This is a genomic window from Bradyrhizobium manausense, from assembly GCF_018131105.1.
GTDB lineage: Bacteria > Pseudomonadota > Alphaproteobacteria > Rhizobiales > Xanthobacteraceae > Bradyrhizobium > Bradyrhizobium manausense_B.
On record NZ_JAFCJI010000001.1, the window covers coordinates 2,937,270 to 3,046,261 of the forward strand.

Annotated in this window: 120 protein-coding genes, 1 pseudogene and 1 riboswitch (2 of these 122 cut by a window edge); of the genes and pseudogenes, 66 read left to right on the plus strand and 55 right to left on the minus strand. The window is 64.8% G+C overall.

Translation table 11 applies throughout. The annotated features are described in order from the left end of the window. The 3 genes from JQ631_RS13995 to JQ631_RS14005 all read left to right on the plus strand — a co-directional run. Positions 1 to 20: the 3' end of a PAS-domain containing protein gene (locus JQ631_RS13995; RefSeq protein ID WP_212326954.1), read on the plus strand. It extends 793 nt beyond the left edge of the window; 20 of the gene's 813 nt are visible here — the last part of the coding sequence; the start codon falls outside the window, past its left edge; it ends in the stop codon at positions 18 to 20. Positions 21 to 94: 74 nt separating this feature from the next. Further along, positions 95 to 550, plus strand: a complete 456-nt coding sequence (locus JQ631_RS14000; protein ID WP_212326955.1) for a GNAT family N-acetyltransferase — start codon at positions 95 to 97, stop codon at positions 548 to 550. Positions 551 to 813: 263 nt separating this feature from the next. Continuing rightward, a complete protein-coding gene (locus tag JQ631_RS14005; protein ID WP_212326956.1) occupies positions 814 to 1,755 on the plus strand; it encodes an aldo/keto reductase in 942 nt (313 codons plus the stop codon). Between the two features lie 18 nt (positions 1,756 to 1,773). Here JQ631_RS14005 and hmuQ read toward each other — a convergent pair whose 3' ends face one another. The 3 genes from hmuQ to JQ631_RS14020 all read right to left on the minus strand — a co-directional run bounded on the left by hmuQ (position 1,774) and on the right by JQ631_RS14020 (position 4,966). Beyond that, positions 1,774 to 2,097: a heme-degrading protein HmuQ gene (gene hmuQ, locus JQ631_RS14010; RefSeq protein ID WP_212326958.1), complete on the minus strand. Its 324-nt coding sequence runs from the start codon at positions 2,095 to 2,097 to the stop codon at positions 1,774 to 1,776. An 83-nt stretch (positions 2,098 to 2,180) separates the two neighbouring features. Further along, positions 2,181 to 3,398 (minus strand): DUF1501 domain-containing protein, encoded by a 1,218-nt coding sequence (locus JQ631_RS14015; protein ID WP_212326960.1) that lies wholly within the window; start codon positions 3,396 to 3,398, stop codon positions 2,181 to 2,183. A gap of 2 nt (positions 3,399 to 3,400) precedes the next feature. Further along, positions 3,401 to 4,966 carry a DUF1800 domain-containing protein gene (locus JQ631_RS14020; RefSeq protein ID WP_212326962.1) on the minus strand — a complete coding sequence of 522 codons (1,566 nt, stop codon included), beginning with the start codon at positions 4,964 to 4,966 and terminating at the stop codon, positions 3,401 to 3,403. Positions 4,967 to 5,080: 114 nt separating this feature from the next. Between JQ631_RS14020 and JQ631_RS14025 the strand changes: the two genes are divergently transcribed. Continuing rightward, complete coding sequence (locus JQ631_RS14025; RefSeq protein WP_212326964.1) at positions 5,081 to 5,281, plus strand: cysteine-rich CWC family protein; 201 nt, start codon at positions 5,081 to 5,083, stop codon at positions 5,279 to 5,281. 172 nt (positions 5,282 to 5,453) lie between these two features. Here JQ631_RS14025 and JQ631_RS14030 read toward each other — a convergent pair whose 3' ends face one another. The 3 genes from JQ631_RS14030 to JQ631_RS14040 all read right to left on the minus strand — a co-directional run bounded on the left by JQ631_RS14030 (position 5,454) and on the right by JQ631_RS14040 (position 7,260). Next, complete coding sequence (locus JQ631_RS14030) at positions 5,454 to 6,152, minus strand: glutathione S-transferase family protein (protein ID WP_212326966.1); 699 nt, start codon at positions 6,150 to 6,152, stop codon at positions 5,454 to 5,456. 101 nt (positions 6,153 to 6,253) lie between these two features. Next, on the minus strand, positions 6,254 to 6,484 hold the full coding sequence (locus JQ631_RS14035; RefSeq protein WP_212326967.1) for a hypothetical protein: 231 nt from the start codon (positions 6,482 to 6,484) through the stop codon (positions 6,254 to 6,256). After that, positions 6,481 to 7,260 (minus strand): TSUP family transporter, encoded by a 780-nt coding sequence (locus JQ631_RS14040; RefSeq protein WP_212326968.1) that lies wholly within the window; start codon positions 7,258 to 7,260, stop codon positions 6,481 to 6,483. Before JQ631_RS14040 ends, JQ631_RS14035 begins: the two co-directional genes overlap by 4 nt. A 196-nt stretch (positions 7,261 to 7,456) precedes the next feature. Between JQ631_RS14040 and JQ631_RS14045 the strand changes: the two genes are divergently transcribed. The 4 genes from JQ631_RS14045 (at position 7,457) to uvrB (ending at position 12,036) form a co-directional block, all read left to right on the plus strand. Next, complete coding sequence (locus JQ631_RS14045) at positions 7,457 to 8,371, plus strand: LysR substrate-binding domain-containing protein (protein ID WP_212326969.1); 915 nt, start codon at positions 7,457 to 7,459, stop codon at positions 8,369 to 8,371. Between the two features lie 111 nt (positions 8,372 to 8,482). Beyond that, positions 8,483 to 8,710, plus strand: coding sequence for a hypothetical protein (locus JQ631_RS14050; protein ID WP_212326970.1), 228 nt, complete (start codon positions 8,483 to 8,485; stop codon positions 8,708 to 8,710). A 45-nt stretch (positions 8,711 to 8,755) separates the two neighbouring features. Next, entirely contained in the window at positions 8,756 to 8,986 is a 231-nt protein-coding gene (locus JQ631_RS14055) for a hypothetical protein (protein ID WP_212326971.1), read from the plus strand. 92 nt (positions 8,987 to 9,078) lie between these two features. After that, positions 9,079 to 12,036: an excinuclease ABC subunit UvrB gene (uvrB, locus tag JQ631_RS14060; protein WP_212326972.1), complete on the plus strand. Its 2,958-nt coding sequence runs from the start codon at positions 9,079 to 9,081 to the stop codon at positions 12,034 to 12,036. Positions 12,037 to 12,076: 40 nt separating this feature from the next. Here uvrB and JQ631_RS14065 read toward each other — a convergent pair whose 3' ends face one another. Together JQ631_RS14065 and JQ631_RS14070 are read right to left on the minus strand one after the other, a co-directional pair. Further along, positions 12,077 to 12,463, minus strand: coding sequence for a hypothetical protein (locus tag JQ631_RS14065; protein ID WP_212326973.1), 387 nt, complete (start codon positions 12,461 to 12,463; stop codon positions 12,077 to 12,079). A 130-nt stretch (positions 12,464 to 12,593) separates the two neighbouring features. Beyond that, on the minus strand, positions 12,594 to 12,836 hold the full coding sequence (locus tag JQ631_RS14070; RefSeq protein WP_212326975.1) for a hypothetical protein: 243 nt from the start codon (positions 12,834 to 12,836) through the stop codon (positions 12,594 to 12,596). Between the two features lie 187 nt (positions 12,837 to 13,023). On the opposite strand from JQ631_RS14070, the gene JQ631_RS14075 reads away from it, so the two are divergent. The 5 genes from JQ631_RS14075 to JQ631_RS14095 all read left to right on the plus strand — a co-directional run bounded on the left by JQ631_RS14075 (position 13,024) and on the right by JQ631_RS14095 (position 16,363). Further along, a complete protein-coding gene (locus JQ631_RS14075) occupies positions 13,024 to 13,473 on the plus strand; it encodes a nuclear transport factor 2 family protein (RefSeq protein WP_212326977.1) in 450 nt (149 codons plus the stop codon). Between the two features lie 273 nt (positions 13,474 to 13,746). Continuing rightward, the gene (locus JQ631_RS14080) at positions 13,747 to 14,187 is read left to right on the plus strand and encodes a nuclear transport factor 2 family protein (RefSeq protein ID WP_212326979.1); all 441 of its coding nucleotides are present in this window, start codon (positions 13,747 to 13,749) and stop codon (positions 14,185 to 14,187) included. A 222-nt stretch (positions 14,188 to 14,409) separates the two neighbouring features. After that, on the plus strand, positions 14,410 to 15,333 hold the full coding sequence (locus JQ631_RS14085; RefSeq protein WP_212326981.1) for a hypothetical protein: 924 nt from the start codon (positions 14,410 to 14,412) through the stop codon (positions 15,331 to 15,333). 172 nt (positions 15,334 to 15,505) lie between these two features. Beyond that, positions 15,506 to 15,934, plus strand: a complete 429-nt coding sequence (locus JQ631_RS14090) for a hypothetical protein (protein WP_212326983.1) — start codon at positions 15,506 to 15,508, stop codon at positions 15,932 to 15,934. A 291-nt stretch (positions 15,935 to 16,225) separates the two neighbouring features. Beyond that, a complete protein-coding gene (locus JQ631_RS14095; protein WP_212326985.1) occupies positions 16,226 to 16,363 on the plus strand; it encodes a hypothetical protein in 138 nt (45 codons plus the stop codon). A gap of 64 nt (positions 16,364 to 16,427) precedes the next feature. On the opposite strand, the gene JQ631_RS14100 is transcribed toward JQ631_RS14095, so the two are convergent. From JQ631_RS14100 to JQ631_RS14110, 3 genes are all read right to left on the minus strand, one after another. Beyond that, positions 16,428 to 16,574, minus strand: coding sequence for a hypothetical protein (locus JQ631_RS14100; protein WP_212326987.1), 147 nt, complete (start codon positions 16,572 to 16,574; stop codon positions 16,428 to 16,430). A 202-nt stretch (positions 16,575 to 16,776) separates the two neighbouring features. Next, complete coding sequence (locus tag JQ631_RS14105; protein WP_212326989.1) at positions 16,777 to 17,256, minus strand: MaoC family dehydratase; 480 nt, start codon at positions 17,254 to 17,256, stop codon at positions 16,777 to 16,779. After that, positions 17,256 to 17,708 carry a MaoC family dehydratase gene (locus tag JQ631_RS14110; protein ID WP_212326991.1) on the minus strand — a complete coding sequence of 151 codons (453 nt, stop codon included), beginning with the start codon at positions 17,706 to 17,708 and terminating at the stop codon, positions 17,256 to 17,258. The genes JQ631_RS14105 and JQ631_RS14110 overlap by 1 nt, the downstream gene beginning before the upstream one ends. Before the next feature lie 159 nt (positions 17,709 to 17,867). On the opposite strand from JQ631_RS14110, the gene JQ631_RS14115 reads away from it, so the two are divergent. Beyond that, complete coding sequence (locus JQ631_RS14115; RefSeq protein WP_027534247.1) at positions 17,868 to 18,164, plus strand: DUF4282 domain-containing protein; 297 nt, start codon at positions 17,868 to 17,870, stop codon at positions 18,162 to 18,164. A 257-nt stretch (positions 18,165 to 18,421) separates the two neighbouring features. Beyond that, the gene (locus JQ631_RS32495) at positions 18,422 to 18,985 is read left to right on the plus strand and encodes an acyltransferase (protein WP_212326993.1); all 564 of its coding nucleotides are present in this window, start codon (positions 18,422 to 18,424) and stop codon (positions 18,983 to 18,985) included. A 45-nt stretch (positions 18,986 to 19,030) separates the two neighbouring features. Here the strand turns inward: JQ631_RS32495 and ychF are convergent, their stop codons facing one another. The 4 genes from ychF to JQ631_RS14140 form a co-directional block, all read right to left on the minus strand. Continuing rightward, positions 19,031 to 20,128, minus strand: coding sequence for a redox-regulated ATPase YchF (gene ychF / locus JQ631_RS14125; RefSeq protein WP_212326995.1), 1,098 nt, complete (start codon positions 20,126 to 20,128; stop codon positions 19,031 to 19,033). Positions 20,129 to 20,133: 5 nt separating this feature from the next. After that, the gene (gene pth, locus JQ631_RS14130; RefSeq protein ID WP_148777677.1) at positions 20,134 to 20,739 is read right to left on the minus strand and encodes an aminoacyl-tRNA hydrolase; all 606 of its coding nucleotides are present in this window, start codon (positions 20,737 to 20,739) and stop codon (positions 20,134 to 20,136) included. Between the two features lie 60 nt (positions 20,740 to 20,799). Further along, a complete protein-coding gene (locus tag JQ631_RS14135) occupies positions 20,800 to 21,525 on the minus strand; it encodes a 50S ribosomal protein L25/general stress protein Ctc (protein WP_212326997.1) in 726 nt (241 codons plus the stop codon). A 173-nt stretch (positions 21,526 to 21,698) separates the two neighbouring features. Then, positions 21,699 to 21,950 (minus strand): accessory factor UbiK family protein, encoded by a 252-nt coding sequence (locus JQ631_RS14140; RefSeq protein WP_200296086.1) that lies wholly within the window; start codon positions 21,948 to 21,950, stop codon positions 21,699 to 21,701. Between the two features lie 183 nt (positions 21,951 to 22,133). Here JQ631_RS14140 and JQ631_RS14145 point away from each other — a divergent pair, with 183 nt between their 5' ends. From JQ631_RS14145 to JQ631_RS14180, 8 genes are all read left to right on the plus strand, one after another. Then, positions 22,134 to 22,871 carry a dienelactone hydrolase family protein gene (locus JQ631_RS14145; protein WP_212327000.1) on the plus strand — a complete coding sequence of 246 codons (738 nt, stop codon included), beginning with the start codon at positions 22,134 to 22,136 and terminating at the stop codon, positions 22,869 to 22,871. A gap of 8 nt (positions 22,872 to 22,879) precedes the next feature. Next, positions 22,880 to 23,722, plus strand: coding sequence for a prolipoprotein diacylglyceryl transferase (gene lgt / locus JQ631_RS14150; protein ID WP_212327002.1), 843 nt, complete (start codon positions 22,880 to 22,882; stop codon positions 23,720 to 23,722). Between the two features lie 18 nt (positions 23,723 to 23,740). Next, entirely contained in the window at positions 23,741 to 24,859 is a 1,119-nt protein-coding gene (locus JQ631_RS14155) for a class I SAM-dependent methyltransferase (RefSeq protein WP_212327004.1), read from the plus strand. Further along, positions 24,859 to 25,626, plus strand: a complete 768-nt coding sequence (pgeF, locus tag JQ631_RS14160; protein WP_212327006.1) for a peptidoglycan editing factor PgeF — start codon at positions 24,859 to 24,861, stop codon at positions 25,624 to 25,626. The genes JQ631_RS14155 and pgeF overlap by 1 nt, the downstream gene beginning before the upstream one ends. A 184-nt stretch (positions 25,627 to 25,810) precedes the next feature. Continuing rightward, positions 25,811 to 26,440 (plus strand): hypothetical protein, encoded by a 630-nt coding sequence (locus tag JQ631_RS14165; protein ID WP_212327007.1) that lies wholly within the window; start codon positions 25,811 to 25,813, stop codon positions 26,438 to 26,440. A 194-nt stretch (positions 26,441 to 26,634) separates the two neighbouring features. Continuing rightward, positions 26,635 to 27,588: a ribose-phosphate pyrophosphokinase gene (locus JQ631_RS14170; protein ID WP_212327008.1), complete on the plus strand. Its 954-nt coding sequence runs from the start codon at positions 26,635 to 26,637 to the stop codon at positions 27,586 to 27,588. A gap of 187 nt (positions 27,589 to 27,775) precedes the next feature. Then, complete coding sequence (locus JQ631_RS14175; RefSeq protein WP_212327009.1) at positions 27,776 to 28,804, plus strand: putative zinc-binding metallopeptidase; 1,029 nt, start codon at positions 27,776 to 27,778, stop codon at positions 28,802 to 28,804. Then, positions 28,801 to 29,835, plus strand: coding sequence for a D-alanine--D-alanine ligase family protein (locus JQ631_RS14180; RefSeq protein ID WP_212327010.1), 1,035 nt, complete (start codon positions 28,801 to 28,803; stop codon positions 29,833 to 29,835). The genes JQ631_RS14175 and JQ631_RS14180 overlap by 4 nt, the downstream gene beginning before the upstream one ends. Before the next feature lies 1 nt (position 29,836). Here JQ631_RS14180 and JQ631_RS14185 read toward each other — a convergent pair whose 3' ends face one another. From JQ631_RS14185 to JQ631_RS14225, 9 genes are all read right to left on the minus strand, one after another. After that, entirely contained in the window at positions 29,837 to 30,295 is a 459-nt protein-coding gene (locus JQ631_RS14185; protein ID WP_212327011.1) for an SRPBCC family protein, read from the minus strand. A gap of 10 nt (positions 30,296 to 30,305) precedes the next feature. Continuing rightward, positions 30,306 to 31,145 (minus strand): XdhC family protein, encoded by an 840-nt coding sequence (locus JQ631_RS14190; RefSeq protein ID WP_212327012.1) that lies wholly within the window; start codon positions 31,143 to 31,145, stop codon positions 30,306 to 30,308. Between the two features lie 11 nt (positions 31,146 to 31,156). Then, positions 31,157 to 32,365: a vWA domain-containing protein gene (locus tag JQ631_RS14195; protein WP_212327013.1), complete on the minus strand. Its 1,209-nt coding sequence runs from the start codon at positions 32,363 to 32,365 to the stop codon at positions 31,157 to 31,159. Next, entirely contained in the window at positions 32,362 to 33,228 is an 867-nt protein-coding gene (locus JQ631_RS14200; protein ID WP_212327015.1) for an AAA family ATPase, read from the minus strand. The genes JQ631_RS14195 and JQ631_RS14200 overlap by 4 nt, the downstream gene beginning before the upstream one ends. 108 nt (positions 33,229 to 33,336) lie before the next feature. Next, entirely contained in the window at positions 33,337 to 35,757 is a 2,421-nt protein-coding gene (locus JQ631_RS14205; protein WP_212327017.1) for an aerobic carbon-monoxide dehydrogenase large subunit, read from the minus strand. Continuing rightward, on the minus strand, positions 35,754 to 36,254 hold the full coding sequence (locus JQ631_RS14210; protein WP_212327019.1) for a (2Fe-2S)-binding protein: 501 nt from the start codon (positions 36,252 to 36,254) through the stop codon (positions 35,754 to 35,756). The genes JQ631_RS14205 and JQ631_RS14210 overlap by 4 nt, the downstream gene beginning before the upstream one ends. Positions 36,255 to 36,266: 12 nt before the next feature. Continuing rightward, on the minus strand, positions 36,267 to 37,130 hold the full coding sequence (locus JQ631_RS14215) for an FAD binding domain-containing protein (protein ID WP_212327020.1): 864 nt from the start codon (positions 37,128 to 37,130) through the stop codon (positions 36,267 to 36,269). Positions 37,131 to 37,296: 166 nt separating this feature from the next. Beyond that, positions 37,297 to 38,502 (minus strand): MHYT domain-containing protein, encoded by a 1,206-nt coding sequence (locus JQ631_RS14220; RefSeq protein ID WP_212327021.1) that lies wholly within the window; start codon positions 38,500 to 38,502, stop codon positions 37,297 to 37,299. Between the two features lie 101 nt (positions 38,503 to 38,603). Then, the gene (locus JQ631_RS14225; protein WP_212327022.1) at positions 38,604 to 39,155 is read right to left on the minus strand and encodes a 6,7-dimethyl-8-ribityllumazine synthase; all 552 of its coding nucleotides are present in this window, start codon (positions 39,153 to 39,155) and stop codon (positions 38,604 to 38,606) included. A gap of 74 nt (positions 39,156 to 39,229) precedes the next feature. After that, a riboswitch (FMN riboswitch) is annotated at positions 39,230 to 39,388 on the minus strand. A 387-nt stretch (positions 39,389 to 39,775) separates the two neighbouring features. Between JQ631_RS14225 and JQ631_RS14230 the strand changes: the two genes are divergently transcribed. Both JQ631_RS14230 and proC read left to right on the plus strand, forming a co-directional pair. After that, positions 39,776 to 40,276: a type III secretion system chaperone family protein gene (locus JQ631_RS14230; RefSeq protein WP_212327023.1), complete on the plus strand. Its 501-nt coding sequence runs from the start codon at positions 39,776 to 39,778 to the stop codon at positions 40,274 to 40,276. A 191-nt stretch (positions 40,277 to 40,467) separates the two neighbouring features. Beyond that, positions 40,468 to 41,292 (plus strand): pyrroline-5-carboxylate reductase, encoded by an 825-nt coding sequence (proC, locus tag JQ631_RS14235; RefSeq protein ID WP_212327024.1) that lies wholly within the window; start codon positions 40,468 to 40,470, stop codon positions 41,290 to 41,292. 3 nt (positions 41,293 to 41,295) lie between these two features. Here proC and JQ631_RS14240 read toward each other — a convergent pair whose 3' ends face one another. The 4 genes from JQ631_RS14240 to JQ631_RS14255 form a co-directional block, all read right to left on the minus strand. Further along, the gene (locus JQ631_RS14240) at positions 41,296 to 41,688 is read right to left on the minus strand and encodes a thioesterase family protein (RefSeq protein WP_212327026.1); all 393 of its coding nucleotides are present in this window, start codon (positions 41,686 to 41,688) and stop codon (positions 41,296 to 41,298) included. 182 nt (positions 41,689 to 41,870) lie between these two features. Continuing rightward, entirely contained in the window at positions 41,871 to 42,074 is a 204-nt protein-coding gene (locus JQ631_RS14245) for a tautomerase family protein (RefSeq protein WP_008144861.1), read from the minus strand. 122 nt (positions 42,075 to 42,196) lie between these two features. Next, a complete protein-coding gene (hisS, locus tag JQ631_RS14250) occupies positions 42,197 to 43,717 on the minus strand; it encodes a histidine--tRNA ligase (protein ID WP_212327028.1) in 1,521 nt (506 codons plus the stop codon). A gap of 77 nt (positions 43,718 to 43,794) precedes the next feature. Further along, positions 43,795 to 44,877: a branched-chain amino acid aminotransferase gene (locus tag JQ631_RS14255; protein WP_212327030.1), complete on the minus strand. Its 1,083-nt coding sequence runs from the start codon at positions 44,875 to 44,877 to the stop codon at positions 43,795 to 43,797. A 336-nt stretch (positions 44,878 to 45,213) separates the two neighbouring features. Between JQ631_RS14255 and JQ631_RS14260 the strand changes: the two genes are divergently transcribed. From JQ631_RS14260 to JQ631_RS14270, 3 genes are read left to right on the plus strand one after another with little or no spacing between them, the layout of a single operon-like run. Further along, on the plus strand, positions 45,214 to 45,753 hold the full coding sequence (locus JQ631_RS14260) for a MarR family winged helix-turn-helix transcriptional regulator (RefSeq protein ID WP_212327031.1): 540 nt from the start codon (positions 45,214 to 45,216) through the stop codon (positions 45,751 to 45,753). After that, positions 45,750 to 46,481, plus strand: a complete 732-nt coding sequence (locus JQ631_RS14265) for a response regulator (RefSeq protein ID WP_212327032.1) — start codon at positions 45,750 to 45,752, stop codon at positions 46,479 to 46,481. Before JQ631_RS14260 ends, JQ631_RS14265 begins: the two co-directional genes overlap by 4 nt. Positions 46,482 to 46,500: 19 nt before the next feature. Beyond that, positions 46,501 to 47,889, plus strand: coding sequence for an ATP-binding protein (locus JQ631_RS14270; protein WP_212327033.1), 1,389 nt, complete (start codon positions 46,501 to 46,503; stop codon positions 47,887 to 47,889). A 1-nt stretch (position 47,890) separates the two neighbouring features. Here the strand turns inward: JQ631_RS14270 and JQ631_RS14275 are convergent, their stop codons facing one another. Beyond that, complete coding sequence (locus JQ631_RS14275; RefSeq protein ID WP_212327034.1) at positions 47,891 to 48,424, minus strand: DUF3617 domain-containing protein; 534 nt, start codon at positions 48,422 to 48,424, stop codon at positions 47,891 to 47,893. Positions 48,425 to 48,472: 48 nt separating this feature from the next. Beyond that, the gene (locus JQ631_RS14280; protein WP_212327036.1) at positions 48,473 to 48,766 is read right to left on the minus strand and encodes a hypothetical protein; all 294 of its coding nucleotides are present in this window, start codon (positions 48,764 to 48,766) and stop codon (positions 48,473 to 48,475) included. Positions 48,767 to 48,947: 181 nt separating this feature from the next. On the opposite strand from JQ631_RS14280, the gene JQ631_RS14285 reads away from it, so the two are divergent. The 4 genes from JQ631_RS14285 (at position 48,948) to JQ631_RS14300 (ending at position 51,680) form a co-directional block, all read left to right on the plus strand. Beyond that, the gene (locus JQ631_RS14285) at positions 48,948 to 49,412 is read left to right on the plus strand and encodes a hypothetical protein (RefSeq protein ID WP_212327038.1); all 465 of its coding nucleotides are present in this window, start codon (positions 48,948 to 48,950) and stop codon (positions 49,410 to 49,412) included. A 115-nt stretch (positions 49,413 to 49,527) separates the two neighbouring features. Continuing rightward, positions 49,528 to 50,229 carry a ribonuclease T2 family protein gene (locus JQ631_RS14290; RefSeq protein ID WP_212327040.1) on the plus strand — a complete coding sequence of 234 codons (702 nt, stop codon included), beginning with the start codon at positions 49,528 to 49,530 and terminating at the stop codon, positions 50,227 to 50,229. Between the two features lie 122 nt (positions 50,230 to 50,351). After that, entirely contained in the window at positions 50,352 to 51,212 is an 861-nt protein-coding gene (locus JQ631_RS14295) for a 23S rRNA (adenine(2030)-N(6))-methyltransferase RlmJ (RefSeq protein ID WP_212327042.1), read from the plus strand. Between the two features lie 252 nt (positions 51,213 to 51,464). Then, entirely contained in the window at positions 51,465 to 51,680 is a 216-nt protein-coding gene (locus JQ631_RS14300; protein ID WP_008544396.1) for a cold-shock protein, read from the plus strand. 86 nt (positions 51,681 to 51,766) lie between these two features. On the opposite strand, the gene JQ631_RS14305 is transcribed toward JQ631_RS14300, so the two are convergent. Beyond that, complete coding sequence (locus JQ631_RS14305) at positions 51,767 to 52,390, minus strand: outer membrane protein (RefSeq protein WP_212327044.1); 624 nt, start codon at positions 52,388 to 52,390, stop codon at positions 51,767 to 51,769. A gap of 252 nt (positions 52,391 to 52,642) precedes the next feature. On the opposite strand from JQ631_RS14305, the gene uvrC reads away from it, so the two are divergent. The 9 genes from uvrC to JQ631_RS14350 all read left to right on the plus strand — a co-directional run bounded on the left by uvrC (position 52,643) and on the right by JQ631_RS14350 (position 61,434). Beyond that, entirely contained in the window at positions 52,643 to 54,703 is a 2,061-nt protein-coding gene (uvrC, locus tag JQ631_RS14310) for an excinuclease ABC subunit UvrC (RefSeq protein WP_212327046.1), read from the plus strand. A 95-nt stretch (positions 54,704 to 54,798) separates the two neighbouring features. Beyond that, a complete protein-coding gene (gene pgsA, locus JQ631_RS14315; RefSeq protein WP_212327048.1) occupies positions 54,799 to 55,416 on the plus strand; it encodes a CDP-diacylglycerol--glycerol-3-phosphate 3-phosphatidyltransferase in 618 nt (205 codons plus the stop codon). Further along, the gene (gene moaD / locus JQ631_RS14320) at positions 55,413 to 55,664 is read left to right on the plus strand and encodes a molybdopterin converting factor subunit 1 (RefSeq protein ID WP_212327050.1); all 252 of its coding nucleotides are present in this window, start codon (positions 55,413 to 55,415) and stop codon (positions 55,662 to 55,664) included. Before pgsA ends, moaD begins: the two co-directional genes overlap by 4 nt. Before the next feature lie 3 nt (positions 55,665 to 55,667). Further along, positions 55,668 to 56,150, plus strand: a complete 483-nt coding sequence (locus JQ631_RS14325; RefSeq protein ID WP_212327052.1) for a molybdenum cofactor biosynthesis protein MoaE — start codon at positions 55,668 to 55,670, stop codon at positions 56,148 to 56,150. A gap of 13 nt (positions 56,151 to 56,163) precedes the next feature. Continuing rightward, positions 56,164 to 57,123 carry a 50S ribosomal protein L3 N(5)-glutamine methyltransferase gene (gene prmB, locus JQ631_RS14330; RefSeq protein WP_212327054.1) on the plus strand — a complete coding sequence of 320 codons (960 nt, stop codon included), beginning with the start codon at positions 56,164 to 56,166 and terminating at the stop codon, positions 57,121 to 57,123. A 79-nt stretch (positions 57,124 to 57,202) separates the two neighbouring features. Continuing rightward, a complete protein-coding gene (locus JQ631_RS14335) occupies positions 57,203 to 57,790 on the plus strand; it encodes a phage holin family protein (RefSeq protein ID WP_212327056.1) in 588 nt (195 codons plus the stop codon). Position 57,791: 1 nt separating this feature from the next. Then, complete coding sequence (locus JQ631_RS14340) at positions 57,792 to 58,922, plus strand: YihY/virulence factor BrkB family protein (protein ID WP_212327058.1); 1,131 nt, start codon at positions 57,792 to 57,794, stop codon at positions 58,920 to 58,922. Between the two features lie 151 nt (positions 58,923 to 59,073). Then, positions 59,074 to 60,564, plus strand: a complete 1,491-nt coding sequence (locus JQ631_RS14345) for an EAL domain-containing protein (protein ID WP_212327060.1) — start codon at positions 59,074 to 59,076, stop codon at positions 60,562 to 60,564. A gap of 15 nt (positions 60,565 to 60,579) precedes the next feature. Continuing rightward, complete coding sequence (locus JQ631_RS14350) at positions 60,580 to 61,434, plus strand: TIGR01459 family HAD-type hydrolase (RefSeq protein WP_212327062.1); 855 nt, start codon at positions 60,580 to 60,582, stop codon at positions 61,432 to 61,434. Positions 61,435 to 61,505: 71 nt separating this feature from the next. Here JQ631_RS14350 and JQ631_RS14355 read toward each other — a convergent pair whose 3' ends face one another. Continuing rightward, positions 61,506 to 61,901 carry a response regulator gene (locus JQ631_RS14355; protein WP_007596883.1) on the minus strand — a complete coding sequence of 132 codons (396 nt, stop codon included), beginning with the start codon at positions 61,899 to 61,901 and terminating at the stop codon, positions 61,506 to 61,508. Between the two features lie 229 nt (positions 61,902 to 62,130). On the opposite strand from JQ631_RS14355, the gene JQ631_RS14360 reads away from it, so the two are divergent. The 11 genes from JQ631_RS14360 (at position 62,131) to JQ631_RS14410 (ending at position 74,336) form a co-directional block, all read left to right on the plus strand. Then, positions 62,131 to 63,102: a bifunctional riboflavin kinase/FAD synthetase gene (locus JQ631_RS14360; protein WP_212327064.1), complete on the plus strand. Its 972-nt coding sequence runs from the start codon at positions 62,131 to 62,133 to the stop codon at positions 63,100 to 63,102. A 231-nt stretch (positions 63,103 to 63,333) separates the two neighbouring features. Further along, entirely contained in the window at positions 63,334 to 66,342 is a 3,009-nt protein-coding gene (ileS, locus tag JQ631_RS14365) for an isoleucine--tRNA ligase (protein ID WP_212327065.1), read from the plus strand. A gap of 10 nt (positions 66,343 to 66,352) precedes the next feature. After that, positions 66,353 to 66,847, plus strand: a complete 495-nt coding sequence (lspA, locus tag JQ631_RS14370; protein ID WP_212327066.1) for a signal peptidase II — start codon at positions 66,353 to 66,355, stop codon at positions 66,845 to 66,847. 123 nt (positions 66,848 to 66,970) lie between these two features. After that, positions 66,971 to 67,711 (plus strand): hypothetical protein, encoded by a 741-nt coding sequence (locus JQ631_RS14375; protein ID WP_212327067.1) that lies wholly within the window; start codon positions 66,971 to 66,973, stop codon positions 67,709 to 67,711. Positions 67,712 to 67,904: 193 nt separating this feature from the next. Then, complete coding sequence (locus JQ631_RS14380) at positions 67,905 to 69,299, plus strand: M16 family metallopeptidase (RefSeq protein ID WP_212327068.1); 1,395 nt, start codon at positions 67,905 to 67,907, stop codon at positions 69,297 to 69,299. After that, the gene (locus tag JQ631_RS14385; RefSeq protein ID WP_212327069.1) at positions 69,296 to 70,669 is read left to right on the plus strand and encodes a M16 family metallopeptidase; all 1,374 of its coding nucleotides are present in this window, start codon (positions 69,296 to 69,298) and stop codon (positions 70,667 to 70,669) included. Before JQ631_RS14380 ends, JQ631_RS14385 begins: the two co-directional genes overlap by 4 nt. Before the next feature lie 117 nt (positions 70,670 to 70,786). After that, positions 70,787 to 71,203: an alternative ribosome rescue aminoacyl-tRNA hydrolase ArfB gene (gene arfB / locus JQ631_RS14390; protein ID WP_212327070.1), complete on the plus strand. Its 417-nt coding sequence runs from the start codon at positions 70,787 to 70,789 to the stop codon at positions 71,201 to 71,203. Positions 71,204 to 71,360: 157 nt separating this feature from the next. Further along, on the plus strand, positions 71,361 to 71,747 hold the full coding sequence (locus JQ631_RS14395; RefSeq protein WP_212327072.1) for a c-type cytochrome: 387 nt from the start codon (positions 71,361 to 71,363) through the stop codon (positions 71,745 to 71,747). Further along, positions 71,748 to 72,143 carry a VOC family protein gene (locus JQ631_RS14400; protein WP_212327074.1) on the plus strand — a complete coding sequence of 132 codons (396 nt, stop codon included), beginning with the start codon at positions 71,748 to 71,750 and terminating at the stop codon, positions 72,141 to 72,143. A 46-nt stretch (positions 72,144 to 72,189) separates the two neighbouring features. Further along, on the plus strand, positions 72,190 to 72,738 hold the full coding sequence (locus tag JQ631_RS14405) for a gluconate 2-dehydrogenase subunit 3 family protein (protein WP_212327076.1): 549 nt from the start codon (positions 72,190 to 72,192) through the stop codon (positions 72,736 to 72,738). A 29-nt stretch (positions 72,739 to 72,767) separates the two neighbouring features. Beyond that, complete coding sequence (locus JQ631_RS14410) at positions 72,768 to 74,336, plus strand: GMC family oxidoreductase (protein WP_212327078.1); 1,569 nt, start codon at positions 72,768 to 72,770, stop codon at positions 74,334 to 74,336. A gap of 136 nt (positions 74,337 to 74,472) precedes the next feature. Here the strand turns inward: JQ631_RS14410 and JQ631_RS14415 are convergent, their stop codons facing one another. Beyond that, the gene (locus JQ631_RS14415) at positions 74,473 to 74,790 is read right to left on the minus strand and encodes a ribbon-helix-helix domain-containing protein (protein ID WP_212327080.1); all 318 of its coding nucleotides are present in this window, start codon (positions 74,788 to 74,790) and stop codon (positions 74,473 to 74,475) included. Between the two features lie 237 nt (positions 74,791 to 75,027). On the opposite strand from JQ631_RS14415, the gene mutL reads away from it, so the two are divergent. Further along, a complete protein-coding gene (mutL, locus tag JQ631_RS14420; protein WP_212327081.1) occupies positions 75,028 to 76,842 on the plus strand; it encodes a DNA mismatch repair endonuclease MutL in 1,815 nt (604 codons plus the stop codon). 1 nt (position 76,843) lies between these two features. Here mutL and rsmD read toward each other — a convergent pair whose 3' ends face one another. Together rsmD and JQ631_RS14430 are read right to left on the minus strand one after the other, a co-directional pair. Next, entirely contained in the window at positions 76,844 to 77,401 is a 558-nt protein-coding gene (gene rsmD / locus JQ631_RS14425) for a 16S rRNA (guanine(966)-N(2))-methyltransferase RsmD (protein ID WP_212327082.1), read from the minus strand. A gap of 1 nt (position 77,402) precedes the next feature. Further along, positions 77,403 to 79,451 carry a pseudouridine synthase gene (locus JQ631_RS14430; RefSeq protein ID WP_212327083.1) on the minus strand — a complete coding sequence of 683 codons (2,049 nt, stop codon included), beginning with the start codon at positions 79,449 to 79,451 and terminating at the stop codon, positions 77,403 to 77,405. 119 nt (positions 79,452 to 79,570) lie between these two features. On the opposite strand from JQ631_RS14430, the gene JQ631_RS14435 reads away from it, so the two are divergent. After that, positions 79,571 to 80,029, plus strand: coding sequence for a nucleoside deaminase (locus JQ631_RS14435; protein WP_212328603.1), 459 nt, complete (start codon positions 79,571 to 79,573; stop codon positions 80,027 to 80,029). Here JQ631_RS14435 and JQ631_RS14440 read toward each other — a convergent pair. Together JQ631_RS14440 and purD are read right to left on the minus strand one after the other, a co-directional pair. Beyond that, on the minus strand, positions 80,026 to 80,931 hold the full coding sequence (locus JQ631_RS14440; RefSeq protein WP_212327084.1) for an alpha/beta fold hydrolase: 906 nt from the start codon (positions 80,929 to 80,931) through the stop codon (positions 80,026 to 80,028). The genes JQ631_RS14435 and JQ631_RS14440 overlap by 4 nt on opposite strands. 204 nt (positions 80,932 to 81,135) lie before the next feature. Continuing rightward, positions 81,136 to 82,419, minus strand: coding sequence for a phosphoribosylamine--glycine ligase (gene purD / locus JQ631_RS14445; RefSeq protein ID WP_212327085.1), 1,284 nt, complete (start codon positions 82,417 to 82,419; stop codon positions 81,136 to 81,138). Positions 82,420 to 82,644: 225 nt separating this feature from the next. Between purD and JQ631_RS14450 the strand changes: the two genes are divergently transcribed. Beyond that, the gene (locus JQ631_RS14450) at positions 82,645 to 84,417 is read left to right on the plus strand and encodes an adenylate/guanylate cyclase domain-containing protein (protein ID WP_212327086.1); all 1,773 of its coding nucleotides are present in this window, start codon (positions 82,645 to 82,647) and stop codon (positions 84,415 to 84,417) included. Between the two features lie 149 nt (positions 84,418 to 84,566). Here JQ631_RS14450 and JQ631_RS14455 read toward each other — a convergent pair whose 3' ends face one another. From JQ631_RS14455 to JQ631_RS14470, 4 genes are all read right to left on the minus strand, one after another. Next, positions 84,567 to 84,866 carry a winged helix-turn-helix domain-containing protein gene (locus JQ631_RS14455; protein ID WP_212327088.1) on the minus strand — a complete coding sequence of 100 codons (300 nt, stop codon included), beginning with the start codon at positions 84,864 to 84,866 and terminating at the stop codon, positions 84,567 to 84,569. Then, a complete protein-coding gene (locus tag JQ631_RS14460) occupies positions 84,866 to 85,417 on the minus strand; it encodes a hypothetical protein (protein WP_212327090.1) in 552 nt (183 codons plus the stop codon). The genes JQ631_RS14455 and JQ631_RS14460 overlap by 1 nt, the downstream gene beginning before the upstream one ends. An 11-nt stretch (positions 85,418 to 85,428) precedes the next feature. Then, on the minus strand, positions 85,429 to 86,019 hold the full coding sequence (locus JQ631_RS14465; protein WP_212327091.1) for an inner membrane-spanning protein YciB: 591 nt from the start codon (positions 86,017 to 86,019) through the stop codon (positions 85,429 to 85,431). Between the two features lie 235 nt (positions 86,020 to 86,254). Next, positions 86,255 to 87,265: an alpha/beta hydrolase gene (locus JQ631_RS14470; RefSeq protein WP_212327093.1), complete on the minus strand. Its 1,011-nt coding sequence runs from the start codon at positions 87,263 to 87,265 to the stop codon at positions 86,255 to 86,257. A 119-nt stretch (positions 87,266 to 87,384) separates the two neighbouring features. Here JQ631_RS14470 and xseA point away from each other — a divergent pair, with 119 nt between their 5' ends. After that, positions 87,385 to 89,025: an exodeoxyribonuclease VII large subunit gene (xseA, locus tag JQ631_RS14475; protein ID WP_212327095.1), complete on the plus strand. Its 1,641-nt coding sequence runs from the start codon at positions 87,385 to 87,387 to the stop codon at positions 89,023 to 89,025. A 159-nt stretch (positions 89,026 to 89,184) separates the two neighbouring features. Here the strand turns inward: xseA and JQ631_RS14480 are convergent, their stop codons facing one another. Beyond that, positions 89,185 to 89,358, minus strand: coding sequence for a hypothetical protein (locus tag JQ631_RS14480; protein ID WP_212328666.1), 174 nt, complete (start codon positions 89,356 to 89,358; stop codon positions 89,185 to 89,187). A 184-nt stretch (positions 89,359 to 89,542) separates the two neighbouring features. Then, complete coding sequence (locus JQ631_RS14485; RefSeq protein WP_212327097.1) at positions 89,543 to 90,373, minus strand: dienelactone hydrolase family protein; 831 nt, start codon at positions 90,371 to 90,373, stop codon at positions 89,543 to 89,545. Between the two features lie 182 nt (positions 90,374 to 90,555). Between JQ631_RS14485 and JQ631_RS14490 the strand changes: the two genes are divergently transcribed. Then, a complete protein-coding gene (locus JQ631_RS14490; RefSeq protein ID WP_212327099.1) occupies positions 90,556 to 90,783 on the plus strand; it encodes a DUF2093 domain-containing protein in 228 nt (75 codons plus the stop codon). Between the two features lie 16 nt (positions 90,784 to 90,799). Here JQ631_RS14490 and JQ631_RS14495 read toward each other — a convergent pair whose 3' ends face one another. After that, entirely contained in the window at positions 90,800 to 91,099 is a 300-nt protein-coding gene (locus tag JQ631_RS14495) for a hypothetical protein (protein WP_212327101.1), read from the minus strand. 146 nt (positions 91,100 to 91,245) lie between these two features. Further along, positions 91,246 to 91,485 (minus strand): DUF1127 domain-containing protein, encoded by a 240-nt coding sequence (locus JQ631_RS14500; RefSeq protein ID WP_212327103.1) that lies wholly within the window; start codon positions 91,483 to 91,485, stop codon positions 91,246 to 91,248. A gap of 159 nt (positions 91,486 to 91,644) precedes the next feature. On the opposite strand from JQ631_RS14500, the pseudogene JQ631_RS32320 reads away from it, so the two are divergent. Further along, positions 91,645 to 91,977, plus strand: a pseudogene (locus JQ631_RS32320) (winged helix-turn-helix domain-containing protein); the annotation flags it as partial. 688 nt (positions 91,978 to 92,665) lie between these two features. Here the strand turns inward: JQ631_RS32320 and lpxK are convergent. From lpxK to JQ631_RS14535, 6 genes are all read right to left on the minus strand, one after another. Continuing rightward, the gene (lpxK, locus tag JQ631_RS14510; RefSeq protein ID WP_212327107.1) at positions 92,666 to 93,682 is read right to left on the minus strand and encodes a tetraacyldisaccharide 4'-kinase; all 1,017 of its coding nucleotides are present in this window, start codon (positions 93,680 to 93,682) and stop codon (positions 92,666 to 92,668) included. Further along, a complete protein-coding gene (locus JQ631_RS14515; protein ID WP_212327109.1) occupies positions 93,675 to 95,045 on the minus strand; it encodes a 3-deoxy-D-manno-octulosonic acid transferase in 1,371 nt (456 codons plus the stop codon). Before JQ631_RS14515 ends, lpxK begins: the two co-directional genes overlap by 8 nt. Beyond that, on the minus strand, positions 95,008 to 95,721 hold the full coding sequence (locus tag JQ631_RS14520) for a lysophospholipid acyltransferase family protein (RefSeq protein ID WP_212327111.1): 714 nt from the start codon (positions 95,719 to 95,721) through the stop codon (positions 95,008 to 95,010). The genes JQ631_RS14515 and JQ631_RS14520 overlap by 38 nt, the downstream gene beginning before the upstream one ends. Next, on the minus strand, positions 95,718 to 95,960 hold the full coding sequence (locus tag JQ631_RS14525; protein ID WP_212327112.1) for a DUF4170 domain-containing protein: 243 nt from the start codon (positions 95,958 to 95,960) through the stop codon (positions 95,718 to 95,720). The genes JQ631_RS14520 and JQ631_RS14525 overlap by 4 nt, the downstream gene beginning before the upstream one ends. Positions 95,961 to 96,022: 62 nt before the next feature. Beyond that, the gene (locus tag JQ631_RS14530; RefSeq protein ID WP_212327113.1) at positions 96,023 to 96,835 is read right to left on the minus strand and encodes an inositol monophosphatase family protein; all 813 of its coding nucleotides are present in this window, start codon (positions 96,833 to 96,835) and stop codon (positions 96,023 to 96,025) included. Beyond that, positions 96,822 to 98,219 (minus strand): TldD/PmbA family protein, encoded by a 1,398-nt coding sequence (locus JQ631_RS14535; RefSeq protein WP_212327114.1) that lies wholly within the window; start codon positions 98,217 to 98,219, stop codon positions 96,822 to 96,824. Before JQ631_RS14535 ends, JQ631_RS14530 begins: the two co-directional genes overlap by 14 nt. 282 nt (positions 98,220 to 98,501) lie before the next feature. Here JQ631_RS14535 and JQ631_RS14540 point away from each other — a divergent pair, with 282 nt between their 5' ends. Then, the gene (locus tag JQ631_RS14540) at positions 98,502 to 99,020 is read left to right on the plus strand and encodes a DUF6101 family protein (RefSeq protein ID WP_212327115.1); all 519 of its coding nucleotides are present in this window, start codon (positions 98,502 to 98,504) and stop codon (positions 99,018 to 99,020) included. Positions 99,021 to 99,122: 102 nt separating this feature from the next. On the opposite strand, the gene ubiA is transcribed toward JQ631_RS14540, so the two are convergent. Together ubiA and JQ631_RS14550 are read right to left on the minus strand one after the other, a co-directional pair. Next, positions 99,123 to 100,055 (minus strand): 4-hydroxybenzoate octaprenyltransferase, encoded by a 933-nt coding sequence (gene ubiA / locus JQ631_RS14545; RefSeq protein ID WP_212327116.1) that lies wholly within the window; start codon positions 100,053 to 100,055, stop codon positions 99,123 to 99,125. Then, positions 100,052 to 100,711, minus strand: coding sequence for a hypothetical protein (locus JQ631_RS14550; RefSeq protein WP_212327117.1), 660 nt, complete (start codon positions 100,709 to 100,711; stop codon positions 100,052 to 100,054). Before JQ631_RS14550 ends, ubiA begins: the two co-directional genes overlap by 4 nt. A 212-nt stretch (positions 100,712 to 100,923) precedes the next feature. Here JQ631_RS14550 and JQ631_RS14555 point away from each other — a divergent pair, with 212 nt between their 5' ends. After that, complete coding sequence (locus tag JQ631_RS14555) at positions 100,924 to 101,679, plus strand: 16S rRNA (uracil(1498)-N(3))-methyltransferase (RefSeq protein ID WP_212327119.1); 756 nt, start codon at positions 100,924 to 100,926, stop codon at positions 101,677 to 101,679. Positions 101,680 to 101,689: 10 nt separating this feature from the next. Here JQ631_RS14555 and JQ631_RS14560 read toward each other — a convergent pair whose 3' ends face one another. Together JQ631_RS14560 and JQ631_RS14565 are read right to left on the minus strand one after the other, a co-directional pair. Then, the gene (locus tag JQ631_RS14560; RefSeq protein ID WP_249160286.1) at positions 101,690 to 102,508 is read right to left on the minus strand and encodes a helix-turn-helix domain-containing protein; all 819 of its coding nucleotides are present in this window, start codon (positions 102,506 to 102,508) and stop codon (positions 101,690 to 101,692) included. A gap of 196 nt (positions 102,509 to 102,704) precedes the next feature. Beyond that, complete coding sequence (locus JQ631_RS14565; protein ID WP_249160288.1) at positions 102,705 to 103,157, minus strand: hypothetical protein; 453 nt, start codon at positions 103,155 to 103,157, stop codon at positions 102,705 to 102,707. Between the two features lie 309 nt (positions 103,158 to 103,466). On the opposite strand from JQ631_RS14565, the gene JQ631_RS14570 reads away from it, so the two are divergent. The 6 genes from JQ631_RS14570 to JQ631_RS14595 all read left to right on the plus strand — a co-directional run. Then, positions 103,467 to 103,685, plus strand: a complete 219-nt coding sequence (locus tag JQ631_RS14570) for a hypothetical protein (protein ID WP_212327125.1) — start codon at positions 103,467 to 103,469, stop codon at positions 103,683 to 103,685. 254 nt (positions 103,686 to 103,939) lie between these two features. Continuing rightward, positions 103,940 to 105,097 (plus strand): ATP phosphoribosyltransferase regulatory subunit, encoded by a 1,158-nt coding sequence (locus JQ631_RS14575; protein WP_212327127.1) that lies wholly within the window; start codon positions 103,940 to 103,942, stop codon positions 105,095 to 105,097. After that, a complete protein-coding gene (gene hisG, locus JQ631_RS14580) occupies positions 105,094 to 106,071 on the plus strand; it encodes an ATP phosphoribosyltransferase (RefSeq protein ID WP_212327128.1) in 978 nt (325 codons plus the stop codon). The genes JQ631_RS14575 and hisG overlap by 4 nt, the downstream gene beginning before the upstream one ends. Positions 106,072 to 106,159: 88 nt before the next feature. Continuing rightward, entirely contained in the window at positions 106,160 to 107,206 is a 1,047-nt protein-coding gene (locus tag JQ631_RS14585; RefSeq protein ID WP_212327129.1) for a glycosyltransferase family 2 protein, read from the plus strand. After that, positions 107,203 to 108,048: a ChbG/HpnK family deacetylase gene (locus tag JQ631_RS14590; protein ID WP_212327130.1), complete on the plus strand. Its 846-nt coding sequence runs from the start codon at positions 107,203 to 107,205 to the stop codon at positions 108,046 to 108,048. The genes JQ631_RS14585 and JQ631_RS14590 overlap by 4 nt, the downstream gene beginning before the upstream one ends. Before the next feature lie 139 nt (positions 108,049 to 108,187). Next, positions 108,188 to 108,992 carry the 5' portion of a DUF2076 domain-containing protein gene (locus JQ631_RS14595; RefSeq protein ID WP_212327131.1) on the plus strand. It continues 17 nt past the right edge of the window, so the window shows 805 of its 822 coding nt (coding positions 1–805); it begins with the start codon at positions 108,188 to 108,190; the stop codon falls past the right edge of the window.

Here is a 108,992-nt window from a genome sequence, read left to right on the forward strand (position 1 = left end):
ATCTTCGCGTTGCGGAGTGATGCGCGACGCCGCGATTGATCGATATGCCCGTCATGACGTATGAAGGGCGCCTCATCGATCGCGGATTTCCCAGATGTCGCTCACCATTCGCTCCGTCACACGGCAGGATTACGATCAATGGCTGCCGCTGTGGGACGGCTACAACGCCTTCTATGGCCGCTCCGGTCCAACCGCGCTCGCGCCCGAGATCACGCGCGTGACGTGGCAGCGTTTCTTCGATGCCTATGAGCCGGTGCATGCGCTGGTCGCCGAGAGTGACGGCAAGCTGCTCGGGCTCACGCACTATCTGTACCATCGCAGCACGACGGCGATCGAGCCGTCCTGCTATCTGCAGGACCTGTTCACGCTGGAAGCTTCGCGCGGCAAGGGTGTCGCCTCGGCGCTGATCTACGGCGTCTATGAGCGCGCCAAGCTCGCGGGCGCGCCGCGGGTCTACTGGCAGACGCATGAGACCAACACCACAGCCCAGAGCCTGTACGACAGGGTCGCGGAGCGTTCCGGCTTCATCGTCTACCGCAAGATCTTCTGATCTTCCCTGCGGGGGCTCCCTGTGGATAACTCTTGATGTCACCGGCGCGTTACACACCGGGATTAGGTTGCAGCTGCGTCTGATCAGGCCCCCCGTCACCGATCAAGCGCCCCAAGCGGTCCCCGTCAGTCGCCGCGTCTGACAGGGGCCGCATTTTTTTGCCCGTCTCTCCGTGCCGGCATGGCAGCAACGCAAGCGACCGCTTGCCGGTGCGGCGCGCCGCGGTCACAATGGGCGCCTGCTTTGTTCTGACAGGATCTCCCATGGAAATTCGTAATCTCGGCGGCTCCGGCCTGCGCGTGTCCGCAGTCGGCCTCGGCTGCAACAATTTCGGCCAGCGTATCGACCTCGAAGCCTCGCGCAAGGTGATCCACCGCGCGCTCGATCTCGGCATCACGCTGTTCGACACCGCCGACATTTATTCGAACAGGGGCGGCTCGGAAAACGTGCTCGGCGCCGTCCTGGGCGACCGCCGCAAGGACATCGTGCTGGCGACGAAATACTCGAAGCCCATGACCGAGGACGGAACCAAACAGGGCGCCTCGCGCCGCTACATCATGGACGCGGTGGAAGCGAGCCTGAAGCGGTTGAAGACCGACTACATCGATCTCTACCAGCAGCACGACTATGACCCGTTGACGCCGATCGAGGAGAGCCTGCGCGCGCTGGATGATCTCGTCCGGCAGGGCAAGGTGCGCTACATCGGCAATTCGAATTTTCCGGCTTGGCGGATCGCCGAGGCGGAATACGTCGCACGCGCGATGAACGTCAGCCGCTTCGTCTCGTGCCAGGACGAGTATTCCCTCGTCGTGCGCGACATCGAGAAGGACCTGGTGCCGGTTGCGCAGGAATACAAGCTCGGATTGCTGCCGTTCTTCCCGCTCGCAAGCGGACTGCTGACCGGCAAGTACATCAGGGGCGAGGCCGCGCCCGACAACACCCGCTTCGGCCAAACGCCGCGGCTGCGCGACCGCTACGTCACGCCGCGCAACGAGGACATCGTCGAGAAGTTGCAGACCTTTGCGCAAGCGCGCGGCCACTCGATGCTCGAACTCGCCTTCTCCTGGCTCGCCGCGCGTCCGCAGGTGTCGAGCGTGATCGCCGGCGCCACCCGCGTCGAGCAGATCGACCAGAACGTCAAGGCGATCGCCTGGCAGCTCAGCGCCGGGGAGATGGCGGAGATCGACAAGATCACGCTGGGATAGTCTTGGCGGCGCGGCGCGTTACTTCGCGCCGCGTCCCACCGTCTGCATCACCTCAAAGCCTTCGAACTGGGGATGGCCGAGATACAGCGGCTTGTTGTCGCCGGCACGGGCATGCGCCGCGCGGAACGCCTCCGACTTGGTCCAGGCTTCGAACGCCGCGTGGTTCGCCCACACGGTGTGCGAGGCGTAGAGCGTGTGGTCCTCGAGCTCGGGCCCACGCAGCAGATGGAATTCGACGAAGCCCGGCACCTTGTCCAGATGCGTGTCGCGCGACGCCCAGACCTGCTCGAAGGCAGCCTCCGATCCCTTGGTGACGCGGAAGCGGTTCATGGCGATGTACATGGCTTGTCTCTCCTGATGCTCGGGCAATCATGTCGTCATTCTGCGACGCGCCGCAAGGCGCGGAGGTAGAATGACGGTGGCGGCTAAGCCACCAGCCCCTTCATCGGTCGCGCGGCGGCGCTATCGGGGAACACTGCCTGGGCCAGCACCTGGTCCGACAGGCCGAATTGGCCTTGCAGCACTCCCTTGATCACCGAACGAAGATCGGTGGTGGGCTTGAGGTCGCGGCCTTCGTAGAGGTTGGCGGGCTTCAGGCCGGGCCAGTCGGAGATGACGCGGCCGCCCTTCACCGCGCCGCCGGCGAGCAGTGCGATGGTGCCGGTGCCGTGGTCGGTGCCATCAGTGCCGTTGATGCGCGCGGTGCGGCCGAACTCGGTGGCGACGACGACGACGGTGTCGCGCCAGCGATCCCCCAAGCCGCTTTCGAATTCGAGAAGCGCGCCGTCGAGACCGCCGAGCAGAAAGGCGAGACGCCCCACGGGGCCACCTTCATTGGCATGCGTATCCCAGCCATCGAAGGCAAGCGCGGCGATGCGCGGGCCGTCATCGGCGGCCATCAGTTTGGCCGCGCCACGCGCGACCTGCCGCATCTGCGCGACCGCATTGCCCGGCTTCGGCTTCATGTCGTCGCCGCTCGCGGCCTTCTCCAGCTGAAGGCCCTGCGACAGCGCCGAGGCCAGCGCGGGATCGCGGTGACGGTAGAGATCGACCAACCGCATCGCGGTGTCATCATCAGCTTGTGGCAGAGCGACCGGCGCCCAGCCGACGGTCGGTGCAGTGCCGCGCAGCACCAGCGGCGTGGTCGGACCGACCGCAAGCCCACTCGACACCCGCTCGCCGCGCGGCAGCGCTTCGAGCGCGCGGTTGAGCCAGCCGGACTGCACGCGGCCCGGACCGGCATAGCCGCTCTCGAGCACGTCCTGCCCGTCGAAATGCGAGCGATCACGATACGGCGTCGCGACGGCATGAATCACAGCAGCATGCTGCGCGCGATACATCCGCGTAAATTCCGGCATCGACGGATGCAGCGCGAAGAAACCGTCGAGCATCAGCGCGGGATGCGCGCCATCCGCCGCGAGCGCGATCGAGCCGTGCAAGCCCGCATAATCGGGATCGCCGATCGGCGCGACGGTCGCGAGCCCGTCGAGCGCACCGCGCAGGATCACCACGACCAGGCGCGGGTCGCGCCCGTCCGCGGCGCGCGCGAATTTCGGCAAGTAGGCCCAGGCCGCGAAGGAGGCGCCACCGAGCAGGAGGCCGCGGCGCGAGGTGAGGAGCCGGTTTTCGACACAGTCGATCATCTTCATCTCCGCTGCAATTCCGGCGACATCAAGAGCAGCGCCAGCGCCTGCTGGCGCGATTCCGCGCGCTCGATGGTTTTGCGCGTTTCGACCGACGCCGCATCGGCCGCGGCGAATTCAAGAAGATCGAGCGGATCGATGTTGGGCCCGAGCCGCGCGCCCATCTGCGAGGCGATGTCGAGCCGCAGCTTCATGCCCTCGGGCGCGGCCCAGGCCGCGGCCGTATCGGGGAAACCGTTCGGTCCGGCCGGCGTCCACAGCGGCTGGCCGAGCAGGTTCAGGTTGCTGAGATAGCTACCGGGATCTTCAGGCACACGCGCGAGCAGCCGGCCGGTCGCGACCAGGAAATCGTAAGGCGAACGCATCTTGGTCAGCGGCGCCTTCCACGCTTCATCGGAATCGACCAAAGCCGTGGCAAGCGCCTTGAGATCGCCGTCGGTCTTGACGAAGACATTGCGCAGCCGCGCCACCAGCGCCGGCGGCGGATCATCGGCAACGAAGTGGCGAACAAATTTGGTGGCGATGAAATTCGCGGTCGACGGATGCCGCGCGATATCGGCGAGTGCGGCTTCACCCTGCGCGAGCCCGGTCGCCTCGTAGGTCTTGCCGAGCAGCAGCTGCGGCCCGGGCTGATGCGCATTGGCGTTGAACGCGAACGAGCCCGGCGCTCCGATCTGCCCCTTCCGGCCGGCGAACGTCCAGCCGGTGATGATGCGCGCGAGCGAGGTGACGTCGTCCTGCGTATAGCCGCCGCCGACGCCAAGCGTATGCAGCTCCATGATCTCGCGCGCGAGATTTTCGTTCAGCCCGCGCTTGCGGTTCTGGCCTGCGCGCGAGTCCGGTCCGAGCGATTGCTGATTGTCGAGGAAGAACAGCATCGCCGGATGCTGCTCGACGGCTTTCAACATGTCGGCGAAGTGGCCGAGCACATGCGGACGGATCGCCTCGCGCTCGAACGCGCCGGCCCACATCCGCGCCAGCTCGCCCTTGCTCGCGGAGATGCAGAAATGATTGGACCAGAACACGACCAGACGCTCGGTGAAGCCGCAATCGACCATCATCGCGCGCTGCAGCCGCGCCAGCGCCTCGGCGCGAAAGGTCTTTTGAATCACGTTGAGCGGCTGCGGCGATGGCTTTGCGGCAGGCGGCGCAGCGGCGTTGGGCTGCATGCTGTCGGGCTTCATCGCATTGTCGGCAGGTTTGGCTCCGGCCAGCCGACCGGCGATCTCGGTCATCATGGTGTTGAGCGAGAGATTGCGCCGCAACGGCTTGTCGGGCTTTGGCTCTGCGGACGGCTGCGGCGCCGGCGCTTCGCTCTGCGTCGCGGCCTTCGCGGCTTCGCGCGCCTGCTTGACCTGATCCTGGTAGGCGAACGCCGCCTGTCCGAGTTGCGGCGTCGATTGCAGCCCCGGCGCCTCCAGCAGCACGCCGTAGGAACGCGCCAGTTCTGCCTTCACAAAACCTCGGGGATCGGAGGCCGCATTGATGAGATCGCCGGATGCGCCGCCCCGGGCACCGAAGCCGAAGCGGTTCAGCGCGACGAGGGCGGCTTGCGAATCGCGGGCCATCGATTTGTTCTCCGCGCGTTGCCAACCGCTTCCCTGGTCCGTGCGCGGCGCCTAATATAGCCGAGGTCGAGATGAACCCGACATGAAAATGGCGTTGAAGCTTTTGCGTAAATCATGACAAATCCGAAAGAAATCACGCCCTCGCAGCCGGCCCCACGCCGGCTCGCCTGTTCCCGCTGCGGCGCCGAGTTCGGCTGCGATCTCTCTGGCAGTTGCTGGTGCGCGGAAGAGACCGCGCGCTTGCCGATGCCGGTCAAGGGCGAGGATTGCCTGTGCCGGGAGTGTCTGCGCAAGGCGGCGGCGGAAGCGCGTTAGACGCGAGAAGATCGCAACACTCCCAGTGTCGTCCTGGCGAAAGCCAGGACCCATTACCCCAACGGCATGCTTGGCGAAGACTCGTCGTTCGGTACTCCTATCGCTCATCACCGATAGATTCCGCGGTATGGGTCCTGGCTTTCGCCAGGACGACGACGGGAGAGAGCCGGGCTTACACCGCGTGCCCCGGCGACTTGCGCGCCATGCCGTCGAACGCATCGAGCAGCTTTTCGCGCCAGGCATAGACGGGATCGTCCGCCTCGAGCAGCTTGAACGGGCTCACCACGCGCGCCCATTGGAAACCACCGAACACGATGTAGTCGGCATAGTTCGGCGCGCTGCCGCCGATGAAGGGCTGCTTCTTGAGCGCCTGTCGCATCACCTCCAGCGAGGTGCGGAATGCGACGACGCCGGTGTCACGGCTTCCCATCACCTCTTCCAGAGTCTTGCCGCCAAAGCGCGCTTCGCGCGATTGGCGAAAATAGGTGGCATCGGTCTCGGCCAGATTTTTCGGGATGTCGGCGATGATCAGCGGGAAGATGCCGCCGACGATGGCGATATCGCCCCACGCGTTGAGCATGCGTGCCATGGCGCGGCCGCCCTCGCCGCCGAACAGCGACGGGCTCTCAGGAAAATTGTCTTCGAGATAATTCGCGATCGCCCAGGAATCGACCACGGGCCTGTCGTGATGCAGCAGCACCGGGACTTTCTCCGAGCCGTGCGGCGCGATCGTGCTCTTTTCGGTGAAGCGCCAGGGCAGCGATTCCACCGTCAGCCCCTTATGCGCCAGCGCCATCCGCGTGCGCCAGCAGAACGGGCTGAACGGGCGAGAGGCATCAGTGCCGACGAGTTCGAAGAGCTTGAGCGACATATTTGGGGTTCCGTCATTGCGAGCGCAGCGAAGCAATCCAGTGTGCCGCCGCGAAGGACATTCTGGATGGCTTCGCTTGCGCTCGCAATGACGATGTGGCGCTACCGCCCGTTCGTCCGCAACAGCCTCTCGCCATCTTCCGTCACTGCGATGATCAGGCCGATGCCGGGCAGCGTCTCGCGCGCGACGAAGCCGCGGTCGGCGGCATCCTCCCAGATGGTGAGGCGCGGGCACGAGGTCTTCCAGGTCGAGATCACCTCGGCATAGGCGCGCGGCTCGCGTGCGATCCATTCGACGAAATCCAGCACCAGCGGGTCGGCTTTACAGCTCATTGCAAAACTCCCTTGTCGAAGGCAGCCAGCACCGGCACGCGGAGCAGGAGCCATCCGCCATAGGCGATGTAATAGCAGCCGATGGTAGTGATCAGCTTGTTGGACCAGGCCACGAATTGCTGGTCGGTCATGGCTTCAAGAATGCGTCGCGCCAGCGAGGTGCCGAGCATCGAGGCTGCAATAGCGATACCGGCGAGCACGGGATCAAGCGAGGCGGCCTGGTCGATGATGCCGCCGAAATAGATCAGCTTGGTGAAGTGGCTGATCAGTTGGCACATCGCTTTGGTCGCCACCTTCTCGCGCCGGCCGAAATTGCCGCCGAGGAAGAAGGTATCGAGCAGCGGGCCGGAGACGCCGGTCATCAGCATCAGGCCCATGCAAATCGTGCCATAGACGCTGCCCTGCCAGAGGCGGTCAGGGTCGGGCTTGATATTGGTAGGCAGCAAGCGCGCCATGAACGGCGTGATGCCGAGCAGCAGCAGCGCCATCGGCTTGTCCGGCACGTAGCGGGTGAGCGACCAGGCCGCGAGCGCGACGGCGGCGCCGACCATGTAGTTCGCGACCGGCCGCCAGCGGATATGCGCCCGCCACAACAGAGCGCGCCAGCCGTTAGAGGCCATCTGCGTGATCGCATGCAGCACCATCGCGGTCGGCAGCGGCATCAAGGCCAGCAGCACGCCGATCAGGATCAACCCGCCCGCCATGCCGAACAGCCCCGACAGGAACGCGGTGGCGACCATCAGCAATCCAAGGGCAGCGATCATGATGGGCGTCACGACAGGGGCTCCGATCGACAGGTTAGGGACGCAGACTGCTAATTCCCCCTCGCCCCGCTTTGCGGGGGAGGCGAAAGACGACCGCCACCGGCTCGACAAATCAGCATGAATTACGCTGATGTTTGTGCCTCGCTTGCCGCGTCGGCGCAAACTGAGTTATCTTGGCCTGGCATCAGCTTTCCTGAGGGTCCTCCATTTGCGCCGGCTGCTCTTTCTCAACGGCATCAAGGCATTCGAGGCGGCGGCGCGGACCGGCAGTTTTGCTGCGGCCGGCGTCGAACTGAGCGTGTCGGCGGCCGCCGTCAGCCGCATGGTGCATCTCCTGGAAGAGCGGCTCGGCGTCGCGCTGTTCGAGCGCAAAGCCAACAGGCTGGTGCTGACCCAGGCGGGGCGCGCCTATCAGAGCGGGCTGACGCCGATCTTCGACGCGCTCGCCAGCCTCACCGCGCAGGTGACGGCGCCGTCCAGCGTGCGCGTGCTCACCATTGGCGTGGGACATACCTTTGCGATGCGCTGGCTGATCCCGCGGCTATCGGAGTTTCGCAATGAGGAGCCCGACATCGAGGTGCGCTTCACCACCGGCGGCGCGTCAGTCCCGTTCGGCGAGGATTGGAGCTGCGGTATCAAGCTCGGCACTGGCGACTGGCCGGGGCTGGTGGCCGAGCCTTTGTTCGCCGGCGACCTCACGCCGGTCTGCGTGCCCCGCCTCGCCACCAGCCTGAGGCGGCCGGCCGACCTGAAAGGCCCCAGCCTGATCCGCGTCGAGCATTCCCCCGAGGACTGGCCGATCTGGCTGAAGGCCGCGAGCCTTGGCCGCATCAATCCGCGCGGGCCGGAGTTCCAGTTCTACGGCCAGGCGCTGCAAGCCGCCGCCGACGGGCTCGGCATCGCCATGGGCATCCGGCCCTATATCGACGACGACCTCGCCGCCGGGCGACTGGTAGCGCCGTTCGACCTCTCGGTGCCCAAGGGCATGCGCTGGTACCTGGTCTATCGCAGTTTCCAGACCGAACAGCGCGACTTTGCCGCGTTCCGTCGCTGGATCATGCGGGCGGCAGCGGAACCCGCGGCCCGTCCGCGCCGTTCCGGACGCGCCGCCGGGCGGGGCTGACCTCTCGTGCATTCGGCTGAAAAAGCCCGCCTCTTGTGAACGGCTTCACATATCGAAATTCGCAAACGTGGTCCTCTAACCCTCCGAGAAGAGAGCTTTTGGGGACTACCAATGACGACCCTCTACGACGGCTTTGACATCGAATCCTTCGAGGCTGGCAAGGGACTGTGGCACGCCCGTATCCGGCGCGCCGATTTCAGCCCGGTTGCCATCGATGGCGTGCTGTTTCCGACCATGGAAGTCGGCTTCGCCTGGCCCGATCCCGACGCTGCGATCGCGGACGCCAAGCATCACATCGATCGCTTCCGCCGGCACGTCGACGACCGCGACGACGAATAGGCCGACGGCAACAAGACTGAAGGACAGCAGGGGGGACACCGGTTCATGTCAGTCACCGACTACGACGACGATCCGCGGCCGAGAATCTATTCGCGCAAGGTGCTGGCAATCTGCCCGGAATGCGACGGCGATCTCACGGTGCTCCGTGTGATCGGCGGCCGTGCCGGGTGCGAGTACTGGACCATGCGCTGCACCGATTGCGGCGGGATCCATCTCGATATCCTCGAGCCGCGCTTGACGGTCGTCGACGGCGACGGACCGCAGCCGGCGGCGTAGTCCAGAGCCTGCTGCCAACCTGCTGTCAGCAGCCTGCACGGGGACGTGCCTTCACCCTTTTCTGAGGGGCGGACTCGTCCCATATTCGCCTCATGGCGAAGAAACCTGCTCCCCCGAAATCCTCCAAATCCAAAGCTCCGAATTCGAAGGCACATCGGCCCGATGTACAGCCGATCGGGCCGGCGCTGGCCGAATTGCTCAATCCCGCGATCAACCGCGGTGATGCCGGGCTCGGATCGGGCACCGGCTTGCAGCCGCCACCGGACAATTCGCGCGACCGCCGCGCCGGTGGCGAGGCTGCCGCGCACCGGGCGCGCGCCTCGACGCCCAAAGAATTTCCACAGGACACGACCAAGCCGATGCCGCTGCGCCCCAATCCGCAGCCGGCGGGGGCACGTGCCTCGACCGAGGGTTTCGATGAGGCTCCGCAGGCCAATTACGGCACCGCGGCCACGATCCCGACGCTCGATCCGGAACTGGCCCGACAGCTCGGCCTCCCCACCGAGGAGGATGATGCCGAGGCGCTGGCGCGTCCGCCGCGCACCAAGATGGAGGCGCTCGGCGTCAAGGCGACCGCCGACGCGCTGGAATCGCTGATCCGCGAGGGCCGGCCGGAGTTCCGCAAGGACGACGGCTCCACGAAGGTGTGGACGCCGCACCGGCCGCCGCGCCCGGAAAAGTCCGAAGGCGGCGTACGCTTCGAGCTCAAGTCCCATTATGAGCCGCGCGGCGACCAGCCGACCGCGATCGCCGAACTGGTCGAAGGCATCCAGCGCAACGACCGCTCGCAGGTGCTGCTCGGCGTCACCGGCTCGGGCAAGACCTATACCATGGCGCAGGTGATCGAGAAGACGCAGCGCCCCGCCATCATCCTGGCGCCGAACAAGACGCTGGCGGCCCAGCTTTATGGCGAGTTCAAGAGCTTCTTCCCCGACAACGCGGTGGAATATTTCGTCTCGTATTACGACTACTACCAGCCGGAAGCCTATGTCCCGCGCACCGACACCTATATCGAGAAGGACTCCTCCATCAACGAGCAGATCGACCGCATGCGCCACTCGGCGACGCGTGCGCTGCTCGAACGCGACGACGTCATCATCGTCGCCTCGGTGTCCTGCATCTACGGTATCGGCTCCGTCGAGACCTACACCGCGATGACGTTTGCGTTGAAGAAGGGCGAGCGCATCGACCAGCGTCAGCTCATCGCCGATCTCGTCGCGCTCCAGTACAAGCGGACGCAAGCCGACTTCACCCGCGGCACGTTCCGTGTGCGCGGCGACGTCATCGACATCTTCCCGGCACACTATGAGGACCGCGCCTGGCGCGTGAATCTGTTCGGCGACACCATCGAGAACATCGAAGAGTTCGATCCGCTCACCGGCCACAAGCAGGACGAGCTCGAATTCATCAAGATGTACGCCAACTCGCATTACGTGACGCCGCGCCCGACGCTGGTGCAGGCGATCAAGTCGATCAAGTCGGAGCTTAAGCAACGGCTCGACCAGCTCAACAACCAGGGACGCCTGCTGGAGGCGCAGCGACTGGAGCAGCGCACCACCTTCGATCTCGAGATGATGGAAGCGACGGGAAGCTGCGCCGGCATCGAGAATTATTCGCGCTATCTCACCGGGCGCCTGCCCGGCGAACCGCCGCCGACGCTGTTCGAATACGTGCCGGACAACGCGCTGGTGTTCGCCGACGAAAGCCACGTCACCGTGCCGCAGATCGGCGGCATGTTCCGCGGCGACTTCCGCCGCAAGGCGACGCTGGCCGAATACGGCTTCCGTTTGCCGTCCTGCATGGACAACCGCCCGCTCCGCTTCGAGGAATGGGACATGATGCGGCCGCAGACGGTTGCGGTGTCGGCGACGCCAGGCGGCTGGGAGCTCAATGAAAGCGGCGGCGTGTTCGTCGAGCAGGTCATTCGTCCGACCGGACTTATTGATCCCCCGGTCAACATTCGCCCGGCCCGCACCCAGGTCGACGATCTTGTCGGCGAGGTCCGCGCCACCGCGCAGGCCGGCTATCGCTCGCTGATCACGGTGCTGACCAAGCGCATGGCGGAGGACCTCACCGAATATCTGCATGAGCAGGGCATTCGCGTCCGCTACATGCACTCCGATATCGACACCATCGAGCGCATCGAGATCATCAGGGATCTCCGTCTCGGCGCCTTCGACGCGCTGGTCGGCATCAACCTGTTGCGCGAGGGTCTCGACATTCCCGAATGCGCGCTGGTCGCCATTCTCGACGCCGACAAGGAAGGCTTCTTGCGCAGCGAGACTTCGCTGATCCAGACCATCGGCCGTGCCGCGCGCAACGTCGACGGCCAGGTGATCCTCTATGCCGACCAGATGACGGGCTCGATGGAGCGCGCCATCGCGGAGACCAACCGCCGCCGCGAAAAGCAGGTCGAGTACAACACCGCCAACGGCATCACGCCGGAGAGCGTAAAGAAGCAGATCGGCGACATCCTCAACTCCGTCTACGAGCGCGACCACGTGCTGGTCGAGGTCGGCGGTCACGACATGACCGACGACATCATTTCGATCGGCCACAATTTCGAGGCCGTTCTCGCCGATCTGGAAACGCGGATGCGCGAAGCTGCAGCCGATCTGAACTTCGAGGAAGCCGCGCGCCTCCGCGACGAAGTCAAGCGCCTGCGCGCCACCGAGCTCGCCGTCGTCGACGATCCCACGGCCAAGCAACGCGTTGTGCAAGGCAAGGCCGGCGCCTATGCCGGCAGCAAGAAGTATGGCGACGCCGCCAATCTGCCCGTCAGCGCCATGAAGAAGAAAACCGTGGGCTCCGCGCTGAAAGCGAGCGGCAGTGGCGGCGGCTCGAAGGTGCACAAGCCGCATCTCGACGAGATGCACGGGCCGGAATCCCTGCCCTACCGCGAGAAGCAGACGCTGCCGTCAAAACCGTTCGGAAGCACGAGCCGAATCATCCAGCCGACGGACTCGCGCCAGTCGGGCCCGGAGTTCGGACCGGCGCCGAAGTCGACGGGCGGGCAGCCGGGGCGACGGGGTGGGTGGAAGAAGAGGTAGGACGACCGGTGTGAGGAAGTCGAACAAAGAGCGCTTCGCCTCACCCCACACTCGCCGTCACCACCGCCATCACCGACAGCAACAGCACGATGGTCATGAGCTGGAGCGAGGCCACCGGTTGGGTGCGCCAAGCGGTGATCTTGTTGGCCAGCGACAGATGGGCTTCGAAGAACTTTGGTTCGTAGACGGTCTTGAAGACGGCGGGGGAGCTCGGGCCGAAGGTCACGGCCAGCAGCGCGTGGGCGATAGAGGCGAAGGCGACGAAGATGGCGACGCCGGGGTCGCCGACCAGGTCGTGGTTGCCGCACAATTTGAGCAGCAGCGCGGCTGCGGCGAAGGTCGGGAAGCTCTGCAGGATCGCGGTCAGCGCGAGACCTTCGATCGCATTGTACAGGCGGGACTTTCTCGCGGCGGCGATGGTGGCCATGGCACGTCTCCCTGATGACATGCACATGACGTTAGCGGGGGCGGCAGGGGCGCGATGTGAGCCGGGTCACGCCCATTCCGCATGATGGATTCCGGGATCGCGCTGTCGCGAGCCCCGGAATGACCAGGGGCTACAGCTTGCCCTGCCCGTTCACCTGGCCCTGTTGCTGCTGCTTCTGCTGCTCTTGCTGTTCCTTGGCGTGATGGCGGCCGTAGAGGCAGCCGGCGGCGGCGCCGAGCATGCCGTGATGACCGGCATAGTGGCCGGCGACGCCGCCGACGATGGCGCCCTTGATGCAGCCCTTGGCATTGGCGGCGGAGGTCGCGCCCAGCATGAGCAGCGCGGCGGCGACGGCGAGAAGCGGGGATTTCATGGATCGATGTCTCCTGCGGTGTCGACGCCTCAACGAACAAGCAGCGGGCCGGGTTCCCCGCTCGCGTGAACCGCCGTACGTTGCACCACGACCAATCGCTGAATATCCCTGTGTTTTTGCGGATTGATGGACCCGCGCCCCGCGCGATAGCGTTTGCAATCCACGGCCGACGCGGGCGGGAAGCAGCATGACTATTGCATCGCTGAACAGGCAACGCGTGCTGCATCTGCTCGACGCGTTCGCGCGCGGCGATCTCGAGGCGGCGCTGTCGTGCTGCACCGACGACGTCGACTTTCTCACCCACGCCCCGATCGACGTGCTGCCGCATATGGGCCCGCGCCACGGCAAGGCCGAGCTGCGCGAGCTCTGGCAGACGGTCTGGTCGCGCTATTCCGAGATCCGCTACAAGGCGGCGCACGTCGTCGCCGACGGCGACGATGTCGCGACCTACCTGCACACCTATTTCACCAAGCGCGACAACGGCCGCATCGTGCAGTTCGACATGGCGGTGTTCTACACCTTCCGAAACGGGCAGGTCGCGCAGATCCGCGAGATCATCGATTCCTACGATCTGGTGCAGCAGGTGCTGGAGCGGGAAATCGGGCCGCTGATCGTGGGGAAGCCCGAGGGGGAGTAAGCGTCGTCCCGGGGAAATCGGGGCTTGAACCTCCTTCATGCCGGTGGGTGGGGCCATCGGCGGAAACGGCCCCCTGGCCGGGACCGGTAAATTACGGGGTTCTATTGCAAATCTCACATTTTGCGCTCACTTGTGCATTGCAAAAACGTGAATTGCGTTTTGGCCGAAATCCCGTATTTGTTCGTATACAAATGAGTTGAGCGGCCCCGGGGCACATTGCGGTGCATGGGGTTGTTTTCCGTTTTCTGCAAACCAGCGTCAGGACTGCCCAAGATGACAGAGCATAGCCTCTGGCGTTTCTCGCGCGCGTTGCACCGCGCGATCAACGACCGGCATTTCGAGGATATCGAGACCCTGATCGACGAGGACGTCGAATGGGCGATCTACGGTCCGATCGACATGTTTCCGTTCCTGGGCGCGCGCCAGGGCAAGGCGGCCGTGCTGCAGGTCATCCGCCAACTCGCCGACAATTTCCACGTTCGCCGCTTCGACCGCGAGAGCATCATGCTGGGCGTCGATTCCGCCTCCTCGATGCTGCGCTATTCGCTGACGGCGCTGGATTCCGACAAGCCGATCTCGTTGCGCGTCGCGCAGTTCGCCCAGTTCAGGGCTGACAGGCTCATCAACATGCGTGTGCTGATCGACACCTTCGATCTGGTCGAGCAGGCACTCGGCCGCGCCATTCATCTGCCAAAGATGACCAGCGTCGGCTGAGGGGGACACCAACGGGCTCCGCAATGCGGGACCGGTCGATTGATGCTCCCGCGACGCGTTCTGGCCTCCAGCCCCGCCGGATACTGTTGTGGAGATGCTCGTCATCGGGCGCGCGTGATTTGCGCGCGGCCCGTTGGTTCGTCATTCCGGGCGAGGCGAACGCCACAATTTTGCAACGATAGCGCCGCATCCTGCGCGCGATCTGGGCTCGCGGGCAAGGCAATGGAATTCTCGACAGGTTTGGGCTGGACCAGGCTGCCGCTGGCGGCCGCGTTCATTTTCGGCGCGGTGCTTTCAGCCCAGGCGCAGATCATTCCGCCCTTCTCCCCGCCCCCCGGCGCAATCGTGCCTGATGACGACGAGGCCGAGGTCGCCGAGACGCCCCCTGACGTCAACGACACCGACGTGCTCAAAGGGATCGACGTCGACAAGCTCGACTGGAGTCAGCTCGCCATCGACGCCGGCACGCTCAACGACATCATCACCGCCAAGAAGCGCGCCAAGGCCGCCGCCAATAGCGGCATGAACTGGTCGTCCAATGCCAACGCCGACGGCTCCTCGGCCGTCACCGTGAAACAGTCGGTATCCTCGTTCTGGGACACCCGCATCGGCGCCGACATGACTGTCACGAAAGAGCCGACCACGATGTCGGAGTTGCTGGCGCAAAAGGCCGAAAACGGCGGCAACCTGCCGCAATCCTCCGGCAGCGCCTGGGCCGCCGCGACAGCGCCGGGCGCGGGCGCGATCTGGGACAAGACCGCGGTCGAAGCCCGCGTCGATCCCGGCTCCGAGCAAAGCAAGCTCGGGGCGTCGCTGACCAAATCGGTGCCGCTGTCGAGCGACTATTCGCTGACGCTCCAGAACGGCTACAGCGTCAACCAGCAGGGCACCACGGCGCTGCCCGGCGTCGGCGGCCACATCACCCGCAATTACGAGACCGACCAGTCCGCCAGGGTCACGATCACCGACACCGGCACCAGCATCACCGCCGGGCAGACCATGTCGACCAGCGACGACAAATGGCTGCGCAAGGTCGGCGCCGAACAGAAGCTGTTCGACAACGTCACCGTCTCCGGCTCGGTCGGCGAAACCTCGCAAGGCGCGATCAACAAGAGCCTGACCGCGGGTTTCAAGAAGAGCTGGTGAGCCTTCTTTAGACTTCCCTAACCATACGCCACGGCAAGGCCCCCGAATGGTCCGCCCTTGCCGCATCTCGGCCCTGTTGCGGTCAAAATCCGGCGCCCAGATGCACCGGCCTGACACACATCGTCGTGCGGGGGACACTCGCGCTGCGCTCAACGCGAACAGGGGAATAACGATGAACGCCATGCGTCCGGAAAAGACCGAAACCGCCACCGAGACCGAGACGGTCGACAACAACCTCGCCGCCGTGACGGAAGTCGAAGCCGGCATCCGCGATTTCGTCCGCAACGACATCGCCTATCTGCGCCGGCCGGCTGCGGCCACGACCACGGATTCGCCGCCGCTCGATCCGAGCGCGGAAGCCACCGTCACCAATGTCAACTCGCTGATCCAGCGCGTCGCCGGCACCTCGCTCGCCGAGATCGAGAACCTGATCTCGGAACTCGAGAGTCTGCGCGACCTGCTCCATGCCGAAGGCCAGCGGGTCCAGCGCGAGATCTCGGGCTACGCCCAGCTCAGCCAGGCCGCGATGAAGTCGACCCGCATGATCGCCGACAACGTCTCGCAGTGGAAGCGCGCTGCCGACGGCCTGCGCAACAGCTGATCGCGAATACGAGGCATCACCGGCCGCCGCGTTCCGGAAGGAACGCGGCGGTTTTGATTCAGGGTGGGTCTCGTGGCCCCGGACGCGGTGCGGCACGCAGTGACGCGCCGCAGGGCCGGGGCCCGTCGTTAGGGTGAACGCGGGAGACGACAGGTCCCGGCTCTGCGCAGCAGCGTTGCACGCTGCAGCGCGTCCGGGACACGAGAGTGTGCCTTGAACCCTCCGCCCATCGCCGGCGACCAATGCCTAGCGCCCGTGCCGCTGACGGCCGGGCCTCGGGGACAATTTAAGATGGAAAGCATTCGGCCCGATAACACGGACCCGATACCGCTGCGGCCTGCGCCGAACCAGTTCCGGACCATCATGTTGCGCTTTGTCGGGTTGCTGGCGGTTGCGATCGCGATTTTGGCGTTCGTCTATAGCCGCTGAAGGAGGGGCCGCGTCGCGGCGCCGCGCGGAGGCCAATTCGTGGCCCCGCGGAGTTAACGAGCTCTTAACGGCTCGCGTCGACCGTCGAGGCTTCCAGGGTGTAGCCGCCGTCGGCGTAGCCCTTCACCACCATGCCGGCAACCAGCATCACGGCCAGCGTCGCGGTCGCAAAGATAAATCCGACAAATTTGAGTGCGCCGCGGTCTGCCATCGTGCTCGTCCCCTGTGCTCTGCCTAGTTGGTTCAAATAGACAGCGACAGGTTCATAATTGGTTAGCAACTCGATGGTTCCGGCAACTGCTTTGCGAGGCGCCAGCCATCTCGGGGAGGCTTATGGCAGCCGCCCTGAATCGCGTCCATAGCGCGCGGGCAACACTCGCGCGCTCTTTTCAGCCGTTCATGTTGGAACTGATCTAATCGCCCTTCCGCATCGGCACGAAGGCTGTGGCGGTGATGGAATAGACCTCCTCGCCGCGCTGGTTGGTGCCCGTGGTGCGGGCGGTCAGAATGCCCCAGCCCGGGCGCGAGCCCGATATGCGCTTGTCGATGACGACATTGGCGTAACTCACGGTGTCGCCTGATAGCACCGGCTTGATCCAGCGCAGATCACGAAAGCCCGGTGACGGCCCCCACACCGCGACCTCCTCGCCGCGGGCAGCGGCTTCGCGCGCCAGGCGCTGGCCATCCGCGACAAGCAGGCTCATGCAGGCCGAGCCGACATGCCAGCCGGACGCAGCCAGCCCGCCGAACAGCGAGTTCTTGCCCTCCTCCTCGTCGAGGTGAAAACGCTGCGGATCGAACTTCGCGGCAAAGGTCTTGATGGACTCCGCGGTGAAGATATAGCTGCCGATGTCGCGGCGATGACCGATCTCGATCTCTTCGAAGAACCGCATCAAACCGCTCCCCCGCGCCGCTCGATCAGGATCGGCGAGGTCATCTCGCACAGCGCTTCACCCCTGGCATTCCGCACGGTGCATTTGAACTTGACGATGCCGAGGTTGGGCCTGCTCTTCGAGGTGCGCGCCTCGATCACGTCGACGTCGAGCATGAGGTCGTCGCCCGGCCTGAGCGGCGAGAGCCAGCGCACCTCGTCGACCCCAGGCGATCCGAGCGAGGCGGCGCGGGTGATGAAGCCGTCGGCCATCATCCGCATCATCAGCGAACAGAGGTGCCAGCCGGAGCCGGACAAGCCGCGCAGCATGCTCCTGCCGGCGGCCTCCTCGTCAAGATGCATCGGCTGCGGGTCGAACTCGGCGGCGAAAGCCAGGATCTCGTCGCGGGTGACGTGGCGCGGGCCGAACGTTCCGTAGCGGCCGGTCGGGAAATCTTCGAAGGTCAGGGTCATCTTGGAAAAGCTTTGCGGGAAGGACAGATTGTGGCCGCACTTTGCGGCAATCTCAACCCGCCGGCCCGCATGGCTCGTGCTACATTCGGCGAGTCGGGCCGGACCTGCCTCATTGTTCTGATGGCGCGGCCGGGGGCGTGATCTGCCCGGGGGAGAAAGATGTTTTCATTCAGCGATCTGTTTCAGTGGGACCGCTTCATCACGCCGACGATCATCAAGACCTTTTACTGGCTGGTGATCGGCGTGATCTGCCTGTTCGGACTTTCCGGAATATTCGCGGGGCTCACCGCGATGGCGATCAGCCCGTTCGCAGGCTTCCTGGTCGTGCTGGAATCGATCGCGGGCGTCGTCGTTGGCGTGGTGTTCTCGCGCATCGCCGCGGAATTGATCCTGATCGTGTTCCGCATCAACGAGCATCTCGGCGCCATCAGGGATCAGGGCGGCGGGGTGCGGTAATCCTCCATTGCGAGGAGCGGAGCGACGAAGCAATCCAGACTGTCGCCACGGAAGCAGTCTGGACTGCTTCGCTTCGCTCGCAATGACGAGGAATCGGCGAGGATCAGCCACCTTGCTCTCTCGTCCGAAACTCACGGATGCCGCCACCGAGACGGGCGCGCCAGGTGCGACGTCGTTCTTCACCGCGTATTTACGCGCGGATGCGACGCTCGGCACGACATGACTGGCGCGGGGCGCCGCAAGGGTCAGGAGCGAATGTGGCGCGCAAGATCGAGAACCCGGTGCTGCGGGCCGGTGCGCTCCTGTTCTTCGCCTGTCGGCGCGCCTGGCTGACGGTGCGGTACGGGCGCCGACTCCAGCTCGGACCCGGGATCGTGTTCAAGGGTCGGCTGGTGCTCGGTCGCGGGGTCCGGGTGTCGATCGGTGCGAACTGCCGGATCGGCAAGCGCGTGCTCATCACCGGGCATGGCCAGGTGACGGTCGGCAATGACACCTTGCTCAACGGCTGCTGGATCGGCTGCGAGCAGAAGGTCGACATCGGGTCGTTCTGCCTGATCAGCGACTGCGACATCGCCGACACGGCCTTTCACAACCTTCCCCCGCGGCTTCGGCACGAGCCGCCGACCGCCCGGGCCGTCGCGCCGGTGCGCATCGGGGACAATGTGTGGGTGGGCGCGCGCTCGATCGTGCTCAAGGGCGTGACGATCGGCGACCACTCGGTCGTGGGCGCCGGGACGGTGGTGCGTGAGGACGTCGCTCCGCGCGTGGTCGTCGCCGGGAATCCGGCTGTTGTCGTCAAGCAGTTCCGCGACGACGAATAGCCCGTCATTGCTTCGCGTCGCTCGCAATGACGAGGAGGAAAGACCCTACGTATTGAACCGGAAATGCATCACGTCGCCGTCGGCGACGACATATTCCTTGCCTTCGAGACGCAGCTTGCCGGCATCGCGGGCGCCGGCTTCGCCGTTGAGCGCGACGTAATCTTCATACGCAATCGTCTCGGCGCGGATGAAGCCCTTCTCGAAGTCGGTGTGGATCACACCGGCCGCGCCCGGCGCCTTGGTGCCGCGATAGATGGTCCAGGCGCGCGCTTCCTTCGGGCCCACCGTGAAATAGGTGATGAGGTCGAGCAACGTGTAACCGGCGCGGATCAGGCGATCGAGGCCGGCCTCTTCGAGGCCAAGCGTCTCCAGAAAGTCGGTACGCTCTTCGCGCGAGATGGTCGCGATCTCGGATTCGATCTTGGCGGAGATGACGACGGCGACCGCGCCTTCCTTGGCAGCCTGTTCCTCGACCGCCTTGGAGAAGTTGTTGCCGGTCGCGGCGGAGCCTTCCTCCACGTTGCAGACGTAAAGCACGGGCTTCGACGACAACAGGCCGAGCATGCCGAAGGCACGCTCTTCCTCGGCCTTGCGCTCGACGAGGCGCGCGGGCTTGCCTTCGCGCAGCAGCACCAGCGTGCGGTTGACGAGGTCGAGCTGCTCCTTGGCGTCCTTGTCGTTGCCCTTGGCCTTCTTGGTGAGGTTGTCGACGCGCTTCTCGAGGCTGTCGAGATCGGCGAGCATCAGCTCGGTCTCGATGGTCTCGATGTCGGCGAGCGGGGCGATCTTGCCCTCGACATGGGTGATGTCGGAATCTTCGAAGCAGCGCACGACATGCGCGATGGCGTCGACCTCGCGGATGTTGGCGAGAAACTGGTTGCCGAGGCCTTCCCCCTTGGAGGCGCCGCGCACCAGGCCGGCGATGTCGACGAAGGTCAGCCGGGTCGGAATGATCTGAGCTGATTTCGCGATCGCCGACAGCTTGTCGAGCCTGGGATCAGGCACCGCAACCTCGCCGACGTTCGGCTCGATGGTGCAGAACGGATAGTTCGCCGCTTGCGCCGCGGCCGTCTCGGTCAGCGCATTGAACAAGGTCGACTTGCCGACATTGGGCAATCCGACGATTCCGCATTTGAATCCCACGAGCGTTATTCCTTGCCGTTCTCGTCCTTGGTCAAAAATCCCTTCGCCTGCATCGCAAGATGCACCCTGTTGGCGAAGGTCGCGTCCGTGCCCTTGACGATCAGTGCGGCATGCTCGGCCACAGCATCGCAGAGCGTCGTCACCCAGTCGTTGTCGGCCTTGGCGAAGTCCGACAGGACATGGCCGTGCACCATCTCCTTGACGCCGGGATGACCGATGCCGAGCCTGACACGGCGATACTCGTTGCCGATATGCGCCGAGATCGAGCGCAGGCCATTGTGGCCGGCGATGCCGCCGCCGATCTTCACCCGCACCTTGCCCGGCGGCAGCTCGAGCTCGTCGTGAAACACCGTGGTGTCGCCCGGCGCGATCTTGAAGAAGCCTGCGGCTTCCTGAACGCTGCGGCCGGAGTCGTTCATGTAGGTCGTGGGCTTGAGCAGGATGACGCGCTCAGTGCCGAGCGTGCCTTCCGAGGTTTCGCCCTGAAAACGACGGCGCCACGGTGCGAAACCATGACGCCGCGCGATCTCGTCCACGGCCATGAAGCCGATATTGTGCCGGTTACGTGCGTATTTCGCGCCGGGATTGCCGAGCCCAACAAAGAGTCGCATGACGCGGCGCGCCCCTCGGCCAGCACGCGATCAGAGACCGCGCGCCAGCTCTTTGAGAGATTACTTCTTCTTGTCGCCGCCGGCGGGAGCCTTGGCAGCCGCAGCCGGAGCAGCAGCACCCGCAGCCGGAGCCGCAGCGCCAGCCGCCGGAGCAGCCGCAGCGCCCGGAGCCGCGCCACCAGCAGCAGCCGCAGCCGCAGCCTTCTGCTCTTCGGCGTAGCCGGACGGCGGCACGATGGTGACGAGCGTCGCGTCCTCGCGGGTCAGCGCCTTCACGCCGGCCGGAAGCTTGACATCCGACAGATGCAGCGAGTGACCGATTTCCAGAGCGCCGACATCGGCCTCGATGTACTGCGGAATGCTCTCGACGCCGCATTCGAGCTCGATCGCGTGGGCGACGATGTTGACGGTGCCGCCGCGCTTCACGCCGGGCGAACCTTCCGCCTTCACCACATGCAGCGGGACGCTGATGCGGATGGTGGCGCCTTCGCCGAGACGCATGAAGTCGACGTGGATCGGGAAGTCCTTGACCGGATCAAGATGGTAGTCGCGCGGAATCACGCGGTGCTTCTTGCCGTCGAGTTCGACGTCGACCAGCGTGGTCAGGAACCGGCCGGCGAGGATGCGCTGGCGCAGTTCGCGGTCGTCGACCGAGATCGGGAGCGGGGGCTGGTTGTTACCATAGATCACTCCGGGCACTCTGCCGGCGCGACGCTCAGCCCGGGCGGCCCCCTTGCCGCTCTTCGGACGTGCGGTCGCCTTCAATTCCTTGACGGTCGTCGCCATAGTCTAAGTCCTTGTTTTTGCAAAAGTTAATGGGCCGCAAGGCGGCCCATGGTGTACGCCGCAGCAAGCCTCCAGGGGTGCGGGGGCCGCGGACGTGGCGGGCTTTTACCCGGAAGATGCGGAAATGACAAGGAGAATGGGCTGCCGGGCGGACCCGGATCTGCCCAGTAAATCTACCCGCCGAGCTTGGCCTCCAGCGCAGCGATGCGCGCCTTCAGGGCCTCGTTTTCCTCGCGTGCCAGGCGGGCCATGTCCTTGACCGCCTCGAACTCCTCGCGCTTGACCAGGTCCATGTCGCGCAGGAACTTCTCGGCCTGCGTCCGCAGCACCGTGTCGAACTCGCGCTTGACGCCCTGGGCCGCGCCGGCGGCGTCGTTCATCATGCGGCCGATCTCGTCGAAAAACCGGTTGGTGGTCTGGGTCATGTCGGTCTCCTGATCGGTTTCTTGGCGGCCCCGATGAACTTTGCGCGAACAGCGGACCAGACAATGGCAATCCGCGAAGGCCGGTTCAAGGGCCGCGGAGCGGTATCCTTGTCATGCCCCGGTTTCCTTGCAATCGTATTCAACGTCCCTGCATAACGGGAATCACAAGGCGGAACGCAAGACATGATCGAGCAGCAGATCGCAATTCCCACCAGGGACGGCCACACCGCGACCTTCATCGTTCATCCCGAGCGCGGCGGACCGTTCCCGGTCATCCTGTTCTACATGGACGCGCCTGCGATCCGCGAAGAGCTGCGCGACATGGCGCGCCGGCTCGCGACCTCGGGCTATTACGTGATGCTGCCGAACCTCTATTACCGCTCCGGTGTGATGGAGCTCGGCGCACTGCCGGCCGATCCGAATGCTCCGGAGCGCAAGCGCATGTTCGCGCTGATGGGCTCGCTCACCATCCCCATGATCATGGACGACACGCGCGCGCTGCTCACCTATGCCGAGGGCCAGACCGCCGCGAACACCAGAATCGTCGGCACCGTCGGCTACTGCATGAGCGGCCGCTACGCCGTCAACGCCGCCACCCATTTCCCTGATCGCGTCAAGGCCGCGGCCTCTGTCTACGGCACGCAGCTTGCGACAGACCAGGACGACAGTCCGCATCTCGCGGCAGGCAAGACCAGGGCCGAGCTCTATTTTGCCTGCGCCGAGACCGATATCTACGCGCCGGCCGAAATCATCGAGAAGGTGACGCAGGGCATGAGCGGTGCGAAAGCCGAGGTCGAGATCTATCCCGGCACCCATCACGGCTTCGCCTTTCCCAAGCGTCCGGTCTATGACCGCGACGCCGCCGAACGGCATTGGGAGCGGCTGCTGGCGCTCTATCGCCGCAATCTCGTCCAGCAATAGAAGGCGCGATGCCCTTCCTGCTCATCCACTTCCCCTCCTTCAACCCGATCGCACTCGAGATCGGACCGTTTGCGATCCGCTGGTACGCGCTCGGCTATATCTGCGGGATCACGATCGGCTGGCTCTACGCGCGCTCGCTGTTGAAGAACGAGCGCCTGTGGGGCGGGCCGGCGCCGATCTCGCTGGTGCAGATCGACGACTTCATCCTGTGGGTGACGCTCGGCATCATCGTCGGTGGCCGCACCGGCTACGTACTGTTCTACAATTTGCCCTTCTTCATCGAACATCCGGCTGCCATCCTCAAATTGTGGGAAGGCGGCATGTCGTTCCACGGCGGCTTCCTCGGCTGCGTCGTGGCGGTGATGTGGTTCGCCCGAAAGAATGGCATCTCGATCCTGTCACTCGGCGATATCACCTGCGGCGTGGCGCCGATCGGGATTTTCCTGGTGCGGCTGACCAACTTCATCAACGGCGAATTATGGGGCCGCGCCGCCGACCCGAACCTGCCCTGGGCCATGATCTTCCCGACCGGCGGCAACGTGCCGCGCCATCCGAGCCAGCTCTATGAGGCGGGCATGGAAGGCCTCCTGCTGTTCATCGTGCTCGCAGTGATGATCCGAATGGGTGCCTTGAAGCGGCCGGGACTCATCCTCGGCAGCTTCATCCTGATCTACGGCCTCACCCGGATCATCGGCGAGCATTTCCGCGAGCCGGACGTCCAGCTCGGCTACCTCTGGGGCGGATTAACCATGGGCATGCTGCTGTCGATCCCGATGCTTATCGTTGGCGGCATACTTATTGTATTGGCTGTGAGGCGCGGCGCGCCCAAGCCCGCCGAGTCCATCAGTTAATTCATTTCGAGAAGACACGTGACAGACTCGCCACTGCTCAACGAGATCAAGGCGCTGATCAAATCCTCAGGCCCGATGCCGGTCTGGCGATATATGGAATCGTGCCTGATGCATCCGCGCTACGGATATTACGTCTCGCGCGATCCGCTGGGGCGCGAGGGCGACTTCACCACTGCGCCCGAAGTCAGCCAGATGTTCGGTGAATTGCTCGGCCTGTGGACCGCCTCCGTGTGGAAGCAGATGGGCTCGCCGCAGTTCCTGCGGCTGATCGAGATCGGTCCCGGCCGCGGCACCATGATGGCGGATGCGCTACGCGCGCTGCGCGTGCTACCGCCGCTCTTCCAGGGGCTCAGCATTCATCTGGTCGAGGTCAACCCGGTCCTGCGCGAGCGGCAACAGGCGACATTGTCGGGCGTGCGCAACGACATCGCCTGGCACGACAGCATCGACGACGTGCCCGAGGGCCCCAGCATCATCCTCGCCAACGAATTTTTCGACGTGCTGCCGATCCACCAGATGGTGAAGCGCGAGAGCGGCTGGCACGAGCGCGTGATCGAGATCGATCCCAACGGCAGGCTCCAGTTCGGCGCGGCGGCCGAGCCGACGCCGCGCTTCGACGTGCTGCTGCCGTCCCTGGTGCGCGCGGCGCCTGTTGGTGCGGTGTTCGAATGGCGGCCCGATACGGAGATCATGAAGCTCGCGACGCGCGTGCGCGATCAGGACGGCGCCGCGCTGATCATCGATTACGGGCATCTGCGCAGCGATGCCGGCGACACTTTCCAGGCGATCGCGCGGCACAGCTTCACCGACCCGCTGAAGGCGCCGGGCCAGGCCGACGTCACCGCCCATGTCGACTTCCAGGCGCTGGCGCGCGCGGCCGAAGATGTCGGTGCGCGCGTGCACGGTCCGGTGACACAGGGCGATTTCCTCAAGCGCGTCGGCATCGACACCCGTGCGGCCGCGCTGATCCAGAAGGCAACACCTGAAGTAGCCACCGACATTTCCGTGGCGCTGAAGCGGTTGACCGACACCGGGCGCAGCGGCATGGGCGCGATGTTCAAGGTGCTCGGCATCTCAGAGCCGCGGCTGACGGGCATTGCCGGCCTCAGCGATCTCGAACAGGCCGGAGGCAATTGATGACCCTCACCTCGTCGCTGCTGTCGGCAGTGCCAGGCCTGCGCCATTCCTTCTTCACGCGAGAAGGCGGCGTCTCCGGCGGCATCTATTCCGCGCTGAACGGCGGCCTCGGCTCCAACGACGATCAGACCCTTGTTGCAGAGAACCGCCGCCGCATGGCCGAACATGTCGGCGTTGCAGCCGACCGCTTCCTCAGCCTGCATCAGATCCACTCGCCCGACGTTCTCGTCGCCGATGCGCCCTGGCCGAGCGGCCCGCGGCCGAAGGGCGACGCGCTGGTGACCAGAGCGCCGGGCATCGCGCTCGGCGTCTCCACCGCGGATTGTGGACCCGTGCTGTTCGTCGATCCCAACGCCCGCGTCATCGGCGGCGCGCATGCCGGCTGGAAAGGCGCGCTCACGGGCGTGCTGGAATCCACGATTGCGGCGATGGAAAAACTCGGCGCTTCGCGCGGCGGCATCATCGCCGCGATCGGCCCGCTGATCCGGCAGGACAGTTACGAGGTCGGCAACGAGTTCGTGGCACGGTTCATCGAGGTCGATGCGGAGAACGCGATGTTCTTCATCCCGTCGGTGCGCGAGGGACACGCGATGTTCGATCTCGCCGGCTTCATCCGCAAGCGGCTGGAAGCCGCCGGCATTTTGATGATCGACGATCTCGGCCTCGACACTTATGCCGACGAACGCTTCTTCAGCTATCGCCGCTCGGTGCATCGCAAGGAGCCGGACTACGGCCGGCACGTTCACGCGATCGCGCTGGAAGCGTGAACACAACAGAAACCCCGTGTCATTCCGGGGCGATGCGAGGCATCGAACCCGGAATCCGTCGTGCAGCAATTGATGCGGAGAAATGGCTTCCGGGCTCGCGCCGAGTGGCGCGCCCCGGAATGACAGCGGCCTGTGTCCCCTCTGCCCTAGACCTTACTCGATTTTAACGATATCGCTGCCCTCAATGAGGGAAGCGTCATCTTTTCTGCGCCGTGCGGGCTCGCCCGTGCTGGCGGTCGCGCTGCTGGCAGCTGCGACCGTGCTGGCCGGCTGCGCCGGTGGCAACGCGCCCGCCAATTCCTATGCGATGGCGGCGCCGAGCGCCGGCTCCGGGGCGACGGTCGCCTTCGAGTCCATCGACGGACCGCCGCCGCAGGTGTTCGACCGCATGGTCGGCGTGCTCGACAGCGAGTCCAAGCTGCGCAGCCTTTCGATCGTCTCCCGCGAGGGCACGGCGGCCTACCGCGTGCGCAGCTACCTCTCCGCCCAGGTCGTGCGCGGCAAGACCGTGATCGCCTGGGTCTGGGACGTCTACGACGCCAACCAGCAGCGGGCGCTGCGCCTGTCCGGTGAGGAACCCACTGCCGCCAAGGGCGGCCGGGACGCGACCCGCGACCCCTGGCAAGCCGCCGACGATCTGGTGCTGCGGAAGATCGCCCAGGCCGGATTCAGCGGACTTTCCAATATGATCAACGGAACGCCGGACACCCCCGGCTCGGTTCCGGGCCTGCGCGGGCCCGCAGTGGCGAGCGTGACGCCGGAGGCCCCAGTGGCTGAGATGCCGGCCACGGCACTCGGCTATGCCGAGCGATAACCGCCGCTAAACCACGGTCCCAGTTAGCTGCCAAGCCGTTGGCCCGACTCAGGATTTTCAGAGGGAAAACGTAGCATCCCGGGTTGCCATTGCAGCCTTCGGCCTGATATTTCCTCGCCCGTCGTAACCGTGCTGTCAGTGGGTATTTTCTGATGTTGAACGTCGTATCCAGCAAAGCGCGGGAGGAAGCGTCCATGTCGGCCAAGAACGGCTCCATCAAGCTCGTCGCCGGCAACTCCAATCCGGCTCTCGCCCAGGCCATCGCGCAGGGCCTCGACCTGCCGCTGACCAAGGCGGTGGTGCGGCGCTTCGCCGACATGGAGATCTTCGTCGAGATCCAGGAGAACGTCCGCGGCTCGGATGCCTTCGTCATCCAGTCGACCTCGTTCCCGGCAAACGACCATCTGATGGAGTTGCTGATCATCACCGACGCGCTGCGCCGCTCCTCGGCGCGCCGCATCACCGCGGTGCTGCCCTATTTCGGCTACGCCCGGCAGGACCGCAAATCGGGCTCGCGCACGCCGATCTCGGCCAAGCTCGTCGCCAATCTGATCACGCAGGCCGGCGTCGACCGCGTCATGACGCTCGACCTGCATGCCGGTCAGATCCAGGGCTTCTTCGATATCCCGACCGACAACCTCTACGCAGCGCCGCTGATGGTGCGCGACATCAAGGAAAAGTTCGATCTCTCCAAGACGATGGTGATCTCGCCAGACGTCGGCGGCGTGGCCCGTGCACGTGGCCTTGCCAAGCGCATCAACACCCCGCTCGCGATCGTCGACAAGCGCCGCGAACGGGCGGGCGAGTCCGAAGTCATGAACGTGATCGGCGACGTCGCCGGCTACACCTGCATCCTGATCGACGACATCGTGGACTCCGGCGGCACGCTGGTGAACGCGGCCGACGCGCTGATCGCCAAGGGCGCCAAGGACGTCTACGCCTACATCACCCACGGCGTGCTCTCCGGCGGCGCGGCAGCCCGTATCGCCGGCTCGAAGCTGAAAGAGCTCGTCATCACCGACTCGATTCTGCCGACCGAAGCGGTGACCAAGGCACCGAACATCCGCACGCTGCCGATCGCCAGCCTGATCTCGGACGCAATCGCACGAACCGCGGCGGAAGAGTCGGTCTCGAGCCTGTTCGACTAAACGCCAGACTTCGTAGTGCCGTAGGGTGGGCAAGGCGTGACGCGCCGTGCCCACCTTTTCTTTTTGGTGGGGACGCTTGGCTTTGCCCACCCTACGGCCTCGGCGCCCTGGGCTACTGCCCCCACGGGTTGTTGCCTGCCGCTGCCCATGACATCATCCGGGTTCCGAGTCACCGCCTGGATACCCGATGCCGCGCCGGAAATTTGCCTGGGAAAAGCTGTCGGACGACGAGTTGCTCGAGCAGCGCCTCTCCAGCCTGAAGGTTACGGTCGAAGGCACCTGGCTCGAGGACTGCGTCGCCACGCTCCACGAGGAGTTGGAAGAGCGCGGCATCCGGCTGCGGCCGCACACATGGATCTCGAGCGAGTGGTTCAGTCCGGGAGATGTGCCCGGCATCGCCATCCCCTTCTATCTCGCCCATCCCCGCCTGATGAAGCTCGAGAAGAAGATGATGTTCGACGTCGAGGGCGGCACCTGGCGCGAGTGCATGGCCATCCTCCGTCATGAAGCCGGCCATGCCATCCAGCACGGCTACCAGCTGCAGCGCCGCCGGCGCTGGCAGCAGCTGTTCGGTCCGTCGTCGAAACACTATCCGCGCTACTACCGGCCCAACCCGGCCAGCCGGCGTTATGTCCAGCATCTCCGGCTCTGGTACGCGCAGAGCCACCCGGACGAGGATTTTGCCGAGACCTTTGCGGTGTGGCTGCGGCCGCGCTCCAATTGGCGCACGCGATATGCCGGCTGGCCGGCGCTGAAGAAGCTCGAATATGTCGACGAGCTGATGGGCGAGATCGCGGGAAAGCGACCCGTGATCACGACGCGCGAGCGCGTCGATCCATTGAGCAAGCTCAGCCAGACACTCGAAGACCACTACAAGAAGAAGCAGGCATTCTACGCCTTCACGCCGCCGAAGACCTACGACCGTGACCTCTCGCGGCTGTTTTCCGCCGATCCACGGCATTATCGCTCCAAACCCGCTTCGAGCCTGATCAGGCGGCATCGTGCCCAGATCAGGCAACTGGTCGCGCGGTGGACGGGCGAGAACCAGCTCACGCTCGATGCCGTGCTCGACGACATGATTTCCCGCTGCCGCGAGCTCGACCTGCGCGCAGTGGGTCCCGAACAGAAGCTCGTTCTCGATTTCACCGTCCTCGTGACCGCCAAGACGATGCACGCGCTGTTTGGCCCGTCTCGGCGCAAATGGATCGCGCTATGAGACGACTCCGTATTCTCGTGCTGATGCATCCGGACTTCCTGCCGCCGGACTCGTCCGACGGATACACGGCGCAGGAGATCAACAACTGGAAAACGGAATACGACGTCGTCAGCACCTTGCGCGCGGCCGGCCATGAGGTCCGCCCGCTCGGCGCGCAGGAGGAAATCAGACCGGTCCGCGAAGCAATCGAGGAATTCAAGCCGCACGTGGTGTTCACGCTGCTGGAGGAATTCCACAACAACGTCGCCTACGACCAGCACATCGCGAGCTATCTCGAGCTGATGAAGGTGCCCTATACCGGGTGCAATCCGCGCGGCCTGATCCTGGCGCGCGGCAAGGATCTGTCCAAGACGCTGGTGCATCATCGCAGGATCGCGGCGCCGGCCTTCGCCGTCTTCCCGATGCGCCGCAAGGTGAAACGGCCGACGCGCCTTGCGCTGCCGCTGATCGTCAAAGCCCTCAACATGGACGGCTCGTTCGGCATCTCGCAGGCCTCGATCGTCGACACCGACGAGAAGCTCGCGGAACGCGTCGCCTTCATCCACGAACGGGTCGAGACCGCCGCCATCGCCGAGCAGTTCATCGAGGGCCGCGAGCTCTATGTCGGCGTGCTCGGCAACAACCGGCTGCGCGTGTTGCCGGTCTGGGAATTGAAATTCGGCAGCATGGGCGGACGCACGTCACGCCACATCGCCACGGAAAAAGCCAAGCACGACACCGACTATCAGGAAAAGGTCGGCATCGTCGACGGGCCGGCGAAGGACCTCGCGCCCGAAGTGACCGCGCGGATCCAGCGGGCCGCAAAGCGCATCTACCGGGCGCTTGGCCTCGACGGCTACGCGCGCATCGACTTCCGCCTCGCCGCCGACGGCACGCCGTATTTCATCGAGGCCAACCCCAATCCGGAAATCGCCAAGAGCCAGGAGTTCGCCACGGCGGCCCAGCACGACGGCCTGAAATACGGGGATCTGCTCCATCGCATCCTGACGCTCGGTATCAGCCGGGCGAAAGCGGGTGTGTCGCTGGGGTGAGCTAGCCTGCCTCGGCCTTTGCGCTCACCACCTCCGCAAACGACTTGAAGAACTCACCCGCAAGCTTGGTCGCAGTCGAGTTGATCAGGCGCGCGCCGAGCTGGGCGAGCTTGCCGCCGATCTGGGCATCGACCTCGTAGTGCAGCACCGTGACGTCGGTGCTTTCGGATTCCAGCCGCACGACCGCTCCGCCCTTGGCGAAGCCGGCGACGCCGCCAGAACCTTCGCCCGAGATGCGATAGGAGTTGGGCGGATCGAGATCCGACAAGGTTACCCTGCCACTGAATGTCGCCTTCACCGGACCGACCTTGAAGACGACCGTGGCCGTCATCTCGTTCGGCGCGGTCACGTCGAGCGATTGACAGCCGGGGATGCACTGCTTCAGCACAGCGGGATCGTTCAGCGCCGCCCACACCTGCTCGCGTGACGCGGGAATGCGCTGGCTGTCGTTCATCTGCATGATCGATGTCTCACTCTCTGCTTGCTGACTGATTGGCAGCGCGCTGGCCGCGCCGTCGTTCCCTGGTGATCTCGGCGAGGATCGACATCGCGATCTCCTCCGGCGTGATGGCGCCGAGATCGAGCCCGGCCGGGGCCTTGAAATCATCGATCGCGGCGGCGTTGGCGCCTTCTCCGATCAGCTTGGCGCGGAGCGTGGCCATCTTGCGGCGGCTGCCGACGAAGGCGTGATAACAGGCTTTGGTTGCGACCGCCGTTCGCAAGGCGGCTTCGTCGCCCTTGCCCTGCGTCGACACCACGACGAAACGTTTGGCCTCGTTGAGCTCGCCGAGCTCATAGCCGTCGATGATCGCATCGGCATCCGGCTGCGCCGTGAGATCGGTGGAAGGCGCGGCGAGCGTGACGTGGTAGCCGAGCACGCGCGCCTGCGCCGCGAGCGACAGCGCGACCGGGCTTGCACCGAGGATGACCAGCGAGGGATGCGGCAGCACCGGCTCGACGAAAATATCCATGGTGCCCTTGCTCGGGCACATGTTGCTGGCGAAGCGGATGCCGTCGCGGCTCTCGCCCGCACTGACGCCGAGCTCGGCGAGCAGGTTCTCCGGCTGCACGGAGACCATGCGCGGCTCGCCGTCGGCAAGCGCCTCGCGTGCCGCTTTGAGCACCGCGCCCTTGGCGCAGCCGCCGCCGATCCAACCCGCGACGATGGTGCCGTCGGCCGCGATGATCGCCTTGGCGCCAGCCTTCGCCGCGGTCACCGACACCGTACGCACCACCGTCGCGAGGACGAAGGCGCGCTCGGCGGCCTTCATCTGCGCCATGAGATCCAGCACCTCGACATGAGCGGTCATCGCAACATCCCTCAGAGCTTCGCCAGATAAGGTTCGAGCGCGCGCAGGCTTTGCAGCGAATTGGCGGGCGCATAGAGATCGACATGCGGCAGCGCCGCTTTGATGCCACGTGCTTCGGGCTTGTAGCCCTCCCACGCCATCATCGGATTGAGCCATACGATACGTCGGCACCGCCGGTGCAGGGCGGCCATCTCGCGGTCCAGCAACGCTGCATCGCCGGTCTCGTAGCCGTCGGAGACGATCATCACGCAGCTGCGCGAATGGATGACGCGCGCCGCGTGCCAGCGGTTGAAGGTCTGCAGGCTCTCGCCGATCTTCGTACCGCCGCCGGCGCCCTGCGCCATGATCGAGAGCCGATCGAGTGCGCGACCGGCATCCCTCTCCTTCATCGCGTCGGAGACGTGGGCGAGACGGGTGTGAAACAGGAATGCCTCGGCCTCGCGAAACTGGTCGAGCACGCCGTGGATGAAGCGCAGGAACACGGATGTGTACATGCTCATCGAGCCCGAGGCATCGAGCAGCACGACCAGTCGCAACGGCTTGTCCTTGCGCTGGCGCTTAACGAGGCTGATCGGCACCCCGCCATGGCTGATATTGCGGTGGATAGTTCGCCTTAGATCAAGCCGATAGCCACGTCGGCGCGCAAGATCCCGTCGCGTCAGCCGCGTGCGCATCGCCCTTGCGAGTTGGGCTGCGGCTTCATGCGCCTGCGCGATCTGGTCGGGATCGCTCAGCTTTCGGAAATCGACCTCCGCAAAATTGTCCGCCCGCGAGGCGCCTTCCATGCGGCCCTCACCGGAGTGGCCTTCCGGCGCGTCGTCAGAGGACGGAAGCTGGTCGGTCACGGATTGGTTGCCACCCTGCTCTGCGGTCTTGTCCTGCAGGCTCTTCAGCGACGGATTGCTGGCGCCGGGCGCCGAGCCAATCGTGCGGGAGCGCGAGCGCACGCGCTTGCCCAGCCAGAACGCATCGAACAGCCCGTCGAACTTATCCCAGTCCGATTTGCGCGCCGAGAACAGATGCTTGAACGCCCCACGCAACAAGCCGGGCCGTGCCGCATAGCCCGATGCCATCAGCGTCGCCGCGTCCTGCCCTTCGGCGAGCCCAACGCGAAAGCCGGCATCGCGCAGCGTGCGCAGGAAGGCGGCAAGCCGCACGGAGACGAGGCGAGAGACCTCGTTGAGGTCGTCATAACCCGGGCTGGAGCCGCAGCAGCTCATGCGACCTTCCCCAGCAGGCGCTGCGTCACTTCAGGCGTGACGCGAGCGCGGTCCTCGTGGGTCTTCAGCAGACAGATGAGCGTCTCATGCACGGTCTCGGGCGCATCGTGGAGATTGCTGACGTCAAGGCCGACCAGAGCCGCGGCCCAATCCAGCGTTTCCGCCACGCCCGGCACCTTGCGCAACTCCTCCTTGCGCACGCCTTCAACCATGCGCGCGATCTGGAGCGACAGCGACGGGCTCGCGCCGGTGACGCGCGCCATGATGATACGCGTTTCGCGGTCAACGTCGGGATAGTCGACGTAATGATAGAGGCAGCGCCGGCGCAACGCGTCGGAAAGCTCGCGGGTGCCGTTCGACGTCAGCACCACATGCGGGATGGTGACGGCCGGAATGGTGCCGAGCTCGGGGATCGAGACCTGGAAGTCGGACAGCAGTTCCAGCAGGAACGCTTCGAACTCGTCGTCGGCGCGGTCGATCTCGTCGATCAGCAGCACCGGCGCCTGCGACCGGCGGATCGCCGCGAGCAACGGGCGCTCCAGCAAGTATTTTTCAGAGAAGACCTGGTCCTCGATGCTGTCGCTACCACGGTGAGCCTGAATGGCCAGCAACTGGCGCTGATAGTTCCACTCGTAGAGCGCGGAGGACTGATCGAGCCCTTCATAACATTGCAGCCGGATCAGCTCGGTCGCATGCGCTGTCGCCAGCGCCTTTGCCACCTCCGTCTTGCCGACGCCCGCCTCGCCCTCGAGCAGCAGCGGACGCCGCAACATCTGCATCAGCGCGATCGCGGTCGCGAGATCCGCATCGGCGATGTAGCCTGATGCAGCCAAGGCTTGCGCGATCTCGTCACGATTTTTCATACGTCCATTCTCTCCTCGTCATTGCGAGAAGCGAAGCGACGAAACAATCCAGACCGCGTGCGTGGTGGGATTCTGGATTGCTTCGCTTCGCTCGCAATGACGGCCAGTTTACGCCACCGCCCCCAGATCCTTGGCCGCCTTCCAGTTGCGCCAGAAATCATGCGGCATCTGGATGTGCGTAGACCCCAGGAACGAGAAGGCGTCGTTGACGGCGTTGGAGAAGGCCGGCACGCCGCCGACATTCGGGCTCTCGCCGACGCCCTTGGCGCCGATCGGGTGATGCGGCGACGGAGTGACGGTGAAGTCGGTCTCCCAATGCGGCGTCTCGACCGCAGTCGGCATGAAGAAATCCATGAACGAGCCGGTGACGACGTTGCCGACCTCGTCGTAGCGGATCTCCTGCCCCATCGCGATGGCGAAGGCTTCGGTGAGGCCACCATGCACCTGGCCCTCGATGATCATCGGGTTGATGCGTGTGCCGCAATCGTCGAGCGCATAGAAGCGCCGGACCTTGTACACGCCGGTATCGACGTCAATGTCCATCACGCAGAGGTAGGCGCCGAACGGATAGGTCATGTTGGGCGGATCGTAATAGCTGACCGCCTCCAGCCCCGGTTCCATGCCCGGCGGCACGGAATTATAGGCCGCCCAGCAGATATCCTTCATCGACATGAATTTTTCCGGCAGACCCTTCACCCGGAAGCCGTCGATGTCGAACTCAAGGTCGTCCTCGTGGACCTCGAGCCTGTAGGCCGCGATCATCTGCGCCTTGGCCTTGATCTTTCGCGCAGCCATCGCGATTGCGGCGCCCGCCACCGGCGTCGAGCGCGATCCGTAGGTGCCGAGCCCGTAAGGCGCGGTATCGGTGTTGCCCTCCTCCACCATGATGTTGTCGGCGGGAATGCCGATCTCGGTCGCGATGATCTGGGCCCAGGTGGTCTCGTGACCCTGGCCCTGGCTCTTGGTGCCCATGCGCGCGATGCCCGCACCGGTCGGATGCATCCGGATCTCGCAGGAATCGAACATTGCTATCCCCAGGATGTCGCAATTCTTCGAAGGCCCGGCGCCGACGATCTCGGTGAAGAAGGAGATGCCGAGCCCCATGACCTCGCGGGTCTCGCCGCGCTTGAACGCCTCGCGCTTCTCCGCCTGCTCCTTGCGGAGCGCGGCGTAACCCGTCGTCTCCATCATCTTGCGCATGGCAGTGTGGTAATCGCCGGAATCGTATTCCCAGCCCAGCGCCGAGTGATACGGGAACTGCTCCGGCTTGATGAAGTTCTTCAGCCGGAGCTCAGCGGGATCCATCTTGAGCTTCTGCGCCAGGATATCCATGGCGCGCTCGATGCAGTAGGCGGCCTCGGTGACGCGGAACGAGCAACGGTAGGCGACGCCGCCGGGCGCCTTGTTGGTGTAGACGCCATCCACCGCCAGATGCGCGGTCGGGAAGTCGTAGGATCCCGTGACGATGTTGAAGAAGCCGGCCGGCCATTTCGACGGGTCGGCGCAGGCGTCGAACGCGCCGTGATCGGCGAGCACGTGGACACGAAGCCCCGTGACCTTGCCATCCCTGGTCGCCGCGATCTCGGTGGTCATGTGATAATCGCGCGCGAACGAAGTCGCGGTCAGGTTCTCGATGCGATCCTCGACCCATTTCACCGGTTTGCCAGTGACGATGGAGGCGACGGCCGCGCAGATATAGCCGGGATAGGCGCCGACCTTGTTGCCGAAGCCGCCACCGATATCGGGCGCGATGACGTGGATCTTCTGCTCCGGCAGCTTTGCGATCAGCGCCACCACGGTGCGGATCACATGCGGGGCCTGGAAGGTGCCGTAGATCGTCAGCTCGCCCTTGATCTTGTCGAAGGAGCAGACGCACTGGCAGGTCTCCAGCGGCGACGGATGGGTGCGATGGTAGGAGATCATTTCCTTGATCTTGACCTCGGCCTTGTTGAAGGCCGCGTCGGTCAGTTCCTTGTCGCCGACGGTCCACTCGAAGATGTGGTTGTCGTGCTTGCGCGGCCCATGCGCGCCTGATGTCTTGCCGACGAGGTCCTCGCGCAGCACCGGGGCATCCTTGTCCATCGACTTGAAGGGATCGACCAGCGGCGGCAGCGGTTCGTATTCGACAATTACCTTGTTGATACCGTCATCGGCCGCATAGCGGTCGGTGGCGACGACGAAGGCGACTTCCTGGTTCTGGAACAGCACCTTGCCGTCGGCCAACACCATCTGCACGTCGCCGGCGAGCGTCGGCATCCAGGCGAGGTTGACGGTCTTGAGCGTCTCCGCGGTAATGACCGCAAGCACGCCGGGCACCTTCAGCGCCTCGCTGTCGTCGATCTTCTTGACGCGCGCGTGGGGATGCGGCGAGCGGACGAAGTCGCCATGCAACATGCCCGGCAGCTTGACGTCGTCGACGTAATTGCCCTTTCCTTGCGTGAAGCGGATGTCCTCGACGCGCTTGCGCTTGCAGCCCATGCCTTCGAGCGCGGCTTCGCGTTGTTCCCGCGTGGGAGTGAGGTCATTCATTCTGCGGCCTCCTGGAATTCCACGCCGTTGATCTTGGCGGCGGCATATTGAATCGCTCGAACGATGTTCTGGTAGCCGGTGCAGCGGCAGATGTTGCCGGAGATGCCCATCCGGATTTCCGGCTCGCTTGGCGAAGGATTTTCCTTCAGCAGCCGATGCGCACGGACAATCATGCCGGGCGTGCAGAAGCCGCATTGCAGGCCGTGCATCATGCGGAAGCCTTCCTGCAGCGCAGACAGCGTACCGTCGGCATTGGCCATGCCTTCGACCGTGGTGATGTCGCTGCCTTGCGCCTGGACCGCGAACATGGTGCAGGATTTCACCGACATGCCGTCGATATCGACGGTGCAGGCGCCGCAATGCGTGGTCTCGCAGCCGATATGGGTGCCGGTCATCTGCAGATTCTCGCGGATGAAATGCACCAGCAGCGTGCGCGGCTCGACGAGGCCTTCGACCTCGGCGCCGTTCACCTTCATGGTGACGTGTGTTTTGGCCATCGGTCCCCTCCCTTATTTCGCTCGGCTTGCTGCGCGCTGCAGCGCCCGCGTCACCATGATGCCGCCGACATGCTTGCGGTATTCGACCGGGCCGCGCGCATCAGCGGCCGGCGCCATGATTGCTTCCGCAGCGATGGCCGCCTTCTTCAGCGTGGCGGCATCGAGGCTGGTCCCGATCACCGCCTTGGCTGCGTCGGCTGCAAGCAGCGGGGTCTCGTGGACGTTGGTGAGACCGATCGCGCAGGTCGCGACCTTGCCACTGGACATGGTGAGGACGACGGCCGCGGCCGCGGTGGCGTAGTCGCCGACCTTGCGCTTGAGTTTTTCGTAGGCGTAACCGTGGCCGGCTGCGGGCACGGGAACCGAAATGGAGGTCATGATCTCGCCGGGTTCGAGCGCGGTGAAATAGGCGCCCTGATAGAAGTCGGCGGCCGCGACATCGCGGGCCCCACCAGAACCTTCGAGGCGATAGGTCGCACCCAGCGTCATCATCAGCGCCGGCATGTCGTTGCCGGGATCGCCATTGGCGACATTGCCGCCGATAGTGCCGCGGTAGCGCACCTGCGGGTCGGCGATCAGCAGCGCCGCCTCGTGCAGGATCGGCATCGCCTTGGCGACCTCGTCGGAGGCCAGCAACTCGTGTTGCGTCGTCATCGCCCCGATGACGAGATTGTTGCCGTCTCGGCTGATACCCTTGAGGGCGGCGATGCCGTGCAGATCGATGAGATGGGCGGGGGTGGCGAGCCGAAGCTTCATCATCGGCACCAGGCTGTGCCCGCCGGCCAGTGGCCGTGCATCCTCGCCGAGGTCGGATAAAAGTTTGACGGCATCGGCGACACTCGCCGGCCGGTGATAGCTGAATGATCCCGGGATCATCGTCTCCTCCCACAATCGTCCTTGGCGCGTGACGGCGCGGACGTTGGAGGCGACGGTCACTCCCGGCGGGGCGGCCCGCAATCATTCGGGCACAAAGGCGGGCTTTTTGCACGAATTGCGGGTGGAGACGCACGAATTGCGTCAGGGGCGGCGACGTATGGCGGCGCTACGCCTGCTGCCGACGGTTCGCCAGCCCCAGCCGCGCCTTCACCTCGGCGATCTTGGCCCGGCTCACCGGCACCCGGTGCGGTGATGGACCGTCGAGTTCGAGCACGGCGCCGTCGCCCTCTTTGCGGACGAGGGCGACATGAGGGATCGCGACGATATGGCTGCGATGCACCCGCAGGAATAACGAGGGGTCGAGCTGAGCCTCAGCCTCCGAAATCGACCATGGGCACATGCGCTCGCGGGTACCGTCATGGACCCTCGTGTAGTGCGCATCGGCACGGACGCTGCGGACATTCGCCGTCTCGATGAAGTGCGTGCCATCGGCACCTTCGACCGGCAACCGGGGAACGGGCGCGCGCGGCGGCTGGCCGAGGCCGCCGAGCGGTGACATAGGCCGCAGAGGCGCGGCGGATGCGGCAACCGGCTCAACAGCAGCCGGAGAAATTGCCGGAGCAACGGGATCAGCGATCATGGCGACCGAGGCCTGGCGGCGTTGATCGGGGACCAGCGACAGGAGAAAGCCGGCTGCAATCACGAAGCACAGCACCGCCACGATGATGGACAGGATTTGTTGCGACGCGGCGAGACCGCCGCTGGGGTGATGATGCGCCGCGCCCGCCAGCGGCTCGAAATGCATGCCGAGCATCGCGGTGTAGTGCATGCCGGACACCGCGACGCCGAACACAATCGAGCTGACAATCAACCGAACGCCTTCCTGCTGCGCCAGGAACGCGCGCAGGCCGCCATAGGCCGTGACGATTGCAACCACGACCGACAGCAGCACCATCGACGGGTCATGCACGATCCCGAACGGGCCGGCCAGCCCGTGAATGCCGACATAATGCATGCTGACGATGCCGACGCCGAGCAAAACCGCTGACGATGCCACACGCCGCAACGTGGGCTCACCGATCGAGACAAAGAACAGCGAGATGCCGACCACCAGCGCGCAAATCAGAAACGAGATGATGGTAGGGAGAACGAGATAGACCGTATCAGGCGGCAGCGGCGCAGCCAGCATGCCGACGAAATGCATGGTCCAGATGCCGACGGCCAGAAACGCAGCCGCGCCCGCGAGCAGAACGCGGTTGCTGACGCCGGGCGTATTGCGGATGCGAGCAGCAAGCGCAAAGCCGGTATAGCCACCCAGGCTCGCGATCGCCATGGAGAGCGCGACGAGATAGGGATCGTGTCCTTCGAACATGATCTTGTCGGCCGCCCGTCTCCACGGTCCGGCCTCCTCCCGCCGCCGACTTTATAGGGACGGCGGCGGGATTGACAATCAGCGGCGTGTGAAGGGGCGGCTCACACGATACCAGCCGCGACCTGACCGCGCAGGCGCTCCAGACCGTGCAACGTCTCTGCACAGGCTGCCGCAACCTCGATGCCCTTGATCGTGAAGTGCCTGCGGAAGAAATCGTAGTGCACCTCGGTCTCGTGGAATTGCTGCGGCGTCAGCACGGCGGAGAACACCGGCACCTCGGTGCGCAGCTGCACGTCCATCAGCGCCTTGATCACGGTGTCGGCAACGAACTCGTGGCGATAGATGCCACCGTCAACGACAAGGCCGGCCGCGACGATCGCGGTGTAGCGCCGCGTCTTGGCGAGGACCTGCGCGTGCAGCGGGATCTCGAACGAGCCCGGCACCTCGAACACGTCGACATGGGTGAGATGGCGCGCCTCGGCCTCCTTGATGAAAGCGATGCGGGCTTCCTCGACCACGTCGCGATGCCAGCAGGCCTGCACGAACGCCACCCGCTGCGGCTTGGCGAAGCGCGGATGCTCGGTCGCCGGTGGAACCGGCGGATTGGCGACTTGGGAAGTTTGGGCTTGGGGATCTTGCAGCATCTGATTCATGGCTTTCCTTCAAAGGACCAGAATCAGGGCACACGGAACGACAAACAGCCGCATCTTGCGATGCGTCTGCCACCGACCGTTCTCTTTCATCCGGACTTTAACCGTCGGCTTCGGAGTTGCACCGAATCTGCTGACCCTTCCCCTTGGTAAAAGCCTCGAGGAAGGCGCTCGCGGGCTTAGGTCTTTCGACCCTTACCGCCGGTGGGGACTTTCACCCCGCCCTGAGAACATCGGCCGCTCGGGATTGAACGACCTGGCTGAAATATGACGCCGGTCGGGGGCCGCAGCAAGCGTGTTCCGCAGCAAAAAGCCGCATGGTCCCATGCTGCTGGAGCGGTGCGGCCCTCGCGCCGCGGAATTAACGATTGGCCGATATTGGGAATCCGACTCTGGTTTGTTCTCATTCGTTAACAATTGTGGCCGAGATGAGCTGTGGACGAACGAGTCATGGCTTGTGGACGGACTCGGGACCCAGTTGCGCAGATTCCGCAAATCACATCAGTTGATCCGCGACAGGCCCGCGCTGATCCGAGGGGATCGCACCAGCGACATTTAAGGCAGCGTGCCGGGCCGACCGCGTGCGTATCAACGACAACAAGAAGGCAAGAGGTCGAGACGGAATGTCCCTGCTCGAAGGCGCTATCGATTCCAAAAGCCATCCGCTCGCGGTGGTCGAGGATATCGCTGCCAGCAACAACTGGCCGTTCGAACGCTCCGGCGAAGACGAACTGACCATTGTCTCGAAGGGACAGTGGACCGACTACCAGATCTCGTTCACCTGGATGGGTGAGATCGAGGCGCTGCATCTGGCTTGCGCGTTCGACATGAAGATTCCGGTCGCACGTCGCGGCGAAGTGCAGCGATTGGTTGCGGCAGTCAACGAGCAATTGTGGGTCGGGCACTTCGACCTCTGGACCAACACCGGCATGATCATGCATCGCCAGGCCCTGGTGCTGCCGGGTGGGCTGACCGCCTCGACCGCGCAATGCGAAGCCATGCTCGCCGGCGCAATCCATGCCTGCGAGCGCTACTTCCCGGCGTTCCAGTTCGTGGTGTGGGCGGGCAAGACCACCGCGCAGGCGATGGACGCTGCGATGTTTGATACGGTGGGCGAGGCGTAAGGCTCGCCTCCTCGAGACGATGAGGTGTCCGCAACTTTCACCCATCGTCGTCCCGGCGCAGGCCGGGACCCATACCGCGTGATTTCGCTTGTGGCACGCGGCTTGTTGCTCTGCTCTCGATCCACTAGAACGGCCTGTGGTTATGGGTCCCGGCCTTCGCCGGGACGACGGCTGAATTTGTGGTGACCATAGTGGCTAACAACACTCTCCAAAACATCACCGGTACCATCCTGCTCGCTGGCGCCGGCAAGATGGGCGGCGCGATGCTGACCGGGTGGCTGGCCGGCGGACTCGATCCGCGCCGTGTGGCGGTGGTCGATCCGCAGATCTCGCCTGAGATCACCGCGCTGGCTGCCAAAGGCGTCGCGCTCAATCCCGATGTGAAGGCAGCGGGCACCGTCGAGACGATGGTCGTCGCGGTCAAGCCCCAGATGTTCCGCGAAGCCGGCGCCAAGCTGAAGTCGTTCGTCTCGGAGAAAACCTCCGTCGTCTCGATCATGGCGGGAACGACGATCGCATCGCTCGAGGAGGTCTGCGGCGGCGCGGTGGTGCGCGCGATGCCGAATACGCCGGCTGCGATCGGGCGCGGCATCACGGTAGCGGTCGCTGCGACGAACGTCAGCGTCGCACAGCGCGCGGTGGCCGATGCGCTGCTGCGCGCCACCGGATCGGTCGAATGGGTCGAAGATGAAAGCCTGATGGATGCGGTTACTGCCGTGTCGGGCTCGGGACCTGCCTATGTGTTCCTGCTCGCCGAAGAGCTCGCCCGCGCTGGTGTTGAAGCAGGCTTGCCCGAAGCACTCGCAACGAAGCTCGCACGCGAGACGGTCGCAGGCTCTGGTGAGCTGCTGCACCAGTCGGATCTTGCCTCCGGCACCTTGCGCCAGAACGTCACCTCGCCCGGCGGCACCACCGCCGCAGCACTCGGCGTGCTGATGGGCGAGCCCGGCCTGCGCGATCTCATGATCCGCGCGATTGCGGCGGCGACGAAGCGGTCGAAGGAATTGGCGAAGTAACGGCTACGCGCCCAACCGCTTGTTGAACGTCTCGACATTCACGAGTCCGCGCGCGTGGCGGCCTTCGCCGAGCTTGCGCGCGCCCTCGAATGCCTCGACCTCGAAGCGGATGACGCGGCGCTCGACGGCAATCACTTTCGCAGTGGTCCGCACCGTCGCGCCGACAAGCGCGGCCGCAAGATGGCGGATGTCGACCTCGGTGCCGACGGTGACCCAGCCTGGCTGAAGTGCCGCGCGGATCGCGTCGCCCGACGTCATCTCCATTTCCAGGATCATCATCGGGGTCGCATAGACCATCGGCATGCCCGGCACGAAATGCCCGACCGTGCGCTCGGCCGGCACCACCAGCATGCGCTCGGCGCTCATGCCGACCTTGATGAAGTCGCGTGCATCCATGGTGCTGTACCTCGTCGTCCTGGACAAGAGCAGCGAAGCGGAGCGCCGATCCAGGACCCATGACCCCGACTGCCTATCGTTGGCGTGGCGTCAAACCACGACCGGCCACAACAACTGTTTCCTGGGGTAATGGGTCCTGGCTTTCGCCAGGACGACAGTTGTGTTCGCAGCTACAGCGCCGCCTACTTCTTCGCGGCCGCCGCGCGCTCAACAAACGTCTTGCCGCCCTTCATCTTGTGGCGGAGCGGGGCTTCGTTGATCTGGATGACGACGGCATCGGCGTCGACGCCGAGATTCTTCACCAGCGCCTGGGTGATGTCGCGCATCATGCCGGCCTTCTGCTCGTCGGTGCGGCCTTCGGCCATGCTGACGGTGATCTCAGGCATTTCGTTCGCTCCCTCTTCTCTCTCCGTCATGGCCGGGCTTGTCCCGGCCATCCACGGTCCTCGCTATCAAACAAGACGTGGATGCCCGGGACAAGCCCGGGCATGACGACACCTGCGAATGCCTATCCCCACTTTACGTCATGGCGCGCCAGGACCTCGCGCACCTTCGTGACGAGATCGGCCTCGCTGCACGAGAACTGCGCCGGACGCGTCTCGCGCCATTCCTGGTTGGAGGCGATCGCGGCGGCGGCCTTGGCGCCCTCGACGAGATCCTTGATCTGGAGTTCGCCACGCGCCTTTTCATCCGAGCCCTGGATGATCACGCAAGGGCTGTTGCGCCGGTCGGCATATTTGAGCTGATTGCCCATGTTCTTGGGATTGCCGAGATAGAGCTCGGCGCGGATGCCGGCGCTGCGCAAGGACGCCACCATCTTCTGGTAGTCGGCGACGCGGTCGCGATCGAACACGGTGACGACGACAGGGCCGATCTCGGGCCGCGTGTCGAGCTTGCCGAGCAACGTCAGCGCGGCCTGAAGCCGCGACACGCCGATCGAGAAACCGGTCGCCGGCACCGGCTCACCGCGGAAGCGCGAGACCAGACCGTCATAGCGACCACCGCCGCCGACCGAGCCGAAGCGCACGGGACGGCCCTTCTCGTCCTTGGTGTCGAGCAACAGTTCAACCTCGTAGACGGGGCCAGTGTAATACTCGAGGCCACGCACGACGGACGGATCGATCTTGATGCGGTCGGCTCCGTAACCCGACGCCGCCACCAGCTTGGCGATCTCTTCCAGCTCGCTCACGCCGGCCTGACCGACTTCGCTCCTGGCGAGGTAGGTTTCCGCCGCGGCAATGGCTTCTTTCCAATCCTCGCGCGGCTTGGTGATGGCGAGAACGACGTCAGCCTCGGCCGCGCTGAGGTTGGCACCCTTCGTGAAGTCGCCCTTGCCTTCTTCGCCGCCGTCCCATCGTCCGGGACCGAGCAATTTGCGCACTTCGTCGGCGGAAAACTTGTCGAGCTTGTCGATCGCGCGCAGCACGGTCAGCCTGCGTGCCGCATTCTCCTCGCCTGCGAGCCCGATCGCTTCCAGAACGCCATCGAGCACCTTGCGGTTGTTCACCTTCACCACGTACTGGCCGCGCGCAACGCCGAGTGCTTCCATCGTGTCGGCTGCCATCATGCAGATCTCGGCATCGGCCGCCGGCGTCGCCGAACCCACCGTATCGGCATCGAACTGCATGAACTGGCGGAAGCGGCCGGGGCCGGGCTTCTCGTTGCGGAAGACGTAGCCGACACGGTAGCTGCGGTAGGGCAGGACCAGACCGTCGGTGCCGTAGCGCTCGCCCACATAGCGCGCCAGCGGCGCGGTCAGATCGTAGCGCAAGCTGATCCATTGCTCGTCGTCGTCCTGGAACGAGAACACGCCTTCGTTCGGACGATCCTGGTCGGGCAGGAATTTGCCGAGCGCGTCGGTGTATTCCATCGCCGGCGTCTCCACCGGCTCGAACCCGTAGAGCTCGTAGACGGCGCGGATCTTCTCGACCATCTCGCGCGTCGCCCGGATCGCGGCGGGATCGCGATCCTCTAGCCCGCGCGGCAGCCGCGCCTTCAGTTTCTGCGGTTTTTTGGGTTTTTCGGCCATGCGCGCGTTTACCAGCCGACGCACGACGCGGCAACTGGTCTTGCCCTCTCCCCGCAGGCGGGGAGAGGGAGAAGACCTCAAATCACCTTGCGGATCCAGTTGTGCGGATCGTTGGTGCGGCCGTACTGGATATCGACGAGCTGCTTGCGCAGGCCCATGGCCACGGGACCGGCAGCGCCGCCGCTGATCTCGAAATCGCCGCTGACCGAGCGCACCTTGCCGATCGGCGAGATCACGGCCGCGGTGCCGCAGGCGAACGCTTCTTTCAGCCGGCCCGAGGCTGCATCCTTGCGCCACTGGTCGAGCGAATAGGGTTCCTCGCGCACGGTCTTTCCGGCGTCCTTGGCCAGCGCGATGATGGAATCGCGGGTGATGCCGGGCAGGATGGTGCCGAGCGGCGGCGTCGAGAGCGAGCCGTCATCGAACACGAAGAACACGTTCATGCCGCCGAGCTCCTCGACGTAGCGGCGTTCGACCGCGTCGAGGAAGACGACCTGATCGCAACCGTGCTGGATCGCCTCGGCCTGCGCACGCAGGCTCGCTGCATAATTGCCGCCGCACTTGACGGCGCCGGTGCCGCCGACCGCGGCGCGCGTGTAATTCTCGGAGACCCAGATCGAGACCGGCGCGGGGCCGCCCTTGAAATAGGAGCCGACAGGCGAAGCGATCACCGAGAAGATGTATTCGGACGACGGCTTGACGCCAAGGAAGGTCTCGCTCGCGATCATGAAGGGGCGCAGATAGAGGCTGCCCTCCCCGCCGGGCATCCAGGCGCGGTCGATGCGCACGACCTGCTCGACCGCCTCGATGAAGACGTCTTCGGGGATCTGTGCCATCGCCATGCGATCGGCGGAGTCCTTGAAGCGGCGGGCATTGGCGTCGGGCCGGAACAGGTTCACGCCGCCGTCGTCGCGCTTGTAGGCCTTCAGACCTTCGAAAATTTCCTGGGCGTAGTGCAGGACCGCGCCGGCCGGATCGATCTGGAAATTGGCGCGCGCCTCGACCTTCGCCTCGTACCAGCCACCCTTGGCCTGGTTGTAGCGGACCACAGCCATGTGATCAGTGAAGACGCGCCCGAAACCGGGGTCCACCAGCTTGGCGACCCGGTCCTTCTCGGACGTCGGATTGGATGCGGGCTGGATGTCGAATTTCATGCTCATGTCCTTGCCTCCCGCTGCCGGTAGCGGCGCTGTTCTGGCGCCCGCCTGCCCCGTTCGGGCCCGGCTGGCTTGATGTGGTTTCTGGCCGGACCGCCGCCAGCCTTGTTACGGCCGGTTTCCGTGACCAGCATGTCTTCGAGGACATGCTTTTGCGGAAGGCGGAAGTCCAGTATGTTTTGCCGAAATGCCGCTCGACAATCGCACGGTAGATCTGATCCGGCCGTCGCTGCCTGTCCGGCTAACTCCGGCCGCTCTTCGAATGCCACCCGACGCGAAGCGATCTAAAATTTCGTGCGGGCTGATCGTTTTGTAACATTGAACCCAAGATACGTCAATATGCCTGACATAAATTTCGCGACTCCCTCTCAAGACGCTGCCGAGCCGCGGCCGGCGGCAGGCGATGGAGGCAATTTGCGCTGGGATATCATTGAGCTGCTGTTCTTCGCCTATCGCGATTTCGTCGGCGACCCCGACCAGGAGCTGGAGGCTTTCGGCTTCGGCCGGGCCCATCACCGGGTCATGCACTTCGTCTATCGCTATCCCGGGCTGAAGGTCGCCGACCTGCTCGACGTCCTGCGCATCACAAAACAGTCGCTCGGCCGGGTGCTCAAGCAGCTCCTGGACGAGGGCTATATCGTGCAGAGGACCGGCGACAATGACCGCCGCCAGCGCCTGCTCTATGCAACACCGAAGGGCGAGGCACTGGTGCAGAAGCTCGCCGGCCTCCAGACCACGCGCATCACCAAGGCGCTCGCCGAGATGGCGCCGCAGGATGCCGAGACCGTCAAGCGCTTCCTGCGTGCGATGATCGACCGCGACGACCCGGACAAGGTGCTGGAGACGATCTTCGCCAGCAATCAAGACTCAAAGGAGTGACCGTGCCGCTCGCTGCCACGCTCGCCCGCCCGCCGGCGCAACCGGCCGATGACGCCCCGCATCTGCTGCTGGTCGACGATGATCGCCGCATCCGCGATCTCTTGTCGCGCTTTCTCGCGGCCGAAGGCTATCGCGTCACCACCGCCTCCAGTGCCGGCGATGCCCGCGCGAAACTGCTCGGGCTGCATTTCGACCTGCTCATCCTCGACGTCATGATGCCCGGCGAGACCGGCTTCGATCTCGCTCGCTTCATCCGCACATCCTCCTCGGTGCCGATCGTGATGCTGACGGCGCGGCATGAAGCCGAAGCCCGCATCGAGGGCCTTCAGATCGGCGCCGACGACTATGTCGCAAAGCCGTTCGAGCCGCGCGAGCTGGCGCTGCGCATCAACAACATCCTCAAGCGCGCGGCGCCGCCGATCCAGGCCGCGGCGGTGGAAAAGATCGCATTCGGTCCCTACGTCTATCATCTGGATCGCGGCGAATTGCGCCAGGGCGAAGAGGTCATCCATCTCACCGACCGCGAGCGTGAGATGCTGCGCATTCTCTCGGAGACGCCGGGCGAGACCGTGCCGCGCAGCGCACTGACCGGCAACGGCAGCGTCAACGAGCGCGCCGTCGACGTGCAGATCAACCGCCTCAGGCGCAAGATCGAGACCGATCCCGCCAATCCGCTGTTCCTGCAGGCCGTGCGGGGCATCGGTTACCGGCTGGTGGCCTCGCCGTAGAAGCTGTGAAGCGCAACCGATGAGCACGATCGATACCGGCCTGACGCTGCTCAAGAGCGCCGCCGGCCGCGTCTCCGCCGTCAATGGCTGGATGGGCAACGCGTTCAAGGGCTGGATGCCGACCGGCCTCTATGCGCGCGCACTGCTCATCATGATCGTGCCGATGGTGATCCTGCAATCGGTCGTCGCCTTCGTGTTCATGGAGCGGCACTGGAACACGGTGACGCGCCGGCTGTCGGCGGCGGTGGTGCAGGACATCGCCGCGCTGATCGACGTCTACAAGGGCTACCCGCAGGACAAGGACCGCGACCAGATTCGCCGCATCGCGCAGCAGCGCCTCGGCCTGGTGGTCGACTTCCTGCCCGCCGGTGACATGCCGCCGCCGGGACCAAAGCCGTTCTTCTCGCTGCTCGACCAGACGCTGTCGGTGCAGCTCGGCCGCCAGATCGGGCGCTCGTTCTGGATCGACACCGTCGGCCGCTCCAACCTTGTCGAGATCCGCATCCAGCTCGACGATGCCGTGATGCGCGTGTTCGCGCAGCGCAGCGCCGCCTATGCCTCGAACTCGGAGATATTCCTGTTCTGGATGGTCGGCACGTCCTCGATCCTGCTGATCGTCTCGGTGCTGTTCCTGCGCAACCAGATCAAGCCGATCCTGCGGCTTGCGGACGCCGCCGAAAGTTTCGGCAAGGGCCGCGAAGCACCGAACTTCAGACCGCGCGGCGCGCGCGAAGTAAGGCGGGCCGCGGGCGCCTTCCTCGAGATGAAGTCGCGCATCGAACGCGCGATGGAGCAGCGCACCGCGATGCTCGCCGGCGTCAGCCACGACCTGCGCACCATTCTCACCCGCTTCAAGCTCGAGCTGGCGCTGATCGGCGACAATCCGGAGCTCGAGGGCATGCGCAAGGATGTCGACGAGATGTCGATGATGCTGGAGGATTACCTTGCGTTCGCCCGCGGCGATTCCGGCGAACAATCGCAGCCGACCGACATGGCGCAGGCGCTCGAGGAGTTACGCGGCGACGCCGAACGCCACGGCCACACCGCAACCGTGACATTCAGCGGCCTGCCGGTGGTGACGGTGAAGCCGGCCTCCTTCAAGCGTTGCCTCGCCAACCTCGTCACTAATGCCGCGCGCTACGGCAAGGCCATCGCCATCTCCGGCCAGCGCGATCATCGCTATCTGACTGTCACGGTGGACGACGACGGCCCCGGCATTCCCACGCATCTGCGCGAGGAAGTGTTCAAGCCGTTCCTGCGGCTCGACAATGCCCGCAACCAGGACGAAGGTGGCACGGGCCTGGGACTCGCGATCGCCCGCGACATCGCCCGCTCTCATGGCGGCGACATCACGCTCGGCGACAGCCCGATGGGCGGATTACGCGCGAGCGTGCGGATACCGGTGTAGCCTATTTCTTCGGCAGCAGCGCCTTCAACTTGTCGACGTCGCGCACGTTCATCTTGAAACCACCGGGCATCACGATGTCGCCGGGCTTCTGGTCGGGCTTGCAAGCCCCCATCCATTTCGCCTCCAACGTCATGGTGGTGTCGCGCCCCGCGGTGCCGGCGGCGCCGCCTTGCGCATGCGACGAGGTCTTCACCGTGTAGGCCGAATTGAAATCGCCGGTGATCTCGGCATGCGAAGTCGTGGACATGCCGGCGACGTTGCACTCGGAATCGCTGATGTAGCCGGTCGCCGTCTTCTTGATGTCCTGCTTGGAGCAGACCTGCTTGGCCATCGGCGAGATGTTGTTGTTCATCTCCTTGTCGACGGCCTCGTCGGTGCAATGCTGCATGGTCATCTCCGGCATTGCCGAGCCGGACCTGACCATCTTCAATTCCCAGAGCCCGGCCTTGCGCACCGGCAGATCGTCCGCGAAAGCGCTGCCCGTCGACAACAGGAGACAAACGGCCGAACCGAGCAAAGCAAGCCTGCGCGTCATAGGAGAGGCTCCCGGCTGAGAGGTCGTAGCGAGGCTTTCCGAAACGGCTCAGTAGAGCGTGCGGATCGGCCGGTCGGCGGCGCCGTAGGGCACCCAGCGGCAGGAGAACGAGATGTAGCCGCCCTCATAGGCCTGCACCGCGAGGAATTTCACGACCTTGCCGTAGCGCGCGCAGTGATCGACCGCGACCTGGCGTGCATCGACCTGCGTTGCCATCGAATAGGCGATGATGCCGCCGGTGTCGTTGCCCTTGAACGGCGGCACCGGGAGGAGGTCGGCGCGCGCCGATTGGCTCGCCATCAAACCCAGGGCAAGAAGGCCAGCAGCCGCAATGATTCGCATTCCCGTCACTCCGATTGGTTGGCATCAGTTTACGGTGCCGGAGCGGCGGTGAAAAGAACGGAAGGCCTGTCGGCTGCGACGTTGTGATAACTCCTGGCCAAGTGTTGCCGCGCTGCACTTGACCTCCCCCGCCCTTCGCGGCACCGTCCGACCTTCGCAGATCATGCTGTCTGGATTACCCATGCGCGCCTCGACCTCCCTGAAATCGCTTCGCTTTGCCGCAGTTCTCGGCCTCATGTTCGGAGCGCTGTCGCTCACTGAGGCCAAGGCGGCCAATCCCCTGGAGCTGAATTTCTGGCTGAACGGGCCGCGCTATGACGGCAATGTCGCCGAATGCGACAAGGCGCTGCCGACGATCTCGACCCAGTTCTGGGAAAAGGAAAGCTCGTTCTGGAATTCGTCGCTGAGGATCACGGGCTTCTCGAACGTTCACGAGACCGCCTTCCGCCCCTGGGCGTCGGACAACATTCCGCGCCGCTTCTGCACCGGCGAGGCCATGCTCACCGACGGCAAGGTGCGCCGGGTGCACTTCTCGATCGTCGAGGATGGCGGCTTTGCGGGATACGGCCAGGGCGTCGAATGGTGCGTGGTCGGGCTCGATCGCAACTGGGCCTACAATCCGTCCTGCCGCGCCGCCAAGCCCTGAGCTGACGAGCCCTGATTCGGGCCGAGCGATCGGGCGGCAGTCGGCTCAATTTTGTTCTTGAAATGTTCTTTGTGACTGCTAGGCTGATTGCACAGTCTAGTTGAGGGGCATCGCCATGTTTCATTTTAGATTGCAGTCATTCTCCCGTCTGATGATTTCGCTGACCCTGGCCGCCGGGCTGATCTCACTGGCGGGCGGTGCGAGGGCCCAGGACAAGCGGCAGAACGCACCCGGCGAATTCGACTTCTATGTGCTGTCGCTGTCCTGGTCGCCGTCGTTCTGCGAGGAAGCCGCCGAGCGCGGTCGCAGCGGCGGGCGCTCCAACATCCAGTGCGAAGGACGGCCCTTTTCCTTCGTGGTGCACGGGCTGTGGCCGCAATATGAGAACGGCTTTCCGGAATATTGCCAGCGGCCGTCGCCGCGGCTGAACCGCAACATCGTTTCCTCGATGCTCGATTTGATGCCGGCGACCGGCCTGATCTTCAACGAGTGGGACAAGCACGGCACCTGCTCCGGGCTCGACGGTCGCAATTACTTCGAGACGATCCGCAAAGCGCGCGCCGCGATCAAGATCCCGGCCGAATATCTCGAGCTGTCGCAGGCCAAGACCGTGGCGCCGGCCGAGGTGGAAGAAGCCTTCATCAAGGCCAATCCAGGCCTGAGCAACGCAGCCGTCTCGGTCACCTGCAACCGGACCCGGCTCTCCGAGGTCCGCATCTGCCTGAGCAAGGACCTGCAATTCCGCGCCTGCGACGAACTCGAACGCCGCGCCTGCCGCCGCGACCAGGTGACGATGCCGCCGATCAGGGGCGGCTAGCTCCCGTCATTGCGAGCGCAACGAAGCAATCCAGACTGCCGCCGCGGTTAGATTCCGGATTGCTTCGCTGCGCTCGCAATGACAAGGGGTTAGGATCACGCAAGACAACGCGGTCCGAGCTCATGAACTATCGTCACGCCTTTCACGCCGGCAACTTCGCCGATGTCATCAAGCACATCGTGCTGGCGCGTATCCTCACTTATTTGCAGGACAAGCCGGCCGCCTTCCGCGTCATCGACACCCATGCGGGCGCCGGCCTCTACGATCTCGACAGCGACGAGGCGCGCCGCGGCGGCGAGTGGCTGACGGGGATCGCGCGGCTGATGCAGGCGCGCCTCTCGAACGAGAGCATCGCGCTGACCAAGCCGTATATCGACATCGTCCGCGCCTTCAATCCGAAGGGTGAGCTCAAGGCGTATCCGGGCTCGCCCCTGATCGCGCGCGGCCTGATGCGGCCGCAGGACCGGCTTGTGGCCTGCGAGCTCGAGCCGAAGGCGCGCAAGGCACTGATCGATGCGTTGCGGCGCGACGAACAGGCGCGCGTGGTCGATCTCGACGGCTGGATGGCACTGCCGGCTTTCGTGCCGCCGAAGGAGCGGCGCGGACTCGTGCTGATCGACCCGCCGTTCGAGGCGAAGGACGAGTTTGAAAGATTGGGCGAGGCCTTCTCCAGCGCCTTCGCGAAATGGCCGACCGGTATCTATGTAATCTGGCACCCCGCCAAAAGCCGACGCGCGACCGACACCTTGGCACAGTTGGTGGCCCGGCTCGCAGCCGCAGCAAAGCCGCAGGGAAAATGTCTGCGTCTCGAATTCAGCGTTGCGCCGCAAGCCGACGGCGGAGCACTCACCTCGACCGGGCTCATGATCGTCAATCCGCCGTACACGCTGCAAAGCGAGCTCAAGACCATCCTGCCTGAACTCGAAATGCCACTCGGCCAAGGCGGAGCTGCCAGATTCCGATTGGAGGTGCCGAAGCCCTAAGCCACCGCCATTCTTGGGAAAAATATGCAGGAGCGGTAGTCAATCTGCAAAGAACCGTATTATGCTGTTTTCCGTGACTGGCTTTACGTTCCGCTTCCGCGAATGGTTGCGGCGGAGTGAAGGCCTAAAAAGATCCGGTCGGACCGTTGGGTCCGCCCAAGGATGGCCAGCTCTCCCGGGCTTCGTAGCGCCCGGTCATGTCGTGACGCGCGTCTGCGTTGCGACGGAGGAGCAATGAGGGGGAGTTTCCCGATGGCCATGACGGGAACGGTTAAGTTCTTCAACGGCGAGCGCGGCTACGGCTTTATCAAACCGGATGACGGCGGTCGCGATGTCTTCGTTCACATCACCGCTGTTGAGCGGGCGGGACTGAAGGACCTCGCCGAAGGACAGCGCATCACATTCGAAGTCGAACCGGACAAGAAGGGCAAGGGACCAAAGGCGGTCAATCTCGTGATCCTGTCCTAGCGGACCTCGCTCAAAGACATCGGCGCAAAAAAATCCCGGCCGCGAGCGGCCGGGAGGCTGTGGTCCGGTATTTTCTTTTTTGGCTATCAGAAGTGATAGTTCACGCCTGCGCGAACAACGCTGGCGCTATAGCCGTTTGACACGCCCGTAATGGCGAACTGGCTCGACGACAGATCGATGTAGAGATATTCGAGCTTCGCACTCCAGTTCGGCGCGAAGCCGACTTCCGCGCCGACGCCGGCGGTCCATCCCGCGGTGGTGTGCGACTCCGTCCAGCCGAAGGTCTGCGCGCGCAACTCGCCGAAGGCGAGGCCGGCGGTGCCGTAGACCAGGACGTTGCTGAAGGCATAGCCGGCGCGGCCGCGCAGCGTGCCGAACCAGGGATTGGAGAACTTCCACGGCGCGAACGTATCGTCGGCACCAGCGGCCTGAATGTCGCCCTCGACACCGAACACCCAGGGACCGTTCTGGAAATTGTAGCCGGCCTGCACGCCACCGACGAAGCCGGAGGGCTTCACGGGCGTATTGCTCACCGAGCCCCACTCATAGCCGAGATTGCCGCCGAGATACGGGCCGGCCCAGCTATAGGCATTGAGCGGCTGGTTGACCGTATAGGGCGCACGCTGCCCGTAATTGAAATCGGCGGCCTCTGCCGAAGCCGTCCAGCCGGCTGCAACCAACGCGGCTGCGCCCACAACGAGCCCCTTCATCACACACTCCAACGCAACTTGCCGTCACCGGGTGCGACGCCCGCGCCGCCGCGCCAGGCCAAATCGCATGGTTACGGAACCACCACTTTTTCGCGTAAGACTTATCGAGAGTTTTAAGTTAAAGGCCTGTTAAGCCGGGTTACCGCGCTGTTAACAGGCTTAAGCAAGCGTTACCGGGAACTGCGCCGCCTTCCTGTGCGTGCGGCCCGGCCGGAACTTCAAATCGATCCCCCCAGCGCCTAAATTCGCACCATGGTTCACGATTCCTCCGACAATCCGGACGACGCGCGCGCGCGCAAATCGCCGCAAGCCGCGAAGGCCGACGCCCCGCCCGAGGGGCTGACACCGCCCGACCTCGATCCCGCCGCCGGCGGCGATGACGAGGACGATGCGCGGCTGCCTGACATCCTGGAAGAGAGCGGCGCGATCGGCGAAGAGCCGCTGGCGACCGGTCACGAGGCGATCGAGCGCGCGGTCCGGCTGGCGCCGACCTCGCCCGGCGTCTATCGCATGCTGAGTGCGAACGCTGACGTGCTCTATGTCGGCAAGGCCAAGAACGTCAAAAAGCGCCTGTCCAACTACGCGCGCCAGAGCGCGCCGCTGCCGGCGCGAATCCTGCGCATGATCGCGGCCACGGTGACCGTGGAGATCGTCTCGACCACGACCGAGACCGAGGCGCTGCTGCTGGAAGCCAACCTGATCAAGCAGCTGCGGCCGCGCTTCAACGTGCAGCTGCGCGACGACAAGTCGTTTCCCTATATCCTGATCACCGGCGACCATTGGGCGCCGCAAATCCTCAAGCATCGCGGCGCGCAGACCCGGCCTGGACGCTATTTCGGCCCGTTCGCCTCCGCCGGCGCGGTCAACCGCACCATCACGGCCTTGCAGCGCGCGTTCCTGATCCGCTCCTGCACGGACTCCTTCTTCGAGAGCCGCACGCGGCCCTGTCTGCTCTACCAGATCCGCCGCTGCGCCGGCCCCTGCACCCGAGAGATCGATTTCCCGGGCTATACGACGCTGGTGCGCGAGGCCACCGACTTCCTCTCCGGCAAGAGCCAGGCGGTGAAGCAGGAGCTCGCTGGCGAGATGGAAAAGGCCTCCGGCGAGCTCGAATTCGAGAGCGCGGCGCTCTATCGCGACCGTCTTGCCGCGCTGTCGGCGATCCAGTCGCAGCAGGGCATCAATCCGCGCACCGTGGAGGAAGCCGACGTGTTCGCCATCCATCAGGAGGGCGGCTTCTCCTGCGTCGAAGTGTTCTTCTTCCGCACCGGGCAGAACTGGGGCAACCGGGCTTATTTCCCGCGCGCGGAGAAGACATATACGCCGGAGGAAGTGCTGGGCTCGTTCCTCGCCCAGTTCTACGACGACAAGCCACCGCCGAAGACGATCCTGCTCTCGCACGAGATCGAGGAGATGGAGCTTCTCGCCAATGCGCTGACGATCAAGGCCGGCCACAAGATCGAGGTCCTCGCGCCCAAGCGCGGCGAGAAGAAGGAGCTCGTCACCCACGCGCTGACCAACGCGCGCGAGGCGCTCGGCCGCAAGCTTGCGGATACCGCAACCCAGAGCCGCCTGCTCGACGCCATGGCCACGACGCTGAGCCTGCCGCACGCGCCCAAGCGCATCGAGGTCTACGACAACAGCCACATCCAGGGCACCAACGCGGTCGGCGCCATGATCGTCGCCGGCCCGGATGGTTTCGTCAAAAACCAGTACCGCAAGTTCAACATCAAGTCGGAAGGGATCACGCCGGGCGACGACTTCGCCATGATGCGCGAGGTGCTGGAGCGCCGCTTCAAGCGCCTGATCAACCCGCCCGAAGAGAGCGCCGCCAAAGCCAAGGACGATGATTTCCCGCAATGGCCAGACCTCGTCATCATCGACGGCGGCCGCGGCCAGCTCAACGCCGTCCGCGAGATCTTTGCCAATCTCGGCTTGACCCAGGTGTCGCTGATGTCGGTCGCCAAGGGCCCGGACCGGGATGCCGGCCGCGAGACCCTGTTCATGCCGGAGCGCGAGGCGATCAAGCTGGAGCCGCGCGACCCCGTGCTCTATTTCGTCCAGCGCCTGCGGGACGAGGCCCACCGCTTTGTCATCGGCTCACACCGCAAGCTGCGCAAGAAGGACATCCGTGAGGCCGGCTTGCAGGAGATTCCGGGCATCGGCCCGTCACGCAAACGTGCCTTGCTGCATCATTTCGGAACCCTGAAGGAGATCGAACGGGCCTCGATTGCCGATCTCGGCAAGGTTCCTGGGGTGAGCGCGGAGAGCGCCCGCAGGATATTCGACTATTTCCATCCCCAGCCGGGGTGAACTAAAGGCGCTGTAGTCATATGGTCGTCGCATCCGGTACCCCCAATTGGGGACGGACGGTTGACCTTCAGGCTTCAGCGGTATTGGTAGGACGGATGAACATCGCCACGACACGAGGGACGACCAGCCGCGCGATGTCCCTCCCGAACCTCCTGACCTATGGCCGGATCGCCGCGATCCCGGTCGTGGTCGGGTGCATCTATGCGCAGTCGATCATGGACTATCCCCTGTGGCTGCGCTGGGTCGCAGTCGCGATCTTCATCGGCGCCGCGGTGACCGACTATCTCGACGGCTATTACGCCCGGATCTGGAATCAGCAATCGGCGTTCGGCCGCATGCTCGATCCGATCGCCGACAAGCTGCTGGTCGCCTCGTGCCTGCTGATGCTGGCCGCCGACGGCATCATCCATGGCTGGTCGCTGTGGGCCGCCATCGTGATCCTGTGCCGCGAGATCCTGGTCTCGGGCCTGCGCGAGTATCTGGCGGCGCTGCGCGTCAGCGTGCCCGTGACCCAGCTCGCCAAGTGGAAGACCACCGTGCAGCTCGTCGCCATCGGCTTTCTGCTCGCAGGTCCAGCCGGCGACGAAGTGCTGCCAGTGGTCTCGCTGATCGGCCTCGTCCTGCTGTGGGCCTCGGCGATCCTGACCATGTACACCGGCTACGATTATTTCCGCGCCGGCATCCATCACCTCATCAAGGAGGATGAGGGATGAAGGTGAAGTACTTCGCCTGGGTGCGTGAGCGCGTCGGCAAGGCCGAGGAGATCATCGAGCCGCCCGCGACCGTGCGCACCGTCGAGGAGCTGATCGCCTGGCTGTCCGGCCAGAGCGAAGCCTACGCTTACGCCTTCGAGAAGCCGAAGGTGATCCGCACCGCGATCGATCATGCCCACGTCAAGGCCGATGCGGCGATATCAGGCGCCCGCGAGATCGCGTTCTTCCCGCCGATGACCGGCGGCTAGGTCATGACCTCCGCTGTCACCACCTGCCCCGTCGCCATCCGCATCCAGGAAGACGATTTCGACATCGCGCGCGAGATCGCGGTGCTGACCAAGAGCCGCACCGATATCGGCGCGGTCGTCAGCTTCTCCGGCATCTGCCGCGCCGACGAGGACAGTTCGAAGATCGCAGCGCTCACGCTCGAGCATTATCCCGGCATGGCGGAAGAAGAGATCAAGCGCCATGTCGACGAGGCCATTTCGCGCTGGCCGCTGAACGGCGTCACGGTCATCCATCGGGTCGGGCGCTTCATGCCCGGCCAGAATATCGTGCTGGTGCTCACCGCCTCGCAGCACCGCCGCGCGGCGTTCGAGGCTGCCGAATTCCTGATGGATTATCTCAAGACCAGTGCGCCGTTCTGGAAGAAGGAAGAGAGCGCCACCGGCACCGGCTGGGTCGAGGCCCATGCCCGCGACGACGAGGCCGCCGCACGCTGGACCAAATCCTGATGGCAAGATTCTGATGGCACGTGCATCCAAGACGCCCGCGCGCGGCCGCGCCGCACCGAAGCTTGCCAAGGTCGGCCGCGGCGAGTTGCTGACGCTGATCGATTTCGTCCGCTATGCGGTCAGCCGTTTCGTCGAGGCGAAGCTTGCGTTTGCCCACGGCACGACCGATCCGGTGGCCGAAGCCGCTTTCCTGGTCTGCGAGGCCTTGCATCTGCATCCCGATCAGTTCGAGAGCTTCGCCAATGCTCGCGTCACCGCGGCAGAAGGCAAGGTTCTGCTCGATCTCATCCATCGGCGGGTGACGACGCGCAAGCCGACGGCCTACCTCGTCAACAAGATCTACATGCGCGGCCTGCCCTTCTATGTCGACGAACGCGTCATCGTTCCGCGTTCCTTCATCGGCGAGCTCTTGGATTCGCATTTCGGCGGCGAGGATGGCGCAGGCGCGCTGATCGACGATCCCACCGCAGTCGAGCGCGTGCTCGATCTCTGCACGGGATCCGGATGCCTCGCGATCCTCGCCGCACATCACTTCCCGAACGCTGCGGTCGATGCCGTCGACATCTCCAGGGGTGCGCTCGAAGTCGCTGCACGCAATGTTGCGGAACATGGACTGGATGAGCGGATCACGCTCCATCGCGGCGACCTGTTCGCCCCGCTCGGCGATAGCAGATACGATTTGATCATCACCAACCCGCCCTACGTCGACGCCGAAGGCATGGCGGCATTGCCGCCGGAATGCCGGGCCGAGCCGAAACTTGCCTTCGACGGCGGCGCCGACGGCCTCGACGTGGTCAGGCGTATCCTGCGCGAGGCGCCCGATCATTTGACGCCGGACGGCGGCCTGATCTGCGAGATCGGCCGCGGTCGCGAGCTGGTCGACGAGGCCTTTCCGGAACTGCCCCTGCTCTGGCTCGACACGGAAGATTCCGAGGGCGAAGTGTTCTGGATCGCGGCCGCCGATCTCGGCTGATCCAGCCTGTTCAGCGGAACAAGTCAAATTCCGCCACGTTCATCCCCCGACGAATGTTTCGCTCTCGGAGGATGTCCACATGCTCGCGCCATCGGGCGAATTGCTGCGCGCCGGCATGGCGCTGAAACTCAACCATCTCAAGCGCGCAGCGCAGTCCTATTTGCGTGACCGCACCAGCCAGACCACTGGACGGATCACGTCCTATGCGGTCGCGGCTGGATTGCTCACGGTGGCCGGGCTGTTCGTGATCGCGGCCTTCTTTGTCGGTCTGATCGCATTGTATCGCTGGGTTGCCATCACTTACGGGCAGTTCTGGGGCTTTGGTGCCGCCGCAGCCGTGCTGTTGATCCTCGCCGCAGCCTGCGCCGGAGTGGCCACAGCCCAGATCAAGCGCCGGACCAAGCCGATCGTGCCGCTCGCCAGCCGCATGCGCGTTGCGATTGCGACGCCACGGATCCCGCGCGGAACGGTCAAGCAGGCGGTGAAAGAAGTGGCGACGACGATTCCCCTGGTGCCGCTCGCACCAGGGGAACGCAGCCAGGACGGCAGGGCTTCGCCGGTTCTTGCCAATCGCCCTGTCCAACTCGGCTTGATGCTCGCGGCAATCGGATTGCTGGGGGTCACGGCGGCACGCCGAAAGCGCCACCGCCACGGATTGGACGCCTGACATGCGTGCGCGGCTCACTGAGCAGTTCGACAACTGGCTGCTGGTCGCCGCCACAGCCGTTTTCGTACTGACCGCCGAACGCTACTTCCAGGATTCCGGCTTCATCCGGCCCGGCCCTCCTCAAGACGACCGCAACAGCGAAGGGCATTCACCGGAAACAAGCCCGGCAGGCGCCGCCATTCAGCCCGGCCACGGCCGCCGCGCGAAAAGCCCCTTCGCGATTCCCTGGGCGGGCTGGAAGGATATCTTCTGGCGTACCTATCAACGCATCGACGACGATCGGTTGCTCGCGACCGCCGGCGGCGTCGTCTTCTTTGGGCTCCTTGCAATCTTCCCCGCCGTGACCGCGCTCGTCTCCTCGTACGGACTGTTCGCCGATCCCTCGACCATCAGCAAAAATCTCCAGACGCTCGCGACGATGCTGCCGGAGGGCTCTTTCCAGATCGTCGAAGACCAGGTCGCGCGCGTGGTGTCGAACGGCAACACGGCGCTCGGCGCCGCCTTCCTGTTCGGCCTCGTGCTCGCGATCTGGAGCGCGAACGCCGGCGTCAAATCGATCTTCGACGCTCTCAACGTGGCTTACGAGGAGCGCGAGAAGCGCGGTTTCATCAAGCTGAACCTGATTTCCCTGAGCTTCACGGTCGGCGGCATCGTCGCGCTCTTGCTGATGGTGGGCGCAGTGGTCGCCTTCCCGCTTGCGCTCGATCATCTCGGTATCGCGCCCGAGAGCAAGCTGATCGTCGCGCTGTCGCGTTGGCCGCTGCTGCTCGTCATCCTGCTGGCGGCGCTCGCTATCCTCTATCGTTTCGCGCCAAGCCGCGACAAGCCACGCTGGCAATGGCTCAGCCTCGGCGCGGTGGCGGCCGCCCTGCTCTGGATCGCCGGCTCGGCGCTGCTGTCCTGGTATCTCTCGGCCTTCGCCAATTACAACGCGACCTACGGCTCGCTCGGGGCAGCGATCGGCTTGATGACCTGGATGTGGATGTCGGCGATCGTCATCATGTTCGGCGCCGAGCTGAACTCGGAGATCGAGCGGCAAACCCTGCGCGACACGACCACCGGGCAGCCCAAGCCGCTCGGCAGCCGCGAGGCGGTCTCGGCCGACACGGTCGGTGCCGCCGCGCCGTCCTGACCACCTCCACACGCGCCGCGGCCGCTATCCCCTCGAATCAACAATGATGTTAAGGTCATGCATGCTTGGGGAGCATGAGGCGCAACGGGTGCGAATTGCAGCCCGTGTTTTCCCGGGTCAGGCAGTCAGCTCTTGAGGCTTAGCGCGCGGCATGATTCGCATTTCGACGATCTTCATCGCCATCTGCATGGTTCTGGTCGCGGCCTCGCTCGGGCTCGTGCTCTACGCGGTTGCCGGCATCAGCGGAACCGAATCCGCGATCGTGGCGCTGACCGCGCTGACCTTCCTGATCCTCTACAACGCGGTCTCGATGCGGCTGCGCGACCGCAGCGACGTCGGCGGCCAGATTGCCGACCTGTCGCGCGGCACCGCCGACCTCGCCCGCCAGGTGGCCGAATTCGGGCGCCGGTTAGCTGCGATCGAAGGCCGCATCGCCTCGTCCAATTCGGCCAATTCCGATCGCGTCCAGTCGGTGGTCGGCGAGATCAACGAGCTCGGCGGGCTGGTCAGGCAGCTTGCCGCCACCGTGTCGACCCATGAGGATCTGCTTGCCGGTCATGCGCCGGCACCGACCCCCGCTGCTCCGGTCGCCCGGCCGGAGCCGGAAAGCCCGGTTGACCTGATTGCGGCCTTCGAGGAGCGGCCGGCCGCTGCCCCGCCGCTTCCTGCTCCGCCGCCGCGGCCGACGTCCCCCGCCGTTCAGACCCAGACCGCCAATGCCGTTCAGGCGGTCAATGGCCGCAACCAGACCCAGATACTGGCGACGCTGCGCAACGCCATCGACGAGAACCGCATCGACATCTTCCTCCAACCGATGGTGACGCTGCCGCAGCGCAAGGTCCGCTTCTACGAAGCGGTGACCCGGGTCCGCGACGAGCGCGACCAGTTGATCGCCGCGGAAGAGTTCATCAGCATCGCCGAGGCCTCCGGGCTGATCGGCCGAATCGACAACATGGTGTTGCTGCGCTGCGTCCAGGTGTTGCGCCGGCTGATGGTGCGCAACAAGGATGTCGGCGTGTTCTGCAACGTCGCGGCTTCGACGCTCGGCAATTCCACCACCTTCGCACAATGCCTTGATTTCCTCGAGGCCAACCGCGCGCTGGCGCCGTCCCTGGTGCTCGAGTTCAAGCAGTCGACTTTCCGTGCCCTGGGTCCGGCCGAAACCGAGAACCTCGCCGCGCTCGCCCAGCGCGGCTTCCGATTCTCGATCGACCATGTCACGGACTTGCGGATCGAGCCGCGCGAGCTCGCCGACCGCGGCGTCCGCTTCATCAAGGTTCCGGCCCCTCTCCTTCTCGACCCGAAGCAGGCCTCGGCCTCGGACATTCACCCCTCGGACCTGTCCGATCTGCTCGGCCGCTTCGGCATCGACCTGATCGCCGAGCGGATCGAGGGCGAGCGCGCAGTGGTCGATTTGCTCGACTATGACGTGCGGTTCGGCCAGGGCTTTCTGTTCGCGCCGCCCCGGCCATTGCGGCCCGAGGGGGCATCTGCTACCGGCGGGGCCTCGCCAAACCAGGCGCAAGACATTCAGGGATCCAATGGTTCCGGTACGCCCAGCCCAAGTGCAACAACAGCTACGACGCCTGCCAACCCGTCACAGCGCATCACCGGCAACGCGGCGCTCGCGCGCCGCATCTGATCGGCCGCTCGCATCATGACCACGCTGCATTTCGCACAAAGCCTGCGCGAACTCGTGGGCGGGGTCGACGTCGTGCTCAGCGACATCTGGGGCGTGGTCCATAACGGCCTGGAATCCTTCCCCGAGGCCTGCGAGGCGCTGCACACCTATCGCAGCCACGGCGGTACGGTGATCCTGATCACCAACGCGCCACGTCCGGCCGACTCCGTGCAGCGGCAATTGCGCAAGCTCGGCGTCGCCGACGAAACCTACGACGCGATCGTCTCCTCCGGCGATTTGACCCGGCTCTATGTCGCCGAGCATCCCGGCCGCAAAATGTTCTGGCTCGGCCCCGAGCGCGACAACTCGATCTACCGCGGCCTCGACGCCAAGACCGCACCGCTGGAAGAGGCGGATTACATCGTCTGCACCGGCCTCTATGACGACGAGACCGAGACCGCGGAAGACTATCGCGCCATGATGCTGAAGGCGCGCGAGCGCAAGCTGACGCTGGTCTGCGCCAACCCCGACATCGTGGTCGAGCGCGGCGACCGCCTGATCTATTGCGCCGGTGCGATTGCCGAGCTGTACCGCGAGCTCGGCGGCGAGGTGATTTTCTACGGCAAGCCGCACCGGCCGATCTACGAGCGCGCAATGGCGCTCGCCGGCGAACGCCAGGGGCACCCGATCGACCGGAAAAAGGTGCTGGCGATCGGCGATTCCGTCCGGACCGACCTCACCGGCGCTCGTGAGTTCGGCATCGACTGCCTGTTCGTCACCCGCGGCATTCATGCCGAGGAGTTCGAGGGCCTCGACCAGCTCGATCCCAAATCAGTGCTGGAATTGTTCGGCCACCCGCCGAAGGCGCTGATGCGCGAATTGAAGTGGTAGGCTGACAAACGCAGAAAGCCCGGGACGAGTGCCCGGGCTTTCCAAATTCAACTGATGGCTTTGAAGCGCGCTTACGCGCTCGCCATATCCGGGAAGACCGCTTCGATCTTGGTCTTCAGCGTCGCCGCGTTGAACGGCTTGACGATGTAATTGTTCACGCCGGCCTTCTTGGCCGCGATCACGTTCTCGGTCTTCGATTCCGCCGTGATCATGATGAAGGGCGTGGTGGCGAGGTTGGGATCTGCACGCACTTCGCGGAGCAGGTCGTAACCCGTCATCGGCTCCATGTTCCAGTCGGAAATCACGAGCCCGTACTTCTTGCCGCGCATCTTGTTCAGCGCCGCGGAACCGTCGCTGGCATCGTCGATGTTTTCGAAGCCAAGCTGCTTCAGCAGATTCCGGATGATACGGATCATGGTGCTGTAGTCGTCGACCACCAGAACCGACATCGACAAATCAACCGCCATCTCGACTCCCCCAACGCAAACCCAGGAAATACTACGATCGGACCTGCCCGGCTCTAGCCCTGCAGTTCCACGTTTCAAGCACTAGCACCAAGGCTTTAAACAGCGCGTTAATCGGGGCCGCAGCCGAAGGATTGAAATCGCATTCAATGTGGCCGCCCCTGCCGCTTGACTTCATCCGGCGGGTCACGCCACGGTCCGGATCGGTCCTGCCGCTTCGAGAATTCCCCTGATGGCCCCGCAATTTACCGTTATCCGCGACACCACGCCGGATTCTGCGATCCTGAAGGGAGCAGTGGTCGCCATGGGCAATTTCGACGGGGTCCATCTCGGCCATCGGGCCGTCATTGCCGCAGCCCTGGAAATGGGCCGGGCGCAGGGCCGCCCTGCGCTGGCGCTGACCTTTGAGCCGCACCCGCGCCGGTTTTTCAGTCCCAACACCCCGCAATTTCGCCTGACGGACGAGCGGGCCAAGCTGCGGCTGCTGGCCGGGACCGGGCTTGCCGGCGCCGTGGTCATGACTTTCGACAAGGCGCGCGCAGGGACCAGCGCGCAAGATTTCATTCACCATGACCTGATCGAGCGCCTCGGCGTCAGCGGGATCGCGGTCGGCTACGACTTCCATTTCGGCAAAGGACGCGTCGGCTCGCCGAGCCTCCTGGTCAACGAGGCCCCCCGGCTCGGCATCGAGGTCGACGTGCAGCCGCATGTCGACATCGACGAGCGGCCGGTCTCCTCCAGCGCCATCCGGATCGCGCTTGCCGAGGGGCTTATCGACGAGGCCACCACCATGCTGGGCGCGCCCTGGTTCATCACCGGCGAGGTCATCCATGGCGAGAAACGCGGCCGCGACCTCGGTTATCCCACTGCCAATATCCGGCTCGATGCCAATTGCGGCTTGAAGCACGGCATCTACGCGGTCCGGGTCGGCCGCGGCGCTGAGCGGCTGAACGGGGTCGCGAGCTTCGGCCGCCGCCCGACCTTCGATAATGGCGCGCCGCTGCTGGAAATCTTCCTGTTCGACTTCAAGGGCGACCTCTATGGGCAGGCGCTGGATTGCGCCTTTGTCGGCTTCATCCGCGAGGAGCTGAAATTCGACGGTATCGACGCCCTGATCCGCCAGATGGACGATGATTCCGCCCGCGCCCGTGCCATGCTGGCCGCCGCTCCGAACGCATTTCCGCGGCTCGGGACGGTCGATTGAGGGGCCAAAACCGGCTCGCCGGACCTTTGCGCTTCCCTATTGCGCTTCTGTTTTGCGCTTCCCTTGGCCCCCTGCTATGGAGAGCCCATGTTTGCGCGGCGCATCATAGGGATTAGCGGCCCGGCTTCCGCCTGAGCCTAAAGGCTCGGCGCAAGACCGGGATTTTGTCGTTTCACCCCGCGATTCCGCATCGCCATCTGTTCCCGCGCCATTTCCGAGCCAGTCAGCCTCATGTCCGAAAAGCCGCAGAAGTCCCAAAAGTCTGAAGCCAAAGACTATTCGAAGACCCTGTTCCTGCCGCAGACCGAATTCCCGATGCGCGCCGGCCTGCCGCAGCGCGAGCCGGAAATCCTCAAGCGCTGGTACGAGATCGGCCTCTACGAAAAGCTGCGCGACAGCGCAAAAGGCCGCGCCAAGTTCGTGCTGCATGACGGCCCGCCCTATGCCAACGGCAACATCCATATCGGCACGGCGCTGAACAAGATCCTCAAGGATCTCGTCACCAAGAGCCAGCAGATGCTGGGCTTCGATTCCAACTACGTGCCCGGCTGGGACTGCCACGGCCTGCCCATCGAGTGGAAGGTCGAGGAGGAGAACTATCGCAAGAAGGGCAAGCAGAAGCCTGACTTCCGCGACAGCGCTGCGATGATCGATTTCCGCAAGGAGTGCCGCGCCTACGCCACGCACTGGCTCAACGTGCAGCGCGAGGAGTTCAAGCGGCTCGGCGTGATCGGCGATTGGGCTCATCCCTACGCCACCATGAATTATCCGGCCGAAGCCCAGATCGCGCGCGAGCTGATGAAGTTCGCGGCCAATGGCACGCTGTATCGCGGCTCCAAGCCAGTGATGTGGAGCGTGGTCGAGAAGACCGCGCTCGCCGAAGCCGAGGTCGAGTACGAGGACTACACGAGCGACATGGTCTGGGTGAAATTCCCGGTCACCTCGCCGGCGCATGGCGCGCTCGCCTCCGCAAGCGTCGTGATCTGGACCACCACGCCCTGGACGCTGCCCGGCAATCGCGCCATCTCGTTCTCGCCGAAGATCGCCTATGGCCTCTACAAGGTGACGGACGCGCCCGCGGACAATTGGGCCAAGACCGGCGATCTCCTGATCCTCGCCGACGCGCTCGCCGCAGAAGTGTTCAAGCAGGCGCGCGTGACCGCCTACGAGAAGGTCCGCGACATCCCCGGCGACACCATGGACGCGATCGAATGCGCCCATCCGCTGAAGGGCCTCGCCGGCGGCTACGAATTCACCGTGCCGCTGTTGTCCGGCGACCACGTCACCGATGACACCGGCACCGGCTTCGTGCACACCGCGCCGAGCCACGGCCGTGAAGACTTCGACGTCTGGATGGCGAACACCCGCGAGCTCGATGCCCGCGGCATCAACAGTGCGATCCCCTACACCGTCGACGAGAACGGCGCCTATACCGACCAGGCGCCGGGCTTCACGGGCAAGCGCGTCATCAACGACAAGGGCGAAAAGGGCGACGCCAACGAGGCCGTGATCAAGGCGCTGGTCGAGGGCGGCAAGCTGCTCGCGCGCGGCCGGCTCAAGCACCAATATCCGCATTCCTGGCGCTCGAAGAAGCCGGTGATCTTCCGCAACACGCCGCAATGGTTCATCGCGATGGACAAGGACATTGCGAGCAACGGCAAGACCAGGTCCGGTGACACGCTGCGCGCCCGTGCGCTGCAAGCGATCTCGGTGACGCAATGGGTGCCGCCCTCGGGCGAGAACCGCATCAACGGCATGATCGAGGCCCGCCCCGACTGGGTGATCTCGCGCCAGCGCGCCTGGGGCGTGCCGATCGCCGTGTTCGTGCGCGAGAAGGGCGACGGCTCGGCGGAGATTCTCCAGGACGAGACCGTCAACACCCGCATCGGCGACGCCTTCGCCAAGGAAGGCGCCGACGCCTGGTATGCGACGGGCGCGCGCGAGCGCTTCCTCGGACCGCGCGCCGCTGAGGATTGGCAGAAGGTCGACGACATTCTCGACGTCTGGTTCGATTCCGGCTCGACGCACGCCTTCGTGCTCGAAGACCCCGTGCAATTCCCCGGCCTCGCCGGCATCAAACGCAAGGTCGACGGCGGCACCGACACGGTGATGTACCTCGAAGGCTCTGACCAGCATCGCGGCTGGTTCCACTCCTCGCTGCTGGAGAGCTGCGGCACGCGCGGCCGTGCGCCCTACGACATCGTGCTGACCCACGGCTTCACCCAGGCCGAGGACGGCCGCAAGATGTCGAAGTCGCTCGGCAACACCATCGAGCCGCAGGCGGTCATCAAGGAATCCGGCGCCGACATCCTGAGACTCTGGGTCGCGTCCTGCGACTATACCGACGACCAGCGCATCGGCCCCGAGATCCTGAAGAACACCGTCGAGACCTACCGCAAGCTGCGCAACACGGTGCGCTGGATGCTCGGCACGCTGCATCACTACAAGCCGGCCGACGCAGTCGCGCCCGCCGAGATGCCCGAGCTCGAGCGGCTGATGCTGCACGAGCTCGCGATCCGCGCCGAACTGGTCCGCAACGCCTATGAGACGTTCGACTACAAGAGCGTGGTCGCAACACTGTCCGCGTTCCTGAACAGCGAACTCTCGGCATTCTACTTCGATATCCGCAAGGACACGCTGTATTGCGATCCGCCGTCTTCGCTGGTGCGCAAGGCGGCGCTGACCACGATCGACCTGCTGTGCAATTCGATCCTGAAATGGCTGGCGCCGGTTCTGAGCTTCACGTCGGAAGAAGCCTGGCGCATGTACAGGCCGGATGCCGAACCGTCGGTGCATTTGACGCTGTTCCCGGAGGGCCTCGAGAAACTCCGCGACGACAAGCTCGCCGCGAAATGGGAAACCATCCGCAACGTCCGCCGCGTCGTCACCGGCGCGCTGGAGCTCGAGCGTGCCGCCAAGAACATCGGCTCGTCGCTGGAAGCGTCACCGGTAATCTATGTCGCCGACCGCGACATGCTGGCGACGCTGTTCGACACTGATGTGGCCGAGATCTGCATCACCTCGAACTACGAGGTGCGCGAGGGCGAAGCGCCCGCCTCTGCATTCCGTCTCGATGCTGTCGCCGGCGTCGCGGTCGTGGTGGAGAAGGCCGTCGGCACCAAATGCGCCCGCTCCTGGAAGATCTCGCCGACCGTCGGCGAGGACGCTGAATACCCCGACGTCACCCCGCGCGACGCGAAGGCGCTGCGCGAATGGAAGGCGTTGGGCGTGAGCATCTGATCGGACGGCCATGCCCCCGCTCCGCGCCGGCATCCTCGCAGCCTTGGTCACGCTCGTGGCCGACCAGGCTTCGAAGCTATGGCTCCTGAATGGCTTCGACCTCGCCCGCAAGGGCGTGGTGAAGGTGACGCCCTTTTTCGACCTGGTGCTGGCCTGGAATATCGGGATCAGCTTCGGCTGGCTGCAGAATGACAGCCAGTCGGCACAGATCGCACTGATGGCGGTGAAGATCGTCGCGGTGATTGCGCTCGCGATCTGGTTGGCCCGGTCGCAGACCCGGCTCGCCACGGTGGCGCTCGGGCTGATCATCGGCGGCGCCATCGGGAACGGCATCGACCGCTTGGCCTATGGCGCGGTGGTCGATTTTGCCCTGTTCCATATCGAAATCGGCGGAAATACCTATAATTGGTACATCTTCAATCTCGCGGACGTAGCCATCGTTGCTGGGGTGGCTGCCCTATTGTATGATTCCTTCCTGGGGGTACCCGCCGCAAAAGCGCCCTGATCCCGGCCGATACGGACCGCAGGCGGAACCTTGCTTGGCGAGGCGTGGTCGCGCGAGACGCGGCAAGACTGGTACGTCAAGACTTGCACATCAAGACTGCCACAATATGGAACAGGTACAGGTATGCGCAGCTTCCAGACCAGCGGTTCGATGGGACGAGATTCCCGGCGGGGACTTTGGCTGGCGCTGAAATTGTCCGCTGTCGCAATCGGCATCGGTCTCGTCATGTCGGCAGGTCCGGTTCGCGCGGGTGACGATGGCGACGATGACGACGACATGACCTTCGAAGAGAAGCTCATCGATAATCTGATGTCCGGCATCGGTGCCAAGGGCATGGAGAGGAAGGGCATCGAGTACCGCGAGCGGTCGCCGCTGGTGGTGCCGCCGAACCTCGACCTGCCGCCGCCCGCCAGTGCCGACGCCAAGAACGCACCAAACTGGCCGAAGGATCCGGACGAGAAGCGCCGCAAGGAGGCTATCGCCCAGCGGAAGAAGACATCGACCGGCAGCAAGGCAGCCGAATACCTGAAAAATGCCCAGCCGCTATCGCCCGCCGAGTTGAACGCCCACAAGACCGCCGCGGTTGAAAAGACCAGCAGGGATCCGGTCCAGCCGGGGGCCAATATCGACCACCCGACGATGAGTCCGGCCGAGCTCGGTTACACCGGCGGACTATGGAACCTGTTGTCGAACAACAAGAGCCCCGAATCCAAGCCATTCACGAGCGAGCCGCCGCGCCAATCGCTGGTCGAACCGCCGGCGGGATATCAGACGCCTTCGCCGAACTATGCCTATGGCTCGGGAGAAGATAAGACGCGCCGGACCTATTTCGACGTCCGGTCCGGCAAGGAGAAGGAGCAATAAGCTCCTTGTCCGTCGCGCGCAGGCGCGGACCCGCCGCAATCATCCGGTGTAGGCCGGATGCGGCAGATGACCTATTTTTAAGTACAAGTCGACGGCGTTCTCTGCTTCGTGACCCGAAGCCCAAAGCCGCGCGGTGTAGCATGCCGTGCTTTCACGCCCGGACATCAGGATCCGGGCCTTTACAAGGATAGTGATGTCCTCACACCGATCGATTGCCTGCCTCTTCGCCGCACTGCTTTCGACATCTGCCCTCGACGTCGGCAGCGCATTCGCCCAGACGACGGTCACCTCCGCGCCGCCCGCCAGCTTCACGCTCGCCAACGGCCTTCAGGTCGTCGTGATCCCGGACCACCGCACGCCCGTGGTTACGGAGATGATCTGGTACAAGGTCGGCTCGGCTGACGAGACGCCGGGCAAGTCGGGCCTTGCCCATTTCCTCGAACATCTGATGTTCAAGGGCACGTCGAAGCATCCGGTCGGCGAATTCTCCCAGACCGTGCTCCGCGTCGGCGGCAACGAGAACGCCTCGACCTCGGTCGATTACACCAACTACTACCAGCGCGTGCCGAAAGAGCAGCTTCCGACCATGATGGAGTTCGAGGCCGATCGCATGACTGGCCTGATCCTCAAGGACGAGAACGTGCTGCCCGAGCGCGACGTCGTGCTCGAAGAGTACAATATGCGCGTCGCCAACAGCCCCGATGCGCGCCTCAACGAGCAGATCATGGCTGCGCTCTATCTCAATCATCCCTACGGCCGGCCGGTGATCGGCTGGCATCAGGAGATCGAGAAGCTCAATCGCGAGGACGCGCTCGCCTTCTACCGCCGCTTCTACGCGCCGAACAACGCGATCCTGGTGATCGCCGGCGACGTCGAGGCTGCCGACGTGCGTCCGCTGGTCGAACGCAATTTCGGCCCGATCGCGGCTCAGCCGGCGATCCCGGCCCGCCGCGTTCGTCCGCAGGAGCCTGAGCCGGCGGCACCGCGCACCGTCACGCTGGCCGACCCGCGCGTGGAGCAGCCGAGCCTGCGCCGCTATTATCTGGTGCCTTCGGCGACGACGGCCGCGGCCGGCGAGAGCGCAGCGCTCGACGTGCTCGCGCAATTGATAGGCAGCGGCAGCAACTCCTATCTCTATCGCGCGCTTGTGGTCGACAAGCCGCTCGCGGTGTCCGCCAGCGCCAGCTATTCCAGCATCTCGCTCGATCCGACCCAGTTCGCGATCTCGGCTTCGCCGAGGTCAGGCGTCGGTTTTGCCGAGGTCGAGCAAGCGATCGACGGCGTCATCGCCAACGTCGCGCAAAATCCGATCCGCGCCGAGGATCTCGAGCGGGTCAAGACCCAGCTGATTGCCGAGGCGATCTACGCTCAGGACAATCAGGCCGTGCTGGCGCGCTGGTATGGCGGTGCGCTGACCACGGGTCTGTCGATCGAGGATATCAGAAGCTGGCCCGACCGCATCCGCGCCGTCACAGCCGAGCAAGTTCGCGCCGCTGCGCAAAAATGGCTCGAGAAGAAGCGATCGGTGACCGGCTATCTGATCAAGGACACCAACACCGCCGCCAAGCGCGAGGAGAAGCGCTCGTGACCCATCCCTTCCTTCGCGCACGCTATTTCGCGTTGTCCCTCGCCACCGGCGCGGCCATCGCATTTGCCTCGGTCTCGCCGTCTCAGGCCGCGGCAAAGATCCAGCATCTGGTCTCGCCTGGCGGCATCGAAGCCTGGTTCGTGCAGGACGCGACCGTGCCGCTGATTGCCATGGAATATTCCTTTGCCGGCGGCTCGGCGCAGGATCCCAAGGACAAGTCCGGCGTCGCCAACCTCGTTGGCGACCTCCTCGACGAGGGCTCTGGCGACCTGGATTCCAAGACTTTCCACGAGCGGCTCGACCGCCGCGCCATCGAACTCTCCTTCAGTGCCACCCGGGACACCTTCCGCGGCAGCCTGCGGATGCTGCGCGACAACAAGGATGAGGCCTTCGACCTGCTGCGCTCGGCACTGACCTCGCCGCATTTCGACACGGCCGATGTCGAACGCATCCGTTCGCAAGTGATATCGAGCCTGCGCCGCGACACCACCAATCCGACGTCGCTCGCGAGCCGCAAATTCCTGGAGATGACCTTCGGCGATCATCCCTATGGACGGCAGACCACCGGCACACTGGAGAGCGTACCGACCATCACGGTCGCCGACATGAAGGATTATGTCGGCCGTGTCCTCGCCAAGGACACGCTGAAGATCGCGGTGGTCGGCGACGTCGACCCGACGACCCTGGGCAAACTGCTCGATCACACCTTTGGCAGCTTGCCGGCAAAAGCCACCCTGGTGCCGGTCCCCGACGTCGAGGCCGCAAAGCCGCCGGAGCGCGCCTTCGTGCCGCTCGACGTGCCGCAGACCGTGATCACCTTCGGCGGCCCCGGCGTGATGCGCAGCGATCCGAACTTCATGGCGGCCTATGTCGTCAACCACATCCTCGGCGGCGGCGGCCTGTCCTCGCGGCTTTATCGCGAAGTCCGCGAGAAGCGCGGGCTGGCCTATTCGGTGTTCGAATCGCTGCTTTGGATGGAGCATTCGGGCATCTTCATCGGCAACACCGGCACCCGCGCCGACCGTGCCGGCGACACAATGGATGCCATTGAGAAGGAAGTGCGCCGTATCGCCGACGAAGGCCCGACGCAGAAGGAACTCGACGAGGCCAAGTCCTATCTCAAGGGCTCGCAGATGCTGGCGCTCGACACCTCCTCCAAGCTCGCGCAGGCGCTGTTGCAATATCAGCAGGACAAGCTGCCGATCGACTATATCGAGAAGCGCAACGCCATCGTCGATGCGGTGACGCTTGATGACGCCAAGGCCGCCGCCAAGCGGTTGTGGGGCCAGGGACTTTTGACCGTCGTCGTCGGCCGCGCCCCGCAGGCTGCGGCGCAACCGGCCGCGGCACCGGCGACCAAGTCTAACTGAGGTCTGCCGACGTCCTTCTGAAATGGCCGGGCTCGCCCGGCCATTTTTCGTTTTGGGATGCACCATTGCCGAAATTGGAGGTCCGCGATATGTCCGGACATCACGAATGGTGCCATCATGCTGCGGATATCCCGCGATCTCGTCATCGACGAGGACGACATTGAGATCGACTTTGTCCGCGCCTCCGGCCCGGGCGGACAGAACGTCAACAAGGTCTCGACCTCGGCCCAGTTGCGCTTCGACACGCGCAAGCTGATCATCCCGGAAGATGCCGAAATCCGGCTCGCCCGCATCGCCGGCCAGCGCATGACCAAAGACGGCGTGATCGTGATCCAGGCGCAGCGCTTCCGCAGCCAGGATCGTAATCGGCAGGACGCCATCGATCGACTTGTCGAGATCCTGACCGAAGCGATGATCCGGCCGACGCCGCGCCGCGCAACACGGCCGACCTTCGCCTCCAAGCAGCGACGGCTCGACGGCAAGAAGCGCCGCAGCGACGTCAAGGCCGGGCGCGGCGGCCGCTTCAACGATTAGTGAAACAGGCGCGCTTGCGCCGCGCGATTGCCCCGGCGCACCGCGCGCTTTGTTCTCAACCGAAACAGCCCGCTACTACCACCGCATGTTTTGTGCCGCCTAGAGTTTGCGCACGCTGAATTTGTCGTGGATGCGGGTCTTGTCGGGATTCTTGGCGATGCGCGCAGTCGTGTTGGGATTGTGCACCGCGATGGTGCTGGTGACGCGTGTCGCCGATGCGCAGATGCCGTTGCCGGCCGCGAGGCCGCCGGATGGCGCGACGCTGTTCAAGCAGCAATGCGCAGTGTGCCACACGACCAATTTGTCGGAACCGATGCGGCAAGGTCCGCCGCTGGTGAAGATCGTGGGTCGGACAGCCGGCAAGGTTGAAGGCTTTCACTATTCCGACGCGCTCGCGAAAGCGGATTTCACGTGGGAGGAAGCCAGGCTCGACGCCTGGCTGGCCAATCCGCAGGCCGTCATTCCCGGCACGGTCATGGCCTATCGGCAGGGCAAGCCGGACACGCGCGCTGCCATCATCGCCTATCTCAAGGAGTTGAACTGAATGGCCAAGCCTGTCCATTCCATGATCCGCGTTTTCGACGAAGCGCGATCGCTCGACTTCTATGGCCGCGCCTTCGGCCTCGAAGTGGCCGACTATCTGAAGTTCGCAGACTTCGCCTTGATCTATCTGCGTCACCCCTCCTCACCTTTCGAGATCGAGTTAACGGTCAATTTCGACCGCAAGGAACCGTACCAGCTTGGTGACGGCTACGGCCATCTCGCTGTGGTGGTCGAGGATCTCGACGCCGAGCACGCCCGCTTCGAGCACGAGAAGCTTACGCCGGGGCCACTGCGCGACTTCAAGCACGAGGGCAAGACGCTGGCGCGTTTCTTCTTCGTCAGCGATCCCGATGGCTTCAAGATCGAGGTGATCCAGCGGGGCGGACGTTTCGGTTAGTCAAAATCACAAAATCCCAAAACATAATAATCCAAGGAGGAATGCCATGAGAGAGGTCGATCGCCGAAGCAAGCACAGCCGCCGGACTTTTCTCAAAGGCGCGGCAACCGCCGTACCGGTCGTGTCTGTCGCAACCAGCCTCAGTGTCAACATCGAGGGCGCCTGGGCCGATGAGGCCGGCACACTTTCGCCTGCGACGATGAAGACGCTGCTGAAGGTCGCCCGCGACATCTATCCGCACGACGTCCTCGGAGACAGCTACTACATCACCGCGATCAAGCCGTGGGACGCCAAGGCCGCCAAGGACGCTTCCGTCAAGGCGCTGATCAGCGACGGTATTGCAAGGCTCGATCAGAACGCGAAGGACCGCCACAAAGCACCCTATGCCGAAGTGCCCTGGGAAGCCGATCGCGTGGTGCTCTTGAAGGAGATCGAGCAGAGCGACTTCTTTCAGAAGGTGCGCGGCGACCTCGTCGTTTCCCTCTACAACCAGAAAGAGGTCTGGCCGCGCTTCGGCTACGAGGGCTCCTCCGCCGAACATGGCGGTTACATCAACCGCGGCTTCGCCGACATCGACTGGCTGCCGAAGGCTTAACGGTCACCTCACGGTTCAGGAGAACGCAGATGGCAAAATTCGATCTGAACGATGACAGCGTTGTGGTGATCGTCGGCTCCGGCGCCGGTGGCGGCACGCTGGGCAACGAACTCACGCAGAAGGGCGTCAAGGTGGTCATCCTCGAGGCCGGCCCGCGCATCGAGAACCAGGACTTCATCAATGATGAGTGGGACAGTTTTTCCCAGCTCGCCTGGACCGATGCCCGCACCACGTCAGGAAACTGGCGCGTCGCCAAGGATTTCTCCGGCCTGCCTGCATGGATCGTCAAGGCGGTCGGCGGCTCCACCATCCACTGGGCAGGCGCGTCGCTGCGCTTCGATGAGCACGAGTTCAAGATCAAGAGCACCTACGGCAATATTCCCGGCGCCAATGTGCTGGACTGGCCCGTCACGCTCGCCGAGATGGAGCCGTGGTACGCCAAGGCCGAGGACAAGATGGGCGTGACCCGCACCAACGGCATCCCCGGACTTCCCGGCAACAACAATTTCAGGGTGCTCGAGGCCGGCGCGAAGAAGCTCGGCTACAAGACCGTGCACACCGGCAACATGGCGATCAACAGCCAGCCACGCGATGGACGCGGATCCTGCCAGCAGATCGGCTTCTGCTTCCAGGGCTGCAAATCAGGTGCGAAATGGTCGACGCTCTACACCGAGATCCCCAAAGGCGAGGCGACCGGCAATCTGGAGGTCCGTCCCGGCAGCATGGTGGTCAAGATCGAGCACGACGCGAGCGGCAAGGTCACCGGCGTTGTCTATGCCGACGAGACCGGCGCGATGCAGCGGCAGAAGGCGCGGATCGTCGCGGTCGCAGGCAACTCGATCGAGAGCCCGCGGTTGCTGCTCAACAGCGCGTCGAGCATGTTCCCCGACGGTCTCGGCAACTCGAGCGGTCAGGTCGGCCGCAACTACATGCGGCACATGACCGGCAGCGTCTACGCCGTGTTCGAGAAATCGGTGCACATGTATCGCGGCACCACCATGGCCGGCATCATTCGCGACGAGGCCGCCAACAATCCGAAGCGCGGCTTCGTCGGCGGCTACGAGATGGAGACGCTGTCGCTCGGATTGCCGTTCATGGCGGCGTTCCTCAATCCCGGTGCATGGGGCCGACCGTTCACTGCGGCGATCGACGGCTATCCGCGGATGGCCGGCATGTGGCTGGTCGGCGAGGACATGCCGCAGGAGACCAATCGCATCACGCTCGATCCAACCGTGAAGGACAAGTTCGGCCAGCCGGTGGCGAGCGTGCATTACGACGATCATCCCAACGATCTCGCGATGCGTGCCCACGCCTACAAGCAGGGTGCGGCGGTCTATGACGCGGTCGGCGCGACCGTGACCTATCCGACGCCGCCATATCCGAGCACGCACAATCTCGGCTCCAACCGGATGAGCGAGAAGCCGCGCGACGGCGTGGTCAACAAGTTCGGGCAGAGTCACGACGTGAAAAACCTGTTCGTCTCCGACGGCAGTCAGTTCACCAGCGGCGCAGCCTGCAATCCGACGCTGACCATCGTCGCGCTCGCGATCCGCCAGGCGGATTACATTGCGGGTGCCATGCAGAAGAAGGAGATTTGAGAAAAACACCCTCTGCGTCATTGCGAGCGAAGCGAAGCAATCCAGATATGTGTCCGCAATGACAGTCTGGATTGCTTCGTCGCAAGCGCTCCTCGCAATGACGAAGAAGGGACCCTCGTTGCTTTGGTTGAGACGGCTATTCGGCCGCGTCGAGAATGGGCGTCACCGTGGCCTTGAATTCCTGTACGGGTGCCAAGCTCTTGGAGCGGTAGATCAGGCACGAGCAGCGCAACAGCGAGGCAAAATTGTTGACCTCGCCATGGTGGTCGAGCACCTCGTTGTAGAGCGTGGTCAGGAACTTGCCGACGCTCATGCCTTCCTTGGCCGCGATCTCCTCCAGCGTGTCCCAGAATGCCATCTCCAGTCGGATCGATGTGCAATGCCCGCCGATCCGCAACGAGCGGGTCTGGGATTCATAATCACGTTGGGGCTGGTGCGCGAAGAGATGACACATGGCGTCCTCCCGTCCTGTTGCCATTTTTTCACGATGCTACACCGCGGCTCGGCGGCTCACAATCAGGACGACCGCTGGAGATCGGTCCGGCGCGGATGCACAATTTTCTTGAACGCCCAATATCTTCAATGTGATAGGCATCCTTCTTCCCCAGGCCACCACACGGCTGTTGCCCAACACATGCTTTTGACGCAACACGGCCTAGAATAGCGTCTCAGCGAATCCAGACCAGAGCCCATGCCCGTCCGCCAATTGCCAGAACAAGTCGTCAACCGCATCGCCGCCGGCGAGGTGGTCGAGCGGCCGGCGAGCGTGGTCAAGGAACTCGTCGAAAACGCAATCGATGCCGGCGCCAGCCGGATCGACGTCTTCACCGATGGCGGCGGCCGGCGGCGGATCGGTATCACCGACGACGGCAGCGGCATGACCGCGAAGGATCTCGCGCTCGCGGTCGAGCGCCATGCCACCTCCAAGCTCGATGACGAAGACTTACTCCAGATTCGCACCCTCGGGTTCCGCGGCGAGGCGCTGCCCTCGATCGGCTCGGTCGCGCGCCTGTCGATCACCACCCGGCATGCGAGCGAGCCGCATGCCTGGGCGCTCACTGTCGAGGGCGGCGAGAAGTCGGAGATCATGCCGGCGGCGCTGGCGCACGGCACCCGCGTCGAGGTCAGCGATCTCTTCTATGCGACGCCGGCACGGCTGAAGTTTCTCAAGACTGACCGCACTGAGGCGGAGGCGATCCGCGAGGTGGTGCGACGCCTCGCGATGGCGCGGCCGGACGTCGCCTTCACACTCGCGGGCGAAGAGCGCGCGCCGGTGACCTGGGCCGCCGCGCGGCCCGGCGCGGCCGGACGCCTGACGCGGCTCGGCGACATCCTCGGCGCCGAGTTTCGCACCCATGCATTCGAAGTCCACGCAGAGCGCGAGGGCGTCGTGGTCGCCGGCTACGCGGCCGCGCCCGCGCTGACCAAGGCGAATGCGCTCGGACAATATCTCTTCGTCAACGGGCGCCCGGTGCGCGACAAGCTGATCCTCGGCGCAGTGCGCGGGGCCTATGCCGATTATCTGCCGCGCGACCGGCACCCGGTGCTGGCGCTATTCGTCACGCTCGATCCGCGCGAGGTCGACGCCAACGTGCATCCAGCCAAGACCGAAGTGCGCTTCCGCAACGCCGGTCTCGTGCGCGCGCTGATCGTGCATGGATTGAAGGAAGGCCTCGCGCGCGAGGGCCGCCGCACCGCCGCCAATAGCGGCGAGAGTGCGCTGTCATCGTTCCGGCCCGCTTTCACGCAGCCGCGGCCGGCAAGCTGGGACTGGCGAGCCTCACCGTCCGCGCCTGTCGCGCCGATGCCGTCGTTCGATGGAGCGGCCGCCCCCGCGTTCGCGGAGCGTGCGCAGGCTGCGTTCGACGTCGGCGCGCCGAGCGCGGATGTGCGGTTCGAGACGCAGCCCGTGGCCGATCTCGTCGACCGTCCGCTCGGCGCGGCGCGCACGCAGCTCCACGAGACGTATATCGTCTCGCAGACCCGCGACGGTCTCATCATCGTCGATCAGCACGCCGCGCATGAGCGCATCGTCTACGAGCGGCTGAAGGCTTCGCTCGCGGCAAACGGCGTGCAGCGGCAGATCCTCCTGATTCCCGAGATCGTCGAGATGGACGAGGCCACGGTGGAGCGCCTGCTGGAGCGCAGCGACGAGCTCGGCTCGTTCGGCCTCGCAATCGAATCCTTCGGCCCCGGCGCGGTCGCTGTGCGCGAGACGCCGTCGCTGCTGGGCAAGACCAATGCCGGCGGACTGTTGCGCGATCTCTCCGAGCACATGGCTGAATGGGACGAGGCGCTGCCACTGGAGCGGCGCCTGATGCACGTCGCAGCCACCATGGCCTGCCACGGCTCGGTGCGCGCCGGCCGCAGGCTGCGGCCGGAGGAGATGAACGCGCTGCTCCGCGAGATGGAAGAGACGCCGAACTCCGGCCAGTGCAATCATGGCCGGCCGACCTATGTCGAACTGAAGCTGGCGGACGTGGAGAAGCTGTTCGGACGGAGATGAACTAGGCGCTGCGCTTCAAAAACACGAATTCCGTGTCGTCATACGCCCGCCGCTCCAGCTCCTCGAAACCGTCCGGCGTCGCGAACTGCGCGGCCTTCGCCTCTTCCACCACCAGCAACGCGCCCGGCGTGAGCCAGCCGCCATCGCGCAAAGACGCAAGCGCCTTCTCCGCCAAACCATTGCCGTAGGGTGGATCAAGGAACACCAGCGAGAACGGCTCGACGGGATGCGCGGGGCCGAGATCGGTCGCGTCGCGGCGATAGACTTTTGTCACCCCGCCGAGGCCAAGCGTTTCCACATTGTTTCGCAACAACGCCCGCGCCTCCGCGCCATTGTCCACGAACAGCGTGAACTTCGCGCCGCGCGAGGACGCCTCGATGCCGAGCGCGCCGGTGCCGGCAAAGAGATCGAGCACGCGCGCGTCGTCGATCGGATCGTCATAGGCATGCACGAGGATGTTGAACACGGACTCGCGCAAGCGATCCGCCGTGGGACGGATGTCGCGCGAAGACGGTGAGGCGAGATTGCGCCCCTTCAAGCGACCGCCGACCACGCGCATGCTATTCGTCCCGCGGCGTAAGGTCGCGCTTGCCGTGATAACCGCGCTTGGGACGGCGCGGCGGGCCGTAGCCGTTGGCCTCGTCCTCGTTGCGTTCGCGCGCTTCGTCGCTGCCGGTGCGCTGCACCAGCACGCGGCGGCCCTTGCGGTCGGCGATCACGGCGCGCTTGGACGTCTTCTCGCTGGATGCATCGCCCTCGGAGGATTTCTTCGGCACGTCGAACTGTGCGCCCGACTTCTCGATCACCTTGTCGCCGAGCTGCTCGCGCAGCACCCGCGCGCGGATCTCCTCGACCTGTCCTTCGGGAACTTCGCCGAGCTGGAACGGACCGTAGGAGACGCGGATCAGGCGGTTCACCTCAAGCCCGAGATGGGCGCAGACGTTGCGCACCTCGCGGTTCTTGCCTTCGCGGATCGCAAACACCAGCCAGACATTGGCGCCCTGGTCACGCTCCAGCGTCGCCTCGATCGGACCGTATTTCACGCCCTCGACCTCGATGCCTTCCTTGAGCTGGTCGAGCTGCGCCTGGGTGACGTCGCCATGGGCGCGGACGCGGTAGCGTCGCAGCCAGCCGGTGTCCGGCAGTTCGAGCGTGCGCGCAAGACCGCCGTCATTGGTGAGCAGCAGCAGGCCCTCGGTGTTGAAGTCGAGCCGGCCGACGCTGATCAGCCGCGGCAGGCCTTCGGGCAGATTGTCGAACACGGTCGGACGCCCCTCGGGATCGTCATGCGTCGTCATCAGCCCGCGCGGCTTGTGGTAGAGGAACAGTCGCGTGCGCTCGCGCTCCGGCAACGGCTTGCCATCGACAAGGACGACGTCGTTCTTGGTGATGTCGAGCGCCGGCGAGTTGATGACGCGGCCGTTAACGGTGACACGGCCCTGCGTGACCATCTCCTCGGCATCCCTGCGCGAGGCGAGGCCTGCGCGTGCGAGCGCCTTGGCAATGCGCTCGCCGGCCTTCTTCGGCTTTGGCGCTTCTTCGCGCCGCGGACGTCCTTCGAAATCCCGCTCGCGCGCGCGATAGGCGCCGCGGCCGCCGAAGGCCGGACGCTTTTCGAAAATCCTGCTGTCGTCCTCATTGTCCCGGCGCGGACGATCGCCGAAACGACCTTCGCTGCGCGGATGCTCCTGCCAATCCATGCGACCTTCCGGCCGCTCGCGCGGACGATCGAATTTCGGCCGGTCACCACCGCGAGGGCGGTCGCCATCACGATGGGACCGATCGAATTTGGGCCGATCATCGCGCGACCGATCGAACTTAGGCTGATCCCGGAACGGACGATCGCCCGACGGACGATCGTCGCGAGAGCGCGAGAAGCGCGGACGGTCCTCGCCGCGGCCACCGTCGCGACGGTCATCGCGCTTTTGCCAGGGCTTGTCCTCGCCGCGATCGCGACCGCTGAAATCCTTGCGCGGGCCCTTGCTGAAGTCCTTGCGCGGCGGACGGTCACCATGCGGACGATCGTCGCGCTTCTGCCACGGCTTTGAATCGCTACGCTCGCCACGATCGCGCGAAAATTTCCGCTCGCCGTCGAACTTGCGCTCAGGACGATCGCCGCGCGGCGAATAGGGCCGCTTCTCGCCGAACTTCTTGTCGCCGAAGCGGCCAGCGGGACGCGAATCGTCACGATCCCGGCGCGGCGGGCGGTCGTCGCGGCCTTGGGACGGGCGATCACCGCGCGGCTTGAAGGAGCGCTTTTCGCCATCGCGCGATCCGCGATCGGAGAAAGGACGATCGCCGCGCGGCTTGAAGCTGCGCTCGCCGCGATCCTCGCCACCACGGTCGTCGCGCTTGAAGCGGGGACGGTCACTGAAATCGCGGCGTGGCGCATCGCCCTCCTCGCGGCGGCGGAACGACGGACGGCTGTCACGGTCGCCACGAGGCGGACGGCTGTCGCCGCGGGGCGGACGCTTGTCGCCGTCCCCCTTGCCCTCAAAACCGCGCTTGGCGAATTTCTTGTCGGGACCGCGCGGCTTGCCGCTGCGGCCGCCTTTGGGCGGGCCTCGCCGGCCGCGGGAATCGTTGTCTTTGTCGCTGTCGCGAGGCATGGATATTCTCACTCAGGGGGTGGCCGGAAAGCATTGTGCGCGCTCGTTCCGAGCCGCATGCTCAGGCAAAATCGGTAAGCACTTCTGCTGAAGGCGCAGCTACTAGCAGGTTTCTTCGGATGATACGAGGCTTGAAAGCCCCCTCTTTCATGGATTTGGCGCTCAAAACGGCCGAAAATGCCGGAAAAGCGGGCGAGGTCCCGATCGGATGCGTCGTAGTCCGCAATTACGAAGTCATCGCCACTTCCGCCAACCGGACGCTGACCGACTACGACCCCACGGGCCACGCCGAGATCGTGGCGCTGCGCGAGGCGGCGAAAAAGATCGGCAGCGAACGCCTGGTCGACTGCGACCTCTACGTGACGCTGGAGCCCTGCACCATGTGTGCGGGCGCGATCTCCTTGGCAAGGGTCCGCCGGCTCTATTACGGCGCCGCCGACCCCAAGGGCGGCGCAGTCGAGTCGGGCGTCCGGTTTTTCGCCTCGCCAACCTGCCACCACGCCCCGGACGTCTATTCGGGGGTCGGCGAGAGCGAGGCGTCGCGGCTGCTCAAGGAGTTCTTTCGCGAGCGGCGCTAGTCGCCTGCGAAGAATTCGCGCAGCGCCTTGGCGGTGACGTCGGGGTTTTCCTCGGTGAGGAAGTGGCCGGAGTCGACCGGCTGTCCCTCGACGTTGGTCGCCCACTGCATCCAGATATCGAGCGGAGTTGCGGCCGCCTGGGCGATGCCGACGCCGCCCCACAGCGCCAGCATCGGCACGGTGATCTTCTTAGCCGCATCGAAATCGGCCTTGTCGAGATCGTAGTCGATATAGGCGCCGGCGCGGTAGTCCTCGCACATCGCGTGGATGCGGGCGGGATCGCGGAACGGAGCGAGGTAGTGCTCGAGCGCGCGCTTGTCGATCGCATCGAGCGTCTTCGACTTGGTCTGGCTCGCCATCTTGAAGCGCAGGAAGAATTCACCCTGCCCCGAGATCAGCGTCTCCGGCAGCGGCGCGGGCTGGGCGAGAAAGGTCCAATGATAGATCTTCAGCGCGTAGGCGCGGTTCATCCGCTCCCAGTAATTATAGGTCGGCAGGATATCGAGCACGGCGAGCTTCGACAGCCGGCCGGGATGATCGAGCGCTAACCGATACGAGACGCGGCCGCCGCGATCGTGGCCGGCGAGCGCGAAGTGGACGTGGCCGAGCTGCTCCATCATTTCCACCATGGCCTTGGCCATCGCGCGCTTGCTGTAGGGCATGTGCAGCGCATCGCTCTCGGGCATGTCGGACCAGCCATAGCCCGGCAGGTCGGCGATGATCAGCGTGAACTGGTCGGCCAGCGCAGGCGCGACGCGGTGCCACATCACATGCGTCTCGGAGAAGCCGTGCAGCAACAGCAGCGGCGGCCCCTTGCCGCCGACGCGGGCGAAGATGCGGCCGAACGAGGTGTTGATCCATTCGGAGGCAAAGCCGGGATAGAGGTCGGCGAGATCGGACATCTTTCTGCATCCTTTGTCGGGTCGGTCGCGAGGGGCCTCGACAAAGAATCGAAAACAACCCCATGCACAGTAGCGGTATTATCAGCGGGGTGGCTAAGCCCAACATCTGATTGTGCATTTCTGGGATGTCGATGTGGCGCCGCGAAGGCGCGCCCAAACTTCGAGATTCCGGATCAGCGCATGCGCGCCGTCCGGAATGACGAGTTAACCCTTGGCCTTCTCGGCGTCCACCGCCTGCCAGCCGATGTCGCGGCGGCAGAATCCATCAGGCCAGATGATGCGGTCGACGGCCTGATAGGCGCGCGCCTGCGCCTCGGTGACGGTCGCGCCGAGCGCGCAGACATTGAGGACGCGGCCGCCATTGGCGAGGATGGCGCCATCCTTCGCGACCGTGCCGGCGTGGAAGATCTCGGCGGTCTCGACCTCAGCGGCGTCATCGAGCCCCTCGATCCGCGTGCCCTTCTGGTAGTCGCCGGGATAGCCCTTCGCCGCCATCACCACCGTGAGTGCAGACTCCGGATACCAGCGCAGGTCAAAATTCCTGAGCTGGCCATCAACCGACGCGAGGAACGCCGGCACGATGTCCGACATCATGCGCATCATCAGCACCTGGCACTCGGGATCGCCGAAGCGCACGTTGAACTCGAACAGCTTTGGGCCCTGCGTCGTCAGCATGATGCCGGCGTAGAGAATGCCGCGGAACGGCGTGCCGCGCTTCTTCATGCCCGCGACCGTCGGCAGGATGATTTTCGCCATGATCGCGTCGTGGATCGCCGGCGTCACCAGCGGCGTCGGCGAATAGGCGCCCATGCCGCCGGTGTTCGGGCCGACGTCGTGGTCGAACACGCGCTTGTGGTCCTGCGCGGACGCGAGCGGAATGGCGGTTACGCCGTCGCACAGCGCGAAGAAGCTGATCTCGCGGCCCGGCAGAAACTCCTCGATCACGACCTCGGCGCCGGCCTCGCCAAACGCGCCCTCGAACATCATGGCGATGGCGTCCTCGGCCTCGCGCACGGTCTTTGCAACGACGACGCCCTTGCCGGCGGCTAGGCCATCGGCCTTCACCACGATCGGCGCGCCCTGGCTGTGCACGTAATCGCGCGCGTCCCTGGCGTTGGTGAAGCGCTTGTAGGCGCCGGTCGGAATGCCGAACTCGGTGCAGAGCGCCTTGGTAAAGCCCTTGGAGCTTTCGAGCTGGGCCGGGATCTTGTCCGGCCCGAACGCCTTGATGCCTGATGCGGTGAGGTCATCGACGATGCCGGCCGCCAGCGGCGTCTCCGGGCCGACCACGACCAGCTCGACCGCGTTCTTTTTGCAGAAGTCGATCACGGCGGCATGGTCGGCGACATCGAGCGCCACGCATTCCGCCTCGCGCGCGATGCCGGCATTGCCGGGCGCGCACCAGAATTTGGTCACCAGGGGGGAGGCTGCGATTTTCCACGCCAGGGCATGTTCGCGGCCGCCGGAACCAAGCAGGAGAATGTGCATCGAAGGCTCGAAATGAGGGGTTTTGCTAGAGGCGGAGGTCGCACGAATCGGGGTGGGTCTCAAGGGGGATGGCGCCGCCCTCCCCGGCATTCCGGTCCGATATTTCGCGCTGATAGGCCTGATGTCTAAGTCGCGTGGTCCCTTTATTGACGAAGCCCCATCCGCGAGCCCAGACTGATCTTAGGAGCCATCCTGCAAGGATGGGGGTCACTGGGCGGCTTGGCTATGGAGCGAGAGCAGCCAGTTCGGGTCGGACGCAGATTGGCCGCTATAGTAGCCGCGGACGTCGCGGGATACTCGCGGCTGATGGGCCTCGACGAGGTTGGCACCGCCCGTACCCTCCGCGAACACCGCCAGGTTACCGATGCGCTCGTGGCGAAACACGGTGGGCGCCTCGTGAAGACCACAGGGGACGGCGTGCTCCTTGAATTTCCCTCGGTGGTCGATGCAGTGGAGTGCGCCGTCGCGGTGCAGGCCACGATGGCTGAGAGGAACCAAGACGTCCCCCCGGATCGCCAAATGCGCTTCAGGATCGGCATCAATCTCGGCGACATCCTCATCGAAGGAGATGACATCCTCGGTGATGGCGTCAACGTGGCAGCACGTCTTGAGGGGATCGCTGATCCCGGTGGCATCTGTCTGTCCTCGTCTGCCTACGAACAGGTGCGCGGCAAGGTGCACGTTGAGTTCACGGAACTTGGTGAACAGACGCTCAAGAACATCGCCCGACCGGTACAGGCATATTCTATTCGTCTCGCGACGAGCGGTGCTCAAGGGGCTCCGGCGCCGCACTCAGCTCCGCGACTGTCCATCGTGGTGCTGCCGTTCTTGAACATCGGCGGCGTCCCCGAACAAGATTACTTCGTAGATGGGGTGACCGAGAGCCTGACCACGGACCTGTCTCGCATTAGTGGAGCGTTCGTCATTGCCCGCAATACTGCCTTCACGTTCAAGGGCAAGGCCGTGGATGTGAAGAAGCTCGGAAGCGAGCTGAACGTTCGCTACGTGCTCGAAGGATCGGTGCAGCGGGGCGGCAACCGACTTCGTGTGAACGTGCAGCTCATCGACGCTTCTAGCGGGAACCACTTGTGGGCCGAACGTTTCGAAAAGCCGCTGGCCGACCTTTTCGACTTGCAAGACGAAATAGTGTCTCAGCTCGCAAATGCACTGAACTCGCAGTTGATTGAATTCGAAGCCCGCCGCGTGGCGCGCACTCCCCACCCCGATGCGACTGACCTGTATTTCCAAGGCGCCGCTTGGCTCAACGCTGGCCAACGCCCCGACGACTTGCGGAAGGCGCGAAGTTTCTTTGAGCGTGCTTTGCAACTCGAACCAGGAAACGTCGAGGCGCTACTGGGAACGGCCCAGGTCGATGCATTGATGGCCACCACTTTCCTTACCGATGATCGGGCAGAACGTCTCGCCGCCGCCGAATTGGCCGCGACAACCGCCTTGTCGTTCGCACCCAACAACCCAAGGGCTCATTTCGCTTTGGGTTCGGCCCGCATTTTTACAGACCGGGTGCTGCAGGGTATTCGCGAATGCGAGCTTGCACTGGCGCTTGATCGTAATCTGGCCCGGGCGTACGGGATGATCGGGGTAGCCAAGCTTCTTATCGGGCAAGGTCATGAGACCGAAGCTCACATCCGACAGGCTATTCGGCTTTCCCCACGCGATAGCTTTCTCCATGTTTGGGCGATGTATGTAGGGTTGGCCAACTTTTTACTCCGTGACGACGCCCAAGCTGTCGAGTGGTATCGGCGCAGTGTTGAGGTAAATCGAAATTATCCACTCGCGCAATTCTTCCTCGGAGCTGCCCTCGCGCAGGTCGGAGATTTAGCTGAAGCGCGGGCAACCGCCTTGGAGGCCCTTGCGCTCAATCCATCGTTCACCATTCGTCGTTTCCGGTCCAATAGCCCGAGCAATCATCCTGCCTACCTTTCATTACGTGAACGCCTCTACGAAGGGCTCCGATTGGCTGGCGTTCCAGAAGAGTAAAGCTCGCCTATGCCCAATCCGATGGACATCGTCCGACGCCTCGTCGCCGTCTTCGCGGCCGAGTTGAGGGCCACAGCCGGCCCATGGGCGCGGACGAGGTCGGCACAATGGGGAGCGTGAAACAGCCTGCCCCGGAATGTCGGCGGAGCCTAAACCTGTTTCCCCGCAATGATCTCCTGTAACGTCGCCACATGCCGCGCAAACGCGCCGCGGCCTACCGCCGTGGCGGTCACGGTCGTCTGCGGCTTCTTCCCCACGAACGCCTTCTCCACCGAGACATAACCCGCCTTGGCGAGGGTCTCGATATGTGCGCCGAGATTGCCGTCGGTGGCGCCGGTGAGTTTCTTCAGTCGCGCGAATTCCAGGCCTGAGGCGACCGGCAGCGCGTTCAGGGCGGCCATGATCTTCAGCCGCAAGGGCTGATGAATGATGTCGTCGAGCTCGGCCATCAGATCCGCCGCATCCAGAGGCCGCCGACGATCAGCCCGCCGCCGTTGACGAAGGCCATCCAGAGCGGGAAGGCTTCACCAATATAGAAGAAGCCGAACAGCGTCAGCGCGGTGATGACGAGACCGATCGCGACGAAGGCGTGGCCGAACCAGAGACCCGCGAGCGTATAGAACAGCATGAAATAGATCGGCCAGAACGCGCCGAGCTGGCGCGCGCCGAAATGGCCGATCACATTGGTGCAGACATAGCCGAAGGCAAAGAACAGTACGAACAGCAGCGGCACCCTGATGTCGAAGGCGGCACCATGGACGCGCGATGGGGCGAGCCAACGGAGCGCGATCAATCCGCCGACACCGATGATGTCGACGGCGGGCCAGGCGTAGATCGCGTAGTACGGCCAGAGCCAGGTCACGAGGTTGCCAGCGAAGACCAGGACGCCCCACCAGATCGCTGCGAGGCTCGCCAGTTCATAGAGCTGTGATTGCTTCACGCGCTGGACGATGTCGTCGATCTCGGCCAGCGCCGAGGCTGCCTGCTTGCTGTCGATCATATCGGCCCCCATCAACCCGGCATCATCGCGGCATCGCTCTCGCGCGCGGCGGCTCGCCGGCGGCGCGAAACGGCGATGGTGCGCATGAAGGCGTAACCAATGAAAAACATCGCGGCTTTGCTGACGATGCCATAGATCGACATGACCACCGACCAGGTCGCCACGTCGACATTGAGCGCGACGATCACGTTCAGCGCCGCGGAGACGAACATCAGGCCCGACCAGGCGTAGCCGACGATGATGGCGACATCAGGCACCAGCTCGAGCGCGACCGGCGGCAGATAGCGGTTCATCCATCCGCGCTTGAGCATCACGACGCCGACGATCACGTAGATCACGCTCGGCTTGATCATCACGAAGCGCGGATCGTTGGTGAGCAGCGTGACGGTGCCGGCGCCGAGCACCAGGAACAGGCTCATCCATTGCATGGTGTCGATTGGCCTGCGGCGCGCGATCTGCCAGCCGATCTGGGCGATGCCCAGCGCCATGCCGAGCACGACCGACAGGGTCACGTTGTGGGTCAGGAGGTAGAGCACGAGAAAGAGCAGCGTCGCCGCCATGTCGAGCAGCAGCAATTTTCCGGCCGCGAAGAGATTTTTCATGACTGGCTCCACGGCTTGCCGGCAACGGCAGGGCAATCGCATATGACGGATTGCGTTGGTTGGAGATGCTCGGGCCACAAGCTCGTCATGCCCGGGCTTGTCCCGGGCATCCGCGTTCTTCGTGCTGCGGGAAAGGTCGTGGATGGCCGGGACAAGCCCGGCCATGACGTCGAGGAACGGCCTGTGTGAATCCTTGAGAGGTCACCTGCGATAGCCTTGCCAGCAACGAGCCGCATCACGACTGCCCTGCTCCCCGCGTGGCCACGTCCTCGGCAATCGCGTTGACGGCCTTCGGGTTGGTGACCATGCCCATGTGGTTGACGCCCTCGATGATCTTGACGTCGATATCAGGCCTGATGGCCTGCACGGTCTCGGCATATTTGGCTGATATCATCATCTCGTCCGCGGCACCGCCGAAGACCGTCATCGGATGCGTCACGGCCGGCAGATCGAGGCGATAGCCGCGGGTCGCAAAGTTGCGCATCAGGCGATCGGAATAGGTCGCCGTCAAAATGCGTTCCGAATTCGCGGGCACGGCGAAGGCAAGCACCGGCAGCTGCGAGCAGCAATCGATGCCGAGCTTGCGCAAGGCGGTGAGCCCGAGAAAGCGCGGGATATCGGCATTGGCCCAGCCGCCGGAATGCTCGAAATTGGTCGGCGCGTCATAGCCGAGATAGGGCGCGACCAGCACGGTGCGGACGAACAGATCCTGGACGATCGGTGTCGCGGCGACGCGCAGCGAGAAGCCGGCACCGGCGGAATGGCCGATCAGGGTCAACGGCAGATCCGGCGCGCTCCTGCGGACATGGGCGACGAAGTCGACGAGGTCGTCCTCGAGCTGGCCGACATAGGCGATATCCCCGTGCGTGCCCGAGCCGCCGTGGCCGCGCGTATCCAGCGCCCAGGTCTCGACGCCATGCGCTGATATCGCCGCCGTCAGGGCGTGATTGACCGTGCCGGAGGAGCCGGACGAGCCGTGGATGAAGATGGCGCCGCGACCGGTGGCGGAGCCGCCCGCGGCGTAATGGCGATAGCCGAGCCAGGTGCCGTCGCGGGCCTGGAAGCGCTCCAGCGCCGGCAATGTGGACCAGTCGATGCCCTTGGCGGAGTCCGAGACCGAACGCATCTCAGGCGGCCGCTGCAGCGGCGTCGCGATCAGGGCGGTGAAGATGAGCGCCACTGCGCCAACCGCGCACAGACCCCATTTGAGCAAGCCCAAGGCACCTCGCAGCAATCGCATCGCCATGATCCAAACTCCCTGATCGCACCGTCAATAGAGAACTCTATAATACAGAGTACTCTTCTCATCAAGGCCCTGGATGGCGCTGGCTAGCGAAAATCCTTAACGTCGGGCCTGACCCCAAAATGCCGAATCGTTTGCCGATGCCGCCTGCGGAACCTCTTCACAACGCCCCCGAATTCACCGTCTCCGAGCTCTCCCAGTCCCTGAAGCGGACGGTGGAGGACACCTATGGCCATGTCCGGGTTCGCGGGGAGATCTCCGGGTTCCGCGGCGCCCATTCCTCCGGCCATTGCTATTTCGCGCTCAAGGACGAGAGCGCCAAGATCGAGGCGGTGATCTGGAAGGGCGTGCACGGCCGCATGCGCTTCAAGCCCCAGGAGGGGCTCGAGGTCATCGCCACAGGCAAGCTCACGACTTATCCGGGCTCCTCTAAGTACCAGATCGTGATCGAGGCGCTGGAGCCGGCCGGCATCGGCGCGCTGATGGCGCTGATGGAGGAGCGCAAGAAGAAGCTCGCCGCCGAAGGCCTGTTCGACGAGGCGCGCAAGCAGCTTTTGCCGTGGCTGCCCGAGGTGATCGGCGTGGTGACCTCGCCGACCGGCGCCGTCATCCGCGACATCCTGCATCGGCTGGAGGACCGCTTCCCCCGCCACGTGCTGGTGTGGCCGGTGAAGGTTCAGGGCGAGGGCTCGGCGGAGCAGGTTGCGGCTGCGATCCGCGGCTTCAATGCGCTGCCCGAGGGCGGCAAGATTCCGCGGCCCGACGTGCTGATCGTCGCGCGCGGCGGCGGCTCGCTGGAGGATCTCTGGTCGTTCAACGAGGAGATCGTGGTTCGCGCGGCAGCCGAGAGCATGATCCCGCTGATCTCGGCGGTGGGCCACGAGACCGACATCACGCTGATCGATTTCGTCGCCGACAAGCGCGCGCCGACACCGACGGCGGCGGCCGAGATGGCTGTGCCGGTGCGCAGCGACCTGTTCGTCGAGGTCGCCGATCTCGCGCGGCGCACGCGCGCCTACTGGCAACGTGCCCATGAGAGCCGCCGCAGCGAATTGCGTGCCGCCGCGCGCGCCTTGCCCGCGGCAATCGATCTGCTCGCAATCCCGCGGCAGCGGCTGGATTCGGCAGGCGGCGCCCTGCCCCGCGGGCTCAAGGCCAACACGCATGCGCATTTCCGCAGGTTCACGACGGCAAGCTCGAAACTGACGCTGCGGGTGCTGCACGGCCAGATCGCGCAGGCCGGTCATCGCCTCACCGTGTGCGGCGAACGGCTCGGCCTGTCCGCGCGCTCGCTGCTGCGGCAGCGGCGCGACCGCTTCGCCGGACTTGAAGTGCGCCTGCGCGCCTCGAAGCTCTCCAACGCACAGGCGCAGCGCAACGCGATTGCCAGCCAGCGCGAACGTACGCATCGTCTCTCCGAGCGCGCCGGCCGCGCGCTGGTGACGCTGCTGCAGCGTTTGGACGCCCGCGTCGAGAACAGCGGCAAGCTGCTCTCCGCGCTGTCCTATCGCGGCGTGCTCGCCCGCGGCTTCGCGCTGGTGCGCGATGAAGCCGGCCATCCGCTGCACTCGGCCGACAGCGTCGGGCCGAATGCGCGGATCGCGATCGAGTTCGCGGATGGACGTGTCGGCGCGACGGCCGATGCGGATCGGCCGGCGCCTGTGGCCAAGCGCGCGCCGGCGCAACCGAAGCCGGCGGCGCAGGAGACCAAGCCCGCACAGAGGCGCGTCGGCAAGCCGGTGGATCAGGGCAGCTTGTTCTAGGGTGTGCTGGAATGCGGTGCTGCTGCACGCACGGCCGCGTTCCCTCCCCCGCAAGGGGGGAGGGAGCGCAGTGAGCGCTACGGCACGACTGCGCGCTGTTGCGACGAAGGCAACAACGACTTCTCACGACATGTGGCGACGGTGATGGATTGGTCCGCGTCAGCGGCAGGACAATCCCGCGTCGATCGTGGTCCAGAAGCCGCAATGGTCCGGCGCGCTCATGGGCGAGCCGGCGTGGGCTTCGAACAGGAACACCGCGACGGTGAAGACCGCCAGTGCGGAGGTGAACATGACGATGCGGTTGCGCATGGCAATGCGTTTAGCCGACATCATGGTCGAACTAAGGCACTTTCGTTCGCTGAAACCGGCTTGAGGCACGACCCGTAGATTCCCGGTCGGCCATTTCGTTCCGTGCAGGGCGGTGGTCGATGCGGGGCTGTCCGCCTCTCCTTGTTCCTCGGGCGGCCCCGCTTCCGCCTTCGCTTCCTGCAGAGCTACGGCGCGACACGTCCGCGCGCTAACGCGCCAGCCACTCCGCGACGTCCCTCTGCGCCTCCGCGCGCGCTTCGGAATCGGTGCCGAGATGGCCGTGCTCCGGGACGGCGGCGTCGGCGCTGGCGGAAGCAGAATGCACCGGCGTATTGGCGCGGTCGAAATCGTGATAGGCGCCGGGATAGACCACGATGCGCGCAAGCGCGCTGCGGCCGTGCGCCCCGTCCACCATCTGGCGGCAGGCCGGCGGCGACGAGACGTCGTCGTTGCCGCCGATCAGCACCAGCGTCGGCACCCGCGTGCTCCAGCCGAGGCCGGCGGAGATCCGGCAATCCGGATAGAACGCGACCGCGGCGCGGAAGTCCGGCCCCGCATCGCGCGCGAAGCCTTGCGGACGCACCGCCCAGAGCAGCGCGCTGGCGCCGTTGGCCCAGCCGATCAGGCTGACACGGTCGCGCGCCACCCAGCTCTGCTTCATCAACCAGGCGCGCGAAGCCGCGATGTCGATGACGCGTTCGCGCCGCGCCTTGACGTGCATCTCCTTGACGCGGCATTGCGGGCCGAGCTCGCGCGAGCCGTAGCTGTCGGGCCAGAGCACGGCACTGCCCGATTTGAGCAGGCGCTCGGCCCAGTCGCGATAGCGCGGCAGCACGGGATCGGAATGGCCGCCAAGACCGCCGCAGCCGTGCAGCGCGATCACGGTCGGAAACGGCCCTGCCCCTTCGGGCTTGAAAAGCTGCGCGTGCAGCACGCCGGAGGACAGCGGAATGTCGACCTCCGCAGGTGCGGGCGCCGCTGCGGCGTGTGCGGCCGACTGCAGCAGCATCAGGAACAGGGCGGTCAATCGAAGGCGCATCGGATTCTGTCGCAGGAGGTGCCGCACGGCTTCAAGCACTATCATGCGCAAATGGCGGCAAAACATCACAAACCGGTGGGTTTAACGGGCGGACAAGCCACCCCATCTATGCTATATCCAATCCAACACATCGTGCCCTCCACGTTCTGCTACGGAGCGGCCTTCCACGGAGACTTTCGACCGTGCTGAACAAGTTCGGCCCCTCGGGCAATGGCGAAGCGCAAGTGCAATATCTCGACGGCGATTTCCGCGTGATCTCGCCGGGGACGTTCGTGCGCTGCGCCATCACAGACACGCGGATCCCGCTCGACGAGCTGAAATACTGGAGCGTGGACCTGCAGGAAGCCTACGCCACGCCCGCCGCCGTGCTGCAGCGGCATTTTCCCAACGCGCCGAAGCCGCAATCGTGAGGCCTCGCCCGCGCGGCTATTGCTGCGCGGGACCATCGGTGCCCACGCATGTCTTGATCGCGCTCCTTCGCGCTTCTCCGACCATCTTCTGATCGATCGCCTGCTTCAGGCAATCAACCCGCGCCTGCGCCAGGCAGAGCTGCAGCTGGTCGCGCTTGTCCTGTCCCTTCAGGCTCTGCGTGCTCGCGAGGCAAGCCACGCGCTTGGTCGCGGGAACCGGCTCCGCGGCGCCTGGAGCCGGCGACGTCTGGGCAAACACCGGCGCAACAATCAGATACGCAAGGCTGGCGGCAATGGCCGCGAGAGGCAGTTTCATCGCAGTCTCCAGGATCGCATGAGAGCGATAGAAGCTTTGCGATGAATGTCGGCTGAATAGCGAACTGGCGCAGGGTCGGCACAGCACAGGCTGTTCCCACCGATGCCGCCTTTGCCGAAGACATATACCGACGACAGGTTCAGTACCTATTCAACGAACAGGCTGCCACGCGGATCGACATCCCGGTGGTACGCCACATAGTCGATCTCGCCGCGCGTGGTCCCGATATCGCGCAATTCATGGTCACTGAGGCCGGACAAGATCGCGTGCACCTTTTGGCGCAGGAGTCGTTCCAGCAACGCATCCCGAAATCTCCCGAAGACTCCGGCGGGTTTGATCGAGACCGAGGTCCGGGGCAATCCGATCGTGTCATAGGTCGTGCTCATCGCGACAGCTCCGCTGACTGATCCACCGACACGACGTTGCCACATCAGGCTTGGGCGCACTTGATATTCGGCTTACATTTTCCTTATCGAAGGCTTACTCTTCGTCGTGCAACCGATGCGCGACACGCTGAACTGAGGGCAAGCCTGGGGAATGGTGCCATGCGCTGTTTCTTCGAGGACTGTGCGTTGGATACCGACCGGCGTGAACTACGCCGCAAGTCCGATGTCGTGCCGACGACGCCACAGGTTTTCGATCTGCTCACATATTTGATCCGCAACAGGGATCACGTCGTCAGCAAGGACGACCTCGTCGACGCGATCTGGAACGGCCGAATCATATCGGACGCAGCCCTGACGACCCGCGTGAACGCCGTCCGACGTGCGATCGGCGATTCCGGCGAGCAACAACGTCTGGTCAGGACGTTTCCGCGAAAGGGCTTTCGTTTCGTGGGCGCGGTCCGAGACGAGGATCGCCGCCCGGGCGTCGCAGCGGCACCAGATGCCCCGCGATTCGACGGCCGGGGTTACGCCAGAGATCGGATGACGTCAGCAGGCAGGACGCTGACGTCAGCCGTTGTCGTCGCACTTGCCTGCGGCCTCATCGGCTACGGCACCGTCCAAACCGGGGTCCGCACCGACGTCGTTCGGGAAGCTCAAACAAACGAATCGCAACCCACAGTGCCGCCCGAGATCGCGCTTCGTCTCTCTCTCGTGGTGCTGCCGTTCGCCAGCCTCGACAGCGATCCGAAACAGGATCCTCTTGCCGAATTCATCACGAGGAATTTGGCGGCTCATCTCGCGCGAACGCCGTCCACTTTCGTCGTTGGCCACGAGACCGTGCCTGCCGACAGGAACGGAGCGATCGCGCTTGAACAGTTGCGAACGCGTCTCGGCATCCGCTGGGCCGTGCAAGGCGCGGTCAGGCGCAATGGAGATCAGGTGCGGGTCAACGTATCACTGACCGATCTTCAGAACGCCCGCGACGTCTGGTCAGACTGGTTCGACGGCGACGGCACAAATCTGGCCGCCCTGCAGGACAATATCGCCGCGCGGATTCTCTGCGTTGCGCACCTGCATCTCCGTCACTACGAAGAAGCCATCGAACAGTGTCGCCGCTCGCTGAATATGACCGGCGTCAAGGCTTACATCAGCTGATGCGAGACCATCGTCTGCGGCGAGATCAGCGCGCGCCGAAGCGGCGCTCGCGGGCCTCGTAGAGATGGTCGCAGATCAATTGCCTGAGCCTGGCCGGATCATCGAAGTCGAGCTGGACGGCAAAAGGCACGATGCCGTCGGGCGCCCCCTCGGCGCCGCGCAGGCGCGCGAGGTCCTTCTCCGTCGTCACCAGGATGAGCTGCTCGCGCTGCGCATCGGCTGCGAGCGCGGCGAGTTCATCGCGCGAGAACATGTGGTGATCGGCGAAGGGACGCGTGCGTGCGACCTCGATGCCGCTCGCGCGCAATGTCCTGAAGAATCGCCCGGGATCGCCGATGCCGGCAAACGCAAGGACGGGTTTGCCGAACAGCTGCGCGACCGCGGCCGCGTCGGGCCGCAACCGCGCCCGCAGCACCGGCTTGCCGCGCGCGGAAATGTCCCCCGCGACGCCGTCGGCGGCATGGCCATCGCCGATCAGCACCAGCGCATCGGTGCGCGCGAGCTGCGCCCTCAGCGGCGCACGCAGCGGACCTGCCGGAAACACACGGCCGTTGCCGAGGCCGCGCTCGCTGTCGATCACGATCAGCGAGGCATCCTTCAGCAGCTTGGGATTCTGGAAACCGTCGTCCATCAGGATGACGGTGGCGCCTTGCGACTTCGCCAGCGCGACGCCGTCGAGGCGGTCGCGCGCCACGGCAACCGGAACGTCGCGCACCATCATCAGCGGCTCGTCGCCGACGTCGGCGGCGGTGTGGCGTTCGCGATCGACCATGACAGGGCCGTGCAAGCGCCCGCCATAGCCGCGGCTGAGCACCACCGGCGTCTCGCCGAGGTCGCGCAGGAGTTTGGTCAACGCCAGCACGGTCGGCGTCTTGCCGGCGCCGCCGACATGGTAGTTGCCGACGCAGAGCACGGGGATGCCGGCGTCGAACCCCTTGCGCGCCATGCGGCGTGCGGTGATGGCGCCGTAGAGCGCGCCCAACGGGCTGAGGAGATGCGACTTCGGGGAACGCGGCCGGTACCAGAAGGCCGGCTCACGCATTGGCGGCTCCCATCTCGATCCGCAACTGCATCAGATACGGCTCGAGTGCGGTCATGGTGCGATCGAGCGCGCCGCCGAGCTCCTCGACCACGCCGGAACCTGCGCGATGCATCTTGTCGCGTACGGTGGGCTCGGCCAGCAATAGGCCGAGCTGCTTCGTCAGCGCGTCCTGCGTGTCGGCCTGGCGCGCTCCGCCGCTGCCGTCGAGCGCCTGATAGACGTCGGCAAAGTTGAAGACGTGCGGACCGTGAACGATGGCCGCGCCGAGCTTGATCGCCTCGATCGGATTCTGTCCGCCATGGCGGATCAGCGATCCGCCCATGAACACGATGGGCGAGAGGCGGTAGAACAGGCCGAGTTCACCCATGGTGTCGGCGACGTAGATATCGGTGGTGGCCAAAAACGGCTCATCGCGCGAGCGCAATGCGGGCTTCAGGCCTGATGCGGTGACAAGGCCTGCGATCGAGGAGCCGCGGTCCGGATGGCGCGGCACGATCACGGTCAGCAGTTGCGGGAAGATGCCGGCCAGGCTGCGATGCGCGGCGACCAGCATCTCGTCCTCGCCCGGATGGGTCGAGGCCGCGACGATGATCGGACGCCCGCGCGTCATCGTCATCAGCCGTTCGAGCTTGGCGGGATCGGCCGGCGGCGCCGGAACGTCGAGCTTGAGATTGCCGGTGGTGACGACATCGCGGCTGCCGAGCGCGGAGAAGCGTTCGGCATCGGTATTCGATTGCGCCAGGCAGATGTCGAAGCGCGACAGCAGCGCCGAGATGGTGCCGTGCATGCGCCGCCAGCGCGGAAACGAGCGCGGCGACATCCGCCCGTTGATCAGCACCATCGGCACCCGGCGCGCAGCACCCGCCAGGATCAGGTTCGGCCAGAGGTCGGATTCGATGAACAGCGCCAGCGACGGCTTCCAGTGATCGAGGAAGCGCGCGACGTAACGCGGAGAATCATACGGCACGTATTGATGGATGACGTCTGGCGGAAAGCGCTTTGCCACGACCGCAGCCGACGTCACCGTGCCCGAGGTGAGCAGGATGCGCAGATTGAGATCGCGCATCCGCTCGATCAGCGCCGCCGCGGCCAGCACCTCACCGACGCTGGCGCCGTGGATCCACACCAGCGGTCCGTGCGGGCGCACGTCCTGGGACAGGCCGCGCCGCTCACTCACGCGGTCGGGATCTTCCTTGCCCTGCTTCAGCCGCCGCTTGATCAGCGCAGGCGCGAGCGGCACCAGACTGGTGGCCAGGCGCCGATACATCCGCAGCGTCATCGGCAAGGACTTGGGCAGCGCATGGGGCAGCGAACCGGCCAGCGTTTTAGCCATCTTGGGGCCCCGGGCGGCCGAGCTGCACATAGGCGCGACGGGTGGCTTCGTTCAGCGTGTCTTCCAGCTCCTGCCGCAGCGTTTCCATCATGGCGGCATCGGCATCCGGCGGCACATGGATTTCCTTGATACCGACCAGAGCGCCCCGCCCGAACGGCAGGTTGATGGTGGTGCGGTCCCAGTTCTTGAGCCGGATGAAGCGACTGGTCGCCATCGCGAAAGGCATGATCGGCCGCCCCGATTCCCGTGCCAGCATGATGATGCCGAGCCCGGCCACGCGCGCGCGCTTGGGGACATCGGCGGTCAGCGCGACATTACAACCGTCCTGGAGCGTTCGCACCATCTCCTTGAAGGCGCCCACACCACCTTTGCGGTGGAAAGCGCTGCCGTGATCGCCGGACCCGCGGATGAGGCCGATGCCGAGCCGCTCCACCGCGATCGCGTTGAACTCGCCGTCGCGATGACGGGAGATCAGGACCTTGGCCCGGTAGGATTCCTTGTTCTTGATGAACGGGGTGAGGAAGTGCTGGCCGTGCCAGAACGCGAAGATCGCCGGAATCTGCGGTTCGACGATGTCATAGACGTTGCCCGGATCGAACGTGAATTTGTTGGTCCGCCAGACCAGACGCAGATATTCGGCCGCCAGGACCCCGACGGCACGCTGAAACCAGCTGCTCCGCAGCGTATTGCGAAGCAGTTTTTTCAACGCGCCGGTTCTTGATTCGGGTCGAGCAGGCGATGCAGGTGGACGATGAAATAGCGCATCTGCGCGTTGTCGACCGTGCTCTGGGCCTTGGCGCGCCAGGCGGCGTGGGCGGACGCATAGTTCGGATAGAGGCCCACGATCTCGACGTCGTCGAGGTTCTTGAAGGTGTTGTGCTCGAGGTCGAGCAGCTCACCGCCGATGACGAGGTGCAGCAGTTGTTGCGGGGCACTATCTGACATGGGTTCTGTTCCTAAGAGGCTGCCCGGCAAAGCAGTTGTCGGCAAGCACGCCGACAGGCGCTTCAGGGCAAGGGACGATCTCGAAAATGCGCGACAATGCTCGCATGACGATCGCGTCCCGCTGCCACCAGCACCCCGTGCGTCACTTCCCGACGATTATAGAGGATGGGATCTCCGGAGAGGTCGGTCATCCTACCATCCGCTTCCTGCACGATCAAATCGGCCGCCGCAAGGTCCCAATCATGGCTATTGCCACCCGCAAAAGCCGCATCCAGCGTGCCATTGGCGACCCGGCAGAGCCGCAACGCCAGCGAACCGATTCGCGGATGCAGCTTGATCTCGCCGCCCGATGCGTTGAGCCGCTCGATCATCGGCTTGGGGCCGGCCACGCGGGAGAAGTCAAGCGCCGTACCCTCGGTCGCGCGGACCGGTTGGCCGTTGAGGATCGTGCCCTGGCCGCGGACGGCGAAAAAGAACTCGTTGCTGACAGGCGCGAACACGGCGGCGAGCACGGGCGAAGCATCCTCGACCAGCGCGACGCTGACGCACCATTCGTCATGGCCGTTGAGATAATTGCGGGTGCCGTCGATGGGATCGACCACCCAGGTCAGGCGCCGCGACAGCCGCGAGGAATCGTCGGCGCTTTCCTCCGACAGCCAGCCATAATCCGGCGTGGCGCCGCGCAGGCGCGCTTCGAGCAGGTCGTTCACGGCGATGTCGGCTTCCGAGACCGGCGAGGACGCGCCCTTGATCCACGTCTTCAGCTCGGTGCGGAACATCGATTGTGCAAGCCGGCCCGCTTCCCGCACCGTGTCGTGCAGCAGCGCTGCCTCGCGCGTCAGAACGTTTGCGTCGAGCCAGTCAGCGTCCGCCAAGCGTCAGTCCCTCGATACGCACCGTCGGCGCATTGATGCCGTAGCGGAACTCGAGATTGTTGGCCGGCTGCATCGACTTGAAGATCTCGAACAGGTGGCCCGCGATCGTCACCTCGCTGACGGGATAGGTGAGCTCGCCATTCTCGATCCAGAAGCCGGAGGCACCGCGGCTGTAATCGCCGGTGACGCCGTTGACGCCGGAGCCGATCAGATCAGTGACGTAAAAACCCTGCTTGATGTCGGCGATCAGTTCGGCCGGTGTCGGCGTGCCCGGCTCGAGATGCAGATTGTAGGGACCCGGCGAGGGCGAAGACGACACGCCGCGATGGGCGTGGCCCGTGGTGGTGAGGCCGAGCTCGCGCGCGGTGGCGCAGTCGAGCAGCCAGGTCGTCAGCACGCCCTCGTCGATCAGCGCGGTCTTCTTCACCGCAACGCCCTCGGCGTCGAATGTCTGCGAGCGCAGGCCGCGCTTGCGCAGCGGATCGTCGATGATGCGGATGTTTTTCGCGAACAGCTGCTGGCCGAGCTTGTCCTTGAGGAAGCTGGTCTTGCGCGCGATCGACGCACCGTTGATGGCGCCGACGACATGGCCGACCAGCGAGCCGGCGACGCGCGGATCGAACACGACCGGCACCTTGCAGGTCTCGACCTTGCGTGGATTGTAACGCGCCACGGTGCGCTCGCCGGCGGAGCGGCCGACAATCTCAGGCGACAACAGATCGGCACCATGCGGCGCCGAGGTGAAGTCGTAATCGCGCTCCATGCTGGTGCCTTCGCCAGCTATCGCGGTCGCCGAGATGCCCTGGCTGGAGCGCAGGTAAGAGCCGTGGAAGCCGGTAGAGGTGACGAGCACCATGCCGCCCATGCCGGATGAGGCCGAAGCGCCGCCGGATTTGCTCACGCCCTTCACGGCAAGCGCGGCGGCTTCCGCTTCAAGCGCCCGGCGCTCGAGCTCTGATGTCGCTGGCACGTTTGGATCGAGCAGATCAAGATCGGGGAAGTCGCGCGCGAGCAGCGCGGGATCGGCGAGACCGACATATTTATCGTCGGGCGCCACGCGCGCCATCGCGACCGCGCGCTCGGCAAGCTTGGTGACGGCATCGCCGCTCGTGTCGTTGGTCGAGACCACCGCCTGACGCCGGCCGACCAGCACGCGCAGGCCGACATCATCGCCCTCTGAGCGCTCGGATTCCTCGACGCGGCCGTCCCGCACCTCGACGCCTTGCGAGATGCCGCGCACCGCGACCGCATCGGCCGCATCGGCGCCCGCGCGCTTCGCCGCCTCGACCAGACGCTGCGCGAGATCCGAGAGCGCGGACTGATCGAACAGGTCGCGGTTGGCTTTGGACGAAAGCGTCGAGCTTGCGGATGGTGAAGAGTTCACGAACGAAATCCTGTTGGGGGCGCGCGGGAGGTTTCGGGGCGACCTTAGGCCCTGAACACCAGATGTGCCCAAATGGTGCGGACTTCAAGCATTATCAGCCCGCAAAAGGCTCAGATTCGCGAGATCAGCGCAACGTCTCGTCAATCATGCGCGCCAAGGTCTTGTCAATCATGGCGGGCGGTGACGCTGGATTAACCAGCCTTTTTAAGCGGTTTCGGAAGCGCCCGCGCTAAGGTCCTCGCATCGACCGGGAACATAATCCCGGCGGGGAGAACGAAAGCCGTGAGGCGTCAAACAGCAACATGCGGGGCCAACCTCGCTGGGTCGAGCCGCAGCTTGCGGCTCGACCCTCTTTCCCTTCCGGTCCGCTTCGATGCGCATGATCCGCGCGCCGACGGCTACACCAGGCAAATCGAGCTTCATCGCGAGCGTGTCGTGCTGCGCCGTGCCGTCCGCGGCATGCAGATGGCGATCAACGTACGCGTCAGCGACTTCACCGGCGTCGCGCTGCGCGGCAATGACGAGGCGCAGACCCTCGTGCTGGTGCATCGCGATCCCTCATTGTCCGTTCCGCTGCTGGTCAGTGCCGATGGCGACGATCTCGCCGAGGCCTGGGCGATCTGGAGTGAGCTCTTTGCGTTGCCGCAACTCGACGAGGGTGCCCGCAAGTCGGCACCGCGCCGCCGCCGCGCCAATGCAATTCGTGCCCGCCGTCCGAAGTTCCTGATGCGCCGCCGCACCGCCATGACGCGCGAACTGCCGGTTCATCGCGAAGAACGCGAGATCATCGCCAGGCACTAGGGCAAGATGCGCAGGGTGGGTTGGCCGAAGGCGTAACCCACCTCTTTGCTTTCCACGCGGATAGGAGTTGGTGGGCTACGCCTCGCGAACCCACCCTACGAATTACGCAGCCCGCATCACCGCATCCGTCAGCAATCCCGCAAACAGCAGCGCACCTGCATACTTGTTCGAATAGAACAAGTTCTTGCACAGCTCGGGATTGTCGATCCTCAGCCGCATGATCTGCGAACCCAGATGTACGGCAAAGGCGCCAAGCCCGATCCACGCCGGCCAGCGCGCATCGCCCGAGGCCAGCGCGACGCCGATCAGCACCACCGACAATCCGTAGAACAGGATCAGCGCCTGGTGCGTATGGGCGCCGAACAGGCGCGCGGTGGACTTGATGCCGATCAGCGCATCGTCCTCGGAGTCCTGATGCGCGTAGATGGTGTCATAGCCGATCACCCAGGAGATCGCGCCGGCATAGAGCACCAGCGCTGTGACGTCGATGCGTCCGAAGGTGACGGCAAAGCCCATCAGCGCACCCCAGGAGAAGGCGAGCCCGAGCACGATCTGCGGCCACCAGGTGATGCGCTTCATGAAGGGATAGATCGCGACGATCAGCAGCGAGGCAATGCCGGTCGCAATCGCGAAGCGGTTGAACTGCAAGAGCACCACGAGCCCGATCAGGGCCTGCGCAACCATGAAGGCCAGCGCCTGCTTCGTTGTCACCTGCCCCGACGGCAGCGGCCGCGAGCGGGTGCGCTCGACCTTGTCGTCGAGGTCGCGGTCGGTGATGTCGTTCCAGGTGCAGCCGGCGCCGCGCATCACGAAGGCGCCGATGAAGAACAGCACGATGACGAGCGGCAGGCGGCGGACATCATGCGCCATGCCGGCGGCGAGCGCGGCCGACCACCAGCACGGCATCAGGAGAAGCCAGGAGCCGATCGGACGATCGAAGCGGGACAGACGCAGATACGGCCGCGCCCATTGCGGCGCGAGCGTATCGACCCAGTTGCCGGTGGAATCGGCAACGCGGGCGGATGTGTCGCTCATCGGGTGAGGACGTTGCCGTTAAGCGTGTCGAAGGTGCTGCCGCCCTTCTTGCCGGCATTGGCTTCCGGCGCCGAACCCGATCCCACCACTTCGCTCAGCGACGGACCGGCCGGACCGCGCGGCTGGTTCGCCATCTGCTGCGCGACGTTGCAGACCTTCGTCTGCATCGTCTCGGTGTTCTTGTGACCGGTCTTCATCTGATCGGCGACGTTCGGCGGGATGCCGCATTTGGCGGCGTGTGTCTCGATGTACTTGATCATCTTGAGCTCGGCCTGGCCGAAGTTCCTGATCAACTTGCAGGCCTCGTCAGGCGGGGCATGACGGTCGCTCGCGGCCTTGATCAACTTGCCGCGCTTCTCGGCTTCCTCACGGAGCGGAACGAACGCCTTCATGCAATCTTCACCCGGACCGGCTTGCGTCGGCGGTGCCGCGCTGAAAGCACCGGCGCCGCCGATGGGAGCCGCTCCGTTAACCGGGAATGAGGCCTGTGGCGCGGTGCCGACGGAGGCGACCGGCGCGCGGCCGTTCACGGGCGGAAATGCGGGATCGCTTGCGCCCTGGCCCGGCAACGGCGCCGGGAACCCCTGGGCGAAAGCGCCCGCGGCACCCATCGTGACCATGGCGGCAGTGATCGGAACCATCAAACGACGGATCATCAAGATAGTTTCTCCGGCAGGAGCTTACGGGGGCTTCGGCGTCTTCCCAATTGAAGCGCAACCAGCGTGCTCGCGATTTTACGATTCCCGCCGGGCCTTAACAACCCGTCGAATAGGGCAAGAGCGCGGCGTGCGGACGCAGCAATCTGGCAATATTTACCCCGAAATGGCTGGTTTCGGTTAAGAACGGCGGCAAATTGGACTATTGACCGATGCCCTCTCACGATTTCCGTGCCCCACGCCTGTACGTCGACGCCGCCCTGGCCCAGGACGCCAGGATCCCGCTCGACCGCGACCAGAGCAACTATCTCGGCAATGTGCTGCGGCTGTCCGCCGGCGCCGAGGTTTTGGCCTTCAACGGCCGCGAGGGCGAGTGGCAGGCCGCGATCGAAGGCCGCAAGCGGCCCGATAATCTCGTCGTCCTGCAGCAGGTCCGCCCGCAGGACCGCCTGCCCGACCTCGCTTATGTCTTCGCCCCGCTCAAACATGCCCGGCTCGACTACATGGTCCAGAAGGCGATCGAGATGGGCGCTGCCTCGCTTCAACCGGTCCTGACCCGGTTCACGCAGGCCTCCCGGGTCAACACCGAGCGGATGCGCGCCAACGTGGTCGAGGCCGCCGAGCAATGCGGCATTTTGAGCATTGCCGCCGTAACCGAACCGGTGCCGCTCGACCGCTACCTCAGCCAGCGCCCGGCCGACCGCCTGCTGATCTTCTGCGATGAGGCGGCGGAGGTCCAAAGCCCCGTTCAAAGCCTGCGAGATGCCCACGAGGCCGGCCGCGGCATCGACGTGCTGATCGGCCCCGAAGGCGGTTTTGCCGAGGAGGAGCGCGCCCTGCTGCTGCGGCAGCCGAAAATCCTGCGGCTCGCCCTGGGTCCGCGGATCATGCGGGCCGACACGGCCGCGGTCGCGGCGCTGGCGCTTGTCCAGGCGGTATTGGGCGACTGGGGCGGCGCGAGCGGTTAGATCGCAGCCACTAGCTGTGCTCGCGCAGCGATCGATGCAGGGTCTCGGACGGCAGCTCTCCGAACGCCGCCCGGTAACTCGCCGCGAACTCGCTCAAATGCCAGAAGCCATGCGCGATGGCGCAGGCCTTCACGCTGCGCCGTCCTGAACCGGCGCGCAGCTGCTTGCGCACCGACCAGAGGCGCAAGACCCGGCTATAGCGATGCGGGCTCATGCCGCAGATGGCCTTCGTCGCACTCTGGAGCGTGCGAACCGACACGCCCACGCGCTCCGCCAGTTCGGTCGTCTTGTGCCAGACCGTGAGATCGTGCCGAATCAATCTTTCCATGTCGGCGACGATCCGGAGGTAGCTCTCCGTGGTGGCGTGCACCGATTTGCTGCTCACGCTGGAACGAATGGCGTTGTCCATCGCGCTGAGCAGGGATTGCTCGACAACCTCCTTCGAAGTCGGCTCGTTGAGGAAGTCCGGATCATTCGCGGCGGTTTCAAGCGTTGCCGATATCAGGCGACGCAAGGAGGCGAGCACGTCCGGTGGCACGGTCAGCAGATGATGGCCGTCATCAAGTTGAGACCAGGGCTCGCGCGCGGGCGAGGTGAAGTACACGACACCGATCAACCGGCCCACCGGCTCATAGACCAGGCAATCCGAAGCGCCCTTCAGCACGACGATGGAACTGCCGATCGACTGCCCATTGATGCAGGTCGAGGTCACATGGTCCATCGGCACCACCACGGCGACGGCATGGGCCAGCTGGTAACCGCTGATGATCCGCGGGAAGGTCTTCACCAGAGACAGGCTCAGGTTCGGCAGGCTGAGCCGCGCGCGCATGATCGCAGTCGAGCCTGGAGACAACGGCATGCTGGACGCGCCGGCATATCGCTCACTGTCGCCGAAATGATCGATGTCATACGCCTGGAGCTCGAGCGCCGAGGATGGCTTGAGCCCCTGGAAGGACAATTCCGCCGCTCTATTTTGCGTTCCGTCGCCGGCAATGTTGAGATGGCTCTGATCCATGTCCTGCCGCTTACGTCGCCTTCCTGGTCGATGCAGTGCCCTCGGGAGCCCGCAGATCATCCGGCCCGTTGATGCCGGCGCGCTTGAGATCGCGAAGCAGCTTCGTGAGCAGCAGCATGTTCGTCTTCTGCAGTTCGTGATTGTTGCCGAACCTGAATGCGTTCTGCTCGGTCACGATCAGCCCGGCCTTGGTCTCGGCGAGAATCTTCCGCCGCTTCAATCCCGCCACGCGACGGCGAACCGTCTCGAGCGGCAGGCTCAGAAAGCGAGAGAGTGCAGCGCGGGACACGCCCTGCTTGATCGTATCCGGCTCGACCGTGTGAATGCTGGAAAACTTCTCGTCCAACGACGGATCGTTCATGACGTTGATGACATTCGCATTGAGAATCGCATGGACGATCAGAAGGTCCATCGGATCGAATTCGTCGTAATTCCGGAACATCTCGCTGATCGAAAACAGCATATACGCCAGCGTATGTCGCGAGACCGTCCGGATAATATCTGAAGCATTGCGCATGGAATCGGAAACCAACATTCATCTTGTAAACGAAGGCAGCAGCGAACGTATCGTCCGGCATACCCAAATTGAGTATGTGACAACTTGCCAAGTGTCCTCAATCTCTCATTGTGACGTTGCAGATGCAGGGGGCTCCGTCGGGACGCATTTCGCGATCGGCAGCGCGGCTGACTGTCGGATCGATGGCGGTTCGCGCCAGCATTCAACGGTGCCGATGATGCCAGCTCCATTCAGCCGGCAGTCGGGCGGAAGCGAATGGCCATGAACGACGACTTTGAATCCGACATGCGCCGACGCGAGGACTTGCGCCTCATCAAGGCATTTCTCGGCATCACCGACGCGCACAAGCGGCGGCGAATTCTGGAACTCGCGGAGCGGCTCGCCGAGGATGCCGCATCGAACGCCGCAGGACTTGCCGCGGCCGAAGCATCAACTGTGGAAGAGTGCAGAGACGTCCCCGACCGCATTGAATGAGCGGGAAGCGTTTCCGGTATTAAATTACCCTTACCTCGGCGATCACGTTTGGACCGCGCCGTCCCTCGGGCAGCTTCGGCCGTTTCAAAGCGGACCCGGGCAGGCCGCCCGGACGGCTCTAAAGTCGTTAAGCGATTGATCCTTTGGAGGTCGAAACCGTTTTGCGGCCATGCTAAGGGCTGCGCCAATTCCTGTGCCTTCGCTTTGGCCTCCCCCTTGCCTGCCCGGTTCTGCCGGGATGATGGACCCCCGAGATGACCGCGACTGCCACCTCAAATGCTGCCGGCTCCGCCGCCTGGGCGGATACGCTGCTGCTGTCGTTTGCGCAGGCCGGCTATCTCCGGGCCGAGCCCGCCATCCTGCAACCGGCCGAGCCGTTCCTCGACCTCTCCGGCGAGGACATCCGCAAAAGCCTCTATCTGACGACGGATCTGTCCGGTGATGAGCTTTGCCTGCGCCCCGACCTGACGATCCCGGTGGCGCGCGATTACCTCGCCTCCGGCCGCGCCGGCCAGCCAGCCGGGTTCAGCTATCTGGGCCCCGTGTTCCGCTACCGCAGCGGCCAGGCCAGCGAATTCCTCCAGGCCGGGATCGAATCGTTCGGACGCCAGGACGGCGCCGCCGCTGATGCCGAGACCCTGGCGCTGGCGCTGGAGGCGACCGCCGCCTTCGGCGTGCACGACGTCGAAATCCGCACCGGCGACGTGGCACTGTTCAATGCGCTGCTCGACGCCCTCAACCTCTACCCGGTCTGGCGCCGCCGCCTGATCAAGGATTTCAACCGCAAGATCAGCCTGGAGCAGGACCTGGAGCGGCTGGCCGCCGAGACCACCGCGACCCGCAGCGAATATGAGGGCGTGCTGGCGGCGCTCGCTGGCTCCGACCGCAAGGCGGCACTGGCCTTCGTCACCGATCTGATGTCGATCGCCGGCACCACCAATGTCGGCGGCCGTACCACCGCCGAGATCGCCGACCGCTTCCTCGAGCAATCGACGCTGAAGGGCGGCGCGCTGCCGCGCGAGGCGATCGCCGTGCTCAAGCGCTTCCTGTTGATATCGGGCAATCCCGACGATGCCGTCGCCGCACTGCGTGCTCTCGCCGCTGACGCAAAGCTCGATCTCGCCGGCGCGATTGACCAGCTCGAGAGCCGGGTCGGCTTCATGGCCGCACGCGGCATCGACGTGAAGCAGACCCGCTTCTCCACTGCGTTCGGGCGCGGCCTCGATTACTACACAGGCTTTGAGTTCGAGCTGCATCATCCTGGTAACGGCGCCGAGCCGCTGGTGGCCGGCGGCCGCTATGATGGACTGATGACCCAGCTCGGATCGCCGGCACCGATCCCGGCTGTCGGCTTCTCGGTCTGGGTGGACGCGCTGACCCGGATCGGGCGCAAGGTGGAGCTTAAGTCATGAGCGCGCCATTCGTACTGGCCGTTCCCTCCAAGGGCCGCCTTCAGGAAAACGCGGAAGGCTTCTTCGCCCGCGCCGGGCTCAAGCTGTCGAAGGCCGGCGGCGCCCGCGACTATCGCGGCACGCTTGCGGGTCTCGACAATGTCGAGGTCGCCTATCTCTCGGCGAGCGAGATTGCCTCACAGCTGTCCCGCGGCTCCGCGCATTTCGGAGTCACCGGAGAGGATCTGGTACGCGAGACCATCGCCGACGCCGACAAGCACGTGTCCCTGATCGACGGGCTCGGCTTCGGCTATGCCGACGTCGTCGTCGCCGTGCCGCAAGCCTGGATCGACGTCCGCACCATGGCGGATCTCGACGACGTCACCACCGGCTTCCGCGAGCAGCATCACATGCGGATGCGGGTCGCGACCAAGTTCGTGAACCTCACCCGCAGCTTCTTCCAGACCCACGGCATTACGGATTACCGCATCGTCGAGAGCACGGGCGCGACCGAAGGCGCACCGGCGGCCGGCAGCGCCGAGCTGATCGTCGACATCACCACCACAGGCGCGACGCTCGCCGCCAACGGCTTACGGGTGCTCGACGACGGCGTGATGCTGCGCAGTCAGGCCAATCTGGTCGCCTCGCGGCACGCCGACTGGACGCCGCAGGCCCTCGAGACCGCGCGCGTCATCCTCGACCACATCGCGGCACGCGCGCGGGCCAACAAATACCGCGAGGTGCGGACCCGCTTCCTGCAATGCGATGCCGCCCTGCTCGGCGAAGCCCACAGCCGGTTCGGGGTCGAAGCCCCATTCGGCGGGCCGACCTCGTCAGGCATGCTGACGCTGCACTGCCCGCCAGGGCAGCTCTATGCACTGGCGAGCTTCCTGCGCCAGCATGGCGCCGAGACCGTCTCGGTGGTCTCGCTCGACTACGTGTTCGACCGGGAGAACCCGCTGTTCGCCAAGCTCGAGGCTTTCCTGAGGCGGTGAGCCTCAGGTTCGTTCAGCGTAGCGACAGCAAACGGCAGCTACCATATGCTGTTGAGATGACCTTGACCGACCTCTGGAACCTTGATCGATGACGCTGGGCTCTGACGTTTCCGGCCTGACCACCACCGCGGCGAATGCTGCTGCGAAGGGGCTGTCGATCGTCGTCCCCGTCTATAACGAAGCGGCGGGCCTGGCCTCCCTGCACCAGCGCATCTGCGATCTCGCCAGGACCTTGCGGCAGCGTTATCGACTCGCCTGCGAAGTCGTCTATGTCGACGACGGCAGCGCCGACGCGACGCTGTCGGTTGCGCGCTCGCTGCCGGCCGACGCGGTCGACGTCCAGGTGGTGTCTCTTTCGCGCAACTTCGGCAAGGAGGCGGCGCTGATGGCCGGCCTCGACCATGCCCGGCTCGGCGCAGTGATGTTCATGGACGGCGACGGCCAGCATCCGCCCGCGCTCGTCGAACAGCTGGTGCGGCACTGGATCGAGGACGACTATGACGTCGTCTATACCGCCAAGGCGCACCGCGACAACGAGCCGTTCCTGCGCCGCGTCGCCGTGCACGGCTTCTACTCGCTGATCAATTGGGGCGCGCGCCAGAAGATTCCGGAGGATGCCGGCGACTTCCGCCTGCTGTCGCCCCGCGCGGTTAAGGCGCTCAGGCAGCTGCCGGAGCGCAACCGCTTCTTCAAGGGGCTCGCAAGCTGGATCGGCTTTCGCCAGATCCGCGTCGACTACGAGCCCGCGCCGCGCGTCCATGGCGTGACGACCTTCAGCGCCGCGCGGCTGCTGGGCCTGTCGATCGAAGGTGTGACCTCGTTTTCGGTCGCACCGCTGCGCTTTGCCAGCCTGCTCGGCGTCATCCTCGCCGGCGTCGCTTTCCTGTTCGGCCTCTCCATCCTGTGGGAGGTGTTCACGACCGGCAAGCAGGTGCCGGGCTATCCCTCGCTCGTGGTCGGCCTGATGACGATCGGCGGCGTGCAGCTCATCATGATCGGGATCGTCGGCGAATATATCGGCAAGATCCTCTCCGAGCTGAAGGCGCGGCCGATCTACTTCGTCGCCGAGCACAGCGAAAAGCATTTTGACGCCGACGCGGCCGGCGACGCATCGAACAGGACTGCGGCCGAATGAGCGCGGCGGCAGCGCCGCGCCGGATCTGGCTCTGCGCCGACGATTACGGCATCAGCCCGGGCGTCAACCGCGCCATCCGCGACCTGATCGAACGCGGCCGTCTCAACGCGACGTCTGTCATGATGGTCGGCCCCGCGATCGAGCGCGGCGAGATCGAGGCGCTTCAGGCCGCGGCCAGGACCAGTCCGCGCTGCGCGATCGGGTTGCATGTGACGCTGTCGGCGCCGTTCCGGCCCCTCACCATGCATTTCCGTCCGCTCGACGGCGACATGTTCATGGCCTTTCCAAAGCTGCTGCGCGCCGGGTTGATGCGGCGGCTCGACCGCGAATTCTTCCGCAACGAGGTCAGAGCGCAGCTCGCAGCTTTCGCGGAAGCCTTCGGCCGGGCGCCCGACTTTGTCGACGGCCATCAGCATGTGCAGCTGTTTCCGCAAGTGCGCGACGGCTTTGTCGATGCAGTCAGCGAGATCACGCCGAAGGCCTGGGTGCGCCAGGGCGGACGCGACCTGCCGCTGGCCCAGCGGCTGGCTTCTCCGAAAGCGATGGTGCTCGATATCCTCAGCGCACAATTCCGCCGCCAGGCGGGGCGCGCCGGTCTTTCGTTCAATCCCGCGTTTGCCGGCGCCTATGATTTCACGCGCGCGGCCGATTTCGGCGAGCTGATGCGGCAATTCCTCGAAGGCCTGCCCGAGGGGGGCCTTGTGATGTGCCATCCCGGTTTCGTCGACGAGGTCCTCGCCGGCCTCGACCCGATGACGGATGTCAGGGAGCGCGAGCATGGCTATCTCGCCAGCGACGCCTTTGTGCAGCTGCTCGCGGCCAGCAACGTGACATTGGGATGAAGCCGGCGGGCGCCAGCCCCGGAAGCCGACCCTTGGGAACAGTCTGTCGCATACCGAAATTTAATGCGGCCGCCACTGTTGGGGCCACAATGGAACCCTACATCCCGCTTGCGCTTGTTTTGCGCGAGGGAGACACACCATGACGCCGCAGGAACGCCAGCTCGTCGACGAGCTTTTCGACCGGCTTTCGAAACTGGAAAATGCACCGCGCGATCCCGACGCGATCGCGGCAATTTCAGATGGGCTTCGCAAGGCCCCGGGCGCCGTCTATGCGCTGGTGCAGACCACGCTGTTGCAGGACGAGGCGCTCAAGCGTGCCCATAACCGCATCCAGGAGCTGGAAGCGGCCCATGCACCCGAGCAGCCGCAATCCGGCGGCTTCCTCGATACCATGCGCGACACGCTGTTCGGCGGAGGCCCATCGCGCGGCTCGGTTCCGAACGTGCCGCCGCGTGAGCAGCGGCCGGTCTGGAACAGCGGCCAGGCGATGCAGCAGGCCCAGCCGGGCTATGGCCAGCCGCCTTATGGTCAGGCTTACGGGCAAGGCCAGGGTTACGGACAAGCATCTGGGGCGCCGCCGGTCGGTGGTGGCGGCTCGTTCCTGGGCACGGCGGCCGCGGCCGCGGCCGGTGTCGTCGGCGGCTCGCTGCTGCTCTCCAGCATCCGCGGCATGATGGGCGGCGGATCGCATCAGGCTTTTGGCGACACCACGATCATCGAGGAGCGCGGTGGCGGTGGCAGCCCCTGGAGTGGCGACCAGTCCGGCAGCTCGCTCGCCCGCGATGCCGGTCTGAATGACATCGGATCGAACCGGGACTCCCGTCAGGGCTTCTTCGACCAGGCTTCGAACGATCGCGATAACGACGATCAGAACGACGACAACTACGACAACGGCAATATGGACATGGCCGACGACAGCGATTCCGGTGGCGGAGACGACGGCG

Excerpts from the sequence above, each read along its gene's own strand:
- JQ631_RS14590 (WP_212327130.1), top strand. The coding sequence starts at position 107,203 with ATGAGCGCGGCGGCAGCGCCGCGCCGGATCTGGCTCTGCGCCGACGAT.
- pgsA (WP_212327048.1), top strand. The coding sequence starts at position 54,799 with ATGAACATCGCCACGACACGAGGGACGACCAGCCGCGCGATGTCCCTC.
- JQ631_RS14085 (WP_212326981.1), top strand. The coding sequence starts at position 14,410 with ATGGAATTCTCGACAGGTTTGGGCTGGACCAGGCTGCCGCTGGCGGCC.
- JQ631_RS14245 (WP_008144861.1), bottom strand. The coding sequence starts at position 42,074 with ATGCCTGAGATCACCGTCAGCATGGCCGAAGGCCGCACCGACGAGCAG.
- JQ631_RS14380 (WP_212327068.1), top strand. The coding sequence starts at position 67,905 with ATGTCCTCACACCGATCGATTGCCTGCCTCTTCGCCGCACTGCTTTCG.
- JQ631_RS14050 (WP_212326970.1), top strand. The coding sequence starts at position 8,483 with ATGACGACCCTCTACGACGGCTTTGACATCGAATCCTTCGAGGCTGGC.
- JQ631_RS14410 (WP_212327078.1), top strand. The coding sequence starts at position 72,768 with ATGGCAAAATTCGATCTGAACGATGACAGCGTTGTGGTGATCGTCGGC.
- JQ631_RS14515 (WP_212327109.1), bottom strand. The coding sequence starts at position 95,045 with ATGTGCAGCTCGGCCGCCCGGGGCCCCAAGATGGCTAAAACGCTGGCC.
- lpxK (WP_212327107.1), bottom strand. The coding sequence starts at position 93,682 with ATGCGTGAGCCGGCCTTCTGGTACCGGCCGCGTTCCCCGAAGTCGCAT.
- ubiA (WP_212327116.1), bottom strand. The coding sequence starts at position 100,055 with ATGAGCGACACATCCGCCCGCGTTGCCGATTCCACCGGCAACTGGGTC.
- JQ631_RS14175 (WP_212327009.1), top strand. The coding sequence starts at position 27,776 with ATGCCGCGCCGGAAATTTGCCTGGGAAAAGCTGTCGGACGACGAGTTG.
- JQ631_RS14000 (WP_212326955.1), top strand. The coding sequence starts at position 95 with ATGTCGCTCACCATTCGCTCCGTCACACGGCAGGATTACGATCAATGG.
- pth (WP_148777677.1), bottom strand. The coding sequence starts at position 20,739 with ATGCGACTCTTTGTTGGGCTCGGCAATCCCGGCGCGAAATACGCACGT.
- JQ631_RS14145 (WP_212327000.1), top strand. The coding sequence starts at position 22,134 with ATGATCGAGCAGCAGATCGCAATTCCCACCAGGGACGGCCACACCGCG.
- JQ631_RS14570 (WP_212327125.1), top strand. The coding sequence starts at position 103,467 with ATGGCCATGAACGACGACTTTGAATCCGACATGCGCCGACGCGAGGAC.
- JQ631_RS14140 (WP_200296086.1), bottom strand. The coding sequence starts at position 21,950 with ATGACCCAGACCACCAACCGGTTTTTCGACGAGATCGGCCGCATGATG.
- JQ631_RS14280 (WP_212327036.1), bottom strand. The coding sequence starts at position 48,766 with ATGCGAATCATTGCGGCTGCTGGCCTTCTTGCCCTGGGTTTGATGGCG.
- moaD (WP_212327050.1), top strand. The coding sequence starts at position 55,413 with ATGAAGGTGAAGTACTTCGCCTGGGTGCGTGAGCGCGTCGGCAAGGCC.
- JQ631_RS14565 (WP_249160288.1), bottom strand. The coding sequence starts at position 103,157 with ATGCTGTTTTCGATCAGCGAGATGTTCCGGAATTACGACGAATTCGAT.
- JQ631_RS14460 (WP_212327090.1), bottom strand. The coding sequence starts at position 85,417 with ATGATCGACAGCAAGCAGGCAGCCTCGGCGCTGGCCGAGATCGACGAC.
- JQ631_RS14440 (WP_212327084.1), bottom strand. The coding sequence starts at position 80,931 with ATGTCCGATCTCGCCGACCTCTATCCCGGCTTTGCCTCCGAATGGATC.
- JQ631_RS14495 (WP_212327101.1), bottom strand. The coding sequence starts at position 91,099 with ATGAAACTGCCTCTCGCGGCCATTGCCGCCAGCCTTGCGTATCTGATT.
- JQ631_RS14135 (WP_212326997.1), bottom strand. The coding sequence starts at position 21,525 with ATGGCGACGACCGTCAAGGAATTGAAGGCGACCGCACGTCCGAAGAGC.
- JQ631_RS14290 (WP_212327040.1), top strand. The coding sequence starts at position 49,528 with ATGTTTCATTTTAGATTGCAGTCATTCTCCCGTCTGATGATTTCGCTG.
- JQ631_RS14100 (WP_212326987.1), bottom strand. The coding sequence starts at position 16,574 with ATGGCAGACCGCGGCGCACTCAAATTTGTCGGATTTATCTTTGCGACC.
- JQ631_RS14185 (WP_212327011.1), bottom strand. The coding sequence starts at position 30,295 with ATGCAGATGAACGACAGCCAGCGCATTCCCGCGTCACGCGAGCAGGTG.
- JQ631_RS14550 (WP_212327117.1), bottom strand. The coding sequence starts at position 100,711 with ATGATCCGTCGTTTGATGGTTCCGATCACTGCCGCCATGGTCACGATG.
- JQ631_RS14065 (WP_212326973.1), bottom strand. The coding sequence starts at position 12,463 with ATGGCCACCATCGCCGCCGCGAGAAAGTCCCGCCTGTACAATGCGATC.
- JQ631_RS14480 (WP_212328666.1), bottom strand. The coding sequence starts at position 89,358 with ATGATGTCGGCTAAACGCATTGCCATGCGCAACCGCATCGTCATGTTC.
- purD (WP_212327085.1), bottom strand. The coding sequence starts at position 82,419 with ATGCACATTCTCCTGCTTGGTTCCGGCGGCCGCGAACATGCCCTGGCG.
- JQ631_RS14030 (WP_212326966.1), bottom strand. The coding sequence starts at position 6,152 with ATGTCGCTCAAGCTCTTCGAACTCGTCGGCACTGATGCCTCTCGCCCG.
- JQ631_RS14055 (WP_212326971.1), top strand. The coding sequence starts at position 8,756 with ATGTCAGTCACCGACTACGACGACGATCCGCGGCCGAGAATCTATTCG.
- JQ631_RS14075 (WP_212326977.1), top strand. The coding sequence starts at position 13,024 with ATGACTATTGCATCGCTGAACAGGCAACGCGTGCTGCATCTGCTCGAC.
- JQ631_RS14430 (WP_212327083.1), bottom strand. The coding sequence starts at position 79,451 with ATGCCTCGCGACAGCGACAAAGACAACGATTCCCGCGGCCGGCGAGGC.
- JQ631_RS14005 (WP_212326956.1), top strand. The coding sequence starts at position 814 with ATGGAAATTCGTAATCTCGGCGGCTCCGGCCTGCGCGTGTCCGCAGTC.
- JQ631_RS14525 (WP_212327112.1), bottom strand. The coding sequence starts at position 95,960 with ATGTCAGATAGTGCCCCGCAACAACTGCTGCACCTCGTCATCGGCGGT.
- JQ631_RS14295 (WP_212327042.1), top strand. The coding sequence starts at position 50,352 with ATGAACTATCGTCACGCCTTTCACGCCGGCAACTTCGCCGATGTCATC.
- JQ631_RS14350 (WP_212327062.1), top strand. The coding sequence starts at position 60,580 with ATGACCACGCTGCATTTCGCACAAAGCCTGCGCGAACTCGTGGGCGGG.
- JQ631_RS14360 (WP_212327064.1), top strand. The coding sequence starts at position 62,131 with ATGGCCCCGCAATTTACCGTTATCCGCGACACCACGCCGGATTCTGCG.
- JQ631_RS14240 (WP_212327026.1), bottom strand. The coding sequence starts at position 41,688 with ATGGATGCACGCGACTTCATCAAGGTCGGCATGAGCGCCGAGCGCATG.
- pgeF (WP_212327006.1), top strand. The coding sequence starts at position 24,859 with ATGACCCTCACCTCGTCGCTGCTGTCGGCAGTGCCAGGCCTGCGCCAT.
- JQ631_RS14465 (WP_212327091.1), bottom strand. The coding sequence starts at position 86,019 with ATGAAAAATCTCTTCGCGGCCGGAAAATTGCTGCTGCTCGACATGGCG.
- JQ631_RS14345 (WP_212327060.1), top strand. The coding sequence starts at position 59,074 with ATGATTCGCATTTCGACGATCTTCATCGCCATCTGCATGGTTCTGGTC.
- JQ631_RS14260 (WP_212327031.1), top strand. The coding sequence starts at position 45,214 with ATGCCTGACATAAATTTCGCGACTCCCTCTCAAGACGCTGCCGAGCCG.
- JQ631_RS14025 (WP_212326964.1), top strand. The coding sequence starts at position 5,081 with ATGACAAATCCGAAAGAAATCACGCCCTCGCAGCCGGCCCCACGCCGG.
- JQ631_RS14375 (WP_212327067.1), top strand. The coding sequence starts at position 66,971 with ATGCGCAGCTTCCAGACCAGCGGTTCGATGGGACGAGATTCCCGGCGG.
- JQ631_RS14215 (WP_212327020.1), bottom strand. The coding sequence starts at position 37,130 with ATGATCCCGGGATCATTCAGCTATCACCGGCCGGCGAGTGTCGCCGAT.
- xseA (WP_212327095.1), top strand. The coding sequence starts at position 87,385 with ATGCCGAATCGTTTGCCGATGCCGCCTGCGGAACCTCTTCACAACGCC.
- JQ631_RS14340 (WP_212327058.1), top strand. The coding sequence starts at position 57,792 with ATGCGTGCGCGGCTCACTGAGCAGTTCGACAACTGGCTGCTGGTCGCC.
- lspA (WP_212327066.1), top strand. The coding sequence starts at position 66,353 with ATGCCCCCGCTCCGCGCCGGCATCCTCGCAGCCTTGGTCACGCTCGTG.
- JQ631_RS14095 (WP_212326985.1), top strand. The coding sequence starts at position 16,226 with ATGGAAAGCATTCGGCCCGATAACACGGACCCGATACCGCTGCGGCCT.
- JQ631_RS14015 (WP_212326960.1), bottom strand. The coding sequence starts at position 3,398 with ATGATCGACTGTGTCGAAAACCGGCTCCTCACCTCGCGCCGCGGCCTC.
- JQ631_RS14325 (WP_212327052.1), top strand. The coding sequence starts at position 55,668 with ATGACCTCCGCTGTCACCACCTGCCCCGTCGCCATCCGCATCCAGGAA.
- JQ631_RS14585 (WP_212327129.1), top strand. The coding sequence starts at position 106,160 with ATGACGCTGGGCTCTGACGTTTCCGGCCTGACCACCACCGCGGCGAAT.
- JQ631_RS14035 (WP_212326967.1), bottom strand. The coding sequence starts at position 6,484 with ATGAGCTGTAAAGCCGACCCGCTGGTGCTGGATTTCGTCGAATGGATC.
- JQ631_RS14435 (WP_212328603.1), top strand. The coding sequence starts at position 79,571 with ATGATACGAGGCTTGAAAGCCCCCTCTTTCATGGATTTGGCGCTCAAA.
- JQ631_RS14405 (WP_212327076.1), top strand. The coding sequence starts at position 72,190 with ATGAGAGAGGTCGATCGCCGAAGCAAGCACAGCCGCCGGACTTTTCTC.
- mutL (WP_212327081.1), top strand. The coding sequence starts at position 75,028 with ATGCCCGTCCGCCAATTGCCAGAACAAGTCGTCAACCGCATCGCCGCC.
- JQ631_RS14220 (WP_212327021.1), bottom strand. The coding sequence starts at position 38,502 with ATGTTCGAAGGACACGATCCCTATCTCGTCGCGCTCTCCATGGCGATC.
- ileS (WP_212327065.1), top strand. The coding sequence starts at position 63,334 with ATGTCCGAAAAGCCGCAGAAGTCCCAAAAGTCTGAAGCCAAAGACTAT.
- JQ631_RS14255 (WP_212327030.1), bottom strand. The coding sequence starts at position 44,877 with ATGAGCATGAAATTCGACATCCAGCCCGCATCCAATCCGACGTCCGAG.
- JQ631_RS14575 (WP_212327127.1), top strand. The coding sequence starts at position 103,940 with ATGACCGCGACTGCCACCTCAAATGCTGCCGGCTCCGCCGCCTGGGCG.
- hisG (WP_212327128.1), top strand. The coding sequence starts at position 105,094 with ATGAGCGCGCCATTCGTACTGGCCGTTCCCTCCAAGGGCCGCCTTCAG.
- JQ631_RS14210 (WP_212327019.1), bottom strand. The coding sequence starts at position 36,254 with ATGGCCAAAACACACGTCACCATGAAGGTGAACGGCGCCGAGGTCGAA.
- JQ631_RS14455 (WP_212327088.1), bottom strand. The coding sequence starts at position 84,866 with ATGGCCGAGCTCGACGACATCATTCATCAGCCCTTGCGGCTGAAGATC.
- JQ631_RS14485 (WP_212327097.1), bottom strand. The coding sequence starts at position 90,373 with ATGCGCCTTCGATTGACCGCCCTGTTCCTGATGCTGCTGCAGTCGGCC.
- JQ631_RS14305 (WP_212327044.1), bottom strand. The coding sequence starts at position 52,390 with ATGAAGGGGCTCGTTGTGGGCGCAGCCGCGTTGGTTGCAGCCGGCTGG.
- JQ631_RS14335 (WP_212327056.1), top strand. The coding sequence starts at position 57,203 with ATGCTCGCGCCATCGGGCGAATTGCTGCGCGCCGGCATGGCGCTGAAA.
- JQ631_RS14090 (WP_212326983.1), top strand. The coding sequence starts at position 15,506 with ATGAACGCCATGCGTCCGGAAAAGACCGAAACCGCCACCGAGACCGAG.
- JQ631_RS14195 (WP_212327013.1), bottom strand. The coding sequence starts at position 32,365 with ATGAGCTGCTGCGGCTCCAGCCCGGGTTATGACGACCTCAACGAGGTC.
- arfB (WP_212327070.1), top strand. The coding sequence starts at position 70,787 with ATGCTGCGGATATCCCGCGATCTCGTCATCGACGAGGACGACATTGAG.
- JQ631_RS14225 (WP_212327022.1), bottom strand. The coding sequence starts at position 39,155 with ATGAATCAGATGCTGCAAGATCCCCAAGCCCAAACTTCCCAAGTCGCC.
- JQ631_RS14080 (WP_212326979.1), top strand. The coding sequence starts at position 13,747 with ATGACAGAGCATAGCCTCTGGCGTTTCTCGCGCGCGTTGCACCGCGCG.
- JQ631_RS14275 (WP_212327034.1), bottom strand. The coding sequence starts at position 48,424 with ATGACGCGCAGGCTTGCTTTGCTCGGTTCGGCCGTTTGTCTCCTGTTG.
- JQ631_RS14555 (WP_212327119.1), top strand. The coding sequence starts at position 100,924 with ATGCCCTCTCACGATTTCCGTGCCCCACGCCTGTACGTCGACGCCGCC.
- JQ631_RS14450 (WP_212327086.1), top strand. The coding sequence starts at position 82,645 with ATGGAGCGAGAGCAGCCAGTTCGGGTCGGACGCAGATTGGCCGCTATA.
- JQ631_RS14205 (WP_212327017.1), bottom strand. The coding sequence starts at position 35,757 with ATGAATGACCTCACTCCCACGCGGGAACAACGCGAAGCCGCGCTCGAA.
- JQ631_RS14110 (WP_212326991.1), bottom strand. The coding sequence starts at position 17,708 with ATGACCCTGACCTTCGAAGATTTCCCGACCGGCCGCTACGGAACGTTC.
- JQ631_RS14165 (WP_212327007.1), top strand. The coding sequence starts at position 25,811 with ATGAGGGAAGCGTCATCTTTTCTGCGCCGTGCGGGCTCGCCCGTGCTG.
- JQ631_RS14285 (WP_212327038.1), top strand. The coding sequence starts at position 48,948 with ATGCGCGCCTCGACCTCCCTGAAATCGCTTCGCTTTGCCGCAGTTCTC.
- hisS (WP_212327028.1), bottom strand. The coding sequence starts at position 43,717 with ATGGCCGAAAAACCCAAAAAACCGCAGAAACTGAAGGCGCGGCTGCCG.
- JQ631_RS14500 (WP_212327103.1), bottom strand. The coding sequence starts at position 91,485 with ATGAGCACGACCTATGACACGATCGGATTGCCCCGGACCTCGGTCTCG.
- hmuQ (WP_212326958.1), bottom strand. The coding sequence starts at position 2,097 with ATGTACATCGCCATGAACCGCTTCCGCGTCACCAAGGGATCGGAGGCT.
- JQ631_RS14355 (WP_007596883.1), bottom strand. The coding sequence starts at position 61,901 with ATGGCGGTTGATTTGTCGATGTCGGTTCTGGTGGTCGACGACTACAGC.
- JQ631_RS14020 (WP_212326962.1), bottom strand. The coding sequence starts at position 4,966 with ATGGCCCGCGATTCGCAAGCCGCCCTCGTCGCGCTGAACCGCTTCGGC.
- JQ631_RS14230 (WP_212327023.1), top strand. The coding sequence starts at position 39,776 with ATGTCCCTGCTCGAAGGCGCTATCGATTCCAAAAGCCATCCGCTCGCG.
- JQ631_RS14170 (WP_212327008.1), top strand. The coding sequence starts at position 26,635 with ATGTCGGCCAAGAACGGCTCCATCAAGCTCGTCGCCGGCAACTCCAAT.
- JQ631_RS14200 (WP_212327015.1), bottom strand. The coding sequence starts at position 33,228 with ATGAAAAATCGTGACGAGATCGCGCAAGCCTTGGCTGCATCAGGCTAC.
- JQ631_RS14270 (WP_212327033.1), top strand. The coding sequence starts at position 46,501 with ATGAGCACGATCGATACCGGCCTGACGCTGCTCAAGAGCGCCGCCGGC.
- JQ631_RS14070 (WP_212326975.1), bottom strand. The coding sequence starts at position 12,836 with ATGAAATCCCCGCTTCTCGCCGTCGCCGCCGCGCTGCTCATGCTGGGC.
- JQ631_RS14560 (WP_249160286.1), bottom strand. The coding sequence starts at position 102,508 with ATGCGCGCGCGGCTCAGCCTGCCGAACCTGAGCCTGTCTCTGGTGAAG.
- JQ631_RS14115 (WP_027534247.1), top strand. The coding sequence starts at position 17,868 with ATGTTTTCATTCAGCGATCTGTTTCAGTGGGACCGCTTCATCACGCCG.
- JQ631_RS14180 (WP_212327010.1), top strand. The coding sequence starts at position 28,801 with ATGAGACGACTCCGTATTCTCGTGCTGATGCATCCGGACTTCCTGCCG.
- prmB (WP_212327054.1), top strand. The coding sequence starts at position 56,164 with ATGGCACGTGCATCCAAGACGCCCGCGCGCGGCCGCGCCGCACCGAAG.
- JQ631_RS14395 (WP_212327072.1), top strand. The coding sequence starts at position 71,361 with ATGCGCGCAGTCGTGTTGGGATTGTGCACCGCGATGGTGCTGGTGACG.
- uvrC (WP_212327046.1), top strand. The coding sequence starts at position 52,643 with ATGGTTCACGATTCCTCCGACAATCCGGACGACGCGCGCGCGCGCAAA.
- JQ631_RS14470 (WP_212327093.1), bottom strand. The coding sequence starts at position 87,265 with ATGGCGATGCGATTGCTGCGAGGTGCCTTGGGCTTGCTCAAATGGGGT.
- uvrB (WP_212326972.1), top strand. The coding sequence starts at position 9,079 with ATGGCGAAGAAACCTGCTCCCCCGAAATCCTCCAAATCCAAAGCTCCG.
- lgt (WP_212327002.1), top strand. The coding sequence starts at position 22,880 with ATGCCCTTCCTGCTCATCCACTTCCCCTCCTTCAACCCGATCGCACTC.
- JQ631_RS14415 (WP_212327080.1), bottom strand. The coding sequence starts at position 74,790 with ATGTGTCATCTCTTCGCGCACCAGCCCCAACGTGATTATGAATCCCAG.
- JQ631_RS14400 (WP_212327074.1), top strand. The coding sequence starts at position 71,748 with ATGGCCAAGCCTGTCCATTCCATGATCCGCGTTTTCGACGAAGCGCGA.
- JQ631_RS14105 (WP_212326989.1), bottom strand. The coding sequence starts at position 17,256 with ATGCGGTTCTTCGAAGAGATCGAGATCGGTCATCGCCGCGACATCGGC.
- JQ631_RS14190 (WP_212327012.1), bottom strand. The coding sequence starts at position 31,145 with ATGACCGCTCATGTCGAGGTGCTGGATCTCATGGCGCAGATGAAGGCC.
- rsmD (WP_212327082.1), bottom strand. The coding sequence starts at position 77,401 with ATGCGCGTGGTCGGCGGTCGCTTGAAGGGGCGCAATCTCGCCTCACCG.
- JQ631_RS14300 (WP_008544396.1), top strand. The coding sequence starts at position 51,465 with ATGGCCATGACGGGAACGGTTAAGTTCTTCAACGGCGAGCGCGGCTAC.